This is a genomic window from Armatimonas rosea (genome assembly GCF_014202505.1).
In the GTDB taxonomy this organism is placed as follows: domain Bacteria; phylum Armatimonadota; class Armatimonadia; order Armatimonadales; family Armatimonadaceae; genus Armatimonas; species Armatimonas rosea.
Genome location: NZ_JACHGW010000003.1, coordinates 280512 through 394795 on the forward strand (window position 1 = coordinate 280512; position 114284 = coordinate 394795).

The window sequence follows — 114284 nt, forward strand, 5'->3', positions numbered from 1 at the left end:
GCCGTGGCGCGGCGATCACGGTCGACTTTACGATGAACCCGGCCAAGCGCCAGGACGCCGCCCCGCTCGCGCGTCAGCCTAAGACGGGGACGGCAGGCTGGTCGGTCTTGCTCACGCAGCAGGGACAGGTGGTCTTTCGGATCGGAAGCGGCGCGACCCACCAGGACGTGGTCGCCGATGTGGGCTATGCGGTGGGGAAAGAGACACGTGTCGTCTGCGTGTTTGACCGGGGCACGGCGACGATCTCGCTCGATGGGAAGCAGGTTGCCCAAGCGACAGGGATCACCTTCACCACCGACGATGCCACGGCGGCGGGGCGGCTCGGTGCGGTGAACGATATCTACGATGCGGTGGGGGATGTGATCGCCCCCGGCACGCCGTCGGCGGCACCCCGCAAGTACAAGAACTATGTCGGCACCCTCCGCGCAGTTACGGTCGATAACGCCGTCCCCGGCCAAGCGCGTAGAGCGAACTAAGCGCGAGGAGGCCCCCTACGACCCATGGCAGGTGTGAGGGCGGCGGCACTTGCGCCGGGAGGGTGAAGGTAAAGCCGAGCTGCTGCTGGCGCGCATCACGGGTCTGGGGGCCAATCGTGATCCCCCCCGTGCCCGCCAGAGCCGCGGCGAGGTAGGCGCTCTTAAGCGGGGCGTAGCGGTTCTCGTAGCGGAGCTGGTGCGGGCCGGGCGCGAGCGTGGGAAGGGCAGCGGAGAGCCGCAATGGCAGAGTCGTGCTCTGGAGCCGGAGCGGGACGAGCGTGCCATCCACCCAGAGCCGGAGCGCCGCCGCCGCCTCACTGGCAAACGTAGGGTCCTGGCTTCGCTTTTGAAAGGCCTCGGTGAGCTGCTCTCCGGGGGTGAAAACCAGCTCGACCGTGACCTCCCGCGGCGTGACCCCGAGGTAGCTTGTCTGCGCCAGCTCATCGCGCGGATGGGCATGGGCAGAGAGCGGCATCAGAGCCACAAGCACCAGCAGGCTACTTGGTAAGCGCAGCGCCGTAGTCATTTCCAGGCTCGCGGTAGATGCAGTGGGTGTGGCCCGTGCCATCGCCGCCCATGCGCTGGGGAGAGTACTCCAGCACGATCGTGGGACCGGTGACACGGTAGTAGGCCGCGCTTCCCGTCGTGGTCGGGCCGCCCCAGGCAAAGTAGGTCTTGTCCAGGTTCGCCTTCGCTGCCGCCAGCTTCGGGGCCGCGTCGTTGTCGTTCACATTCCCAATCCACTCGGCCATCAGGTCCAAAAGCAGCTTCTTCTGGGGCTCGGTGAGCGCCGAGCCGGGGATTCCCTCCGGGGCGAGCGTCTTGCCGTCTTGGCCCGGCCCCAGCACGAGGTCAATAAAGTAAGGGGCGCGGATCGCGGTCTTTTGCTGCTCGGGGGTGAGTGCCTGGATCAGCGCAAAGCCCTTGCTCAGCTCGCGCCCCAGTGGCTGGATGGTCTTGCCTCCCAGGGTGTACTTGGCGGGCTGGGCGGCGGGCAGGCTCGGAGCTAGGGTGATGTCCTTGCCGACGACGGTCGCGTTGACCGCGAGGTGGTGCCCCCCAAACTGGAACATCCAGGGGCTGGTTGCCGATGGCTTGCCCAGGAACGAGAGATAGTACTCCGCCTTGCCAAAGATCAGCCGCCCCCCGCCGTCGGTCTGGCGCAGGACCTCATCGCCATTGACAATATCCACGACTTTTTGGTAGCCCTGCTTGCTCAGGATCGCCTGGAGGAGCGCGTGGACGGCCTTTTGCTGGGTCTCATTGAGGTCGCCCATGCGGAGGCCGGCGCGCTGGACAATCCCGGTGGGCAGGTTCGACCAGCGGACGCGCTGCTGGGAGTCGGTGAAGGCAAAGCTCACAGCCTTGCGCTGCTCGGGGGTGAGAGTCGCTAGGAGCGCATCGGCTGCGGCGACCACGCTCTTGGTCGTGGGATCGGCGATGAGCGTGGGGGTTTTAGGAGCCTGGAGCGAGCGGGCATAGACCCCAAGCCCACAGAGCCCCATGCCCAGGACAAGGGCGAGAGGGAGCGTGAGTGCTGTCTTTTTCATGGTGGAGAGAGGATATCGCCGGATCGTAAGGAAATTATGAAGACATGGATACCCCAGAAATGTACTACGGCGATACCTCGCGCCTGGGACGCCCCTTTGCCAAAGACCCCTCGGTGATTTCATTTAAGGGGAAGTACTGGCTCTACTACTCGATGCCGCCCTTTGACCCCAAGCTCGCCCCGCCCGATGCTCCCAAGGGCTGGGGAATTGGGATCGCCACGAGCACGGACCTGACGCACTGGACGAAGGTGGGAGAGGTGCTAGGCCAGCCCGGGACGGTCGAGGAGAGCGGTATCTGTGCACCCGGGGCTCGTGTCCTCGATGGTAAAGTTCATCTCTTCTACCAGACCTACGGCATGGGGCCCAAGGATGCGATCTGCCATGCGGTCTCCAGCGACGGCCTGCACTTCGACCATGACCCGACCAACCCGGTCTTTCGGCCAAACGGCGCTTGGAACTGTGGACGCGCGATCGATGCCGAGGTCTTTCCCTTCAAGGGCAAGCTCTATCTCTACTACGCCACCCGCGACCCGGCGTTCAAGATCCAGCAGCTCGGTGTCGCGGTCGCGGACCTGAAGTCGGACTTTGGGCGGGCGGCGTGGACCAATCTCTCCACCGACGGCCCCATGCTCGCCCCGGAGCTGCCGTGGGAGCGGGACTGCCTGGAAGCCGCGACTCTCTGCCAGCGCGGCAAGACCCTCTTTCTGTTCTACGCGGGGGCCTACAACAACGCGCCGCAGCAGATCGGGGTGGCGAGTAGTACGGATGGCGTCCACTGGAAGCGCCTCAGCGACCAGCCGCTGCTCGCCAACGGCAAGCCCGGCGAGTGGAACGCGTCGGAGTCGGGGCACCCGGGCATCTACGACGAGGAGGGCAAGACGGTGCTTTTCTTCCAGGGCAACAATGATAAGGGCAAGACCTGGTTTCTCTCGCAGCGGCGCCTTCGTTGGACGCGAAAAAATCTCCCCGAGCTCGTGGAGTAAGATTGAACTAATGCCCGCTTCTTATTTGTAAGACAGAACATGAAAGCCCGAATTAGTCGTCTTGGAGTGATGCTGACTGTCGTCGCTCTCCTCCCTCTCTCGCTGATGGCTGCCGCTTTTGCCGGCCCTGCGAACCCGCCGAAAGTCGGGGAGAAGGCACCCGATGTCACCTGGCAGACACCCAGCGCGACCTCGGTGACCCTCTCCAAGCTGCTGGCGACAGGCCCTGTGGCGCTGGTGGTTCTCCGCGGCTTCCCTGGCTACCAGTGCCCGATCTGCACGGTGCAAGTGGGGGAGCTCCTGAGTAAGAGTGAGGCGTTCGCCGCGACAAAGACACAGCTGGTGCTGGTCTATCCGGGGCCAGCCGAAGGCCTGAAGCAGCGTGCCGAGGAGTTTGTTCGTGGGAAGACGCTCCCCACCAATATCACGCTGGTCCTTGATCCTGACTACGCCTTCACCAACCAGTACGGCCTGCGCTGGAACGCCCCCCACGAGACCGCATTTCCTTCGACCTTTGTGATCGACAAGAGCGGCAAGGTGGTCTTTGCAAAGATCAGCCGCTCTCACGGTGGCCGCGCCAAGGCTGCAGAGATCCTTGACGTACTTTCGCGCTGAAAACCTCCCTCTGCCGTCACGACGACTACCGTCGTGACGGCAGAGAGGCCTCTAACCTACAGACGCCACCAAGGGTTGGAGCCGTCGTTGCTGGCTTTTTGAGGTCGCCCCCCGATGCCTGCGACGTTGTCGCTTGCAAAGTCGGTGTTGGTGGTTTTGAACTGGCTGGGCTTAAACCACTTGGCATGGCTGTCCGCAAAGACATTGTTCATACCGCCGCCATGCCGCTCCTGCGACTTCACACAGATGGGGTTGGTGCCGCACCACTCGCTGGGAGGCCCAGGCCAGGTGTGCTGCCCATTGTTGGTCGGCCCCTCACAGAAGGTTACGGTCGTTGCCGGGTAGTTAATCTCCGGCAGGGAGACCGAGCTCATTCCGAAGGATGCTCCCGACCAGCGGGTGATATAGGCATTCTGCCAGTAGCTCGACGATGTCCAGGAGGCCCGAGCATCTGCCGTATCCCAGTAGAGGTTGAGACCGTCGTTGGAGTCACTGGGGCACTTGAAGATCTGCATGTTCTTGGCATAGGGCTGGAGGATCTGCACCCAGGTCTGCTTCCAGCCATTGACACGCTGCATGGGGTTCCAGTAGCCCCAGAGCGGATAGACCTCGTCGTAGTCTTGCACATACATCATCTGTGCGGTTCCGATCTGCTTGCAGTTAGAGAGACAGCTTGTCTGCCTGGCTTTTTCACGAGCCTGGGCAAAGACCGGAAAGAGGATGGCAGCAAGAATTGCGATAATTGCAATGACCACAAGAAGCTCAATCAGTGTAAAACCGAGTCGGGAAGATTTCTTCATGAAAATCACCTTTGGAGTGGCACGCGTTGCCAGTGAGTCTGGCAACGGTCTGCCAGCTAAGCTGAGTATAACATAATTCTAATACGAATTGCTCCGAGTCAGCGGGCCTTAGAAGCCGTTGAGGTGGGTAAAATACGCGCATGAAATCGCCTGACCCACGTGGTCCCATTACCCGCAAGGCTGTCCAGCCCCGAGTCACCTCTGAGGGGGTTGAAGCCAAGGGCTACAAGTCCGAGAACACCGCACCCCGTGGTAGGCCACAGGCGGGCAAGTGGATCTGGCTGGCGGGGGAGAGCCACGCCGCGCTCTTTCGCAAAGAGGTGATCGTAGCGTGTGTGCCCAAGCAGGCCCTAGCCTACCTGAGCGCGGACAATGCCTACCGGCTCTGGATCAACGGGGTCCTGGTGGCACGTGGCCCGGCGGATATCGGCATGGACTACCACCGGGTGCCTACCGGCAAGTGGTTCTACGACACGGTCGACCTTGCGCCGTATCTAAAGCCCAGTGTCAATACCATCGCCGCTGAGGTCTTCTTTACCAAGCTGATCGGCTGGGAGGGCTCGCGTGGGCAGGGGGGCTTCTTCCTCGATGCGCCGGGAATCACCACCACCGACGCTACCTGGCACGCGGCGCCGTGCAAGCACTGGGTCAAGAAGGGCAGCTGGCACTACGAGGCCGCCGCGGAGCCCGACAGCTGGCGGGAGAGCGGTTTTGACGTGTCGGGCTGGAGCGCCGCGACACCTGTCTCTGACCTCTGGCAGCCGCTTGTTCCCAGCCAGATTCCCGCCCGCATGGAGGTGGTCTACCCGCACCTGCCCACCACGCTCCCCCGTTGGACGGGGGCGGGGGGGGCGGAAGTGCGCATCCGCTGGGACCGTGTGCTTCCGGCGTATCTCAGCCTCGTGGTCAAGGGCGGCAAGGGCGCGACCCTGACGATCGAGCCCAACGAGCCCAATGCACCGGGCCACCACCGCATGGCGACCGCGACCCTGGCAGGCGGGCTGCAGACCTTCGAGCTGCCCTTCATGGATAGCTTCTCGGTCGTGAACCTCAGCGCCAAGAATGTCACCGAGCCGCTGGAGATTCTCGATATCCGCGCCAGCTTTGTCTCCCAGCCCGTGGCCTATCGGGGGAGCTTTGCCTGTAGCGACCCCGCCCTCACCCGCCTCTGGTCGGTGTGCCGCTGGGCGACCCAGATCTGCCTCCAGACTCATCACCTCGACTCGCCCCACCACCAGGAGCCCATCAGCGACCCCGGCGATTACTTGATCGCCTCCCTGGTCAACTACGCCGCATTCTTCCAGCCCGCCCTCACGGTCCAAGACTCCCGCAAGTACGCCTGGATTTTGGAGCAGTGCAAGAACCAGAACTTCCACACTAGCTACGCGCTGCTCTGGCTCCAGATGGTGCTAGACTACGGGGACCACACTGGCGACGACTCCCTAGCTCGTGAGCTTGCGCCGCAGATTCACTCTCTCTTGGATACCTTCACGGGCTATATCGGCAAGAATGGCCTGGTCTCGGAGGCACCCAACTACATGTTCATGGACTGGGTGGATATCGCGGGCTTCCCCGGCCACCACCCGCCCGCCGTGATCGGGCAGGGCTACATGACCGCCTTTGTCTACCGCGCCCTCGCCGATGGCATCCGGGTGGCGGAGCTGCTGAAAGACACGGCTCGTGCCCAAGCCTACACCCGCACGCGCGCCGCGCTGTTCGCCGCCTTTGAGCGCGAGCTCTGGGTGCCAGAGAAGGGGCTCTACCGTGATGGGAAGCCGTTCCAGACCCATGTCAAGCCCGGCCAGTGGCTCCCCGCGGATAAAGAGATCGAGACCTTTACGGCACACCTGCAGTTTTTGGCCGCGCTCTACGACCTCGCCCCGAAAGAGCGGCAGGCGGCGATTGTCGAGAAGGCGATCACGGCGGCGAACTTTACCTGCCAGCCGTACTTTATGCACTTTGTCTTCGCGGCGCTGGCTCACACAGGGCTCTTTGAGAAGCATGCGCCCGAGCAGCTACGGCGGTGGAAGGTGAACGAGGACACGCAGTCGCTGCTGGAGATGTGGGACCGTGGGGACCTGAGCCACTCGTGGGGCGGGACACCGCTCTACCAGCTCACGACCCAGGTCCTGGGGGTGCGCCCGACCACGCCAGGCTTTGCGACATTCACGGTCGCGCCCCTGCCCTGCGGCCTTGCTTGGGCGAAGGGAGTCGTCCCCACACCCCACGGAGACATCGCGGTGAGCTGGCGCAAGCAGGGCGAGCGAATCGTGCTGGAGCTGACAGTACCCAAGAGCTGCCAGGCCGAGGTCGTGCTCCCCGGCAGCGACTCCCCCAAGCGGGTCGGGGCGGGACGGCACGTGCTGTGAGCCTCTAAAGTGAGAGCGAATCCGATAACAAGTCGTCTGTGGCGGATAAACCACGGGCGGGACGTAGCTTCTAAAATGGTGCTTGTGTGAGGTCAGGAAGCCACACACAGGCACTCTCTCATTTTAGGAGCTATTTATGCGAAGTCGCAATCGAGCCTTTACGCTCATTGAACTCTTAGTCGTTATCGCCATTATCGCGATCTTAGCCGCCATCCTCTTCCCCGTCTTTGCCCAAGCGCGCGAGAAAGCACGCGCGACAGCTTGTCTCTCCAACCTCAAGCAAGTGGGGCTCGCCCTGATGATGTACACGCAGGACTACGACGAGACCAACCCGCCCTACAACGACGGTGTGGTCAACTTCAACGACCCTGCGGTGGTTGCCAGGACCCCGAACTTTCTGGGTGTGCTGACTCCCTACTCGAAGAACAAGGACATCTACGCCTGTCCATCGGTGCCCAATGTCACCGGAGCACAGGCCTGCGACCCAGTTACCTACCCCAATAGCTGCACCAGCTACCTGGGCAACGCCGCCGTGATCGGTGCCACGCTTGCGGTGATCCCCAACCCCGCCGATGTGGTCTACACCCAGGAGCTCTTCAACAAGCGCAACTACGCCTTTATGCGGCCGCGTTTGTTGAGCGCTGCGGCAGGAACCTACCAGTGGTGGCACTTCCCCCGTGGAATAGGAACCCTGGAGAACTACACCACCGTCCACATGGAGGGGGGAAATGTCCTCTTCTGCGATGGCCATGCCAAGCACCGCAAGGCCAAGTCCATGCGCTCTAGCGACTACGGTCTGGCCCCGGACGATCCGATCACGGTCGATTACAACAAGGCCTACACCCGCGCGTTCTAAGTTTTGTCTGCCCTGCCCGAAGTCACTCTCTTTCACAGAAAGGGCTTCGGGCGTCTTTTTGTGAACGTACTACGACCATGGACTTTAGGCTGACTCCCGCTGAGCTCACGCACTTTCACGAGCAAGGCTACCTTGGCCCCTACACGCTCTGCTCCCCAGAGAAGATGGCAGCGATTCGCACGCGCATTGAAACCGAGGTTCTGACCACCGACGGTCCCAATCCCAAGACACGCCTCCAGTGCCGCCACCTAGACCAGCGCTTTCTCTACGACCTCTGCGCCCACCCGGCGATCTTGGACCGCGCCGAGAGCCTCTTTGGGCCGGATCTCATTCTCTGGGCCACTTATTTTTTCAATAAAGAACCTGGAGGGAGCGAGATTCCCTGGCACCAGGACTTCAACTACTGGCCGCTGGAGCCCGTGGTGAACCTCTCGGTCTGGCTGGCGATCGACCCGGTGACGGTCGAGAACGCGTGTGTCAACCTGATCCCGGGCTCCCACAAGAAGATCATCAAGCACCTGCCCAGCCGCGACGGCATGGCGTTTGGCGAGGAGGCCGACCCCGCGCAGGTGGATGCGAGCAAGGCGATCTCGATGGAGCTCCAGCCCGGGGAGTTCTTTCTCTTCAATGAGCGCACGCTCCACCAGTCCCATAAAAACGCCTCGCAGAAGCGGCGGCTGGGGATGACCATGCGGATCACCGTGCCGTTTGTGAAGATCACCCACGACATCAGCCCGCTCTTTCCGGGGCACGCCAATATCCAGCTCCGTGGCACCGATCCCCTCGGCTTCAACCGCCTGACCCTCCCACCCGAGGCCAACCCATGACCCGCATCATGCCTATCGGGGACTCGATCACGGAGGGAGGGAGCACCTTTGTGACCTACCGCGTCCCCCTCGCGGAGAAGCTCGCCAAGGCAGGCTATCAAGCCGAGTTTGTTGGCTCGCGCCAGAGCTTTGGTCTGCGCCACGAGGGCTACGGAGGCAAGAACGCCGAGTTCCTCGCCGCGACTGTCCCCGCCAACTTTCAGAAGTTCCCCGCGGAGGTCGTGCTGATCCACGCGGGCCACAACCACTTTGTCGAGGAGAAGCCTGTCGCCGGGATCTTGGCCGCGACCGAGAGCCTCATCACCGCGCTACGCACGATCGATCCAAAGGTGGTGGTCTTGCTGGCACAAGTGATTCCAGCGGGGAAGCTTCCCAAGTACGCCTACATCCCGGAGCTCAATGTCGGACTTGCGGCTCTGGCAAAGCGCCTCAAGGTTATTGGGGTAGATCAGGCGACGGGCTTTGACTGGCACACCGATACCATTGCGGACCATGTCCACCCCAATGCCCAAGGTGCGGAGAAGCTGGCACTGCGCTGGTTTGACGCACTCCAGCGAGTTGTGGAGAGACGCTAAGATGGAGACCTGGGAGCTGCGCGATGCGCTCTGTCGGCTAGCGTGGAAAAAGACGGACGCTGGCTGGGCACTGACGACTGTAGACGTAGAGGGCCGCGCGCTGGGGAAACCCGCAGGGCAGTACACGATCCTCTTCTCCGAGACCAAGCCCGATCCTAAAGAGGTCGCCGCCAACACCGCAGGCGAGGCCTTTCGCTTCTTGCTGTCGGTGCGCGATAAAAATACCTTCTCCGGCGAGTGCCCCGCCGCGACCGTCCAGGCGGAGTGGCGCCTGAGCCCAGAGACACCCGGTGAGGTGCGGGTGGCGCTCACCCTCACGGCCAAGCGGCGCGGCTACTTCTCGCTGGCGTCACCAGCACTGACAACCCTGACCACCCGCGAGCTGACCTGGGGGATGATCCCCGGGCACTGGCAAGGCACCGCGCTCCAGCCCGATCTTGACCTGGCCTACACCTACGGCCAGGGGATTCCGAGTAAGCCCGTGCTCGCCCGGGAGCGCACCACGACCACGCTGCTCGCGCTCCTCAGCACTCGGGCCGCCACGCTGGCAGCGGTCGCAGAGCCGGGGACGGGGCGCGATCCCTGGGAGCGGGATGCCCTGACACACAACACCTGGAAGCTGGGCCTCTCCCTGATGGAGCGTGCCGGAGCGCTCACCCCGACCCTCTACGCTCCGGTCCTCGGCGAGGCGGGCTCGCTACTGGAGCCGGGGCAGACCGCGACCCTCAACCTGCGCTTTGTGCTGCGTCCGGGGGGCTGGGAGCCGGTCTACACCCATGTCGTGGAGAAGATCTATGCGTTCTCGGCGGCGCTGGCGCTGAAAAAACAGACCCTCTCGCTCACGGATCGCCTAGCAAAGATGCACACCTACGTGAGCGACCCGGTCGCCTCCCGCTGGCAAGAAGACACCGCACGTGGCCTGCGGGTAGGGGCGCAGTCGTACCTGGGAGGGGTGAAGGGCGCGACCAAGGGCGAGGCGATGAAAAACTCCGATCTCGGGGCGCTCTGGATGCTCGCCAAGGTGACGGGAGACCCCGTGCTGGAGCGTGAGCGTCTGCCGCTGGTGCGCAACTTCAAGCTCGCCCAGCAAGAGACCACGGGGGGCTTTTTCCAGGGCGCGGTGCTGGGGCAGTACTGGCTCCAGACCCAGAAGAAGTTTGTCGAGGAGTGGGGGCCGTATGTCGAGCCCATGGCCCTGACCTACTACACTCTGATCGACATGGGCAATATCCTGCTCTTTTCCCCCCAAGACACGGAGCTTCGTGGGCGCCTCAAGCTCGGGGCGGAGACTCTGCTGCGCTGGCAGAAGCCCGATGGCTCCTTTGATGTTGCCTACGACCGCGAGAGCCACCAGCTCTCTTACCCCAAGCTCACCGATCTGCGCCCGACCTGGTACGGCCTCTATGTTGCCTGGCGGATTCTAGGCGAGAGGCGCTACCTAGAGGCGGCGCGGCGCGGCGCGGACTGGTTTGTCAAGAGTGCGGTGGAGCGCGGCCACTACCTTGGGGTCTGTGGCGATGCGGACTTTGTGATGGACTTTGCCACGGGCCAGAGTGCCCAGTGCCTTCTCGATCTCTACGCCGCGACGGGAGAGCGACGCTACAAAGACGCGGCACTCAAGGCGGGGCGGCTCTATTGGACCTGGACCTACACGCACCCGGTCCCGACACGGAAGAAGAAAACCGTCAAGAATCTCCCGCGTGAGGACTGGGAGCTCACGCAAGCGGGGCTCAGCATGGAGCATGGGGGGACACACGGCTCCGCCAACTCCATGGGACCGATCCAGCTCTGTAGCCACGCCGGGCTCTTTGTTCGTCTTTATGAGGCAACCCACGAGCGGCTTTTCCTGGACATGGCGCGCCACGCCGCGCTGGGCCGGGATGCGTTTGTGGACCCAAAATCCGGCGTGGCATCGTACTACTGGAAGGCGATGAACGCCGGGCCGGGGCCGTATCCCCACCACGCCTGGTGGCAGGTCGGCTGGATCATGGACTATCTCCTCGCTGAGGCGCAGCTGCGCTCGGAGGGTAAGGTTGTCTTTCCGCGTGGCTTTGTGACTCCGAAAGTGGGGCCGCAGCAGAGTGTGGGGTTTGCGCCCGGCACGGTCTACGGGAAGTCCGCGCACCTCTGGATGCCCGCCGGCCAGCTTGCCTCAAGCAACCCCATGACCGAGGTGCTCGCGGCCCGGTCCGACGATCACAAGACGCTCTTTGTGCTCGTGCTCAGTGACAGTGCGGCGGTGCAGTCGGCGACGGTCACGGCGCACGGGACGACTCTGGCACTAACGCTGCCGCCCTATGGTCTTGTGGTGAAGGAGGTCTCTCTATGAGCCTACGCTGGGTCTTGGTAGGAATGCTCTTTCTGGCATCGGTACTGAACTACGTGGATCGGCAGACCCTGGCCATTCTCGCCCCGACCATCCAGAAAGACCTGGGCATGACCGACCCGCAGTACGCGGCGGTCAATAACTTCTTTCTGGTTGCCTACACGATCTCGTATCTGGTCTCCGGGCGCCTCACCGATAAGCTAGGGCCACGAAAGGCGCTCTCGCTCTATATCTCGTTCTGGTCCGTGGCCAACATGCTCACCGGACTGGCACGCTCGATGGCCTCGCTGAGTGCGTTTCGCTTCCTGCTGGGCCTGGGGGAGGCGGGGAACTGGACAACCGCGCCCAAGTTGGTCTCGGAGTGGTTTACGGCCAAGGAGCGGGGCTTGGCTGTGGGCATCTACACCCTGGGGGCGACTATCGGGGCGACCATCGCGCCGCCGCTGATCCTCTGGCTCGCCTCGACCGGCCACTGGCAGAACGCGTTCTTTGCCACGGGAGCTGCGGGCCTTGTCTGGCTGGTGCCCTGGCTGCTGGTGTACAAGTCTAACCTCTCCCCTAGCCCCTCTCCCGGGCGTTCGTACCTCACTGGGAAAGGGGAACCTGAAGGGGATTGCCTCCCTCCTTTCCCAGCGAAGAATGAGCGCCCGGGAGAGGAGGGTTGGGGAGGAGAGGTCGCGCTTTGGAAGCAACCTGTACTTTGGAGTTTGCTCCTCGCACGCCTGCTCACCGACCCACTGTGGTACTTTATCCAGTCCTGGCTCGCCAAGTATCTTGTCGCGGAGCGCGGGCTGACCCAGCAGCAGGTCAGCATCACCTGGGTGGTCTTTCTCGCCGCGGACTTTGGGGCACTCGGCGGGGGCTGGCTCTCGGGAGTACTCATCAAGCGTGGGATGCCGACCGTGGCAGGGCGCCTGCGGGTGATGCTCCTCTGTGCCTGCCTGACACCCCTCACGGCGCTGATCGTCCTTGCGCCAACGGTCAATGCGGCACTGGCCTTTGCGATGGTCGTGACCCTGGCGCACATGGCCTGGATGATCAATGGGAGCACCCTGGTCACCGATCTCGTGCCAAAAGACAAGCTGGCGACGGTCTTTGGCTTGGTGGCGGCCGGGAGCACACTCGGAGGACTCCTGATGAACTCTCTGGTCGGAAATACCGTCGGTGCTTTCGGCTACCGCCCGACCTTCTTTGCGCTCTCCGGGCTCCACCTCTGCGCTTTCGCTCTCTTGAGCGTGGCCCTGAAGAAAAAATAACATGATGTTTCTTTTCCCCCTCCTTTGTTTGTCGCAGACCACGCCGAGCCTGGTGGACCCCCAGACTCCCGCGCAGGCACGGCCCGTGTCGGTGGCGGCTAGCGATAAAGACCGCTGGAAGCTGGTCTTCTCCGACGAGTTCAACGACACGGTGATCGACCCGCGCAAGTGGACCGTGGAGACAACCACCCGCAAGCGCCCCGATATCCTGGTGAAGTCCGATGCCGAGCAGGTCGAGGAAAAAGACGGCTATGCCTATCTCTACTACCGAAAATCCAAGACCGAGGACAATACCTACTTTGCAGGGCGCTTCAACTCCCAGGGGCACTTTGCGACGACCTATGGCTATCTGGAGGCGCGCCTGCACCTGGTCAAGCCCGATGGCTACCAGACCGCGTTCTGGATGATGCCCGATCAGGCAGGGCTGACCGCTCCCAAAGGTGTGACCGATGGCACGGCCAACGATGGTGCCGAGATCGATATTATCGAGGGCAATAAAGCAGGGGATACCTACTCGACGGGCCTGCACTGGGACGGCTACGCCAAGCCCGCGCATAAGTCCAACGGGGCCATGGTTAAGGCACCCGGCCTACACACTCAAGAGCTTCACACCATTGGCTTTGAGTGGTCCCCGACGGCGCTAAAGTTCTACTACGATGGCAACCTCGTCCGCACGATCGACAAGCCCACGCTCATCCCGCAGGTGCCGCACTACCTCATCTTCTCCGGGAGCTGCTTTGGCGTAAACGACTGGGTGACGGGCACGATCTTCCAAAACAAGCTCATCCAAGACGGTGGCACGGCACGAGCCTATATCGATTATGTGCGAGTTTTTAAGCGAAATGACACCACAAACTAACCTTGCGACGACGGCGATTCTCAAAGCCTCGTCGGTGCTCAATCCTAGCTACGCACCGAGCAATCTCACCGATGGCAAGCTGACCAACGAGAGCCGCTGGGTGAGTGGGAGCACGGGGCCGCACACGCTCACTCTCACGTGGGCCACGCCACAGACAATCGCCTGCCTGCAGCTCGGCACGGGCTGGCTCAATGAGGGCGCGTGGGGGAGCGAGTTCCACGACCTGAGCGTGCGGGATGGACGGGGGCGCGAGCTAGCCAAGGTGACGGGCAACGATAAGACCGTGGTCGAGCTACGCTTGCCCGCGCCCGTCACCACCGACACACTCCAGCTGGTCTTTGCCGAGCCGAGCACTGTGCGCCTGGTCGAGGTACGTGTCTTTGGACCGTCTGCGAGCTACCCCGCCCTGACACTCCCCGGTGCGACGCCTCGCCCGCGGCCCGTCCCCCTCTTTCTCAACCAGACCGGCTACGACCCGGACTCTCCCAAGCGCTTCACCGCTCCCACCCTCCCCGACGGCACGCCGTTTGTCGTCAAGCAAGGCGAAAAAGTACTCTTTAAGGGCGTGATTCGAGGCGGCATCGGCGACTTCACCGCGCTCAAACTCCCCTTTCCCAGCGAGGGACGAGCGCCCGGGAGAGGGGCAGGGGGAGAGGTTACTCAGGCAGAGGTTCACATCGAAGCGGCTGGGTTGGTCTCTGATCCGTTTGAGATCGCGCCCCTTGTCACGCTTCGGGCCTCGCTCGACCCTGCGCTGCGTTTCTTTGTTGACTGCCGCTCCCTGATCGGCACGCACCCCTCGGCCTACGGCGGGTCGGCCTGGCGCGATGGGACGTACTACAGCTACGAGGTGCCCTCGCTGGTGATGCTCTATCTCGCCAACCCGTCGTTCTTTGACCAAGCAAAGCGCGAGGTGGAGTGGAGGCCGCTGGCGGCAAGCTTCAAGCAAGTAAAAGCCAATGGCGATGCCGGGGCGCTCGAAGCCGCTCAAGCGTACTTTCGAGAGATCGAGCCGCCCAAATCCGATGCGCCTGATATTGCCAAGCTGATTCACTGGGGTGTCGGCTGGCTCCTGGTCAAGCCCGAGAGCGCGGATCCGTCGGGGGACCCCAAGGGACGACGTCTGCATCCACAGACTGTCGAGCAGCTCGCCTTTTTTGTCTATGCCTGGCCGCAGCTCTCCCGCTGGCTTCCGGTGAGTGTTTACGAGCGTGCCAAGGCCTTCGTGCTGAAGAACTGGAACTTTGAGATCCAGACCGAAGTCGGGGACTACAAGGGCCGAGAGTGCCCGGGACACTCGATCTTGCCCAATGTCCTGCTCCACGAAGCGACCAAAGACAAGCGCTTCTTAGACACGGCGATCGCGCAGGCACGCTGGGTCTGCACGACACTCGATCCGACCGACCCCAAAGTCACCAAGGGCCAGCGCATGAGCGAGCACATGCTTGTCACCGGTCTGACGGCGCTCCTGCCACACGCCGAGCCACTGATTCGGCCCTGGCTGGCGAAGTGGGCCGAGGTGATGATCGCGCGCTCCGAAAATGCCTACGACTTTCGCAAGTACGACGAGACCAACTGGACCCTGCCGCGCTTCACGGCGGGCTCGCACGGCGGGGCGGGCTGGAACGAGCCGGGCAATGTCGCGGGCTTTCCTGCCTGCGCGCTCTCCGTGGCACGGCTCACGGGTGATAAAAAGCGTGCGGAGCGGCTGCGAGTGATCGCCACGGCCCACTTCGATGCGCTCTTTGGTCGCAATCCCCTCGGGGCACACGCGGCGTTTCGTGGCCCCCAGGACTTCTATGGAGTGGAGCGCGGCTGGCCCAAGAAGTTCAGCGACGATACCTGCGCCCGGCTGGAGCTCGTCCGCGGCACGCTCTCGTCCACGGCGGCGACGGAGCACTACCCCAACAACCCCGACGGCGCGTTTCGACACCCGGAGGGCTGGACGGCTTTCAATGCGGCGTTTAATGTCGGGCTTGCCTATGCCTGCCGCGAGGCGACGCGCCTCACCCGCAAGGGCAAGACCATCACGCTCCAAGCACCGATCTTTGCGCCGACGGCGACTGTCCTGGTAGGCCAGACAGCAGTGCGCCTCAAGGCAATCAACCCAGAGCAGACGCTCTTTCAAGCAACCACAACGGCCACGGGAACCCTGCGCTACGGCCACGGGTTCCTGGCAACGGAACTGTAACTATGTACGAAGTAAACCATGAGTTTGATGTCTGTGTGATCGGGGGCGGGATGTCGGGGATCTGCGCCGCGATCGCCGCCGCACGCAACGGGGCACGCACTGCCCTCGTCCACGACCGGCCCGTCTTTGGCGGCAACGCGTCCAGTGAGATTCGGATGTGGATCTGCGGAGCGCACGGCAAGCACAACAAAGAGACCGGAATTCTTGAGGAGATTCAGCTGGAGAATCTCTACCTCAACCCGGCGCGCAACTACTCGGTCTGGGATGCGGTGCTCTGGAGCAAGATCCGCTTCCAGCCGAACCTCACGCCGTTCCTGAACTGTTCCTGCGCCGATGCCACGATGGACGGCGAGAGGATCGTCTCGGTGCGCGCCTGGCAGCTCACCAGCCAGACCTGGCACACGATCACGGCCAAGCAGTTTATCGACTGCTCGGGCGATAGCATCCTCGCGGAGCTGACCCCCGCCGAGTACCGGGTTGGGCGGGAGGCACGGGCGGAGTTCGACGAGGACATCGAGCCGCTGGAGGCCGACCATAAGACCATGGGCAACTCGCTCCTGATCCAGCTGCGCCGCACCGACGAGCCCCAGCCCTTCACCGCGCCGCGCTGGGCCTATAAGTTCAATGGGGAAGCAGACTTCAGCTACCGAATGAGCGGGGTGAGCGGCCACAACTTCTGGTGGATCGAGCTGGGCGGGATCAACGACACGATCCGCGACTCCGAGGCGATCCGCGATGAGCTCGTCCGGGTGGGCTACGGGGTCTGGGACTACCTCAAGAACAAGGCCGATGAGCGTGAAAAGGCCACCAACTGGGCGCTGGAGTGGCTGGGCTCGCTGCCCGGAAAGCGCGAGAGCCGCCGCTATGTGGGGGACTATATCCTCACCCAGAACGATATTCGCGCGGAAGGAAAATTCGACGATATTGTCGCCTACGGGGGCTGGAGCATGGACGATCACCACCCGGCGGGGCTGCTCTACCCGGGCCGCCCGACGATTTTTCATCCCGCGCCCTCGCCCTACGGCATTCCCTACCGCTCGCTCTACTCGAAAAACGTCCCGAATCTCCTCTTCGCCGGGCGCAATATCTCGGTGACACACGCCGCGCTCTCGTCGACGCGCGTCATGGCGACCTGCGCCGTGATCGGGCAGGCGGCGGGCACGGCGGCGGCGCTGTGTATCTCGGAAAACTGCAACCCACGCCTGCTCGATATCGCGCTCCTCCAAGAAACCCTCATGGACGACGACTGCTGGCTCCCGGGCAAGCTCAAGCTTCCCGGGGCACTCGCCTGCGCCGCGACTCTCTGCGGCGACCCGGCCAAGCGACTCCTCGATGGCATGGAGCGGGACCGCGAGGACGAGGCCCATGCCTGGGAAGCACCGGTGGGGGAGAGTGTCTCCTACCACTGGGCGACTCCGCAGACCATTGCCGGGGCACGCCTTGTCTTCGATAGTGACCTGAGCAACACCAAGCGCATGGCCCATGTCTACCCCCAGAGCGCCGATCGCTGCGCTGTCCCGGACTCGCTCGTGAGAGCGTTTCGCCTAGAGGCTGAGGACGAGAGCGGCACCTGGCGCGAGGTCTACACCGAGGAAAACAACTACCAGCGCCTCGTGCTCGTCCCCCTCGACATCCAAGCGACCGCCCTGCGCCTGACCTGCACCGAGACCTGGGGCGATGCGCTGGCACGGGTCTTTGCCTTCGAGCCTCTGGCGACCTTTGTGGACAAGATCCCGGCCCTCCCGGAAGGCCCCGCCTTCGCTGAGGTGCGTGCGCTTGTCTCCCCAGACGACCTCGCCGCGCCCGACAGTGGGCTGGAGGAGAGTGCCAAGCACGGTGCCCACGGGGCATAGGGGAGCGATAATCACAAATTTTGAGCCCGGAGGCGGTCGGCGCTCGGCCGCCTTGGGCTACAATAGAGCCATGCCTTCCCTCACCGATGAACAGCGTCGCGAGCTGATTGCACAGCTGGAAGACGACGGTTACTTTATTCTGCCAGAGCTCCTCCCCGAGGCACTCTGCAAGGCGGCACTGGCGGCGATCGACCGGGTAACCACGGCGCAGCGCGGGGACCATACCCGGCGCAGCGTGAAGGTGGCCAACTGCGTGGTCCACGACCCGGCGCTGCTGGACCTCGCCCTCTACGAGCCCGCCCTTCAGCTCGCCTACGATGTCTTTGGGCCGATGTTTCACCTGTGCCAGTCCAACTTTGTGAGCCGCCCCAACGATGGCACCGGCAAGAGCGACTTTGTCAGCGCCTCACCGTGGCACGCCGATGGGCCGCGGCCGGGTCTCTTTCCCAAGATCGACGGGGCTATGGGGCTGCACTACCTGAAGTTTGGCTACTTTCTCACCGATCTTACCCATGGCAACGGCGGGAGCCTGCAGGTCGTGCGGGGCTCGCACAAGCGGCCGGAGCTGGATGGCAAGCGCGGCACGGGATTTCAGATCGAGGACTACGCCCGCGACCTCGTGAAGCTCGACTGCCCGGCAGGAACCGTGGTTGCCTTTCACCAGGCACAGTGGCACGCCGCCCCGCCCAACGAGAGCCCGATCGAGCGCAAGAATGCCTACATCTCCTACTGCCCGACCTGGATGCGGCCCCTGGACCGGGAGTTCCCCCGCGAGGGCGAGCTGGAGGGGCTCTCGGCAGAGGCGCGCTGGCTCTTGGGAGAGTGGCGACCGGCGCAGCGCTGGTGGCTCCCGCAGCCTGAGGATGTGCAGCGCATGGCACGCTTCCGCCGCACCGCCGATACGCCGGTCGGGGCCGTGCGGAACTACGACTAGCCGTGTTTGACGAGGCACTGCTCTCCGGGGCAGAGGTCGCTGTGGTCTGGGCCAGCCTGCGGGACTGGAAGCCGGGGGCGGTCGTGCGCGGCTGGAGCGGGGTGGGCCTGGGAGTGGGGCTCTATGTGGTCCAGGCGGGCGTGTTGGAGGTCGAGCTGGGGGGCAAGACCTGGCGCGTCCAGCCCGGCGAGGCTTTCCTGGTGCCAACCGATCTCCCCCGTGACCGGATCGAGACACCCCAGGGCGCTCAGTGGCTCTCCGTGGGGCTCCGGGTGCAGTTTCACGGCCGCCTCAACCTGGCCCCGCTCCTTGGGGGGCCACAGCTCTGGACACCGTCGGTTCCCCTCGCACCCTTGGCCGCCGCGATTGTCGCGGAGTGGGAGGACGTCGGAGGGCCGGCTCTGGTGCCAAGCCGACGGCCCAAAAACGCGACCTCGCGCCTGATCGCCAACGGGCTGGCGACCGGAGTCTTTGGTATCTGCTGGCGGGACCTGCGTGCCAGCTCGGAGTCTGCGACCCTCACCCGTCTCGATGCACCGCTCTGGCTCTGGCAGGCGCTCCAGCGTATCCGCCGCGAGCCCAGCCACGACATTACCCAGCTCTGCCAGCAGCTGAGTGTCAGCCCCGCTCACCTGCGGCGCACCTTCCATCGGTTCTTGGGCCAGTCTCCCCAGAGCTACCTCACCGAGGAGCGCCTCCGCGCCGCCCGCCAGCTGCTAGTCACCACCGACCAGACAGTCGCTGTGATCGCCACCGAGGTCGGCTTTGAGAGCCTGAGCCACTTTACGCGAATCTTCACCCAGCGCTACCTCCACCCACCCGCCCGCTACCGCCAGCTCCTGCGTAGCCCCGGCGCGTAAGACGAGCGAAAACCACAAAGAGTACGTCTAGGAGCGGCTGAAATCCCTGTAGGGGAAATCTATAATGCACCATCTTTTCCGCAGGAGGAACTTTCTGATGCAACGCAGAGCATTTACCCTTATTGAGCTTCTTGTTGTGATCGCGATCATTGCGATTCTTGCCGCTATCCTCTTTCCTGTCTTTGCCCAGGCCCGTGAGAAGGCCCGCGCAACCACCTGTCTCTCCAATCTGAAGCAGCAGGGGCTTGGAGCGATGATGTATGCCCAGGACTACGACGAGACAATCATGCCGTTCTGGTATGTGGATGTCCCCTACACCGGTCAGCCCTTCTCACAGCGCACTACCTACTATCTCTTGATCCAGCCCTACATTAAAAACTGGCAGATCTTTAAGTGCCCCAGCGCACCCGTACAAAATATCGTCATCCGAGACACGAGTACCACGGCGGGGACGCGCACGCTCGATGTTTCCTACGCCTACAGCTCGATCCGTGACCAGAACCAGAACTTCCGTGTTGCGGGCTCGTATCTGGGCGCATCGGAGTGGGTGGGCACCGGTGCCGCGGGGCAAGGGGAGGGCAAGTTTGGTGTCTCGCTAGCCTCCATCGCCCTGCCAGCGGACACGATTCTGATCACCGATGCGAAGAACCTCGATCTCTGGGCGGAGAATATCGCCGATTACTGGCCGCTGACCTGTCCGGTTACCACGAACAACCCGGCCGGCGAGTGCTGGAACAACAACACCAACATGGTCATGACACGCCGCCACAACGAGGGCTTCAATATCTGCTTCACGGATGGCCACGCGAAGTTTCAGAAAAAATCACTGCGCCGTCAGTGGACACGCGCTGAGGATTAAGGCAAGAGACGCACGATGCAAAAGCCGCACTCTGTCTCGGGGATCTATCCCCACTTGGCGATGTTCAACGATGAAGGCGAGTGCGGCACGGGCGCGGTCGTGGTCTGGGCTGGGCGGCTGTGGGCGGTGACCTATGCCCCCCACAAGCCAACCGGCTCGTCGGACAAGCTCTACGAGCTCACGCCCGATCTGAAACAGACCATCCGCCCCGAGAGTATCGGGGGGACACCCGCCAACCGCTTTATTCACCGCGAGTCCCAGCAGCTCTTTATCGGGCCGTATGTGATCGACGCCACGGGGAAAGTTCGCACGATCCCCTACAGCAAGATGTTCGGGCGGCACACGGGCAATGCACGCCACCTCACCGATCCCAAGAACAAGGTCTACTGTGCGACCATGGAGGAGGGGCTCTACGAGCTCGATGTCCACTCGCTCGCGGTCACGGAGCTCTGGGCCGACGAGCAGCAGAAGACTGGGCGCAAGGCCAATCTCCCCGGCTACCACGGCAAGGGGCTCTACTCGGGGCAGGGGCGCGTGGTCTATGCCAACAACGGCGAGCACGGCGACCTCGCGCTCGTGAAGCCCGATATTCCCTCCGGCTGCCTGGCCGAGTGGAGCGGGCAGGAGTGGCGGGTCGTGCGGCGCAACCAGTTCACGGAGGTGACCGGCCCCGGCGGGATCGAGGGCAATAAAAACGACTCGGACCCGCTTTGGAGTATCGGCTGGGACCACCGCTCGCTGATCTTGCAGGTGCTGGATGGTGGCAAGTGGCACAGCTATAGGTTGCCCAAGGCGAGCCACTGCTACGACGGTGCCCATGGCTGGAACACGGAGTGGCCGCGCATCCGGGAGATCGGGGAGCGGGACCTGCTGATGACGATGCACGGCACCCTCTGGCGCTTCCCCCGCGGCTTCCGCCCGAGCCAGTCTGCCGGGATCGCGCCCCGCTCGACCTATCTGAAAGTCATCGGGGACTTCTGCCGCTGGGGCGAGCGCGTGGTCTTTGGCTGCGACGACACGGCCAAGAACGAGTTTCTCAACAAGCGCGCCGCCAAGGGCAAGCTCGCCGGGCCGGGGCAGTCGCAGTCCAACCTATGGTTTGTTGAGCCCAAGCGCCTCGATCACCTCGGTCCCGCTTTCGGGCGCGGTGCACTCTGGCTGAAGGACATGGTCGCGGCCAACACGCCGTCGGATGCCTTCCTCCTTGCGGGCTATGCCAAGCGCGGGCTGCATATTACCCACACGGGAAATACCCCCGTGACGGTCACGCTAGAGCTCGACGAGCGCGGCGACAACCGCTGGCGCACAGCACGGAAGATGACTCTTCCCCCGCAAGGCACGCTCTGGACCGAGCTGAAAGAGCGTGGCGCGTGGCTCCGCCTTCGCACCGACAAGCCCTGCCAGAGCATCACCGCCGTGGTACAGTATCGGAACCTCTCCCCGAGTTACCTCTCCCCCCAGCCCCCTCCCCCGGGCGCTCATTCTTCGCTGGGGAAGGGGGAATCCGAAATAGCCCCTTTCCCAAGGAGGAACGACTGCCCGCACCCAGGGGGTACCCGGGGGTTGGGGAGAGGTTTGCTCTACGCCCGTGGCGCGAATCTCAAGACCCTGCGCGCGGTTACTACAGACGGCGGTGTCTACGATCTGGATGAGTCGCTAACCCTGCGCCGGATCGCCGATCCCACGGGGGCGGCTTGGGCACAGGCGAACTACGCGATCCCGCAGAATGTCTTGCAGGAAGACGCGGCCTCTGTGATCTACACCGACGAGCAAAAGCAGCGCTGGCGGCTTCCCAAGTTCCAGGCAAGCGAGGGCCGGGTCTGCCGCGAGGTCTGCACCGAGCGCGATCTCTTCCATGCCCACGGGACCTTCTACGAGCTCCCCGCCGAGAACGCCGGGGGCTTTGCCAAGATTCGCCCGATCACCACCCACGACCGAGCGCTCTACGACTACGCGTCCTGGCGTGGCTTGTTGGTGGTCAGTGGCATCGTCAGCGAGGACTTTGGGCACATTGTCCGCTCCGACGACGGCAAATTGACGTTCTGGCTGGGGGTCGTGGACGATCTCTGGGCGCTGGGCAAGCCGCAGGGGGAGGGGGGGCCGTGGAAAGGCACGCTCGTGCGTGCCCAAGTCCCCTCCGATCCCTACCTCATGACCGGCTACGACAAGAAGACCCTGCAGCTGGAGCACCAAGAGCGCACGCCACGGGCCTTTCGGATCGAGGTGGACATCACGGGCTCGGGTCTCTGGGTTCCCTACGAGCGCTTCACGGTCGCACCCGGCAAGCCGCTCGTCCATACGTTTCCCGCCGCCTTTGGGGCCTACTGGGTGCGCTGCATTGCGGAGCAAGACGCCACCGCGACGGCGCGATTTATCTACGCGTAGCTAGCGAGAGCGAATTTGATAAACAATCAAGCGCTACGGATAAACCTATTCTCGCTGGCCTTGGTATAGAATGCACCTGCAATGTTCACACCGCGCGCTCTGATCCTAGGCCTTATCGGGGCGGTGGTGGTCTGTGTCTGGACCCCCTACAACAACTACAAGGTTGCCGCGACCCTGCTGGGAGGCAACCAGTTTCCGACGGTCGCGTTTGCCGTACTGGCCCTGCTTGCCGCGCTCCGCCAGCTCGTGCCTCGGCTGAAGATTAGCCCGGCGGAGCTCGCGACAGTCTGGACCATCTTGCTTGTCACCAGCGGGATTCCCTCGTCGGGCTTGATGCGCACGCTGATTCCCAATATCCCCGCTCCCGTGGCGCTGAGTACAGCGAGCAACGAGTGGGAGCGCAAGGTCTGGGGGGCGCAGCCGAGCTGGCTCAAGATGCACGACGAAACCGCGGCGCGGGCGTTTTTCGGAGGCTACCCCCGTGGTCAGGAGCACGTCCCCTGGGGAGCCTGGCTCGGGCCGCTCCTGGCTTGGGGCGTCCCTGCTGTGCTCTTCTTGCTGGCATCGTTCTGTGTGGCAGCGGTCTTTCGGAAGCAGTGGATCGAGAGCGAGCGCTTCGCCTTTCCCCTTGTGACCCTCCCGCTCCAGCTCGCCACGGAGCCCCAGAGCCTGACACGCCGCCCGGTCTTCTGGCTCGGGCTGGTGCTCACGATGAGCCTCCACGGGCTCAAGGGCTTCCACCTGCTCTATCCCACCCTCCCCGATATCACCACCAACTGGAGCCTGATGGACTACCTCACCGAGCCACCCCTCAACCAGATCGGGCCCTTTGCGATCTTTTTCTACCCCCTGGTTGTCGGGCTGGGCTATCTCCTCCCCGGCGAGGTGGGGCTCTCGGTGTGGCTCTTTCACCTGCTCTTTAAGCTGGAGTCTCTGATCGCGGCGGTCAATAACTGGGACCAGCCGGGGGCGCTGGGGTTCTTCTCGCAGCGCCAGTTCCATAGCCTACAGGCCTTTGGCGGCGCGATCGCGCTGACCGCATGGTGCCTCTGGACCGCGCGGCACCACCTGAAGCATGTCTTCTCGGAGCCGGAGTACGGGCGGGTGCGCCTCGGGCTGGCCGTGAGCTTTGGGGGCCTCGGGCTCTGGGAGCTCCTGGCAGGGGTCCCGGCTCCGCTGGTGCTGCTCTCCTTGCTCTTTGTCGTGCTGGCGCTGGTCACGGTCGGCTGGGCGACCTGCCAGGCGGGGATTCTCTTTATGGCGATGCCCTACACCAGCCTGGATGTCCTCGCCCCGACACTGGGCACGGCACCGTTCTCTCCCACGGCGCTCTATACGCTCTACCGGGTGGAGTACGCGACTGTCTACAACACCCGCGAGCTGCTCTTGCCCGGCCTGCTCAATGCCGCCAAGCTGGGGGAGGGAACCGGGCTGGGGGCCAAGACCCACACGCGCTGGCTGGGGATCGCGGTCGCGCTTGCTGTTGTTGTCGGTGCCTGGGCCTGTATCCGCCTGCCCTATCTCTCGGGCGGGGCGAGCATGCTCACGGAGCGCTGGACCTACGAGACCGGGCCGCAGATTCCCCTGAAGGTGCTGGGCAATGCCGCCTCGGTGCCCTACAAGCCCGCCCCGAGCAACGGGCTGCATGTTTTGGGCGGCTTTCTCCTCGTGGGCGGCCTGCTCCTGGCGCGACTCCGGCTCGGGGCGGGGCTCCACCCGATTGGGTTTCTGGCGGCCTCGGTGCACGGGGTCCACACCACCTGGTTCTCTATCTTGCTGGGCTGGCTCGCCAAGTCGCTCATGATGCGCTACGGGGGGATGGGCCTCTACAAAGCGGCCCTCCCCTTCTTTCTGGGGCTGATTGTCGGGGATGTGCTGAGTGCGGCCTTTTGGATTGGGATGGGCTATGTTACCGGGGTGGGCTACAACAACCTCCCTAGCTAATTTTCTCTAAGACAGGAGAAAACGCATCTATTTTTAATCCAAAGCGTGTACAGTAACTCTTGAGATGAAACTACGCTCACTGCTTCCTTACACGATTCTTGCGGCTGGCCTCGCCGGTGGCATTGTCTGGCGACTCCAGGACAAGCGCACGGTTGCGGCCGACCTGGTCAAGGCCCAGACCGCCCGCAAGGGGGCGGCCCCCAGTGTGGTGCTGGCGACCGCCGGGCCAAAGCGCCTTGTCCAGACCCTGGAGCTGATCGGCTCGCTGGAGTCGCCGAGCACGGTAAAGCTTGCCGCACGGACCTCGGGGCGGGTGACCTTTCTGGCGGTGCGCGAGGGAAGCGTGGTCAAGGCGGGGGAGACCCTGGTGCGGATCGACCCCGTGGACCTCAAGGACGCTGTTCTCCAGCAGGAGGCGAACCTCGCCGAGGCACGCGCCCGCCTCGCGCAGGCACAGGCGACGGTCGATACGGGCCGGGTGACGGTCCTCACGGGGATCGACCAGCGCCGCGCCGCTGTGGAGAGCGCTCAGTCTACCCTGAATCGTGCCCAGCAGACCCGCGATGCCCAGCTCGCCGCCGCCAAGGCCGCGGTCGCCGATGCCGATGCGCGGGTCAAGAGCGCCCAAGTCGTGGTGGAGAACGCCAAGAACGACCTGGCGAGTGCGGTCGCCAACCAGAGCAACCTCAAGGCTAAGCTGGCCCGCGCCGAGTCGCTCCTGAGCAAGGGCTTTGTGGCGGTGCAGGCGGTCGATGATGCCCGGACCGCACTGGAGGTCCAGGGCAACGTGGTCGAGACCGCAAAGGGACGAGTCGCCACTGCCGAGGCCGCTGTGGACTCCCAGAAGGCGCTCCTGACCGCGGCCCAGCAGCAGGTGAGTATCGCCGAGAAGGGAGCGACCACCGATATTGAGACGGCGCGCTCGGCCAAGAAATCCGCGGAGTCGGCGCTGGTCCTGGCCAACTCCAGCCGCTCCCAGACCATCGCGTCGCGGCAGAATATCGCAGCCCTGAAGCAGGGTGTCGCGGCCGCGGAGGCGCAACTTGCACAGGCCCGCGCCCGCCTCGGCGAGACCGAGCTTCGGAGCACGCTCTCGGGGACGGTCACCGCCCAGCCCGTGGATGCCGGCTCGACGGTCACCGCTGGGCAGACCCTTCTTACCGTGCAGCAGCTCGACTGGCTCTATGTCACGGCGACCGTTCCCGTGGAGCAGAGTGGGGTGGTCGGGGTGGGGACACGCGCCGAGATCATCCTCGATGGCCAGCCCGACAAGCCCCTGATCGCCACGGTTGCTGAGGTCAATCCCGCCGCCGACCCCCAGAGCCGGCAGTACACGATCCGCTTCAAGCTCGACAATGCGGGTGGCAAGCTCCGCCCCGGCATGTTCGCCCACCTGACTCTGGAGCTGCGGACGATCAACGCCGCCGTAGTGGTCTCCACGGATGCGGTCAAGACCACCCCGAAAGGCTCGACCGTCACGGTGGTCGATTCCGAGAGTGTGGCCGCGGTTCGTCCGGTCACCTTGGGAACCAAGGTCGGCGGTGATGTCGAGATTCTCTCCGGGGTCTCCGCCGGCGAGCGTGTCGTCACTCTTTCTTACTCGCCGGTCAAAGACGGCCAAAAGGTCAAGGAGGGCGGCGGAAAAGAGAAAAAAGGCGACAAACCCGCCGAAGGCGCGGCCGCAGGCCCCACAGCCGGACGTTCACCGTCCGTAGAACCCGGACGTTCACCGTCCACGGGGGAGAAGCGATGAATATTGCGCGCTTCTCGGTACAGCGGCCCGTGGCGGTGGTCATGCGGATCGCGGCGCTGGTCTTGCTGGGGATTGTCTGTCTGACCAAGCTCCCGGTCGATCTGCTGCCCAAGATCACGATCCCGACGGTTGTCGTCAATACTACCTGGCCCAATGTCGCCCCGGAGGAGATGGAGACCCAGGTCACGCGGCCCATCGAGCAAGCGGTCTCGTCGGCGCCGGGTATCCAGAGTATCAGCTCCAACTCCACAACCGGGAACTCGTCGGTGCGCGTGCAGTTCAACTGGGGCACGGATATCGGGCAGGCGGCTATCGATGTCTTGCAGCTGGTCCAGCGTGCCCGCCAGCAGCTCCCCGACGACCCAACCCTTCAGGCGCCCGTTGTCTTTAAGTTCGACCCCTCGACCCTCCCCATTCGCATCTACGGTGTCTCCGGCGTCCCCGATATCGTCAAGCTGCGCAGCCTCCTGGCAAACGAGGTCTCCCCGCTGATCGCCTCCGCCGACGGCGTCGCCACGGCGACCATCACCGGAGGGCAGACCCGCTCGATTATTGTCGAGGTCGATCCGGTGAAGCTCCAGGCCTATGGGCTCTCGCTCGATCTGGTGCAGCGACGGCTCGTTCAGGAGAACATCAATGTCCCCGCCGGGATCGCGCGGCAGGGCGAGCGAGAGTTCACGATCCGCTCGGTGGGGTACTTCACCAGCCTCAGCGATGCTGCCAAGATCCCGCTTGCTCAGGTCAATGGTCGGCCCGTGCTCCTGAGCGATGTCGCCAAGGTCGAGGATAGCCACCTGGAGACCCGCGTGCTCACCCGGCTCAATGGCGAGCTCGCGGCCAGCCTAGCGATCACCAAGCAGAGCGAGGCCAACACGGTGGCGACCGCGGAGGCGATCGAGAAGAAGCTGGAGCAGGTCCAGAAGCTCTATCCCCAGCTCAAGTTCCGGCTCGCCTACGACCAGTCGGGCTTTATCCAGAACTCGGTCACCGATCTTCAGCACACCGCGATTATCGGCGGCGTCCTAGCGATCCTGATTCTCCTGTTCTTCTTGCGCAATGTCCGAAGTACGCTTGTGGTCGCGCTCTCGATTCCCGTCTCGATCTTCTCGACCTTTGCCCTGATCTACTTCTGTGGCTTCACGCTCAACACCATCTCGCTCTCCGGGCTGGCGCTGGCGACCGGGCTGATTGTCGATGACGCGGTCGTGGTGCTGGAGAATATCTTCCGGCACATCGAGCGCGACAAGCTCTCCTCCACGGAGGGCGCGGTGGCCGGCGCGACCGAGATTACCTCGGCGGTGGTGGCCTCGACTATCACGGTGATGGTGGTGTTTCTGCCGATCTTGCTGATCAAGGGCCAGACCGGGCAGATGTTCACGCAGTTTGCGCTGGTGGTGGTCTTCTCCATGGCGGTCTCACTTTTGGATGCGACCACGCTGGTGCCGATGCTGGCCTCGCGCTTGATCCACCGTGAGGAGCTGGAGCTGGAGCGCGAGCACCCGTCGAAGGGCTTCTTTGGCTGGGCCGGGCGCTACCTCGATGCGCTCGATTCCAACTACCGACGGCGGCTCACGTGGGCGCTGAAGCACCGCTGGTGGGTGCTGGCGGGCGCGGCACTGGTCTCGGGAGCGAGCTATCTCTTTGTCCCGCTGATCGGCTCCGAGACCCTGCCCCAGACCGATAGCGGGGACTTTACGGTCAATATCAAGCTCCCCATCGGGACCGCCTTTGCCAAGACCAATGAGATAATGCTGGAGGTGGAGAAGCGCCTGCTGGCCCACCCCGATGTAGAGACCGTCTTTGCGGCGTCGGGGGCGACCCTGAGCCTGCGTGGCTCGGTGCGCGACCAAGCGAGCCACGTGGGCGGTGGGACCGTGCACCTGAAGGCCAACCGAAAGCACTCCACCCAGGACGTCATCAAGGAGGTCCAGAAGAGCCTTGGTGGGATTCCCGGCATCCGTGCGACGGTCTCCCCCTACGATCTGGTGACTCAGCTGCTCACGGGCGGTGCGACCAACATGGAGGTCGATGTCTTCGGGCAGGACAATAAGGCGGTTGCGGAGCAGGCCAAGCGGGTGCTGGATGCGCTTAAGGGCGTCCCCGGCCTCGAAGGGCTGGACCTCGGGGTCCAGGACGCGACCCCGGAGCTGCAGTGGAAGATCGACCGTGATAAGGCATCGGTGCTCGGGGTCTCGTTTGCGGATATCGCCACCGCGATCAACACCAGCACGGGTGGCGCACAGTCCGGCTACTACTTGGAGAAGGGCTACCAGTACCCGATCTACGTCATCCTCCCCGAGAAGGACCGCAAGTCTGTGGAGTCCCTGGTGAACCTGCCGATCACGCCGCGCAGTGGGACGGGAACCAAGCCCGTGCTCCTGGGCCAAGTGGCGACTCCCTTTGAGACGGTTGGCCCCAACGAGGTGACACGCCTCGACCGTCAGCGCTTTATCGCGGTGAACGGGCGCCTGGTGGACCGCTCCCAGGGCGATGTGGAGAGCGATGTGAAGAAGGCGCTTGAGAAAGTGGATTTCTTGCCGGGGACGTACTGGGACTTTGGGCAGAACCAGAAGCGGCGCGGGACGGAGTTTGCCGGCCTCGGGGTTGCGGTGGCGCTGGCCGTGGCGCTGATCTACATGCTGCTGGCGTCGCAGTTTGAGTCGTTTGTCTACCCGCTGATCGTCCTGACCTCGGTGCCGCTCTGCGCGGTGGGGGTGGTGCTGGCCCTCTTCTTGACCAACCGCGCCTTTGGGATCACGGCCTTTATCGGGCTCTTGATGCTCGTGGGAATCGTGGTGAAGAACGGCATTCTGCTCGTGGACTACACCAACCAGCTCCGTGAGCGGGGCACGCCGCGCGATGAGGCCATCCTCACCGCCAGCCCAACCCGCCTGCGCCCCATTCTCATGACCACATCGGCGGCGGTTCTGGGAATGCTCCCCCTCGCGCTCGCACTGGGCCAGGGCTCGGAGACACAGGCCCCGCTGGCAACCGCAGTGATCGGTGGCTTGATCACGTCGACCGTGCTCACGCTCTTTGTGGTCCCCTGTGTCTACACCCTCTTCGACGATCTCGGGCAGCGTCTCCGGCGGCGGTAGGGAGTCCCCCCGATCAGAACGGGGGGGCTGGAGAGCCTTTGGCTGGAAAGGGCGTGCCGCCCATAGGAATGGGGGATGGCCGCACCCAGAGGGTACCCGGCCTTCGTAGCGCGGAGCGCTCTCAAGTCCGGCCGTTCTGATCGGCCGGAGCTTACGCCTTCTTGAAGCGCTTTCGAGCCCCAACCAGCGCGACGGGCAGCAGAGCGGGGAGGAGCTGCATCGTACCGGGAAGCTCCGGGGTGACAGCGGAAGCGGTATACAGCAAGGTCGCTGTGGAGTTCCGATTAAACGTGCCCGTCTCTAGGCTATTCAGCGTGACACCTACCGTCCCTTGTGAGAAGTGGAAGACCTGGGTGCCTCCACTGGTGATATCAAATGTAGGGGTAACAATGTCATTGACGGTGACACTCTGGCTGAAGCTGTGGGTAACCCCATTGATCGCGACATCATGACTGAGTGTCTTGGACGCCGTGGTGTTGCTAAAGTCAAGCCCTAGGCTCTGGGTGCCACTGACAATGCTGACAGTCTGGGTGACACCCGTGGTGAGCGTGAGATTGCCAGAGAGCCCAAGGAAGTTATAGATATCCTCCGACCAGGGGCTGTTGCCAGGGTTGAACTGAAGGTTTGCGTTGGACGCGTAGCTGATCGTCAAGGTTTGCGCCTGTGCTACGTGGGGCAACACGGCGCTCCCAAGTAGCGTGAGAGCGAGGAGGGGAGTACGAAACGATTGTGGATCTTGCATTCTATTTCTCTCACGCCTTCCCTTGGAGAGGGCGTCTTGGTCACTAGTATATATTATTTTAGCTGCTTTTGTAAGGTCCTTAAATGAGAGAGCCCAGCTCTATACGAAGTCTGTACTAAGTCTGTACAAGGGGCGGGATGCTCTATAGGTCGGTGGTATACTGCCTCAGGAGTTTGTTTCTGGGTGTATCAGATTGAGCTTAAGGATGGCGTCCGTGTCCGCTACGAAGCGGTGACGGTTGAAAAGTTTCGCACACAGAAGGCAGTACGCCTACTGGCGTATCTCGCATTTCATCCGGGAATGCACAGCCGGGATAGGCTCCTGGAGCTGTTCTGGCCGGAGCTCGAGCTAGACTCAGCGCGCAATGGGCTCTCGGCGGCACTGGGACACCTGCGCGTCCCGCTGGAGGATGACCTTGGCCAGCGACGAGGGAGCCTGATCCGGGCGACACGGGACTACGTGGGGCTACTGCCGGGAAGCTTTACCACGGACTTCGACACGATCCAAGACCCCGAGCGCTTCCTGCCGGGCTACTACGATGACTGGGTGCTGGAGGTCCGCGAGAAGCTCCAAGCGCAGCTCCGTCGGGTAACTCGTCCTGAGCCACGGGCGGCGGTTCCCACCCCGGAGGATCTCCCCGCCGATATCACGCCGTATCTGGGCCGGGAGGCGCTGCGTGAGGAGGTTCGTACGGTCTTGGCCCAGACCCGCCTGCTGACTCTGGTGGGGCCTGGGGGGATCGGGAAGACCCGGCTGGCCTTAGAGACCCTCCGGTCGCAGGTGGCGACGGGGGCACGTGTGGCCTGGGTAGAGCTCTCGTCGCTTACCGACCCGAGCGGGATTCCGGCACGGATCGCCGGGGCACTGGGGCTCAAGAGTGTCGAGGCGCTCATGCCCGCGCTACGCCAGGGGCCTGTACTCCTGGGACTCGACAACTGCGAGCATCTCATCTTAGGCGTGGCTCGCGAGACGGAGTCGCTGCTCAAGGCCTGCCCACAGCTCACGGTGCTTGCGACCAGCCGCGAGCCGCTTACCTTGGTGGGGGAGAGTGTCCTGCGCCTCCCAAGCCTCACCGAAGACGAGGCTATCGCGCTGTTTTGTGACCGTGCCCAGCGTGCTCAGCGGGGCTGGCAGCTCACGCCTGAGCAGCGCCCACTCCTCACCCAGCTCTGGCGGGCGCTGGATGGTCTGCCCCTCGCGCTGGAGCTGGCGGCGGCCAAGCTACGCACCCTCCCGCTCCCGGAGCTGGTCGCACGGCTGGAGGCGCGTCTGGCGGTCCTGACCAGTGGGAGCCGGAGCGCCGAGCCACGCCAGCAGACCCTCCGCGCCGCGATCGCCTGGAGCTACGAGCTCCTCACACCCGAGGAGCGCCTGCTCGCCGTGCGCCTGGCGGTCTTTCAAGGAGGCTGGAGCCTGGCGCTGGCCGAGGCGGTCTGTGGCGGCGAGGGGATCTTGGAGGAGAGCCTTGCCGCGCTACTGGATAGCCTGGTGGACAAGAGCCTGGTCCACCTTGATTCTGTACACGAGACGACACGCTACCGGTTTTTGGAGACTGTCCACGAGTTTCTGCGCGGGCAGCTCGCCGCCCTTCCTACCCCGGAGCAGAACCGCCTGCACCACGCCCACTTTGAGACGCTCTTTGCCCTCGCTGCCGCCTACCCGGGACGCGATGTCGAGCCGCAGCGGCTCTGGGCACGCCACCTGGACCAAGAGGGCGACAACACGCGCCAGGCGCTGGCTTTCTGCTACGACCACGCGCAGGAGCAGGCGCTGGTGTTTTGTAACAACCTCCGCATGTACTGGCACCTGCGCGGCTTCTTCCAGGAGGCACGCCAGCAGTACGAGCTCGCCCTCGCGCTTCCGGGAGCGCAGGCACCCACCGAAGATCGTGTCACCGCACTGCGCGAGCTCTCTAACTCCTACCAGGGCCTGGGTGACTGGGCCGCGGCGGAGGCGGTTCTCGATAGGCTGGCGGAGCTGAACCTGGCACTCGGGCAGCCGCTGGATAGCCAGACCTGCCGCGCGATGCTCGCCTTTAACCAGGGGGACCTCGACCGCTCCCGGCGGCTCTTTGAGGAGGTGCTGGCCTACGCTCGTACCAAGGGAACCCCTGCGGAGCGGGAGCACGCGACCACGAACATGATGCAGCTCCTGATGGCGCTGGGGGAGTACCCGGCGGTGCACGCGCTCCTCGACGACTACCGAGCGCACTTCAACGATCCCTTGGTCGTGACCCACAACCAGGCGCTCCTCGATTTGCTGGAGGGGAAGATACTGGCCGCAAGGACGGGGTTCCATGCGGTGTTTCCGATCCACAAGGACCTGGAGAGCCACCGGGATATCGCCTACTTGATTGTCCAGTTTGGGATGCTTGCTTACCGGGAGGGGGAGCCCGAGCTAGCGGCACAGTTCTTTGGCGCGAGCGAGGCGTGGTGCGAGCACTACGGCTTCATCATCGAGCAGCCGGAGTTTGGGTTTCGCGAAAACGACCTCGCCGAGCTGCGGCGTCTACTAGGCGACGACGCCTTTGCGGCCCCCTTTGCACAAGGGCGTGCGCTAAAGCCCGAACACACCCTTGCGCTGATGGAGAGCAGGCTCTCTCACCGCGGGACGAAGCCATAGGGGGTAGAGCCACAAGGGGAACAAAAAAAGCTCCCCGAAGACACTCGCTGTCTCCGGGGAGCCTTCAAGGTTTAGTCCACGCTGTGGACGGCCCTTAGGCCTTCTTGAAGCGCTTTCGAGCCCCGATCAGCGCGACGGGCAACAGGGCGGGAAGAAGCTGCATCGCACCAGGAAGCTCAGGGGTCACCGACGAGGGCGTTAGGGAGATATTCGTGGTGATCTTGATGTTCGAGCCCGATGTGTGGCGCTCGGCGGAGAAGAAGTCCAGCTTGTAGTTATTGCCTGCAATCAGACCCAGAGTATCCAAGTTTACGGAGGCACTTTCTGGTCCGTGCACACCACCCAGATCGATCACACGATTGTTATTGATATAGACCCAGACATCGTCATCTCCGGTAAAGTCGAAGACTTGGCCCGTTTGGTAGGTAAAGGTTGTGTGGAGCTCAAACGTGAAGGCAAAGTTGTGTCCTCCCGACTGGTTGCCAAAACCTAATCCATCGATGGGGAAGAAGCTGGAGTTGTTGTACTCAAAGAGCCCACCACCAATGGGGTTAAAGAGGAGACTCGTGGAAAGGCTGACATTGACACCCGGCGTGTCGTTGTACCATTGGTTGAATGCCGCTGCGCCCGTGGTGGTAGCAGTGCCAGCAGGGCGGGTCGCATAGACAGGCTTGCCATCAACACCGAGGGTGCTGGTAACGATGCCATGGTCGTCGCCGAGGAAGCTCTCAAAGTCGGGGTGCCCGACGCCCGCGTTGCCGTTGTAAGTACCTGCGGCGGTGCCGGCGTAGAGAAAGTCTCGGACAGTTCCCGTGAGAGTAAACTGTGCGTGTGCCGTTGCACTGAGCAGGAGGGACAGTGCCCCTAGAGAGCAAACGCGTGAAAATAGCGCAGTCCTGGATAGGTTCATAGAGATTACTTTCAGATAGATACTTTGGGTTTGGGCACTCTGCCCGGTCATGAGTTTGACGTTATATTCACACCGTGGTGTTTTTTACGGAGCGTACCGCCTCACCGCCCTCTCGGCGTTGATGCTTCCGCCCAGCATAGACTATACCAATAATTCTTGGTCGAAACAATAAATATCATTATTAGTTTTGGTTTAGGGTTGGATAGGCTTGTTATTTCTCTGACCGCAGTGCCCTACGCCTTCTTGAAGTGCTTTCGAGCTCCGTTCTTGAAGCGCTTTCGAGCCCCGATCAGCGCGACGGGCAGCAGAGCGGGAAGAAGCTGCATCGCACCCGGAAGCTCAGGAGTAACGGAGGAGGGGGTGGAGACACCCTGCTGAAAGGCGACCTCACCAAAGCCGGTGAAGAGGCTGTGACCATTGTTCGAGGTGATACTCATGCGGAAGTAGCGATCTGTAGTGCTGGCAAAGCTAAACACTTGGGCGGGATTTGCAAAGGCAGCTCCGTTGGGGTCCACTGTGAAAGAGCCAAGGCTAGTGGCGCTTGTAAACGAGGAGTTGTCATCGGAGAACAGATTGAAGCCTGTTAGGCTGACAGGGTCAGAACCTCCCCAGTTCCAGACTGCAATCTTATCTAGGGTAACTAGGGAACCCATGTCGAAGGTCACGACACCGGTTTTATTCCCAAGGCCAGATGCCCATGAGGCACTACCTGCTGTATTGATAGCGGGTGAGTTGAAGTTGTGGGTTGCCGTACTCGTGAAGGTGGCAAAGTTGGTGACTCCCGATGTGTAGGTCGCACTCAGCCCCGACTGATTGATCAAAGAGTTTGGGGAGCCGAAGAAGGAGCCCATGTTTGTGGTGGCACTGGTCGCCCCTAAGATTGCTTGGGCACGGGCGGCTTGGGGGAGCAGAGCAAGGCTGAGTAGGGCTACCACGGGGGTGACAGGGAAACATTTCAGTCGAGAGATTGGCATACGAAGTTCTTTCTTTTTTTGCCTCGCCTTTTCTGCGAGGCTTTAACCTAGTACGTATTTTAGCGAGGTGCTCTGTACAAAGTCTGAACAAATCTGTATAAGTCTGGATGTTGCCTCCCCAGCTCGCACCGTTCTCCAGTCCCCCCGGTTCTGATCGGGGGGACAACGCCAATCCCGTCGAGGCAGGCAGGATTTTGGGGGGCGATCTCGAAATGCTACGCCATGAGAAATCTTTCCCGATTCTGCCTCGCCGCGCTGACCTGCGGCACGCTTGCCCTGACCGCTCAGGCACAGACTCCGAGTACCAATGCGCCCTTTGCGCTGAAGAACGGTGACCGCGTGGTGTTCTACGGCGATAGCATCACCGACCAGCGCATGTACACGCTCCTCACTGAGCAGTACATCGTAACACGCTTTCCCAACCTCAATGTCCGCTTTGTCCACTCCGGCTGGGGCGGCGACCGCGTCACCGGCGGGGGCGGTGGGCCTATCGACCTGCGCCTGGACCGCGATGTGACCGCCTACAAGCCCAGTGTCGTGACCGTCATGCTGGGGATGAACGATGCCAGCTACCGTGCCTTCGATGCGGGCATCTTCCAGACCTACGCCGATGGCTACAAGCACCTGGTCGAGAAGGTCAAGAAAGACAACCCGGGTGTCCGCCTGACCCTGATCCAGCCGTCACCGTTCGACGACGTGACACGGCCGGAGAGCTTCCCTGGCGGCTACAACGCCGTGCTCCTGCGCTACGCAAACTTTGTCGGGCAGCTTGCCGGGGAGCAGGGGGCCGGGGTCGCAGATCTGAACAATCCCGTGGTGGCGATGCTCAAGAAAGCCAACGCGACCGATCCCACCAACGCCGCCAAGCTCATCCCTGATCGTGTCCACCCCGGCTGGGGCGGACACCTCATCATGGCCGAGTGCCTGCTCAAGTCCTGGAACGCCCCCGCCCTCGTGTCGTCGGTGCGTGTGGATGCGGCCAGCGGCAAGAGCTCCGCGCAGAACGCCAAGGTCAGCAAGGTACAGGCCAAGGACGGCACCGTGAGCTGGAGCGCGCTGGAGAGTGCCCTGCCCTTCCCGCTCGCCTCCCCCGATCCCAACAACGCCGCGCCGTATAACCTCGCCGTGGCCTCGTCGGACTTTGTGCAGGCGCTGGACCAGGAGACCCTCACGGTCACCAACCTCGCCGCCCCGCGCTACACGCTCAAGGTCGATGGCAAGGGGGTGGGGGAGTTTACGAAAGAGCAGCTCGCCGCGGGGGTGAACCTCGCCACCCTGAACACGCCCATGCTCCAGCAGGCGCTCCTGGTCGGGCGGCTGACCCAGCTACGCTCCAATGTCCACAACAGCCGCTGGCGTGAGTACCAGGTCCCCCAGGCCAGCGATCCCCAGGCTGCTCAGTTCCTCCCGACCCTGCTGAAGAACCTGGATGCCGCCGACGAGCCCCTCACCAAGGCCCAGCGCGATGCGGCCAAGCCCCGGGCGCACCAGTTTGTGCTGGAGCCTAAGTAGTCCGCCCAATTCCATTGGGTGTCAAAAACGCCGCACCAGTGTGAATTGTAATATAAAAGTAGTAACACGTCACTATTCACACTGGGAAGCCTGTCCTTCCACACGTAGAATCAGCCCGCACGGCCTGAGGCACGTGTGGAAGGATTTTTGTTTATGAAATGGATCTCGCAGGGGGCCGTACTCGGTGCACTCACGCTTCTGGCTCTCGTCCCTGCACAGGCGCAGAACCTCAACCCGGTACGCTCCGGCCTCTTTAATAGCTCCGGCACATCGGTTAACAACACACAGCCCGCCAACCAGTCGTACTTTGTCGGGCTGGAAGAGGGCAGTGAGCGGCGCAACTACTTTGTCTTTAATCTGACGGGGATCGCGAGCCCCATTACCTCCGCGACCCTGCGGCTCTACAACCCGATCTTTAATCCTGATTCTGCCAATGGCTACTTTGGCGATGCCACCGAGACCTACGAGCTCACCTCCACGACGGCCGATCCCACCGCCATCCAGGGGGCGTTTGGCCCAGGGGCAGCCGGCCAAGCGATCTACAACAGCCTCGGAACGGGCACGAGCTTTGGGAGCATCACGGCCTCGACCGCGAGCAATGGCCAGACCCTGACCCTGACCTTCAACGCCGCGGGGCTGGGAGCCCTCAATGCGGGAATCGGGGGGCTTGTTACCTTTGGAGGGCGGATCACCACTATCGTTGGGGGGGGCAACCAGTATCTCTTTAATGCCGTCGATCCCACGGGAGGGCTGCCCATCAACGACACGCCGCCGGTTGTGCTGAGTCTGACGACCGGAGGCGGGGCCGCGCCCGAGCCGGGGACGATCGTCTTGCTCTTGGTAGGGGGGACTCTCACGCTGGTGAACCGCCGCAAGCGCTAGGGAGGGGACATGGTAGAATCCTGTGTCAATGACACGGACTCTACCCCCTCATCTCGTCGAGCTTCTGCGTACCTGCCGTGAGTTTAATACCACCGAGACCAAACCGCTCGCCCAGCAGCTCGGCCTCTCTCCCGCGACGGTCAATGCCTACTTCCAGCGCGCTGCGGAGCTGCTGGGCACCACGGATCGTTTCAGCACCGTTCAGAACGCCTTTCGTCTGGGGCTCCTCATCAGCCACGCAGAGAACCTGCTCATCAATGGGAATTTTGTGGAGGGCAGCCAGGGGCATGGGCCAGGAAACTCCTTACCCTGGACCAGCGTGGTCGGCTGGCTTCCCTTGCGGGGCGGCTCGCCCCAGTGGGTCATGCCCGAGCTGGAAGGGGGGCCGGGCGCGATCCTAATGTGGGGGGCGAAGGACACGGGCGAGGCGATCTACCAGGCGCTTCCCCCGATCCACCGCATCCTGCCCGGCCGAACCTACCGCTTCTCTGCCGAGTATCGGTTTGGCCCGGTCAAGCGCGACTGGCCGATGGTGCCGCGCCAGCCGATGTTTGTTGACTTTGTCGTGCGCCTCTCCAAGAGCGCACTGGAGAACTACACGTCGCCCGATGTCCCCGGTCAGGTCACGACAATGGGGCGCCTGCACTACGCCGCGCGCCCCGCAGAGTCTGTCCTCACCGTCCCCGTTGCCCCTCCTACCCCGGAGAAGCTGGAGAGCCTGCGCCTCCGGGGCGGGGAGCACGCGGTCGAGCAGTACTATGCCACGATGCGTGCGGGGGGAATTAGCCACTGGGCCTGGGAAGCGGGAGTACTCCCGGACTGGACCGCCGACTCCGAGTACTATGTCGTGACCATCCACCCCACCAACGATCTGGTTGTCGGCACCGACGGCTCCAATAAAGATGCCCCGCTGGAGCTGGCTTGGGGCCAGATCCGGCGGGTCAGCTTGGTCGATGTCACAGATTTGCCACCGGGATGATCTGGAACGGGTTTTGAGGGCGTGTTCCCGCAGGCGGCACCGAGATACGGGTGCTGAGCTGGTTGCCCTTGAGGTGGTTCTTATAGACCCGGATCGGATGGAGGTAGGCGTACTTGCCATCGGGGCTCTTGACGAGGACACTGCAGGAGATACTGGACGCATCGCTCTTCTCCCAGGCCTTGTCAAAGTCGCTCCAGTCCCACGACGTCCGCCGCGCCCACTGGTCGTAGAAGCGCACCCCGAGCACGGTCTCGCCGGGGTTGTTGTTCTTCCAGATGCTCTTTAAGTAGGTCGAGAGCTCCGCAACATCAGCGCCAGTGTAGGTGCTGGGCTTGACCCGGTTCTTGGCGATCACTTTCTCCGCGGCCTTATTGACCTCCGCCCGAATCTCCTTGGCTCGTGCCTCTGCCTTGTCCGCGAGGGCGGTGTCTGCGCCGGGCACACCGGGAGCGAGTAGGCGGTAGTTCTCACAGCTGGTCTTGAGCCAGTGCTCATCGAGGCTATCGTTGAGGGCCAGGAAGTTCCCCGACTGAACGGCCGCTTTTCCCGCCTCCTCCAGCCGCTTTAAGAGCTCGTTGATCTCGTTGGGGAGGTACTTGGTAACCGCCTTCTCGTGCTGCTCACGAACGGTCGCCAGGGTGCCCTTGAGAGAGGCCGTGGCGCGCTTCATGTTGATCGCGTCCTCGCTCTTGGCATTCTTAAGGGGCTCGTAGACCTCGACAAGGCGCTGGGAGTCACGCTCAAAAGGCACGACCGTGGCGGTCTTGGCCGGGCTGTCGCGTGGGGAGAGGTTGCGGAGCCCATCGGCGAGCTCGGTGAGGGCCTCCATGGTCTTCTTATCCTTCGCGATCCCCGCCTCCAGCGCGTCGTTCTGGTCGCCGGACTTCTTCGCGTCGTCGAGCAGGCGCTGGCGGTAGTCGCCGAGCTGCTTGGCATCGGCCTTGTAGCGCTCGTGGAGCGAGGCAAACTCCCCGATCGCCGGCACCCCATGGAGCTCCTCGTCGGCGTCCTTGAGGTACTTCTCGATCTTGGTGAGCGTTGTCTCAATGCGTGTCAGCTCCGCGGGCGTGTTGAGCCCCCCCTTGCCATCGGCGCGCTCAAAGAGCTCCGCGACATCTTTGAGGTGGCGCTCCACGCGGTCTAGGTGGGTCTTGGCCTTGGAGATGCGAGTCTTGACCTCGTTGGTGACGGTGTTGTTGCCCAGCTTGGGAGGCTTGGGAAACTGCGCCCGGGCGGGAGCGAGGGGCGCTAGAGGCAGGGCAAGGGCAAGTAGAAGAAGAGAGCGGGTACGCATTAGTTTTTCCCTCCACGCTTTCTTGCGATAAGTGCAACTCCACCGAGTAGGCCTAGAGCTAGCGCGCCCGGCTCCGGCGCGGCAGAGCCCCCCGACCCCACGGTGTACTGGAGATTGTCCACATTGAGACCACCCGGGCCGCTGTAGTTGTTGACCGTGAAGCGCAGGACATTGGTGCCCACCACAAAGCCTGAGGTCGTGCTGAAGCTGGTAAAGACCGTGAAGTTATCGACGGAAATACCAAGGTCGTTGTTGTTCAGAAAGACCGAGCCGATGTTATCGGAGGCAAAGGCACCACTGAGGGTGATCCCCGCGGCCACCTGAGGGGCAGTGAGGGTAAAGGTGGTGGTGAAATCCCGAACGCCGTCAAGGCTCCCGTCCGCGTTTAGCCATACCCAGCGGGAGGTGGCGCTCTGGACATAGGGGCCCGGTGTCTGGTTGTTGAGCACACGCGCCTTGGTTCCCTCAAGGTCGGTGTCGTAGTGTGGGTCGAGAGCCCCTCCGGCAAGAGGCACGCCCGCGGCATCGACGCCGGTACTAAAGAGGCTGATTGTCTGGGCGCTGACAGGGCCAGCTACCAGGCTAAGTACGAGAAGCAGGCTTCCAAGAGCAGGCTTTTTCATAGTTGATTTTCTCCTGAATGTCACGGTGTGTGAACTGCCAGAGAGTGTAGGGGGAAGCAGACAGGGTGGCCAGTATGAAAATTCAAGGGAGCGCTAGAGGGGCGTGGGCGACGTATGAATTCTGATACTGCGGGGTTTCGTGATAGAATTTCGGGCAATGACACGGACTCTGCCGCACCACCTTGCGGAGCTTCTTCGTGCTTGTCGCGAGCTGAACACGACCGAGACAAAGGCGCTCACCCAGCGGCTTGGGCTCTCTTCCGCAACCGTCAATGTCTACTTTCAGCGGATCGCGGAGGCACTGGGGACCACAGATCGGTTTAGCTCGGTGCAGCAGGCGTTTCGGCTGGGGATGCTCTCCCGCCCGGACAACAACCTGCTGATCAATAGCGACTTTACCGAGGGCCACTCAGGGCAGGGGCCGGGGCGCTCGATGCCGTGGACGACCGTGGTTGGCTGGGCTCCTCTGCGTGAGGCGACTCCCCAGTGGGTGATGCCTGAGAGCGAGGGAGCACCCGGGGCGATCATGATGTGGGGGGCGGGCGACACGGGCGAGGCGGTCTACCAGCGCATGCCCCCCGCCCACCGGGTCTATGCGGGCCGGACCTACCGCTTCTCTGCCGAGTACCGCTTTGGCCCGGTCAAGCGCGACTGGCCCGCCGTGCCCCGCCAGCCGATGTTTGTGGACTTTGTCGTGCGCCTCTCCCGTGGGCCACTGCCTACCTACACCGCTCCCGATGTGCCCGGTGAGATCGTGACTCTAGGGCGCCTGCACTACGCAACCCGGCCCGCCGAGAGGCTATTTACCCCCGCGAGCCCCCCAACACCGGAGTACCTGGAGCACCTCCGCAAGACCGGCGGCGAGCACGCCGTGCAGCAGGAGCTCTATACCCACCGCGCGGGTGGGGTGCATCTCTGGGAGTGGGAGTGGGGCACCTTGGAGGACTGGACCTCCGACAATGAGTACGACACGCTGACCATCCACCCTACCAACGATCTGATCGTCGGCACCGATGGCTCCAACAAAGACGCGCCCCTGGAGCTGGCTTGGGGGCAGATTCGCTCGGTGCGCCTGGTCGAGGTGGTCTAGCCGATGCTCCTCGCGGGATTTCACGCAAGCCCCTGGTTTGCCGAGCAAGTCCGCGAGACCTGGCTCGCCCCCGACGTGCGCGTCGTGCTCAACGCACCGCTGGCCTACGACCCCGCCAAGCCGACCCGCCTCGTAGTCTACGCGACACCCAATGGCAACACGACCGAGCAGACCCTCGGCTGCCAGCGCTCCGAGCTTCTCAAGACCGACTGGCACTTCGATATCCAGCATGTCGCCGCCCAAGTCCGACTCCTACGAGAGAGAGGGGCCAAGCGTGTGGACGGTTCCGCATTCCTCGACGGTAAACGTCGGGCTATAGGGCCTTCGGCCGCCTCCTCGTGCCTCGTCGGTACAAGCTTATTCCGAGCGGAGCGAGGCGGCGGAGGAACGACGCCCTATAGCCGGACGTTCACCGTCCAGGCGGTGCCCAGGGGGGAACGCGATACCAATCTGGTGCTGGCTTGCCTGGAAGCGAGTGGGCTGAGCTGGCCGGCGTGGCGACAGAAGCACCCTGACAATGCCGTACTCATCCGGCGCATGATCGACACGCTTCGGGCACCCTTCCCCGATGCGAGAGTGGCGCTCACGGGCCACAGCGGCGGGGGGAGCTTTCTCTGGGGCTTCGTCAACGGAGGCGAGACAATCCCCGAGTGGGTGGAGACAATCGGGTTTTTGGATGCCAACTACAGCTACTCGGACACGGACCGGCATGGGGATAAGCTGCTTGCGTGGCTACGTGGCGGCCGGGAGCGCCGGCTCACCGTGATCGCCTACGACGACCGAGAGATCACGCTTAATGGAAAAAAGGTGGTCGGCCCCGAGGGCGGGACCTTCCGTGCGACCGAGCGCATGCGCACCCGCTTCGCCCGTGAGCTGACGCTGGTCGAGAGCAAGGCAGGGCCGGTGACAACCAATACAGCTCTTGCCGGGCAGCTCGTGCTCCGTGTCCACCAGAACCCCAAGAACGCGATCCTGCACACCGCACTTGTGGGGGAGTGGAACGGGCTCCTGGCGGTGCTGGATCCGTCGCTGCCGTTCTCGGAGCCGCGTCGCTACACGACGTACATCCAGCCCGCGCAGGGGATTCCGCCCCGCCCCAAGGAAGCGCCCGGCGGCACGGAGCTCTTTGCACGCCTGGAGAAGCTCCCCCTCGCCGAGCGTGAGGTGCTGCTGCTGGCCGAGCTGCTCCGTGGCAACCTCCCCGAGTTTCTACGCAAGCCCGCCTCGGTCACACTTGGCCCCCTCACGGTCTCTGTCCTGCCCGACTACCTCGCGGTGGGGAGCGACACCGACTTTATCCGCACCCCGCTCACTCCCCTGACCGCTCAGAAGCTCGCCGATGCCTTTGGCTGTCTTCTCCCGACCAAGCTCTTGGTGGATGCGATCTACCAGCAAGCCGCGCTCACGCTAGAGCCACAGCCCCTCACCGAGGCGCGCGAGGCCATGAGCACGTTTGCCCAGCACAGCCGCGGGATCGACGAGCAGCGGGCAGGAAAGCCGCTGGGCCTGCTGATCGCGGGGATCAAGAAAGATATCGTCTTGACCAACCGGCTGAAAGAGAAGCCTAACCGGGTCGCGATCTACGGCTGGCACAAGCGCGACGGCCAGCCGATCCAGCCGCTGACGATTGTCCACAAAGACACCTATGTCGACTACAGCCATGGCATTCGCCTGATCCAGCGCACCGGACTCCTGAACGGAAAGCCCTGCGACCTCCCGACCCTCCTCCACGATCCCGTGCTCTGCAAGCTCCTCAGCGACGAAGGCACGGTCGAGGGAAGTCTCTAGTGAATGAGGGAACGGCAGAGCATCCACAGGCTACCTAGCGCGGTGAGCGCGAGCGCAAACTGCTCGAAGCGCTGCTGCGAGATACGACTTGCCAGCGGCTTTCCGGCGAGCCCGCCCAGGATCGCAAAGGGAAAGAGAAGCACCGCAAAGCGCACACTGTCAAGGTCGATATTGTGGCTCAGGAAGATAGCAAAGGGGACCTTGATCCAGTTGATGAGGAAAAAGTACACCGCGGCGGTTCCCAGAAACGCTTCCTTGGGAAGGCGCATCGCCAAGAGATAGAGGGTTGTCACCGGGCCGGCGGCATTGGCGATCATGGTCGTGAAGCCCGCCGCCAGACCCGTGAGCGGCGCGGCCCAGGCAGGAACCCGAGGGGCGTCTTTTTGCTGGCTGCGCCTGATTCCCAGCAGGCAGATCGCAAACAAGACACCCCCCAAGATCGGCTTGAGTAGCCTATCGTCGATCTTGTTGAGGAAGAGCGCCCCTAGGGCGATCCCGACCACGCTCCAGGGAAGCAGGCGCGCCACTTGCTTGAGGTCGCCGCTCTTGCGGTGCACGGCCACGGCGAGGAGGTCGGCGCAGATCAGCACCAGAAGCGCCGCTCCCACCGAGAACTTGGTGGGAAGCAGGAGCGTAAAGATCACCACGCTCACGATGCCCAGCCCCGGGACCCCTGTCTTGGAGACACCGACCGAGAATGCACCTAAGGCGAGTAGCGCCCACTGCCAGAGAACCGGGTGGGGCATGCGCTAGATTTTATGCATCCCGTGCATCGCTAAGACAAGCACACCAAGCAGCACGCGCCAGATCACAAAGACCAGGGTGGAGTGCTTGCCCAGGTACTTAAGCATCCAGGCAATCGATGCGTAGCCCACCACGAACGCCACGACGGTCGCCACCAGGGTCTCGGTCGTGCTGAAGTGGAGCGTCCCCGGCACAGGGGTGATGTCTTTGGGCTTGATCACATCTTTTAGCTCAAAGAGGCCCGAGAGGAGCACCGCGGGCAGGGAGAGCAAGAACGAGAACTCCAGCGCTGCCTCACGGTTGAGCTTGCAGAGAAACGCTCCGATCAGGGTCGAGCCCGAGCGCGACGAGCCAGGGACCGCGGCAAGTGCCTGCATCGCCCCGACTAAGAGACCATCTTTCCAGGTGATATCGGTCAGCGGGCGCTCGCGGAGCTTCTCGGTGCCTTTCTCGACCAGCAAGAGCGCCAGGCCCATCAGGATCAGCATCAGCGCCACGGGCGTGGGCTCGCGCAGGCTGGACTCGATGTACTTCTTCAGCGCCAGCGCGACCAGCGCCAGGGGAATGGTCCCCACGATCACCGCGAGTAAGAGCTGGATCTCCCAGGGGGACTGCCGGTCTTCCCCAGGAGGAGGAGGGCCGTGCTTGAGCGCCCGAAAGATCCCGCTGATGGTCTGTGCGATCCGCTTGCGGAAGTAGACAAAGACGGCCAGGAGGGTGCCGAGCTGGATCACTGCGGTAAAGGCGACACCCGCATCGCCCCAGCCCAGCATGCGCGGGATCAGGTCGAGGTGCGCCGACGACGACACGGGCAGAAACTCGGTGAGGCCCTGGATGATTCCTAGGACGATGGCTTGAAACAGTTCCAAGAGGGCTTATTCTTTCTGTTTGCCCAGTGCACGGGCAAGGCGCGAGGTGTTGCGGAAGTGCGTGCGCTTGGGATTGACATAGAGGTGGAGGAGAATGGTGCGCAGGAGCGCGGTAACCGGTGCGGCAAGGAACATGCCCAGCAGGCCGAAGAACTCGCCGCCAATGAGGAGCGCGACAATCACCACGATGGGGTGGAGGTTGAGCCCCTTACCCAGGATGAAGGGCGTGAGCGCCTTGCTCTCCAGCAGGTGCATCACGGTAAAGAGGGTCATGACCACGACAAGCAGCGTGTAGTTTCCCTGGCGGCTACACTCCACAAAGACAATCAGCCCCACAGGAATCCCCCCGAGGAGTGGGCCAATAACGGGGACTGCCCGCGTGATCGCTGCCACCAAGGCGAGCACAACGGCATAGGGAATGTGGGCGAAGCCAAGCATGGTCCCAACAAAGACCCCCGCGATCGTGGCCAGGATCACTTGGGCAAAGAGATAGGCCTGCATGATCCCCGCACTCTCCCGAAGCAGCGCCAGCGTGGTGCGGCGCTTGTCCGTGGGAACAAAGCGTACCAGCTCGTTGCGGAGCGCGTGGCCCTCGACCAGGAAGTAGAAGGCGAGCACGGGCAGTAGGATCAGCTCCACTACCCCGTTGAGGAGCCCACCAAGCTTGCCCAAGAAGCCGAGTAGGAGCTCGTTCGTGTTGTTGCCTCCCGTGGGGGCCGCTGCTTCGACATGAGTGACCGCAGGGGCGGGAGAGGGGGAGGGGGTGGGGGTGGCTGCCTGCGGCGTTGGAGAGGGAATGCCGAGAAATGCCTCGGGGTCGAGCCCGTCGTCGTCGTCCGCAGGCGGTGTCAGCAGGTTGGTCAGCCAGCCGGGAGCTTGCTTGGTCACCAGATCGTGGAGCCAGTCGGGCTGGGCGGCGTACCAGTGCTTGGTCTCGTCCATCTTCTTGGCGAGCTCGGGCTGGTACTTGGTAGGCCAGTCCCGGCGCAGGTTCTTGAGCTCATTCTGGATCGGGTGGAGAAAGAGCGCCCCCGCTCCAAATACCAGCCCCACAATGGTCACCAGAACCAAGGCCGAGGCCAGTGCCCGACGCCCGTGTGGTTTGAGGAACTTAAAGAGGCGCAGGCGGCAGAGAAAGTCCACGGGGCCGCTCGCTGCGCAGGCGAGGATGCCCGCCATGATCAGGGTCACGACAATACTATGGCTACGGTAGGCAATATAGCCCACGAGCGCGAGGACACCTAGTCGCAGGATGCGCTTTCCTAAGGCGGAGAAACCCGCGTCAAACCACGCCTGTGCCTTGTCGCGCTCACTCACACGGTCATCGTTGTTCACAATTGGTAGGCCTCAAAGATCCACTCCCGGATACGCCGGGCCGCATCGCCATCGCCGTAGGGGCTCGCCGCCCGCGCCATCGCCGCATAGGCCGCTTCATCGCCCAGAAGGGTATTCGCCGCCTCAAAGACCACGGTCTCGTCGGTGCCCACCAGCTTGGCATTGCCTGAGTGCACTCCCTCGGGGCGCTCGGTGGTGAGGCGCAGGATCAGCACGGGCTTGCCCAGCCCGGGTGCCTCTTCTTGCGCCCCCCCCGAGTCGGTGAGGAGGAAGTGGCTGGCCTTCATCACATGGACAAAGGGGAAGTAGTCCAGCGGCTCGGTGAGCAAGATACGGTCGTGGTCTTTGAGTAACGGTAGGACGACCTCTCGCACCAGCGGGTTGCGGTGCATGGGAAAGACCACACGGACATCGGGGTAGGTCTCGACAATCCGGCGGATCGCGCGGCACGCACTTGCCATGCGCTCGCCCCAGTTCTCCCGCCGGTGCGCCGTGACCAGGATCAGCCGCCCCGGACGCGCCACAAACTCGGCCAGTGTTGGATCGTCGAACTGGTAGTTGAGCTGGCTGACGGTCCGGAGCGCATCCACGACCGTGTTGCCCGTGACACGGATGGTCTCCTCCGCGATTCCCTCCCGCAAGAGGTTCTCTTTGGAGAGCTCGGTGGGGGCGTAGTGGAAGTTGGTCAGGCGGGTGGTCAGGCGGCGGTTCATCTCCTCAGGGAAGGGATCGAACTTATTGTCGGTGCGCAGACCCGCCTCCACATGGCCAAAGTCCGCCTGGGCGTAGAAGGCGGCGAGGCTGGCGGCAAAGGTTGTTGTCGTATCTCCCTGCGCGATAACCAGCTTTGGCTTCTCTTTCTCAAGAACCGGCTCCAGCGCCATCAGGGCACGGCTGGTCAGCTCGGAGAGCGACTGCCCCGGCTTCATGAGCCCAAGATCGTAGTCGGGCTGGAGGGCGAAGACCGAGAGCACCTGATCAAGCATCTCACGGTGCTGCCCTGTGGAGATGGCGACCGTCCGAATCTGCTCCGGGTAGCGCAGCAGCTCTTTGACCAAGGGGGCCATCTTGACGGCATCGGGCCGGGTCCCGAAGATACACGCAACTGTTAGCTTACTCAATGAACCAATTTCTCCCAATCTTCACGGGTGAGCTCGTAGCGAACGTAGAGCCGTGTGAGCTCCTTGACGGTCCGCCACTCCGTTCCCACCTCCTGCATCCCGATTTTTTCCAGGACCCGCCGCGAGCCGATATTCTCCTGATCGGCAAAGGCGACCAGCTTAACACGCTTGAGCTCCTGAAAGACATAGTCGCGGCTGAGGGCCGCCGCCTCGGTCATGATACCCTTCCCCCAGCACTCCTGTGCGAGGATATAGCCGAGCTCCACGTGCTTGTCCCGTGCCAGCAGCTGCATGATATCGGTGGAGCCAATGACCTTCCCGGTCTCTTTCCAGATCACGGCAAAGGCCAGCGACTCCCCACTACGGCGGCGCCCGCGCTGCTGCTCCAGAAAGGCCTGGACGCCACGAACCTCGCGTGCGGGCTGCCAGGGCAGAAAGTGCACGACCTTAGGGTCGGCGACAAAGGCAAACATGTCCTCGGCATCGCGCAGCTCCACCGGGCGAAGCAAGACCCGCTCGCCCTGCAGCTCGATAGTGGGCAGCGGGGTGTCGGTCTTGGGTCGCCAGAAAGAGAGTCGTGAGAGCAGCGCCTGCATGGCTCATTTTACGGCTTCCTACCCAGCCAGACCAGTAGCAGGGCGATGAGGCAGGTGACAAAGGTCAGCCCATAGATAATCCAGACCGCTTGCTTGACGGAGAGCCCGCGCTCGGTGAGCCGGTGGTGGAGGTGGGACTGGTCGGCCTCGGTGAGCTTCTTTCCCTGCACCGCCCGCTTTCGGATGACATAGAGCCCATCGAAGACCGGCACGCCCAGCACGATCCCCGGCAGGAAGATCGCCGCGGCCACGGGGACCTTTAACGCCCCAACGACCGCCAGCATGGAGAGCATGAAGCCGAGAAAGTACGAACCGACCGTCCCCATGAAGATCGAGGCGGGGTTGTAGTTGTAGCGCAAAAATCCCAGTGCCGCGCCAAAGGTCGCCGCCGCGAGCAGGGCAACCGCAGGGTCGGGGTTGTGGGAGAAGGCTGCCATCACCCCCATGGTCATGGCCGCAATCGCGCTCACTCCCGCAGCAAGCCCATCCATTCCATCGAGAAAGTCAAAGAACTTGGTCGCCCCCAAGACCCAGACCATGGTCAGGGGGATCGAGAGCCAGCCCAGGGAGAGATACGGCCCGACATGGATGAGGTTGGGGAAGGGGTTCGTGACACCCTCAATGCGTGCTCCGAAGAGTGCTGCGACAAGCCCCGCAAAGAGAAGCCCCAGTATCTGGAGCGTGGGAGAGAGCCCCTTGCTCTTTCCCTCCGCATCCTTAGGACCGATACTGGGCATGTCGTCGAGCGCTCCAATCACCGAGACAATCAGTGCGCCGAGCAGGATGCCAACAATCGGGTGGCGAAGGAGGTCTGCGCTCCCGCCCACGCTTTTGTCTGGGGTGGATTTGTCAAACGGGACATTGGTAAAGAGGCGCAGGGCGACATAGGCGGCGAAGAACCCGACCACAATGGCGGTCCCTCCCCACAAGGGGGTTGCCTTGTGGTGGGCATCGCGGACCCTGGGCACCCGTACGACACCAAAGCGCTCCGCCAGACGCTTGGCGAGAGGAGTGAGGAGGATGGTTACCACGCAGGCGAGGGCTGTCGCGGATGCCATCAGGGTGAGCAGATTCATCTACTGCAATAATACCGCGTCCCAGCCCTCGGCGTTACGGCGCGGGGGCTCGGGGAGGCAAACAATTTCGACACCCGCGGCCTCCAGTACTTCGTGCGCCCAGCCCTCCGGCGACTCCCCAAAGAAGACAACGCGGACGATCCCCGCCCCGACAATCATCCGGGCGCAGACATGGCAGGGCCGGCAGGTGGTGTACATGGTCGCGCCCTTGGTATGGACTCCGTGGAGCGCCGCCTGCGCGATCGCGTTCTGCTCGGCGTGGAGGGTGCGGATGCAGCGCCCCTCCTCCAGCAAGCACCCCACCTCGGTGCAGTGCCTCTGCCCCGGCGGCGAGCCGTTGTAGCCCGTCGTGAGAATCCGCTTGTCGCGCACGATCACCGCCCCTACATGGCGCCGCTCACAGGTCGAGCGGGTCGCTACCTCACGGGCAATGCTCAGAAAGTACTCATCCCACGACGGACGCATGAGCTAGCCCCACGCGGGGAAGCGGTTGCAGAGCGCCTTGACTTCCTCGCGGATCCCGGCGATCAGGGTGTCGTCGTGGCGCTGCTCCAATGCGCGGTTGATGAGCTCGGCGATAAGCGGCATCTCGGTCTCGGTCATGCCGCGCGTCGTGACCGCGGGAGTGCCCAGGCGCAGGCCGCTGGTCTTGAAGGGCGGGTTGGGGTCGTTGGGGATGGCGTTTTTATTGGCCGTGATCCCCGCCAGATCGAGTACCTCTTGGGCGCGCTTGCCATTGAGCTTCTTGGCGCGCAGATCGACCAGCATCAGGTGGTTGTCGGTGCCGCCGGAGACCAGCCTAAAGCCATGGCTCACCACGGCCTCCGCGAGCGCCTTGGCGTTCTTGCGAATCTGTGCCTGGTAGGTGGCAAAGCTCGGGTCCATCGCCTCTTTGAAGCAGACTGCCTTGCCCGCAATGACATGCATCAAGGGGCCGCCCTGCATGCCGGGGAAGACCGCCATGTTGAGCAGGTCGGAGAGGAGGCGGGTCTCGCCCTTGGCGTTGGTGATTCCCAGCGGGTTCTCGGTGTCCTTGCCAGCGAGAATCAGCCCCCCGCGCGGGCCACGCAGGGTCTTGTGCGTCGTCGTTGTCACCACGTGGGCGTGGGGCAAGGGCGAGGGATGCTCACCACCGGCGACCAGCCCGGCGATATGGGCCATGTCCACCCAGAACGCCGCCCCAACCTCGTCGGCGATCTCCCGGAAGATCTTCCAGTCGATAATGCGTGGGTAGACAGTCGCGCCGCCGAGGATCACCTTGGGCTTGTGCTTCTTTGCCAGGTCACGAATCTGGTCGTAGTCGAGCTGCTCATCGGCACCAAGGCCATACGGGATGGGCTCGTAGATAAAGCCAGAGAAGTTGACCGGCGAGCCGTGGGTAAGATGGCCGCCCTGCGCGAGGTCCATGGCGAGGAACTTATCGCCGGGCTTCATCAGGGCAAAAAACACCGCCATGTTGGCATTGGCCCCGGAGTGTGGCTGGACATTGGCGTACTCGGCCCCAAAGAGCTTGCAGGCGCGCTCGATGGCGAGGTTCTCGACCACATCGACATGCTCACAGCCGCCGTAGTAGCGCCGCCCGGGGTAGCCCTCGGCGTACTTGTTGGTCAGGCTGGAGCCCTGCGCCTCACGGACGGCACGGGAGACAATGTTCTCGCTGGCGATGAGCTCTAGCTTGTCTTCCTGGCGGTGGTCTTCGGCGGTAATGGCGGCGAAAATCTCGGGATCGGAGTCGGAGAGGGGGGCGCTAAATGTATTCACGGGGAGTATTGTACCGCGTCTCGTGAGGCGTTTGTCCGGCGAATGCGAACGGCCGGACGGGAGCTCCCCCCGATCAGAACGGGGGGACTGGAGAGCCTGCGGCTGCGATGGCCGTTCCGGCCATACTCCCGATTAAACTCGGTATGCCCGGGACGGGCTTTGCAGCGCCGCGCTCTCCAGTCCGGCCCCTCCAACGGGCCGGAACTACAGCCCTCCCGCTCCAACCGGGGGAGAGTTTTGTTCCCAGCTTAGCTGCTTGGCGTGGCCATCGGCGAAGATAACATTTCCGCGGTTGTGGAATTTCTGCCAGAAGAGAGAGCCGGTGCTGTGGCCATGTCGCCCGGAGAGGCTTGCCAGCGGGATGCTGTCGAAGGCGTTCCAGGTAATGTTCTCGGAGTCGTAGAGGAGGGGCGTCGTGCTGGTTGCCTTGGAGGACTTGGTGACGGCGGCATTGCGGGCGTAGCCATAGCCTTTTGTCATGGGGCGACGGTCTTGCCCACAGCGGAAGAGATAGTCCTGGTGCTGACCAGCCTGTGCCTTGGTGATGTCCATCCAGCGCTCTGCGGGAGGGAAGGTGCCGTCGTTGTCCCACGCGTACATCAGGTTTGCCGTCCCAAGCTGCTTGAGGTTGGAGAGGCAGCTCGGGCCGCCACGCTCCCTTGCGGAAGCGAAGATAGGGAAGAGGATGCCCACCAGAACGCTGACGATAATCAAAATAAGAAGCGCCTCGGGAACCGTCACCGACCGCTTCGTTGCCCTGTGTGTTGAGGTTTCCATAGGATAGTTTACCGGCTTTCTTTACAAAAATCTTCCCACTTCCGCGCCTTAGCATGGCCATCTGCGAAGACAACATTGCCTCGCTCGCTGTGGCGTGGCGCAAAAGTCTGCCCCGGATCGGTGGCGTCCCAGTCCGTGCGGGTGGAGTCGTAGAGGAGGACGCGGCTTGTCGGTTCCTTGAGCTTTTCAAGAGGCAGCGCAGAAAGACGCGTGTCCATGGCGTAGCTAGAAACGGCTTTGGGAGCTTCGTCCAGAGCGGTAGGGCAGCGAAAGAGGGTGTTATTTACTTGGGGGTGGGTGTAGGGCATGGTGAGCGTCATCCACTTTTCCGCGGGCGGAAAGTGCTCGTCGTAGTCCTGAGCGTACATCAATGCGCTGCGCCCAAGGTCCTTCATGTTCGAAAGGCAGGCGATGCTTTTGGGTTTGTGGGTGTGCAGGTAGTGGTCGTAGGGAAAGAGAATCGCCGCGAGGATTCCAATGATGACGATCACCACTAGCAGCTCCGCTATTGTAAATGCTCGTTTCATACACCAAGAAACGCATGGAGACCCGGGTTGGTTACGCCTTGGTTGTGAAGCCTTGGTGCTGGATTTCGAGTGCGTGCTGCTCAGGCGTCGCCCAGCGCAAGCGGTCCGCCGTTCCGACATCTAAGATCGTCGCACGACCGTGAGGGCCGGGGTCAAAGTCGCGGTAGAGGACCGTGAGCTGCGCGGGATTGTCGCAGAACCACCACGCGAGGGCGGCGCACATGCGGCAAGGCTTGAGGGTGGAGATCAGGGTCGCACCCGCCGGGAGCCGTTGCCCGGTCTTGGCCCAGGCATCCCGAATCGCCTCCATTTCTGCATGGCGCGTGCGGTTCCGTGAGCCCGAGTTGATCCCTTGGCCGAGAAGCTTGCCCTCGCGATCCAACACAAGCGCCGCGACGGGCCGGTCGGCCTTGTAGCGCTCGGAGTCGTGGCGTGGAATCTCGGCCTCCAGCTGGTTGCAGAGTGCAAATGCCTCGGCGAGCGAGAGAGTGGGGACGGAGAAATCCGCAAGACGCGCCGGCAAGAGCGACGGAAGCTCCCGCGAATCAGTTGGGCACGCAGGTGCCCGTCGCCCTGTTAAGCCCAGACACTCGTTGTCCGGGATTTCCGTACACCGCTTGGCCGCGACCCGGATCATGCCGTCGCAAAACGGCGTTTTTCCCCCGGACAGATAGATGCGGTTGCGCACCAGCGCCCGTGCCTGCTCTGGGTAGTGCTCATAGATCCCCTGCACCAGCCGCGAGACCGCCGTCTCCGGTGCAAGCCCCTCCGGCCCCGATGCCCAATAGGTTTGGCCGTCGTGCTCCAGCCATGCCTGGTTCATCTAGCAAGCCAACCGGAATCCCACTTCCCCCATGCGGGCACTTGGATGGCGTGCGTCACGCTTGAATGTAAGAAAGCTGATGGGATAGTAGTCGCTCCAGGTGCCGCCCCGGCAGACGCGTAGCGTGCCTGTTTTGGGGGCAGGGTACGTGCCGGGCTTGGGGCCGGGGGGATTCTGCTCAGGTGAGGTGGTGTAGTAGTGCTTGTCGTAGCGATCCGCACACCAATCCCGGACGTTGCCCGCCAGATCAAGCACGCCGTAGGGAGAGCAGTCGGTGGGAAAGCTCCCAACAGGCGCGGTGCCGTGAGTTGCGCCCAAAGGTCGGTCACTGCCGTGCACCAGGCTCCGATTAAAGGTGCTGCTCCAGGGAAACAGGTTACCCTCCAAGCCGCGTGCTGCCTTCTCCCACTCTGCCTCGGTGGGGAGACGTAGTTTGGCCCAGAGACTGAACTGGCGTGCCTCGCTCCAGGTGATATTGACAATTGGGTGCTCTTTATACTGCCAGTCGGGATTGAACTCAGGTGCTGGGGGGAGTGCGAACCCCTTGGCCTGTGCAAACTCCTCCCACATACCGACAGTAACCGCAGTTCTGCCAATGGTATAGGCATCGAGAAATATCTCTCGGGCTGGGGTATGTGGCTCGGTCATTTGGCGCAACATATCTGCGGGAGGACGAATATCGCTGTCGGGATACTGTTCTCGAAGGCCGGCACAGACAAGCTCCTCAAAGATGGCAGGGGTGCTGTTGCCGCGCACAAAAGGGCCCGCGGGGATGGAGACAAGCTGGGCACGGTACTCCTCTATTGTGCGCGGCGCGGTCATGGTTACTGTCTTTTCGTGGCTTGTTGCATCAGCGCGTGGTCAGCCAGGACGAGAAGCACCATGGCCTCGACCGCGGCGACGGCGCGAGGGAGTACACACGGATCGTGGCGGCCCTTGGCCTGGAAGATCGTGGGCTCGCCGTCGATAGTGACCGTTTCTTGCGCGGCGTGGATCGTGGCGGTGGGCTTGAAGGCGACCCGGAGGACGATATCCTCGCCGTTGGAGATGCCGCCCTGAATGCCTCCCGAGTGGTTGGTGCGCGTGCGGGTCTTGCCGTCGCGCGTTTCAAAGGCATCGTTGTGGGTCGTGCCGCGCAGGGTCGCCGCACCAAAGCCCTCGCCGATCTCAAAGCCGCGCGTGGCCGGCAGGGACATCAGAGCGTGCGCGAGGCTCGCGGTGAGCTTATCAAAGACCGGCTCCCCGAGGCCCGCGGGGACATTGCGCACCACGCACTCGACAATCCCCCCAAGCGAGTCGCCGTCGCGGCGGGCTTGCTCAATGGCGGCGATCATCTTCTCCGAGGCGCTGGGGTCGGGGCAGCGGGTGATGTGCTCCTCCACCTGCTCCTGCGTGACGGTTGCTTGGTCGATCTGGCCGCGAATATCGGCCACTTGCAGGACGTAGCCGACAGTCTCCACGCCGTACCAAGAGGCCAGAAGCTGCCGCGCCACCGCGCCCGCCGCCACCCGCCCGATGGCCTCGCGGTAGGAGGCGCGCCCGCCGCCGCGCCAGTCACGGACACCGCCGTACTTGGCGTGGTAGGTAAAGTCCGCGTGGCTGGGGCGGAAGAGATCCTTGAGCTCGCTGTAGTCTTTGGAGCGCTGGTCGGTGTTGCGCACCTGCAAGGCGATAGGGGTTCCCGTCGTGACCCCCTCAAAGACCCCAGAGAGCACCTCGACCGCATCGCCCTCTTTGCGCTGGGTCGTGAGCTTGCTCTGGCCGGGCCGTCGCCGGTCCAAGTCCTGCTGAACCTGCGCGAGGTCAAAGGGAATCCCTGCGGGGCAGCCATCGACGATACAGCCGACCGCCGGGCCGTGGGACTCACCAAAGGTCGTGACGCGAAAAAGGGTGCCGAAGCTACTACCTGCCATCGGGGATTATGGTATCACGCGCGGGTCGATAGCCCTTTTAAGCCTAAAGACTTGTTCTTAGGGCTACCACAGGTAACGCCTGGTGCCCGCAAGAGGAAAAACCGCTCAGAGCGCGAAATAGTCTGGTAGAGCGGTGCGCCAACAGGGTAGTCCGGCGCGAGAGGAGCAACACGGATGTTTGAGGAAAACTCAGAAGAGTCAAAGGCGCTGGAGCGGGCGGTGGTGATCAAGCTGATGACCCGCCTGATCCCGTTTCTGGCGATCCTGTATGTCTTTTGTCTGCTGGATCGTGGCAACGTCAGTATCGCCGCGCTGACCATGCAGAGAGACCTCGCCTTCAGCGACAAGGTCTATGGGCTGGGGGCGGGGATCTTCTTTATCGGCTACTTTCTCTTTGAGGTGCCCTCGAACCTGATCATGGAGCGGGTGGGGGCGCGCAAGTGGATCGCCCGGATCATGGTGACATGGGGGGTGATCTCCGCCGCGATGATGTTTGTCAGCACGCCCCTCAGCTTCTACTGCATGCGCTTTCTACTGGGACTGGCGGAGGCGGGCTTCTATCCGGGGGTACTGCTGTACTTTACGTTCTGGGTGCCGGCCAAGCTCCGGGCGCGGGTGATCTCGCGCTTTCTCGCCCTGACGGCCCTCCTGGGGCTCTTTGGCGGACCGCTCGGGGGGCTCTTGCTCAAGCTCAATGGCTGGCACGGGCTCCATGGCTGGCAGTGGCTCTTCTTGATCGAGGGGATTCCCTCGGTGCTGCTGAGCGTGGCGGTCCTCAAGTTCCTCCCAGACTCCCCGCGCCACGCGACCTGGCTGACCGAGCCGGAGAAGCAGTGGCTCGCCAACCAGCTGGAGCACGACTCCAGAACGCAGAAGCGGGTCGGGCACCTCAGCTGGCGCCAGGCGCTCACGGAGCCGCGTATTCTCCACCTCTGCCTGATCTTTATCATGACCGCCACTGCGGGAAATGCGATTGGCTTCTTTGGCCCACAGCTCCTCAAGGCGCGGAGCGGTGGCCTCTGGAGCGACTCGTTTGTTGCGAGTGTGGGCATCATTCCGGCGATTGTCGGGGCGATCTCCATGGCGCTAGCATCGGCCCACTCCGACCGCACGGGCAAGCGCCAGCACCATGTTGTGCTGGGCTATAGCATCGCGGCGTGTGGGTTCCTGCTGTGTGCCTTTATGCCGACTTCCTGGGGCGTGATTGTCGCGCTCTCGATCACGGCACTGGGCGAGCGGATCGCGGCGGGCTCGTACTGGGCGGTGACCACCAACCTCCTCGGGGCGCGCGCGGCGGCAGGGGGGCTGGCCTTCATCAACTCCGTGGGCAACCTGGGCGGCTTTATCGGGCCGTTTCTGATGGGAGAGCTCAAGACCCGCAGCGGGGGCGCGTTTGGCGCGGGGCTCTCCACCGCGGCGGGGCTCATGCTCTGTGCCGCCCTGATGGCGCTCCTCACGCTCAAGCCGCCCGCTCCATCGCAACCTACCGTGGCCTGAGAGAGAGCAGGCGACGGAATTTAACCGAAACGAAGGCGGTCGTTGTCGCTCTAACCCGCCTAAGGAGACGATAACAATGTTTAATGATGCCGAGAGCTTCCTTCAAGAGAGCATGGACCGCCATAAAGCTCTCAAGACCTTCCGGGCGAGAGTGGCTTGGAACCTGACTTTTAACTACGAGGGCACCTGGCAAGGGAGTGATCCGACACCCCGGACCATTGTCTATGCCGCCCCGAATCGGTTTCGTATCCAGCACGGGGATGCACGCCTGAACCATCTCTATCTCTGCGATGGAAAGTCGTACCAGCTCATCATGACAGGGTTCCAGATCCCAGGCGAGCAGAAAGACGTGCCCACAAGCCTTGCGACCTCGGACCTCGTCGACAGTCACCCGCACTTTGGGGGAAGCTTCCTCTACGCGCTCTTTGGGGGGCGTGAGAACCTGCCGCTACTCTTGGGGAAGAAGAACCCCGGGACCGTTCGCTTTGAGGCAGACTCCGTGGTGGAGGGCGAGCCCTGCAAGACCGTGGTGTTTGGCGGAGGAACCTACTACAAAGAGCGGCGCGTCTGGATCAGTGTCAAAGATGGCCTTGTGCGGCAGGTCGAGGGCTCCGATGACCCCAAGCCCTTGGGGCCTGAGGCACTGGAAGAGAACCGGAAGCAGCTCCGCGAGATCAAGGCGAATCCCGCTTGGAAACATATGACTCCGGCGCAGCAGGCGACTCTCACCAAGCGGTTTACGAAGACCATGACTCCCGCCGCTCGGACGGTGGAGACGCTCTCGGAGCTGGTGGTGAACCAGCCGATTGCAGACAACGAGTTCACGGTCGAGGTCTCCCCTGAGGCGGCGGCCCGCAACAAGGCCGAGGCGGAGCGCCTGAGCCGCGGGATTGTCCAGAAACTCGGGGATCCGGCTCCCGCGTTTCGTGCCACCGTGCTGGCCGATGGCAGGCCGCTCAACCTCGCCGAACTCAAGGGGAAAGTGGTGCTGATCGATCTCTGGGCGACCTGGTGTGGGCCCTGTGTCCGTGGCCTCCCCGAGACCCTGGCGCTCCAGAAGGCCTACGAGCGCAAAGGGGTGGTGGTGCTGGCAGTCAGCGACGAGGACAAGGCGACCGTGACAGGGTTTCTGAAGGCCAATAAGAAGCTGGCGGGCCTCAATGCCGTGCTCTCACCGGATGCGAGCAAGAGCTTTGGGGTGCGGGCGATTCCCACGGTGGTGGTGGTGGGCCGAGACAGCAAGATCGCGGCGGCGTTTGTCGGGCTCCAGTCGCCCCAGACCCTGCGGGCGGCGCTCGATAAGGCGCTTGCTGCCCGCTAGGCCGCGACCTGGTTCTTGCCGGAGCGCTTGGCCTGGTAGAGCCGCTGGTCGGCGCGGTCGAGGAGGTCCTCACTGTCGTTGTGGAGGAGGTCTACCACTCCAATGCTGGCCGTGAGGGCGAGTCCCGGAGCCAGGGTCTCCCAGGGATGCTCCGCGACCACGCGGCGCAGGCGCTCGGCGAGGGTCTGCGCATCGGGGAGTGTCGTCTCGGGGGCGATCAGGATAAACTCGTCCCCGGAAGGCCGCACCAGCACATCGCTCTGGCGGCTGGAGAGCCGCAGGAGCGTGGCGAAGGCGAGGAGTACCTGATCGCCAATCCGGTGGGAGTGCTGGTCGTTGACCTGCTTGAAGTTGTCGATATCGATGAGGATCACGCTCAGGGGAAGTGCGTTGCGGCGTGAGCGGGCGATCTCACGCTCGAGAAACTGATTCAAAAAGCGCCGGTTGTAGAGCTGGGTGAGGGGGTCTTCCAGGACCTGCTGGCGGAGCTGCTCGGTCTCTTGACGTGCACGCTCTGCCTCTTTGCGGGCGAGCTGGCTCTGCATCCGGTGCTGGGCCGACTCCTGGTGGAGCTGGGCGTAGAGGGCATGGAACTGCTGGTAGTGTGTCAGCGCAAGGGCGAGCTCTCCCTGCTGCTCGTAGGCGGCACTGAGGGCCTGGTGGACCTCGCTCTGGAGAAAGAGACGCTCGCTTGCCTCGGCTTGGACGAGTGCCTGCTGGAGCCAGGGAATGCCCAGGGCGGCCTTGTTCTGGGTGACATAAAACATCCCCAGAGCCTTGGTCGCGCTCAGGAGTGGCTCAGGGAGACCAAGCTTCTGGGCGAGTCGATGGGCGGCCTGGAGCGTTTTCTCCGCGTGGGCGGCATGGACAAGTGCCTCCCCTAGAGCCACCAAGGCGGCTGCCTCTAGCGCCTGGTTGTGCTGCTGGTAGGCAAGCTTGAGCGCATCCTCGGCCGCGCGCACCGCCCGCTCTTGCTGCCCTGCGGCGCGGAGTGCCTGGGAGTAGCTAATCAGCGTGTGGCAGTGGTAGCTGGCGTGCGGCGTGAGCGCATCGGTACTGACTGCTTCTTCAAAGTAGCGTAGCGCCTCGTCGAGCTGGCCGCTCTCAAAGTACACCATCGCGATATTGCCCAGCAGCTGCCCTTGTTCGTCGATAAAGGCCTCTTGGGTAAGCTCGCGTGCCTCGGTCAGGCAGTTGAGTGCCTCTCCGTAGTTGCTGAGGCTCCCGTGGCACGCGGCCAGAGAGATCAGGCTCAGGCGGAGCCCACGCTCGTTCCCAACCGAGCGCGCGAGCAAGATGGCCTCGTCCAGGGTGGTGATGGCGGTGGTGTAGGCACCTTGGTGCTTTAGGGCGACCGCTTTCCCATGGAGGCACTGGCTCACCAGTCTGGTATCGTCGGCGCGTCGTGCAAGCGCGAGAGCGGCCTCAAAATCATCGAGAGCGGCAGTGATGTTACCGGTGGAGCCCTGGGCCATGGCGCGGATACGCAGAGCTTGGGCCAAGGGACGAGGTTCGTCTTGGCGTCGTGCTTTCTTGACCGCGCTCTCGGCGAGGGTGAGGGCACCCGGTCCATCGTGGCGCATCAGCTCAAGCGTGCGTTCCACGAGAGAGGTGAGAGAGGGGAGTTCATCGGGGAAGGGCGATGGCATAGTGTCTTGTTCTAAAACATTGTCGGCAAGGCGACCGGGCTACAATACCACAACCCGGTTGCGCGGTACAATAGAGGCGCTATGCCAACCCCTGTCAATGCCCCTGAGTATCCCGAAGTTACCGAGACCGTTGCCCGCGAGATGGGCGTCAATGCCTCCGAGTACGCCCAGATTCAAGACGTCCTAGGTCGTGTCCCCACCTACACCGAGCTGGGAATGTACGCCGTGATGTGGAGCGAGCACTGCGGCTACAAGTACAGCCGACCCGTGCTGAAGCTCTTCTCGGAGTACAAAAAAGCCCAGGAGTCGGGTGCACTGGAGAACGCGGGGAGCGTCCCGCTAGGCGATACGGGCTGGGGCGTGGTCTTTAAGATGGAGTCCCACAACCACCCGAGCGCGGTCGAGCCGTTTCAAGGCGCGGCCACCGGAGTCGGTGGGATCCTGCGCGATATCTTCACTATGGGCGCACGGCCCGTGGCGAGCCTCAACTCCCTGCGCTTCGGCCCCATCGAGGGCGACGATCCCACGGCGATCCGCAACCGCTATCTGTTTGAGCACGTGGTTTCTGGCGTGGGAAGCTACGGCAACTGTGTCGGTGTCGCGACCGTGGGCGGCGAGATCTACTTCGATCCCTGCTATAACGGCAACCCGCTGGTCAATGCGATGAGTATCGGGATTGTCAAGCTCGATTCCATTGCATCGGCGAAGGCCAAGGGGATCGGCAACCAGGTGCTCTATGTCGGCTCCTCGACCGGGCGCGACGGCATCCACGGCGCGACCTTTGCGAGTGTCGAGCTGAGCGAGGAGTCCGAGGCCAAGCGTCCCAACGTGCAGTGCGGCGACCCGTTTATGGAGAAGCTCCTCATCGAGGCGACCCTGGAGGCACTGGCGACCGGCGGGATTGTTGGGATTCAGGACATGGGCGCGGCGGGGCTTACCTGTGGGACGAGCGAGATGAGCGCCAAGGGCTCGCTGGGGATGACCATCGATATCCAGAAAGTGCCACGCCGCGAGACCGGAATGAACGCCTACGAGGTGCTCCTCTCCGAGAGCCAGGAGCGCATGCTGGCCGTGGTGGAGAAGGGGCGCGAGGAAGAAGTGGCGGCGGTCTTTCATAAGTGGGGGCTCAACGCGGCCTATATCGGGGTGACCACGGAGACCGGCAACGTGCAGGTCTGGGACGGCGACCGACTCGAGGCCGATATCCCCGCCAAGTCACTGGCCGACGAGTGCCCGACCTACTACCTGGACGCCGCCGAGCCGGAGTATATCGCCCAGGTGCAGAGCGCGGATTTTTCGGCGCTGCCCGAGCCGGAGAGCTACGGCGACGTGCTCCTTAAGCTACTGGCGACCCCCAGTATCGCCAGCAAGCGCTGGGTCTGGGAGCAGTACGACACGATGGTGCAGACCCAGACCGAGATCCTTCCGGGGCGCGGCGATGCGGCAGTGCTGGGAATCCGCGAGGCCAACGGGCGCAAGATCGCGGCGACCACGGACTGCAACCCACGCTTCTGCTACCTCGATCCGTTTGTGGGGGCGCAGCTTGCCGTGGCCGAGGCGGCGCGCAATCTCAGCTGTGTCGGGGCCGTGCCCGCCGCCCTCACCGACTGTCTAAACTTTCCGTCGCCGGAGAAGCCTGCGGGGTTCTGGCAGTTTCGGCGCGCGGTTGAGGGAATGGCGCAGGCCGCGGACTTCTTCAAGACCCCCGTTGTCTCCGGCAATGTCAGCTTCTACAACGAGACTCCCGAGGGCGCGATCTACCCGACTCCCACGGTCGGAATGGTCGGCGTGATCCCGGAGGGAGTCGAGCCGATGGGGCTGGCGTTCCAAAACGACGGTGACCTGATCTACCTGCTCCGCCCGGTCGGCACCGAGGGCGCGACCGGAATCGCGGGGAGTGAGTACCTCTACCGCATCCACGGCCGCGCCGAGGGCAAGCCGGAGCTGGACTTAGTTGCCGAAGCGAGTGTGCAGAAAGTGGTCCGCGAGGCCGTGGCAGGTGCCCTGATCCAGAGCGCCCACGACTGCGCCGAGGGCGGCTTCATGACCGCGGTCGCCGAGAGCTGTCTGGCGGGCAACAAGGGCGCCGAGATCCGCTTCGCCATCACGGACTTTGTCGCCAACGACGGCAGCGATCTCCCGTGGAGCACCGTGATGTTTGGCGAGTCGCCCAGCCGCATCGTCGTGACCGTCAAAGAGGGCACCGCTGAGCAGAGCACGCTCCTTGATCTATGTGAGCAAAATAGTGTCGAGGCGGTCTTTATCGGGCAAGTGAAGAACAACAACAAGCTCGATGCCGCCGGCCTGCTGGAGCTTTCTCTGGACCAGCTACGCTCGGCCTTTGAGGGGGCCATTCCCAAGATCATGGGGAAATGAAGCGCGGAAAGCTCCCGGAATCGCAGGGTCAGCGGCGAAAGCAGCTGGCCCAACAGAATCAAGCTCGGGAGAAGGCTGCCAATTGGGTCGAAGAAAATCGGGAGCTGTTTGAGCAGTACTGGCGGGCATACAAGCACCGCTTGGAAAGCGACGAAGCGTACGACGAGTTCGAAGCGCTCCGCGCACGGGTTCATGCAGTCTCCCCCGCCCCCCCGATGAATGACGACCCTTACCACAGCTGGACAGAGCCGTTGGCATTCTCTGTTGCGCTTCAGAGGGCATCCGATTACCGAGTAACCGACTGGGATATTCTCATTGACTACTTGGAGCGCGATCCCTACACCCAGAGCTCAGGCTATACGAAGCAGAAGATTCTGCGGCGACTGAAGCGCGCCCCCTTGACCGAGAGCCAGCGGGAGCGTCTGCGGGAAATGCTCTTATTGCAGGTCACACGGTCACGGCGACGGGAGTGGCAGGAGTACTCTCGACTGGCGCTGGTGCTCGATACCCCGACCTTCCGGGAGCGGCTCCGGGAGCTTGTCGAACGTGAGGGGACATGGGCACAGGCGATGCTGGGGGCTCTCCAAACCGTCAATGGGAAGGAACTTTGCTAGACAGCCGGACGCTCTTGTGTTTATAATCCAAGCAGAGGTGATTTCAAGGTGAAAAATCCGGATGTCGTCGTGATCGGTGGAGGGCCAGCAGGCTCGACTGTCTCGACCCTGATCGCACAAAAAGGGTACAAGGTTCGGCTCTTTGAGCGTGAGCACTTCCCGCGCTTCCATATCGGCGAGTCGCTGATCCCGGAGACCTACTGGGTCTTGGAACGCCTGGGGATGCTGGAGAAGATGAAGAAGAGCCACTTTGTGCACAAGCACAGCGTGCAGTTTGTCAACTCCGCCGGCAAGACCAGTGCGCCGTTCTACTTCTGGGACAACAAGCCCCACGAGTGCTCGCAGACCTGGCAGGTGGTGCGCAGCGAGTTCGACCTGATGATGCTCAACAACGCCCGTGAGCACGGGGTCGATGCCCAGGAAGGCGTCCGTGTCCGCGAGGTCCTCTTCGACGGCGACAAGGCCTATGGGGTGAAGATCCAGCTCGAAGATGGAACCCTGGAGGAGGTGCACGCTCAGGTCGTGATCGATGCGAGTGGGCAGAGCAACCTGCTGGCCAACAAGCTCGGGCTGCGGACCTGGGACCCGGTGCTCAACAAGGGCGCGATCTGGACCTATTGGAAGGGGGCGTACCGCGACGAAGGCAAGAACGCGGGGGCGACCATGGTGCTCCAGACCGGCAACAAGAAGGGCTGGTTCTGGTACATCCCGCTCCACGACGACCGGATCAGTGTCGGGGTGGTGGGGCCGTTTGACTATCTCTTCAAGGGCCGCGAGAGCCATGAGCAGACCTACGAGGAAGAGGTCGAGGCCTGCCCTGGCGTGAAGGAGCGGCTTGCCAACGCGACCCGCGACACGGGCTACTTTGCCACCAAGGACTACTCCTACCGCTGCAAGCAAGCGGCGGGCAACGGCTGGGTGCTGGTGGGGGATGCCTTCGGCTTCCTCGACCCGCTGTACTCATCGGGGGTGCTCCTGGCGCTCAAGTCCGGTCAGCTCGCCGCGGATGCCGTGGTCGAGGGCCTCCAAAAAGGCGATGTCTCCGAGGCACAGCTAGGTAGCTGGGGCCCCGACTTCAACAAGGGCGTGGACCGCATGCGCCGCCTGGTCTGTGAGTACTACGAGGGTTTTAGCTTCGGCCAGTTCATCAAGACCTACCCGCACCTGCGCAACACCATGACCGACCTGCTGATCGGCGATCTCTTCACGGAGCGTGTCGATGAGGTCTGGGAGCCGATGGAGACACTCTACCCGGAGGGCAAGGTTCCGCCCGCGCCCTGGTTCAGTGTCAATCCTGAGCTCGACCCGGAGATGAAGGCCAACGAGCTGATGCTCCCTGCGGGATACAAGCCCTAGGATGCCCCTGGCCGATCCCCTGTCACAGGTACTCCTGGCGCTTGCCGCAGTGATTGTGACAGGGCTTCTCCTGGGGAGAGTCCTTCGGTTTTTCGGCCAGCCCCCCGTCATCGGGGAGATTGTCGCAGGGATTGTCTTGGGGCCGTCCCTGTTGGGCGCGCGCTTCTCCGGGATGCTCCTGCCCTCGTCGGTGGCCCCGCTTCTGGGGATTATCGCGCAGCTGGGCATCCTGCTCTACATGTTCACGGTCGGGCTGGAGCTCAGCGGCGAGGCGCTCCGAAAGCGCACCACTACCCTTATCACCACCTCGTTGGCGAGTCTTCTGGTGCCCTTTGTCCTGGGAGCTGGGCTGGGCGTGCTGCTCTACCCGCGCTACTCGGGGGGAGCAGGCGGCTCGCTAGGCTTTGTCCTCTTTGTCGGAATCTCTCTCTGCGTCACTGCCTTCCCCGTGCTGGCCCGTATCCTGAGCGAGCGTCAGCTCCTTAAGACCGAGCTCGGCTCCTTGGCCCTGACCAGCGCGGCGGTCGGGGATGGCGCGGCGTGGTGCCTGCTGGCGCTCGTTGTCGGGGTTGTCCAGGTAAAGGTGGGGGTGGGGCTTCGAGTGGGGCTGCTGGCGGCGGTCTACCTCGGTGTGATGCTCTTTGTGGTTCGGCCTCTGGTTCGCCGCTTGGTCGCCTCTTGGGAGCGCACGCCGCTCACTCCCACTCGGGGAGCGCTGGTGCTGGTGGGCGTGCTGCTCTCCGCCCTCACCACCGAGCAGATCGGGATTCATGCGATCTTTGGGGCATTTTTGTTTGGCGCGATCCTCCCAAGCGAGAGCAAGCTCGCCCACACGCTCACCCAGCAGCTCCAGCCGGTTGTCACCACCCTGCTCTTGCCGGCATTCTTTGCGCTCACGGGGATGAAGACGCGTATTGATCTGCTCTCGGGGGCAGGAACTTGGCTGGTCTGTGGTGGAATTATCCTGGTCGCGACCCTAGGGAAGGTCGGGGGGACTTTTTTTGCGGCACGGGGAACTGGAGTGGGGGCGCGCGACGCTCTAGTACTCGGGGCCTTGATGAATACGCGAGGGCTGATGGAGCTGATCGTCCTGAATATCGGGCTGGATCTGCATGTCCTCTCTCCGGTCCTCTTTGCGATGCTGGTGGTCATGGCGCTTACCACCACGATGATGACAGCACCGGCGCTAAACGGGCTCTTGCCCACAGGAAGAAAGACCTAACAATGGCAACTACCCGCTTGAAGCTGGAGATGATCGGGGAGCAGGAGACCAAGGCGGGCAACTACTTTGTCTCGAACTACCCGCCCTACTCGTTCTGGAAGCCCGACAATGTCGCCGAGGCGCTCGCTGTCCAGGAGCAGCCGCCCGCACCCGGCAACCCGCTGGGGCTCTACCTGCACATCCCGTTCTGCCGCAAGCGCTGCCACTTCTGCTACTTCCGGGTCTACACCGACAAGAACGCTGCGGAGATCCTGCGCTATATCGATGCCGCGATCGCGGAGCTCACCACCTACGCGAGCAAGCCGTTTATCGGGGGACGAAAGCCTAAGTTTGTCTACTTTGGCGGCGGGACACCGTCGTATCTCTCCACCAGCCAGCTGACCCACCTCACGGACTCGATGAAGGCGCTCCTGCCCTGGGACGAGGCCGAGGAGGTGACCTTTGAGTGCGAGCCGGGGACCCTCAACGAGCACAAGCTCACGACCATCCGCGATATCGGCGTGACCCGCCTGAGCCTGGGCGTGGAGCACTTCGACGAGCGCATCCTCAAGCTCAATGGCCGCGCCCACGGTGCCAAGGAGATCGACCGCGCCTACAACTTCGCCCGCTCGGTGGGCTTCCCGCAGATCAATATCGACCTGATCGCTGGGATGATGGGCGACACCGACGAGCTCTGGGAGGGCGCGATCGCGAAAGCTGTGGAGCTGCTCCCGGATAGCGTGACGATCTACCAGATGGAGATCCCCTACAACACCACGATCTTCGCGGAGATGAAGGAGGGCGGCAACGAGATCGCTCCGGTGGCGACCTGGGCCAAGAAGCGCGAGTGGGTGCAGTATGCCTTTGGCGAGCTCGAAAAAGCAGGCTACACGGTCACCAGCGGCTACACCGCGGTGCGCGATCCCAAGACCACGCGCTTCTGCTACCGCGACCAGCTCTGGGCCGGTGCCGATCTGCTGGGCCTCGGGGTTGCGTCGTTCTCGCACGTCGGTGGGGTGCACTTCCAGAACCAGCACAATATCGACCCCTATATCGAGAAGCTCACCGGCGGCGAGCTCCCGATCTACCGCGCACTGAAGCCCACTGCCGAGGAGAGCCTGATCCGCGAGCTGATCCTCCAGTTCAAGCTGGGGCACGTGAGTGTCAGCTACTTCCAGGCCAAGTTCGGGGTGGATCTGCGCGAGAGATTCGCCGCGGATCTCGGGGAGCTGACGGCCAATGGCTACCTGGAAGTCCAGGGCGACGAGCTCCGGCTCAACCGGGAGGGGCTGCTGCGTGTGGATCGTCTCGTCCATGAGTTCTTCCTCCCCCAGCACCGCGATGCGCGCTATGCATGAGCACCTCTCCTCCCCCCCCGCCCCCTCCTCACCTAAAGGCAAGGCGGGGGAGCCTGAGGGGGTTGGGGGAGAGGTATTCAACCTCTTCTACCCGCTGGATCGCCTGCACGAGCACGAGGGGCTCGCGCTGCCGCGGATCGAGCGGGTGGAGTCAGAGGAGCTTCCCCAGCCCTACCGCCAGCTCCTCGACCACCTCAACGACATGACCCCGACCGTCGCGGCGTTCCATGGTCAAGAGATCGGGCTGCGCGTGCTGGGCCGCCGCATCCAGGGCGATGTGCTCTTCCGTGAGGTGGTCCTGCTAGCGGGGGAGCGCCCCGTGGTCTTTGGGGCGATTGCGATCCACCTCGACCAGTACCCCCCCGATGCACGCCGGGATATCGAGGCGGGGCACCTGCCACTGGGGACGATCCTGGCCAAGCACCACGTTGTCCATGTGAGCTGCCCGCAGGCCTTTCTCAAGATCGAGGCCAATGCCTTCATCAACGAGGTCTTCGGGCTGGCTGAGGAGTCGCGCACGCTCTACGGGCGGCGCAATATCCACGCCATCCAGAGCGGCGCGGTGATCGCCGATATCCTGGAGATTCTGCCGCATGCGTAAGAAACCTCTCCCTCCCCCAGCCCCTCCCCGGGTACCCTCTGGGTGCGGGCGCTCATTCTTCGCTGGGGAAGAGAGGGGAGGCAACCGTTTCAAGCTCCCCTTTCCCAGTGAGGGACGAACGCCCACACCCAGAGGGTACCCGGGGGGTAGGGGGAGAGGTTACTCACGGAGAGGTTACCTTCATGCCGCATGAGTTCACCCTGCGCCACCGGGTCGAGTTCGCCGACACGGACATGGCGGGGATCATCCACTTCTCCAGCTACTTTCGCTACATGGAGGTCACCGAGCACGCGTTTATTCGCTCTCTGGGCTTCTCCGTGGCGGACCGCGATAGCGGGATCGGCTGGCCGCGGGTCGATGTGGGCTGTTCGTTTCGCTCGCCGCTGCGCTTTGAAGACGAGCTCGATGTGCGCCTGGTGGTGACGGCAAAAAAATCCAAGTCGCTGAGCTATGCCTTTCACATCACAAAAGTCGGCACCGAGCCGCTGCTGGAGGTGGCGACCGGCCGCATGACCGTGGTCTGTGTGGCGATGGACCACGAGACCGGCACGATGAAGGCCGCCCGAATCCCCGAGGCGCTCGCGGCGCAGCTCGAGGTTGCGCCCGAGCTAGGCGAGGCACCGTGAGCTTCCCAGACCGCGCGGCGCTGGAGACAGAGCAGCTCGCGCAGCTGAATCGCCTCCTCACAGCGCTGGTGCCCAGCAATGTGTTCTACGCTCCCAAGCTGAGCGCGGTGGGCTTGTCCGAGGGAGCCGGCTCGCTGGCGGAGTTTTATGAGAAGCTCCCCTTGACCACCAAGCAGCAGATTGTCGACGACCAGCGCGCAAACGGGCCGTACGGAACGAACCTGACCTACCCTATCGAGCGCTATACCCGCTTCTGCCAGACCAGCGGCACCAGTGGCTTCACTCTACGCTGGCTGGATACCACGGAGTCGTGGGAGTGGATGGTGGGAAGCTGGAGGGAGGTCTTCCGCGCCGCAGAGGTTGAGGCCCATGACCGCATCTTCTACGCCTTCTCCTTTGGCCCGTTTCTGGGGTTCTGGACCGCCTTCGCTGCCGGGGAGCGCCTTGGGTGTTTGTGCCTGCCCGGCGGCGGAATGAGCAGTGCCGCGCGCCTCAAGACGATCTTGGAGAACCGGGTGACAACTCTCTGCTGCACCCCAACCTACGCGATTCGCCTCGGGGAAGTGGCGCTAGAGCAGGGAATCGACCTTGCCAGCAGTGCCGTTCGTCGTATCATTGTCGCAGGCGAGCCGGGCGCGGGGATTCCGGCGACTCGGGCGCGGATCGAGCAGCTCTGGCCGGGGGCGCGGCTCTGGGACCACCATGGGATGACCGAGGTCGGCCCGGTGAGTGTCGAGTGCCCGGTGCGCCCGGGTGTGCTCCATATCCTGGAGTCCCGCTACCTCGCCGAGGTGCTCGATCCCGAGACCCTCCAGCCGGTCGCTCCGGGGCAGCGCGGGGAGCTCGTCCTCACGAACCTTGGCCGCACCGGCTCGCCGCTGCTGCGCTACCGAACGGGTGATCTTGTCCAGCCCAGCCCTGAGGCTGTCTGCGCCTGCGGCCGCTGTGAGCTGGCGCTGGAAGGGGGAATCCTAGGCCGCACCGATGACATGGTGGTGGTCCGTGGCGTGAACCTCTACCCGTCGGCGATCGAGGCAGTCCTGCGGCGCTTCGACGATGTAGGGGAGTACCGCGTGACCCTCACCACCATCAACGCCCTGCTGGAGGCCATCGTGGACTTGGAGCCCCTGCCCACCTGCACCGAGCCCGAAGCGCTACGCCTCACGGTCGAGGCCGCCCTCCGCTCCACGTTCCATCTGCGCCTCCCCACTCAGCTCGTCCCCTGCGGCACACTCCCCCGCTCCGAGATGAAAGCCCAGCGCTGGGTGCGTACCTAGACACTCAAGTGGGGTTGGTGCAACCCTTTTGCCGGCTTTGGGGACAAAAGAGACATGTTGAAACTCAGCTCTCGTAGCTCTCCGATAGTGCAGCTGCTCGTTCTCGTTGCTGGGGGAGGGGTGGGGATTGCCTATCTTCAGACATCTCGAAATCGTGAGCAGCGCGGGGAAGACCCTGCGGTCTGGAAGCGGAACCTACCACGTCTCCTTGCGAAACTTGCGGCGGCAAAGACTGTTTTTCTTTACGAAGGACTGCCTCATCAGGCCTGGGAGAGTGCAGAACTCAGCCAAGAGAAGCAACAAAAGAAGACGCGCCAGATTCATGGCTTTGATTTTTATGCGGATCCCATCGCGGTAAGTGCCGCAGATGCCAAGCTCCTCTTTCAATTTTGCTCTGCTCCCAGTAGCTACGATCGTTATCGTGGAGAGAAGCTGTGTGGTGGCTATCATCCCGACTGGTGTTTGGTATTTGGTTCTGTGGAGGTTCTGCTCTGTTTCGGCTGCCATGACGCGCGGCTCTACAGTCCTGATGAAGAGATCTACGCCGACCTCCAGGTACCACAGGCACGGGGAGCCTGGAAACAACTGGAAAAGATACTCAGAGGCTACCGAAAGAATCGGCCTCTGACGCAACACTACAAAACACACTAAAAGAGCGCCACAGGAAGCTTCCCGTGGCGCTCTGTTTATCGGTGAGGCTTAGTAACGGCGATCGCGGCAGCGCTCGTCGCGGTCGTGCTCCCGCTCCCAGCTGTGGCCACGGTGCTCGCGCTCCCAGCGGATGCGTGCCTCCCGCTCCTCACGCTCTCGCTCACGGCGCTCCCGCTCAATTCGCTCACAGCGCTCTCGCTCTAGCCGCTCGCGGAGGAGGCGCTCCCGAAGCTCCCGCTCTGCTCGCTCGCGGCGCTCTCGCTCGTAGCGCTCCCGCTCCCAGCGCGACGAAAAGCGGTCGTTGTCGTAGCGGTCACGGTCGTAGGCGCTGGTGTTGTAGCGGTCGTCCCGGCCGTAGCGATCGTCGCGGCCGTAGCGGTTTTCGTCGCGCTGGGCCACGCGGGCGTCCTCGTACTTCTTGCCCGCCAGCGCTGCGCCTGCTCCGAGGACAATCGCATCGCCGATCCGGCCGTTCTTTGCCGAGCTCAGCGCGGCGGCTCCGAGGCCCGTCCCTAGGTTGCGCATCAGGTTCTTGTCGTCTTGGCGATCTTGTTTGGTAGCGGGGCGGCCACTCTGCGCCCACGCGGCTCCGGTGCATCCCAGTAGCCCGATCACCGCCAGTCCGGTTAGTGCAATCTGTTTGGTATTCATCTCCGTAAACTCCTTCTCCTCGTTTGCTTAGGGGAGGCTTCTCAGCGCCCTATGTCCTAAGAAACGCCCGCCCCGGAGCGACTGTGACAGGAATCGTCGCGCTGCGCAAAAGCTCACAGCGAGCGGCCTCAGATGCGATTTTGGAGGGAGGGCAGGGATTTTCTGTCGCGCTCACGAATGGTAGCGCCATGAAACGTGAACTTCTCGTGGCGGCGACTCTGGCGGTGGGGGCCAGCACGGCGCAGGCAAATGTGACTCTTCCCAAGCTCCTCTCCGATGGCTGTGTGCTCCAGCGCAACACGCCCGTGCGGCTCTACGGTACTGCCGATCCCGGCGAGGCCGTGACCCTCACGCTCAAGGGCAAGACCGTCAAGGCAACCGCGGGCACCGATGGCAAGTGGCTGGTGAGCTTCCCGGCGCAGGGAGCGGGCGGGCCGTTTGTGCTGACCGTCAAGGGCAAGAACACGGTCACGGTCAAGGATGTCTACTTTGGCGAGGTCTGGGTCTGCTCCGGGCAGAGCAACATGGAGTGGCCGCTCTCGGCGTCGTTTGAGGCCAAGGCCGAGATCGAGACCGCCCCCGACCCGCTGCTGCGCATGTTCACGGTGCAGAAGTCCGTGGAGCTGACCCCCCAGGATGAAGTGGCGGGCGGTGGCTGGCAGAGCGCGGCTCCGGCGACCCGTGGTGGCTTCTCCGCCGTGGGCTACTACTTTGCCAAGCAGCTCCGCAAGGCGCTCGGGGTGCCGATCGGAATGCTGCACACATCGTGGGGCGGCACCCGAATCGAGGCATGGATGTCCAAGGACGTCAACCTAGGGCTGGGGATGAGCCCCTCGGAGTTTGCCACCCCCGTGGTCGCTGCGGAGGCAAAGGCACGCTACGAGCGCCTGGTGGCTCGCTGGAAGGCCGCGGGCTCACCCCAGGCAACCCAGCTCGACAGTGGCCGGGCCGACAAGACCACGGGCTGGGAGCGCGGCACGGGCGGCGATGCCTGGAAGAGTGTCACGGCACCTGGTGAGTGGGACACGCTGAACAATGAGGAGCTGCTCGGGATCGACGGTGCGGTCTGGTTCAAGAAAGAGATTGAGATCCCCGAGGCCATGGCGGGCCAGCCCCTCAAGCTCTCCCTCGGGGCAATCGACGACCACGATGTGACGTTCTTCAACGGCCAGAAAGTCGGCGCGACCGGCCCCGAGACCCCCAACTCCTGGATGGCACCGCGCAACTACACCGTGCCCGGCGAGCTGGTGAAAAAAGGCCGCAATGTGATTGTCGTGCGCATCTTCGACGGTGCGGGCGGCGGCGGCTTTGTCGGCAACCCGGCGGAGATGAAGCTGGGCAAGCCACTGGCATTTGATGGCAACGGCGGGGCATCGTCCGGACCGGGGAGTGTTATCTCTCTCGCGGGGGAGTGGAGCTACCGTATCGAGAAAGCCGTGCCCTCCAGCCCTGGGATGATGCCCGGCGCGAACCCCAACGCGGCGAGTGTGCTCTACAACGCCATGCTCCACCCGCTCAAGAACTACACGGTTAAGGGCGGAATCTGGTACCAGGGCGAGTCCAATGTCGGGCGCCACGAGCTCTACCAGAAGCAGATGCCCGCGATGATCGCCAACTGGCAGAAAGACTTCGCCGCCGCGAGCTTCCCGTTCTTTATCACCCAGCTCGCCCCGTTTGGCAATGGCGGCTCGGACCGAATCGAGTACGCCCAGCAGCGCGAGGCACAGTCCGCGGCGATGAAGACGGTCAAGGGTGGCGGGATCGCGGTGATCACGGATGTGGGGATGGAGAACGATATCCACCCGAAAAAGAAAGGCCCGGTCGGGGAGCGCCTGGCGTTTCTGGCCCAGAAGATCGCCTACGGCCAGAGTGTCTACGCGGTCGGCCCCACCTACAAAGAGGCACTGGCAGGCTTCGATAAGATGATTGTCCGCTTTGATAATGTCGGAGCAGGGCTGGAGGCGCGCGACGGTGTCTGCTCCGAGGTGCCGCTGCCGTCGGGGAAGCTGGTCGGCTTTGAGATCGCGGGCGGCGATAAGGTCTTCTACCCCGCCGATGCCAAGATTCGCAGCGCCAACGAGGTCGAGGTGTCGTCGAGCAAGGTCTCTGCACCGCGCTATGTCCGCTACGGCTACAAGAACTTCACGCTCACCAACCTCTGGAGCAAGAGCGGCCTGCCCGCTGATCCGTTCCGCACGGATAAGTAGCCTCGCCTTACCTCCCCCCGCGCTTTAGCGCGCGACCCCCTCCGGCTCCGCGAAGGGGGTATGGCCGGAACGGCCTTCGTAGCGCGAAGCGCTCTCCAGCCCCCCCGTTCTGATCGGGGGGGGCTTCTAACTGGGGGGATCAGGTAAAATAGACCATGCCCACCACCTTTAACATTGGTATCGAGGAAGAGTATCAGACTATCGACCCGGAGACGCGGGACCTGCGCTCGCATATCGGCACGGAGCTTCTGCCGGAGGGCAAGCGCCAGCTCCAAGAGTCCGTGAAGGCCGAGATGCACCAGAGCGTGGTCGAGGTGGGGACGGGGGTCTGTGACACCGTGCGCCAGGCGCGCGACGAGCTCTACGAGCTGCGACAGACCATTATCCGCCTCGCGGAGAACCAGGGACTCAAGGTTGCTGCCGCAGGGACACACCCCTTTGCCAACTGGCGCGAGCAGGAGATCTACCCCGATGCGCGCTACGATACGATTGTCGATGACCTCCAGCAGGTGGCGCGGGAGAACCTGATCTTTGGGCTCCATGTCCATGTGGGCATCCCCGACAAAGAGGCGCGGATTCGGATCCTCAACTCCGTGCGCTACTTCCTGCCCCATATCCTCGCTCTCTCGACTAACTCCCCGTTCTGGCTGGGCTACGACACGGGTCTCAAGAGCTACCGCTGTAAGGTCTTTGATAAGTTCCCACGCACCAATATCCCCGATGCGTTTTCATCGTGGGCCGAGTTTGAGAGCTATGTCGACCTGCTGATCAAGACCGGCTGTATCGACAATGCCAAGAAGATCTGGTGGGATGTGCGCCCGCACCCGTTCTTTCCGACCATTGAGTTTCGTATCTGCGATGTCCCGCTACGGATCGATGAGACCATCGCGCTGACTGCCTTGATGCAGGCGACAGTCGCCAAGCTCCACAAGCTCCACACCCGCAACCAGGACTGGCGGGTCTACAGCCGGGCGCTGCTGATGGAGAACAAGTGGCGGGCGCTGCGCTACGGGGTCGAGGGCAAGCTGATCGACTTTGGCAAGCAGGAAGAGGTTCCCTTCCGCGACCTGATGCTGGAGTACCTGGCCTTCGTGGACGACGTGGTCGACGAGCTCGGCTGCCGCCGGGAGCTGGGCTATGTCCAGCGTATCCTGGAGCGCGGCACGGGAGCCGATCGCCAGCTACGGGTCTTCAAGGAGAGCGGCGGCGATCTCAAGGCGGTCGTGGACTACATGGTCGCCGAGACCCAGCTCCCCCCCGAGCTCTGAGCGCCCCCGTTTCGACCGCCCCCATTAACGCACCCAAGGGGTACCCGGTCTCGCTGTCGTCGCAGGCTTCGACACAAAGGCCTGCGGCCATCCCCCCTCTGGCTTCGCGAAGGGGGTGGCGCGACACAGCGAGCCGGGGGAGGTAAAAGTGAGCTGGGGGAGGTAGCACGACAGATTTGTCCAGACTTTGTACAGAGTGCCTTGCTAGAATATATGCTGGGTTATTGGCCTCGCAGAATAGATGAGGCAAGAAAGAAAGAACTTTGTATGCAAATCTCTTGGACAAAACTTCTCGTCTCTGTAAGTGCGATTGCCTTGCTTGGCCTTGTCGCACTGCCCAAGATGGCACTGGCACAGGACCTCTACGTTACAACCTTTAACAACGGGACCATCAGCAAGGTCACGCCTGGGGGAACCGTCAGCACCTTTGTCTCTGGGTTGACTCAACCGAACGGCCTTGCTTTCGATACGAGCGGAAACCTCTACCTAACGACCTATGGTGTTAATAGCATCTTCAAGTTCACGCCCGCAGGAGTCCAAAGCACTTTTGCCACGGGTGGGGGGCTGAATAACCCGTATGGCCTTGCCTTTGACACGAGTGGAAATCTCTACGCGGCGAACTTTGGTATTGCCAATGGTACTACCATCAGTAAGATCACTTCCGGGGGAACCGTCAGCACTTTTGCAACGGGATTGAGTGGCCCTGGTCGCATCGCCTTCGATAGTGCGGGAAACCTCTACGCTGCGAACTGGAACACCAATAGTATCCTCAAGATCACTTCCGGGGGAACCGTCAGTACCTTTGCTTCAGGGGGTGGGATACTGAGCCCCTATGGCCTTGCCATTGATAGTGCTGGAAACGTTTTTACCTCGAACTTTACTAGCGGCACCATTAGCAAGATCACTTCTGGGGGAGTGGTCAGTACCTTTGCAACGGGATTAAGTACTCCTGCGGGCCTTACTTTCGATAGTTTAGGAAATCTCTATGAAGCGGACTATGGCAGCAATACTATCTTCAAGTTCACTTCTGCAGGAGTCAAGAGCACTTTTGCAACGGGGTTGAACGGCCCTACTGGCCTTGCCTTCCAGAGTGCCATAGGCCCTTCGTCTGTGACCCCTGAGCTTCCCGGTGCGATGCAGCTCCTTCCTGCCCTGCTACCTGTTGCGCTGATTGGGGCGCGGAAGCGCTTCAAGAAGGCATAAGCGTCGCCTCCCGGTTGGAGCGGGGGGAGTCCGGCCGCTCCAACCGGCCGGATTCCCCCCTTCCTGCTTGCACTTGGCCGCATTGGCGGGTATTTTGGGTCTGCCGCCATGCACAACGCGTTTCTTCTCGATACCCCTTTCTCTCCCGAGCTGACTCCGGGAGCCCGCAATGCTGTCACGACCTGCCTGCGGATACAGCCCGACGAAAAAGTGACCCTGATCTGCGACGAGGCCTGCCTGACAATTGGGGCGAGCCTGGCGCGGGAGCTGGAGAGCCGGGGGCTTGCCTGGAGCGGGTTTATTCTAGAGAGAGTCGCGACGCGCCCCGTAACCGACATGCCCGCGCCGGTTCTCGACGATATGGAGAGCAGCGGGGTCTCGATCTTTGCCGTGCAGGTCCAGACCGGGGAGCTGCAGAGCCGCCGGCAGATGACCGATGTGGTCAACCGCCGCGGGATGCGCCACGCCCACATGGTCAATATCACCGAGGAGATCATGTGCGAGGGAATGCGCGCCGACTTCAACGCGGTCGATACCCTCAGCCAGAAAGTGATCGAGATTGTCCGCGCCGCCAAGGTCATCCGCGGCACCACCCCCGCCGGCACCGAGATCGAGGTTCAGCTCTCCCCCGACTACCACTGGCTCAAGACCAGCGGGATTATCTCGCCCAAGAAATGGGGCAATCTCCCCGGCGGCGAGATCTTCACCACCCCCGGCGAGCTCAACGGCACCTTCGTGGTTGATGGTGTGGTCGGGGACTACCTCTGCGCTCGGTATGGGCTCCTGCAAGCCACCCCGCTCACCCTCACGATTGAGAAGAACCGGCTCACGGGGGCGCGCTGCGCCAACAAGGCCCTGGAGACCGAGTTCTGGGAGTACTGCCACACCGACCAAAACTCCGACCGGGTGGGGGAGTTTGCCATTGGGACCAATATCGGGCTCACGCGGGTGATCGGCAATATCCTCCAGGACGAAAAATTCCCCGGGATTCATATCGCCTTTGGCGACCCCTACGGCTTCCACACCGGGGCAGACTGGCAGTCTCGGACACATATCGATGTGGTGGGGCTGGGCTTTGATATCTGGGCCGATGGGCACCAGCTCATGAAACGCGGAACCTTTTTGGTGGAATAGAACTCTGAAAACTCGTAGGGTCTGTGATCCAAGTCACGGAAAAACTGTGATTTCTATCACATCCTTTTTGAATTTCTCGTTGTCCAATAGGGTCAGTGGGACAACGGGGTGAGCCTACCCTAAGGATATAACCCCTGTGACCGAATAATCGAAGCAGGTAGTTTTGTCGGGGGATGGGTATAATCTGGCAAAACCTGGTAATTTTGCGGAGGTGCTCCCTCCGCGACTGAGGAGTTCTTCATGAGTCGTTTGGTAACTGTTGGGGCGGTGAGCGCCCTGGTGCTGGTATTAGGCGCAAATGCAACTGCGTGGGCCCAGGAAGATATTGGAACCGCTCGTGCCTATATCACCCAGGGAAAGTTCGCCGAGGCGATCAAGATCCTGGATAAGCTCATCAAGGAGCGCCCAGAGGCGGTTCAGCTCTACTTTGACCTGGGACGTGCCTACTTTGGGATGAAGAACCTCCCGCAGGCCGAGACCGCCTTTGGGAAGGTGATCGCTGGGAAGCCCCTGGTCGCGGACTCGTACTTCAACCGGGGGGTCGTGCGGATTCAGTCTAACAACTGGGCAGGCGCGATCGAGGACTTCTCCAAGGTGATCGAGCTCAACCCCAAGCCTAAGCAGGGAGCGCCCGATCTGGTGCTGGAGTCCCGTGACAACCGCGTGGGGGCCTACCTCCAGGTGAATAAGTTCGCCGAGGCAATCCAAGATGCCACCACGGTCCTTACTGCCGATCCCAAGCGTGGCTTTACGCTCCTCAACCGGGGCTATGCCTACGAGAAGATCAACCAGTTCGACAAGGCGGTCGCCGACTACGGTGCCGCGATTCCGCTCCTGAGCGGCGCCGATCAGGCTTCGACCTACTTCTCCAAGGCCGATCTAGAGTTCCTAAAGCTCACCCAGCTCCAGCCCGCCGTCGATGACTACACCAAGGGGCTGGCGCTCGATAAGAACAATGTCGGAGCGCTCCTCAACCGCGCCGCGTGCTACTTCCAGCTCAAGAGCTTCCAGCCCGCCCTCGCCGACTACAGCGCCGCGCTGGCGCTCAAGCCCGGCGATGGGGAGATCCTCAAGAACCGCGCCGCGGTCTACCTGCAGCTCAAGGACTATAAGTCGGCGATCGTGGACTACTCGGGCTACCTGCAGAAGGCCGGGGCCACCGCCGATGTCAGTGTCTACCGCCTGCGTGCGGCCTGCTACCTCAATGTCGATCCCAAGAACTACGCCGGTGCGGTGGGGGACCTGAAGAACTACCTGGCCAAGAACGCAACCGACGCGGTGGGCTGGAAGGACCTGGCGCTGGCACAGTACAACAGCATTGTCCCGCCGGGCACGACGATCACCAAGGCCCAGGCCGGCGGGCTCACCGATGCGATTACGTCCGCGACCAAGGCCACGACACTGGACGCCAAGCAGGCCGATGCCTTCATTATCCTGGGCGACTCCTACAGCTTCCAGGAGAAGTACAAAGAGGCCGTCCCGCCCTACACCAGCTATATCGCGCTGGCCCCCGACAAGCCCTTCGGCTACGAAGGCCTAGGCCGTGTGCAGTACAACCTCCAGGACTACAAGGGCGCGATTGCCAACTTTGAGAAGTACCTCAAGCTCAAACCCAACGATGCTGAGATCAAGAAGCTGCTCAACCTCGCCAAGGCCAGCGGCGGCGGCGGGAGCGCCACCGAGAAGATCGCGGCGCTGACCGAGGCGATCAACGCCGACCCCAAGGACCCGGTCGCCTACACCAACCGCGGTGTCGCCTACTTTGAGATGCAGGACTTCGACAAGGCAATCGCGGACTTCCAGAAGGCCCTCGACCTCAAGCCCGGCGAGCTCCAGTACATCAGCAACCTGGCGAGCGCGAGCTACAGCAAGGCCAGCAAGACCAAGGCCGAGGCTGACTACAAGGCCGCCAGCGCGATCTACACCCAGTGGCTCGCCAAGGCCCCCAGCAACGCCGATGTCCTCCTGACCATGGGCGATATCTCGCTGAACCTGAAGCAGTGGGATGCGGCGATCTCCAGCTACACCAAGTACCTGGCGACCAACCCGACCGATGCCAAGAACCAGCAGGCCGTGCTCACCAACCGTGCCTACTGCGCCCTGCAGAAGACCCCACCGGACCTGACCAGCGCGATCGCGGACTACACCAAGCTGATCGGGATGAACCCCAGCGAGCCCAAGTTCTACGATCTGCGTGGCCGTGCCTACCAGGACCAGCAGAACCTGGCCGCCGCTGCCGCCGACTTTGAGAAGTTCGCCCAGCTCTCAGGGAGCAAGGACCCCGACGCTCTCAAGAACACGGCGATCCTCTACTTCAACACGGGAGAGAAGAAGCGCAAGGCCAACGATCCCAGCAAGGGCCTCCCCGAGTTTGAGAAGGCGATCTCCAACTACACCGCCTACCTGGCGCTGAAGGCAACCGATGCCCAGGCACTCTACGGCCGCGGGCTGGCGATCTACCGCAAGGCGAAGGCCTCGACCGATGTCAAGGTGAAGCTGGCGGAGCTGAAGAAGGCAATCGCGGACTTTGAGGCCGCCACCAAGGCCGATGCGAAGCTGGCCGACGCCTGGTACTACCTGGGCCTCTCCTGCGACGACTACGGTGTGGCCGATGAGCTCTCGGCGGAGACCATGTTCCCCAAGGCAATCGCTGCCTACGAGAAGTATGTCTCCCTGCCCGGTGTCTCTGCCGCCGATGCCGATGCGATCAAGAAGCGTATCGCGCAGCTCAAAGAAGCCCTGTAAAACAACAACGAAGAGAAAAGGAAAACACAGCCCCCACCAGAGCACTCTGGTGGGGGCTTTTTCGTGAAGTGATAAAATACGGGCACTATGAGCCTACTTACCCTGGAAGTCTCCGACGAGATTCTGACGCTAACGGCTACCCCGGAAGGCATGGCCCGCGCCCAAGCCGCGGTGCTGGCAGCCTTTGGAATCACGCCTGTAAACACAGAGTCCCATCTTGTCTCCGATACTTTGTACGACTCATTCCTTGACATTATCGATGGGGTGGAAGCCGGTACGATCAAGACGAAGCCACACGATTCTAAGGCCGCAATGGCGCGAGCCGAAGTGCTTCTGTGCCAGATAAGCGGTCAGTGATCTAGGAGGTAGGTAATGCACGAAGAAAGTACCACACAGGAAGAGGCGATCAGCGCGACAGAGTTTGATGCCCGTCTCATGCGGGCCAATCAGGATGCTCTTGCCAAACTTGAAAAGGACGAAGAGCGTCTTAAGCACCTTGAGGAACTTGTGGCAGAGAAAGAAGCGCTCGCTCAGCGGCTCGAAATGATTTGGCAAGAAGCACAACGGGAGCGTAAACGCCTCAATACCGAGATTCGTCGTTTGATGGCTGCCTAGAATCGTTATGGTTTCTGCACAAGTTCGTCAACAAGTACGTACATTTTTCCAGTTTCGCTGTGGGTACTGTGGCGTCTCGGAAGCTGAGTACGGTGCGAGTCTGACGATAGATCACTATCAACCCGTCTCGCGAGGTGGGAGTGATGACAGTGAAAACTTGGTGTACTGTTGCCATGCCTGTAACGAATTCAAGAGCGACTACTGGAACCCAGACAGCTCTCAGCGTATCCTCAACCCCCGGCATGATGACATGAGCTTTCATCTGCGAGAAAATGACAATGCGGAGCTGGAAGGACTGACTGAGACGGGGATTTTCCATCTCACACGCCTACAGCTCAACCGATCTGCTCTTCTGTTGCAACGTCAAATCCGCCGTAGGCAACAGCAATGGGAAGCACGAATGCTTGCTGTCGAAGCCCGTCTTGCCACTGCCGAAGCGCAACTCGCAAGGCAACGCCGCCGCCAACGTCGCTCTCGCCGGAACTAGCACGATACAATACCGGCGTGAACCCCGATGCCTTTCTGGATCGCCTCCGCCAGCACCCCGACTATAAAAAACAGATTGTCCATATCGAGCATATCCCGGCGCGGCCTGCGGTCTATGGCGAGCTGGACGCGCCACTTCCGGAGCGGCTGAGCAAGGCGCTGAGGGAAAAACTCGGGGTGGCGCGGCTCTTTCGCCACCAAGCCGAGGCCATCGATCTGGTGCGCTTGGGGTTTCAGGTGATTGTCACGACCCCCACGGCGTCGGGGAAGTCGCTGTGCTACAACGCGCCGGTCTTGGAGACGCTTCTTCTAGAGCCCAAGGCGCGGGCGCTGTACTTGTTTCCCACCAAGGCGCTGGCGCAAGACCAGCAGAGCAAGCTGAGGAGCTTGGACTTGTGGCCGGACATCATCTCGGCGACCTACGACGGTGACACGCCCAAGGACGAGCGCCTGCCGATCCGGCGCACGGCGCGGCTCTTGGTCACCAACCCGGACATGCTCCACATGGGAATCCTGCCGCAGCACAACGGCTGGGCGACTTTCTTTCGCAACCTACGCTATGTCGTGATTGATGAGGCCCATGTCTACCGCGGGGTCTTTGGGGCGCATGTGGGCAATATCCTGCGGCGCTTGCTTCGCGTGGCGGAGCTCTACGGGGCGCGCCCACAGATCATCGCCTGCTCCGCGACTATCGCCAACCCGGAGGAGCTCTTTACCAAGCTGACGGGGCTCCAGGCCGAGGTGGTCTCGGCGGAGAGTGGGGGAGCCCCGACCGGTAAGCGGCGCTTTGTCTTCTGGAACCCGCCGGTCCTCGACCCCGCCACGGGCTCGCGGCGCTCGACCAACGCGGAGGTGACCCATGTCTTCACCGAGCTGCTCGAAGACGATGTACGGACCCTGGCCTTCACCCGCTCCCGCAAGACTGCAGAGCTGCTGCTGACCTACGCTCGCCGCGCTCTGGAGGGAAAGCCCCAGCACGATAAGGTCATGAGCTACCGCGCGGGCTACACCCCGGAGCAGCGGCGGGAGATCGAGCGGAAGTTATTCACGGGCGAGCTAACCGGTGTCACCGCGACCAATGCGCTGGAGCTGGGGGTGGATATCGGGGGAATGGACGCTGTTGTAATGACGGGCTACCCCGGGACGGTGGCGAGTACCTGGCAGCAAGCTGGGCGCGCAGGGCGTCGGCAAGGGGAGTCTCTCGCCGTGCTCGTGGCCGCCGACAACCCGCTGGACCAGTTTCTCATGCGCCAGCCCGACTACTTCTTCGAGCGCCCCGCCGAGCATGCCGCCCTTGATCCGACCAACAAGCACATCCTCGGGGGGCACCTGCTCTGCGCCGCCTACGAAGCGCCGCTCACCGACGACGACGCAGAGCTGTTTGGGGGGGAGCGTGCCCGCTGGGTCGCCCATCGCCTGGTGGAAGAGGGGGCGCTGGCGGCACGCGGCGATAGGCTACACTACGCCGGTTCGGAATACCCCGCGACCCTGATCAATATCCGCTCGGCATCGGCGAACCAGTACCAGATCGAGGAAAATGGCAAGACCCTGGGCACGGTCGAAGAGGCCAAGGCCTTTGAGACCATCCACCCTGGTGCGATCTACCTGCACATGGGCGAGAGCTACGTGGTCGAGGAGCTGGACACGGTCAGTCGCCGCGCCACCGTCCGCCGCGCCGCCGCCAGCTACTTCACCGAGCCCAAGACCGACTCACATATCGAGATTATCGCCACGGGCGGCTCCAAAGAGTTCGGGGATACCGTCGCCTACTTCGGCGAGGTGCGTGTCACGAGCTGGGTGACGGGCTTTCGCCAGAAACAGCTCTTCTCCGATGAGGTCCTGGGCCTCTACGACCTCGACCTCCCCGAACAAACTTTCGAGACCGAGGCGGTCTGGTACCCGCTACCGCAGTACCTGGTCGAAGAGCTCGCTGAGGCAGGGCTGGACCTTGCGGGCGGTGTTCATGCGGTCGAGCACGCCAGTATAGGCCTGCTCCCGCTCTTTGCCCTCTGCGACCGCAACGACATCGGCGGCGTCTCCACCGCGCACCATCCCCAGGTCGGGGCCCCGACGATCTTCGTCCACGATGCCCACCCCGGCGGGGTCGGGATCGCCGAGACCGGCTTTCGTATCATCGAGCAGTGGCTCACCGCCACCCTCACCCTAATCGAAGAGTGCCCCTGCGACGACGGCTGTCCCAGCTGCATCCAGAGCCCCAAGTGTGGCAACAACAACGAGCCCCTCGACAAAAAAGCCGCCGCCCTAATCCTCCGGCGCCTGCTGCACGGCGAGCCGACTTCCTAGATTGCCCTCGACGGTAAACCTCGGGGCTGTAGGGCGCTTCGCGCCGCCTCCTCGTTCCTCGTCGGTAGTCGGTGAAACGAGATCGCGAAGCGCGGCGACTTGCTCGCCCCATAGCCCCGAGGTTTACCGTCGAGGGCAATGAAGCGATAAAATCAGTCATCGGACGAATGTAAACAGACAATGAGGAGATAATATCAATGGATGAGGCAAGAAAAACAAACCGCGAGCCGGGGGCGCTGAACTATGCTCAAGTGCAATCACTCGATGTTGCGGCGCAGATAGCCGCGACGGCTCGAAAATCGGAGTACCGTGCGACCTTGCTTGCCCGAGGGATCACCGACGAGACCCTCGATGCGCTCGACACCGCCGTGAGCGAGGGGAGAAAAGAGCAGGCGATTGCGGTGGAGAACGACACGGGCCAGCGGGTCTCGACTCAGGAAGAGAAGCAGGCGCGCAAGGAGCTACTCGCCGGACTGCGCGAGGTGCAGACCGCCGCGCGGCAGAAGTGGGCACGTACCGAGCCTGCGGCGCTCAAGGACTACTACATCGGGGAGAACCTACCCAACATGAGCCGCGCGACCCTCTTGCAGGTGACCGAGGGGATTCTCCAGCGCCTTGCCACCCAGAGCTTGCCTGGCATCACGCCCGAGACTGTCGCGGCTCTCACGGAGAAGCGCGATGCCTATGTCGAGGCCAACAAGAACCAGCTTGGGTTTATCGCGGGGGCGAAAGCACGCCGTGCCGCTACTCTAGAGCATCTCAAGACCGCCACCGACCTGCGGATCGAGGTGCAGTTCGCCGCCGATGCCGCCTACTCGTTCGACGACCCCAAAAACGCTCCTGCCCGCACCGAGTTCGCCCTGCCCTCCAACCGGCGCTTCGTCACACGGTAACCGCACGCCGACGGCACCACCGCCGCGTGGACGGTGAACGTCCCGCTATAGGGCGAGCAAGTCGCCGCCTCGCTTCGCTCGGAAATCTTAACCGACGAGGCACGAGGAGGCGGCGCGAAGCGCCCCATAGCCGGATGATCTCCATCCTGGCTGGGGTGGGTTCCTACGTCCCACAAAACGTCTTGTACCCACACGCGCTGGCCGGAGCGGGCTCGTGGTACTTCGACGGGGCAGAGCTGTAGTCGTAGGGCTGAGCCAAGACTTCCAGCAAAGCGTGCAAGGGCTCTAGGTTGTTGTCGTTCTCGGCGGCGGAGAGTGCCTCTTCGACCAGGTGGTTCCGGGGGATGACCGCAGGGTTGGTGGCGCGCATCAGAGCGAGAGCGTCGGCGTCGGAGGTGCCTTCGTGCTGGAGTCGGGCTTGCCAGCGGGCGTGCCAAGCGGCGAAGGTGGCGTCTTTGCTCGTGGGATCATCGAGCGTGCGGAAGGTATTGGTAAAGTCCGCCTCGCTCGCCTCCATCCAGGAGACCAGGTCCGCGATCAGCTCGGAGTCGCTCTCCTCTGCGCTGTGGAGCCCAAGCTTGTGGCGCATGCGGGTGAGCCAGGCGTCTTCGTAGAGGTCGGGGAAGGTGTTGAGCGCCTCGACGGCGATACCGACCGCGTCCTCTTCGGTTGGCGCGAGTAGGGGGAGAAGCGTCTCCGCGAAGCGGGTGAGGTTCCAGTGGGCCATCCCCGGCTGGTTGCCAAAGGCGTAGCGCCCCTCGGTGTCGATGGAGCTAAAGACCGTGCCGGGGTGGTAGGTGTCCAGAAACGCGCACGGGCCGTAGTCGATCGTCTCCCCCGAGAGCGCCATGTTATCCGTGTTCATCACCCCGTGGATAAAGCCCACGCACTGCCACTGGGCGATCAGCGCCGCTTGGCGGGCGAGCACGGCGCGGAGAAACGCAGCGTACTTGTCCTCTGCCTCCGTTAGTTCGGGGTAGTGGCGCGCGATCGTGTAGTCGGCGAGCAGGCGCAGGTTGGTGTCGTCGCGGCGTGCGGCGGCGTACTGGAACGTCCCGACCCGGAGATGGCTGGCGGCGACACGCGTGAGGATCGCGCCGGGCCGGAGCGTCTCGCGGTAGATCCTCTCCCCGGTCGTCACCACCGCGAGGCTGCGGGTGGTGGGGATGCCGAGGGCGTGCATCGCCTCGGAGATAATGTACTCGCGGAGCATCGGGCCGAGCGCTGCGAGGCCATCGCCGCGTCGGGAGTAGGGCGTGCGCCCCGAGCCCTTGAGCTGGATATCAAAGCGCGTGCCGCTCGGCGTGAGATGCTCCCCAAGCAGGATTGCTCGCCCGTCGCCGAGCATGTTGAAGCCGCCGAACTGGTGCCCCGCGTAGGCCTGCGCGATCGGCTCCGCGCCCTCGGGGAGTGCTTGGCCGGCAAAGAGCGCCGCAAGGTCACCGTCGAGGTCGGCAAGCCCCAGCGCCTCGGCGAGGCGCTGGTTGAAGAGCACGAGCTGGGGGGCACTTGCCGGGGCGGGCGTGGCTCTCTCAAAGAAGACCGCCGGGAGGCGGGTGTAGGTGTTATCAAACTGCCAGGGGTTCATCAGTCGAGTGTACCCGGTTCTTGCGGCAGGCCTCCCAGGAGCATGAGGGCGTGCTCGCGGATATCGACGGGCCAGGCGGCGGTATGGGTGAGGAAAGTCTCGGTGTTGTCGGCAAAGAGCGCACGCGTTGCCTCCTCGAAGCCGGGCAGGTCCCCCGCAATCGCCGAGAGAAAGCGGTAGGCCACCTCGTGCTGCTGGCGTCGCGCATCTTCCCAGGCACTGGCCTTGCGTGCCTCCTCGACGAGCTTGCGGAGCGCGACCGAGGCCCCTCCGGGTTGGGTGGCGAGCCACTCCCAGTGCCGGGGCAGGAGCGTCACCTCCCGTGCAACCACGCCGAGCTTAGGCCGTCCCGGCGTGGCAGGCGGCACAGAGGGCAAAGCCAGTCGTGCAAGGACCTCCTCCATGCTTCCGCGCAGGTCCAGCTCCACCTGCTGGCTGGTCGTGTTGTCGAAGACCAGGATCGTGGCGGTCGGGTCGGTGTCGAGCGTCGTTTTTACCGCCCGTGCAACAGTCGCGAGCGCACCGGTGGCGAGCCGGGTCATGCCGGAAAAGGCGGTGCAGGAGGTTGTGGTTGTCATAGTGGAGATTTTATCCGGGTAAAAATAACTTGGCAACTCGGGCAATGAATGACCCGGCTGGGAGGAGGGAGCGCCCCGTGGGCGCGTGAAACACAGCGTTCTCCGCGCCCACGGGGCGCTCCTTGCCTTCTGCCGAGGCTTTCAATCCCCGGCTCTGGTACAATTAGGACAGTATGAACAACACTCTCCAGGACTTTCTCAAAGGTCAGCTCGACACGCTGCATGCGGAGCACCTCTACAAGCCTCTCACCACGGTCACGAGCGCGGTGGGGGCGCGCGTTAAGATCGCGGGCAACGACCGAGAGCTGATCAATCTCTCGTCGAACAACTACCTCGGGCTGGCGGGCGACCCGCGGCTGCGCCAAGCGGCATCGGAGGCCGCGCTGGCCATTGGCGCGGGCGGCGGTGCGGTGCGGCCCATCATCGGGAACCTCCAGCTTCACGACGACCTGGAAAAACTGATTGCGAGCTTTAAGCATGTCGAGGATGTCCTGGTGTTTCAGAGTGGCTTCACCGCCAACGCCGGAACCATCCCGACAATCACCGATGCCGACGATGCGATTATCACCGATAGCCTGAATCATGCGAGCATTATCGACGGCTGCCGGCTCTCCAAGGCCAAGCGCGCGATCTACCAGCACTGCGACATGGACTCGCTCGAAGAGGCACTCAAGGCGGCGATGGGGGCCAAGAAGCGCCTGGTGATCACCGATGGGGTGTTCTCCATGGACGGCGATGTCGCGCCGCTGGACCAGATCTGTGCCCTGGCGGAGCGCTACGATGCGGCGGTGATGGTCGACGATGCACACGGCTCGGGGGTGATGGGGGCCAATGGGCGTGGGACTGCCTATCACTTTGGTGTCCACCAGAAGATCGACATCCAGCTCGGAACCCTCTCCAAGGCCGTGGGCGTGGTTGGCGGCTATATCGCGGGCTCATCGGCGCTGATTGATTTTCTCAAGCAGCGTGCCCGTCCGTTTCTCTTCTCCACCGGCTGCCCGCCCGCCGTGGCCGCAGCCTGTATCAAGGGAATTGAGCTGATGCGCGACGAGCCCGAGCTCTCGGCGCGGCTCTGGGCCAACACGAAGTACTGGCAAGAGGGGCTCCAGAAGCTCGGCTTCGATACCGGAGTCACCCAGACCCCGATCACGCCGGTGATGATCGGCGACGAGGCCAAGACCCAGGAGGCACAGCGCCTGCTCCGCGATGAAGGCATCCTGGCGCTGGCGATTGTCTTCCCGACAGTCGGGCGGGGCAAGGCACGCCTGCGCACCATGCCCACCGCTGCCCACACCCAAGCCGACTTCGACGAAGCCCTGGCCGCCTTTGAGCGTGTCGGAAAGAAGCTCGGACTGATCTAGAAGCAAAAAGTCCCCCGTGGGCAGGTGCCCACGGGGGACTTTTTCGTTTTTCCGTCGCTAGTTCTTGCCGTCGCCACCCACGAGCTTGATCGCGATGGGGTACTCGACACTGGCGATTGTCACGTAGAGATTGCCCGCCAGACCGGGGACATCGTCGGTGCCACCCGAGGCATTGGGAAGCTTCCAGATCACCTTGCTGAGGATACCGCGAATCGGGTACCACGCGTTGTCGTTGCCCAGGAGCTGACCCACGGCACGGCCGTCGTTGGTCACGCGACCGTCGAAGCGGTGCGAGCCAAGGCTTCCCAGGATCGAGCCCTGCTTGTCGATCGCAATCTCCGGGTTGTTGGTCGTGGTGAACTTCCCGCCGGGAACCAGGTTGGCATTGAAGCCGGGCGCAAGCGCAGAGTTCCAGGTATAGGCCGCACGGTAGCTGCTGTTCACCTCAGAGCCACCGATGCTCGCTTCAAAGTTGCCGGGGACGGTGTTGCCATTGATGATCATGGTGTAGTCGCCCGAGACACCGCTGCCGCCCACACGCGCTCCCAGCTTGCCCTGGATATTGCGTGTTGTGTAGAGCGCACGCTCTGCTGCGGGGAGCGCAGCAACCTCGGTGGCGTTGTAGGTAATCGAACCGGAGAAACCACCATCGTTCTCGACCGAGCCGACAAAGGTTCCCACGGGCTTGTTGAGTGCCTGATTGAAGAAGCCGATGATCGAGCCCGACGGATCAATCGTATAGCTGATCGTCCCGTTCTCGCCGTCTTGCGGGTTGCCGTAGGTGCCGCGGTAGGAGCCCTTGTAGGGGCTATCGCCACCGGCCACTACGGAGGTACTCTTGCTGAACTGCGCGGGGTAGAGCTTGCTCCCTGAGGTAAACGTGAAGTTGCCTTGGGCCGAGCCATCGCTAGTCTTGATGAGGGTGCCTGCCAGAGGAAGGGTTACGGTGGCGAAGCGCACGGAGGCTTGGAACGCCCCGGTATTGCCCACGGTTCCGGTGAGAAGGCCGGTCTCGGCACCACGGGTTAGGGAGCCGATGATGTTGCCCTTGCTATCGACACTGTAGCTGGCGAGGCCGTTGAGGGTCTTGCCATCGACCAGCAGGGACGTATCCGCGCCGTAGACACCGCTGTAGATCCCCATGAAGTCGCTATTGACCGTGGTGAGGGTGCCGCCGATCGTGAAGTAGCCGCGCTGCTCCGTACCACTCCGGGTAACACTAAAGTCGCCGCCCGAGCCTGTACTGCCCGCGCCGCTTGCACCGCCGCCCTTCACCACAAGAAGACCTGTCAGCGGGGAGGTTGTCGCGCCGTTCTTCATCGTCCCCGTGAACTTTCCGGTGTTCTCCACGGTGCCATCGAAGGCATAGACAAGGTTGGAGCTGGCATCCGTGAAGGAGCCGACCATCCGGCCCTTCTGCTCGACCGTGAAGGAGAAGGTCCCATTCTCCCCGATGCCCGGAAGGGTGTAGGTGGAGCTGTACGTGCCCACGAAAACACTATCGGGTGGGGCGCCACCAGCGCAGCCGCTCAGCGCTGCGAGAGAGAGAGCCCCAAGGCTCACGAGAAACTTTGCACGGGTCTGCTTGCCCATAGAATCCATCCTTTCGCCCTAGCGGACTGAGCCGCCGTGTACGTCTGAATTTGTTATCGGTATTTTCGCGGGAGGTTTTCAGGGGAAAAAAAGAGAAACTAGAGGCCATGTCAAAGCTAAGATTTGCAATTGTTGGCTGCGGCGTCATCCATACCTCCCATGTTGAGGCCATTCGTGCTTTGGGGGACGACGCGGAGCTGGTGGCGGTTTGCGACGAAGTAGGGGATCGCGCCAAGGAAGTCGGGGAGAAGCTAGGGGTACGCTCTTTTAATGACCTCACGGCCATGCTGGACTGGGGCCAGTTCGAGGTTCTGAATGTCTGTACCCCCTCGGGCCTCCACGGTTCCTGTGGCGTTCTGGGGGCAAAGGCGGGCAAGCATATCGTCTCGGAGAAGCCTATCGATGTGACCCTGGCCGCCGCCGATGCCCTGATCGCGGCCTGTAAAGAGAACAATGTCAAGCTGGAGGTGATCTCCCAGCACCGGTTCTCGTCGGGGATGCGCCTGCTCAAGGGCTGGCTCGATGAGGGCAAGCTGGGCAAGCTGGTCTACGGTGAGTCCGTCACCAAGTGGTACCGCACCCAGGCCTACTACGACTCGGGCGGCTGGCGTGGCACCTGGGAGCTCGATGGCGGCGGTGCGCTGATGAACCAGGGTGTCCACTATGTCGATCAGCTCCGCTGGATCATGGGGCCGGTGAAGTCCGTGGCCGCGACCATGGGGACGATCGCCCACGAGCGGATTGAGGTGGAGGATATCGTCTCGGCGACCATTGAGTTCCAGAACGGCGCAGTCGGCACCCTGCTGGCGTCCACCGCGATGTTCCCTGGCTACAAGCAGTCGCTGGAGATCTACGGCACCCACGGCACGGTTCAGATCGACAACTCCCGTGTGCGCCACGCCCAGTTTGCCAGCGGCGACGAAGAGCAGAGCATGTTTGGGGTTAAGGCCGCCGAGCCGATTGTCAAGGATGGTGTCTTCACCGCGACGGGCGAGAAGGCCGATGTCGCGCAGTCCCAGGGGGCTGGCGATCCCCGCGCCATCTCCAACAGCGGTCATGTCGCCCATCTCCAAGACCTGATCCACTGCATCCGTACCGATAGCGAGACCTTCATGAACGGCCAAGAGGCACGCAACGCCTTGGAGCTGATCGTGGGAATCTACCAGTCCGCCAAGACCGGTAAGCGAGTCGAGTTCCCGCTGTAGTCGGGGATGAGCGGGGGATGGAAAGCCCCGGCAGAAGCCAAGGAGCGTCCCGAGGACGCGGGAAGCGCTGGGTTTCCCGCGCCCACGGGGCGCTCTTTTCGGGAGGCGGGTAATTCATCGCCCGTCCTGCCGGGGATTGAAAGCCCCGGCAGTAGAGAGGGAGCGTCCCGGGGACGCGGAGAACGATGTGGGGTCCGCGCCCACAGGGCGCACAGTGCATTGAGTTTCGGAAAGAAGCGCCGATAATTCGTTCATGAAGCAATGGTCGATGGAGGCACGAATTGTCACCCTCTTTTTCCTCAATGTCCTCGTCTATGCCATCTTTGTAGCGAGGCTCTGGACAACAGAATTCTGGGTTTGGAGTGGCGAAGTAAATTCCTATGCCATCGCCAAAGGCATCAATGTCCTCATAAGTCTCGCGTTTCTTGGGAAGCCACAAGCCATCTATCGGTTTGTGATTGCCTATGTCGGAATTGCCGTACTTGCAGCAAGTGTCGGTCCACTGGCGTACTACCACATGGGAGTGCTTGGTTTGTGGAGGTACCTCGCGCTTGAACTTCTCTTTCTTGGGAGTGTTTGCTACTTAGGACGCTCTGTGTTTCCCGCGCCCACGGGGCGCTCCTTGCATTGAGACGGGGATTTCAATCCCCGGCCCGTCAATCCGGCCGGAAGAAGTCGCCCAGGAGCCAGCCGACCACGAAGCTGACAAAGATCACGTTGCCGCCCAGGAGCATCGTGTGCTGTGGGCCATAGGGAGCGGTCCAGACCATGGCAAAGAGGCCCGTGAGCACGGCGACCGTGCCGTAGAGCTTGAGGAGCGAGGGAGTCAGCGCCTCTTGGACAACGGCCACTGCGATGTGGACGAGAGCTGCGGCCCAGAAGAACAGAGCACCGATCGCGATCACCAGGAGGCCAAAGGGGGCGGAGCGCGGTCCGGTCGAGCCCGTGAGGATCAGATCGTCCTCGATGCGCCGGATCATCCCCGTGATGGTCATGGTCGCGCCCATCAGCGCTCCCGCGGCGGACATGCACGCGATAAACGGCCAGCTCCAGGAGAAGACAATCGGAAGCTGCTGGGTGGAGGCCGACGACTTATCCAGAAAGAGCGCGGAGAGCAGCAGCAGGAGGAACGTCCCGAAGAACCCAAAGAATCCCGCTAAGACAACGGCCAGCGAGCGCTTCTCCTCGGGGAGCTGCGACGTCACCGTGGGGCCGGAGCGTGCACTGGGGCGGGGGCTTGCGTGGCGGATGGGCGTGCTAGGAGTGTAGCCGCCGGCGGTGCTGCGCCCGCTCGCCGACGGTGTCCGGGCGATCCGCTCAATCTTTTGCTGGACTGTCGCGCTCCGGGGATCGAGCTGGCTCGCCATCGTGTAGTGCCGCAGGGCATCGTCGTAGCGCTCCTGGTTGCGGCAGACATCGCCCAGAATCTCCCAGCCCGCCGCGTTCTTACGGTTGTAGCGCAGCGACTGCTCCGCGAGGCTCCGCGCCTCGGCCATCCGGTTGCGGGTAAAGGCGATCTGCGCCTGCTGGACAAGGCGCTCAGACTCCTGGGAGGCGGTGGTCGGAGGCGGCTTCGGTGGGGTGCTTGCCGCAGGGCGCGGCCCCGCCGGATGGTTGACCGGCCCGGCGGATTTGTAGTTGGCCTGGCGCTGCTGCAGAGCACGCTCGGCATCGTAGGTGCGCCGGGACTCGGTGTCGCTCAGGACACGGTAGGCCTCCGCGATACGGGTGAACTGCTGCGCTGCCTGCGGCCCCGGGTTGACATCGGGGTGGAACTTACGAGCAAGAGACCGGTACTGCTTCTTGATCTCTTCCAGGGAAGCTGTCTCAGGGATTCCAAGAACGTGGTAGTGCGTTTGCTCCGGCATAGATCGCTCAGGGGGTATTATACCCTGAGACGCTCGTAATCTTTAGGGGGGAGGGCGTGGTGCAGGACACTCTGCACTGCGACACGCGGGCCGTACTCCTTATGGCTGCTGCTTCCGCCCTGACCAGGTTCGAAGCCGACCCGCTGCCGTGCAGTAATTCTATCGCCCTTATTGAACTTTTTCCAGCACCCGTTTGTTGCAGAGGACAGGAGCGATCTAAGCAAGGAAATGCCCCGCCCTGTAGAGAAACCTAGAAAAACACCATGCCACGTATCGTCAAGAAACACCCCCTCGCTCTGCGCTGGTTCCACTGGATCAACTTTCCGGTTCTGGCCGTGATGATCTGGTCGGGGACTCTGATCCTCTGGGCCAACGATACCTACGCGACCCAGCTCTGGCAGAGCGGCTACCGGGTGCTGCACGCGGGCAAGGACGATGAAAACCCGCCCAAGTGGCTCCGCGTGCCGGATAGTATTGTCGTGAAGCCCGATTTTCGGGTGGTCTACAACGGCGACACGCTCCCCGAAGACTACCCCGAGCCGGAGAAACGCACCGAGCTCGCTATCTACAAGCGCCTCGCGGAGGGAATGGCCTGGCACTTTTTGCTCGCCTGGTTCTTTGCGCTCAATGGCCTCGCCTACGTGATCTTTCTGCTGGCGAGCGGTCAGTGGCGGCACCTTGTCCCTAAGAAGAACTCCTTCGTTGAGGCGATAAAAGTCGCGCTCAAGGACCTCGCGTTCTGGAAGAAGCTGGAGCCCGCTCCCGAGGGCGAGAAGTACAACCATGCCCAGAGAATCGCCTACTCCAGTGTCTCGGTGCTGGGGGCGCTGATGCTGGTGACGGGCCTGGCGATCTCCAAGCCCGCACAGCTGGCCTGGCTCTCGGCACCCTTTGGCGGCTACCAGGGGGCGCGCTTGGTCCACTTTCTCGTGACCTGTCTCTTTGTGGCGTTTTTCTTTGTCCATGTGAGCCAGGTGGTGCGTGCGGGCTGGAACAACTTCCGCGCCATGGTCACTGGCTGGGAGCAGCTGCCCGATACGGAGGAAACCATTGTCCCCGAAACAGCGTTAATAGAAGAGGAAGAAGAAATTGTCGATGAACCCGAACCAACCACCACCGAGCAGCCCACCGACACAAGAGCTGACACCAGCGGAGCTTAAGCGCCTCTCACGCCGCTCGTTTCTCTGGGCGGGTGCGGGGGTAGCAGGGAGCCTGAGCCTGCTGTCGCTCTTCAACCACAAGGCCAAGGACGATGGCACGGGGATCAAGCAGGTCTTCCGGTCGGCGCACCTGACCAATGAAGCGCTGGCGCAGAGCCTGCTCTCGGGACGCCTCGCCCCGGAGTTTCCCGCCTCGCTTGCGGTCGAGCCGCGCAACAACTACCACGGTGCGACCCCCGAGATCGACCAGGCGGCCTGGCGGCTCCAGCACGGGGAGCTCTCGCTCTCGCTGGACGACCTCAAGACCCTCCCCGAGGTCTCGCTGACCACGGAGCTCAAGTGTGTGGAGGGCTGGAGCGCGATTGTCACCTGGACCGGCTGCCGCTTTGCGGACTTTGCCAAGAAGTACCCGCCGCTGCCGGGGAGCAAGTATGTCGCCCTGCGCTCCGAGCCCGCGGGCTTTGAAGACGAGTGGTACTACGTGGGTCTAGATATCGAGAGTGCGCTCCACCCCCAGACCCTCTTGGCGTGGTCGATGAACGGCCAGCCCCTCACGGCGGAGCACGGCGCACCGCTACGCCTCGCCATTCCGATCAAGTACGGCATCAAGAACATCAAGCTCATCACCCACCTGAGCTACGAGACCGAGCGGCCCCGTGACTACTGGGCCGATAGTGGGTACGATTTTTACGCAGGACTCTAAGACCATGAAAACAACACAGCTGATTGTGATCGCAACCCTCGCCTTGGGCGGCGCTGTCTGGGCACAGCAGAAGCCCACGGCCCCGGCTGCCCCCGCCCCGGCGCAGAAAGAGATCGACTGGAAGAAGCTCAGCGATGCCGAGTGGCGCAAGCGGCTCACCACAACCCAGTTCAATATCCTCCGTCGTGCCGCCACCGAGTACGCCTTCCGTAACGCCTACCACGACAACCACAAGCCCGGGACCTACCAGTGCGCAGGCTGTGCCCAGGAGCTCTTCTCCAGCGAGACCAAGTTCGACTCCGGCACCGGCTGGCCCAGCTTCTACCAGCCCGTCAAGAAGACCGCCGTGGTCGAGAAGCGCGACCCCGATGGCGAGCGCTCTGAGGTGGTCTGTAGCCGCTGCCTGGGGCACCTAGGCCATGTCTTCAACGATGCCGACGGCAACTACGGCATCCCCAAGACCCCCACCGGCCTGCGCTACTGCATGAACTCCGGCGCAATGAAGTTCATCCCCAAGGCTACCGGATCCGGGCATTAAAACAGCAGCTCATGTCCGTTCTTGAGCTAACAAAAGAGCTAAAATACCAGTTGCTCCAGGCACATCCCGGCCTGGAGCAACGTCTTCGACCGGGCCTGCCTCCACGCGACGCAGTCGCCCTGGCCGCCCGCTACGGTGTCACCCTCACCGACGAAGCCCTCGATTTTTTTTCTGTCCTCAATGGTTTTTATGACCCTTATGCGGAACCTCAACAAGAGACGCATCTCTACCAGGGACGGTTTTTAGAGAGCTTAGAGGATGCCCTGGAGCACTATCACGAGCTGTGGCGCCGCGGGGAAGATAAAGAAGAGCAGGCTCTGATCTTCAATGCCTACCAAGGTGAGTTCTTCCTGTTTGACTCGCAGGCTCTCCCACCACTACGTTTTTTGGGAGAGGACTCTCTGTTTTTCTACGCCTTCGATCTTCGAGGCGAAGGCAAACCGGTTTGGGACATGGATGACCTGAGCGGGTTGTCCGTTGTATTTGAAAATCTTGAGGCAATGCTTCGCACGTTGACTACCTTACTTGCCGAAGGCGTTCTTCTCTTTGACCAGGGAGAGTGGGGAATCGAGGATAGCCGCGCCGAGCGGGAGATCATGGAGCGCTGTAACTCCAAGTCCGGGGATTAAAAATCCCCGGTATGAACTTTTGGGGAGCGTCCCGGGGACGCAGGAAACGAGCTTTCCTGTGCGTCCTCGGGACGCTCTTTTTCGGGAGGCCGGTATTTCAATGCCGGGACGGGTAGAATCCCAGCAATGGCAAGACGAAAGATTGTGGTGCTGGGCTCGACCGGCTCGATTGGGACACAGACCCTCGATATCTGCGAGCGGCTGGGGAGTGAGCGAGCGCAGGTCGTGGGGCTCGTGGCGCGGCGGGACTCGGCGCTGCTGGGGGAGCAGGCGGCGCGCTGGGGGCTCTCGGGCGAGCGCGTCGTGGCCGTGGAGCGCGATGGTAGCGAGGCGATGACGCGGCTAGCGGTGCTTGATGAGGCCGATACGATTGTCGTGGCGGTCGCGGGTGCCGCGGGGCTGGCGGCGACCCTGGCGGCGTGCGCGGCGGGCAAGCGGGTCTGTATCGCCACCAAGGAGGTGCTGGTCGCCGCGGGAGCGCTGGTCACGCAGACTGCAAAAGACGGCGGTGCGACCCTCCTGCCTATCGACTCCGAGCACTCCGCCCTCTTCCAGTGCCTTGCGGGCTACGACCTCGCGCTGATCGACAAGCTCCATATCACGGCATCGGGCGGGCCGTTTCGGACCTGGGAGAAGGAGCGCATCCAGAACGCGACTGTCGAGGAGGCCCTCAACCACCCGACCTGGCGCATGGGCGGCAAGATCACGATCGACTCCGCGACCCTCATGAACAAAGGCCTGGAGATTATCGAGGCGTGCTGGCTCTACGGCGTGGGCGAGGAAAAAGTCGAGGTCGTGGTCCATCCGCAGTCGATCATCCACTCGTTTGTGGAGCTCCGCGATGGGGCACTCTTGGCACAGCTGGGGCTGCCGGACATGCGCCTGCCGATTCAGATCGCCCTGCTCCACCCCGAGAAAGTGGACACGGGAATCCCGCGCCTCAAGCCCACCGAGCTCCGTGACCTGACATTTGAAGCCCCCGACCACGAGCGCTTCCCCGCCATCACCCTCGCACGGCAGGCGTTTCGCACGGGAGGCACCGCGCCGGTCGTCCTGAACGCCTCCAACGAGGCTGCAGTGGGGGCGTTTCTGGAGGGAAAGCTGCGCTTTGGGCAGGTCCTGGAGCGGGTAGAGGCGGCCCTGAGTAGCATTCCGCATAGCGAAGCGGATACACTGGAAAAAATTGTGCGTGCAGATGCCACGGCGCGGCACTTTATCGCGGAGCATCTGTAGGAGAGAGCATTGCTGCATAAACTAGAGTCCTTGCTGACGTGGGCCATTCTCTTTGGAATCCTGATCTTTATCCACGAGCTGGGGCACTTCCTGGCCGCAAAAGCCTTCAAGTTCAAGGTCTACGAGTTTGCCTTTGGCCTGCCGTTTGGGAAAAAATGGCGGTACTGGTACGACGGTGAGACGGAGTACACGATCCGGGCGGTCTTGCTGGGAGGTTTTGTGGGCTTTGCCGAGGCGGAGGCCGACGACGAGACCCGGGACCGCCAGATGGCGGACTTCCACGCCAAGCCTATCTACCAGCGGCTGATCGTGATCCTCGCGGGGCCTATCGCCTCGTTCCTCTTGGGCTGGCTGGCCTTTGTGGCACTGGTCGGGCTGCGCGGAGTCGAGGTGCCAGGGCCACAGCTGGCGACCGTGGTCTCCGGGAGCCCCGCCGAGCAGGCAGGGATGAAGACCGGCGACAAGATCCTCAAGGTGGGCGGAGCACCGGTCGAGTCACTGAGCGCGATGATCGAGAAGGTCAATGCGTCCAAGGGCGAGCCCCTGCCGGTCGAGGTGGAGCGGGACCAGAAAACCGTCACCCTGAGCATCACTCCCAAGTCCGTGGACGAAGGCAAGGTCAAGGTCTACCGGATCGGGGTAGGGCTCCAGGCACCGCTGCGGGCGGCGCGCCCCGACGAAGTCCTGACCGAGGCGAACCGGCTGACGTCGCGCTTCTTTGAGGAGCTGCGCAAGCTGGTCTCCAAGCCACGGGACCTCAAGAAGAATATCGGGGGACCTATCGCCATCGCCGGCGCGGTCTCCGAGGTGACCAAGCTGGACTGGTCGGAGCGGGTGGGGGCGCTGCTGGGGATGATGGGGCAGCTCTCGCTCTCGCTCTACGCCGCGAACCTCTTTATCCCGATTCCGGTCTTCGACGGTGGCCAGGTGGTCTTGCTCCTGGTCGAGGCGGTTCGGCGGCGGCAGCTGAGCAAGGACCAGCAGATGTGGGTGGCGCTAGTGGGCTGGGCGATGGTGCTCCTGCTCTTTATCAGCACGACCTTCAACGATATTTTGCACCTGCTCGGCAAGGGCTAGCCCCGACACTGTCTGGGGAGGTGCGGTGCCGCACCTCCCCGCTCACCACTACTCGCCTTCTGTCTCGGGGGTAGCAAAGTTCCCCAGGTTCGCCTCACAGCGGGCATCCAGGTAGTCCAGAAGTCCGCGCGGGGCGACCGTCTGGCCGATATTGATGTAGGCGGAGATCTTCTGCTGAACCAGCTCAAGTGGGACATCCTCCGCGAAGATCGTCTGCCCGATATTGACATAGAGGTTGTCGTCTTTCACGTGCCGTAGGTAGCCTGCGGTGATGGTTTTTTGTCCGATCTCCTTGATGACATTCTTTACACCGACGGGGAGAGTGACTATGGGGCCGATGTGCTCGATCCGTGCGAGGAGGGCACCGCGCACCGCCTGAGGGGCGAGCAGTATTCCGGTCAGTCGGAGCCGGGAGAGCTTCTTCTGCACCTGCTCCACGGTGACGGTATCCGTGAACCAGAGGATCCCTACGACAATCAGTTTCTGGCCCTCTTCCATAGCCTCTAAGGCGAGGCCATCGAGCTCCAGCATTGGCCCCACGAGCAGGCGCTCGTCGGGATCGGCCTCGATAAAGGAGCCGACATTCTCGCTACTCACCCCCGAGAGACCGCCACGGATGGCGCTACTCACTAAGACGGTGCCGATATTGCGCAGGGACTTCAGCTGGCTTAGCTCTTCCAGGGTGCAGGTACGGAGGTCTAAAACCCCGACATTCTCGACATGGGGGCCAGGAACCCCGATCAGGTGCCCGGCGTTGCTGGCACCGGGTTGCATTGTCTCGTCTTCCATTATCTACTTTCCTTTCATGCGAGGCGCTACCGTGGATCGGCCAGTGCCTGGGAGTGCGTACGAATAGCAGCCACTTGTGAGTTGAAGCTCTGGAGAGCCTGGTGGATGGCGCGCCAGACAATCGTGTCCCGCTCCGCCTCTACGATTCGCTGGGCTATGTCTTTTGTGAGACGCTCTTGGTCGGTCGGGCTCAGGGTGAGCGCATCGGCAAGGAGCGCACGTAGCGCATCGTCGTTCATCTTGTACTCCAGCTCTCCAGCGCGGCTTCAAGGCGGACACGAGCCTCGTGGAGCCGTCGCCGCACCGTTCCCGGTGGCAGGCTCAGGATCGCCCCGATCTCTGTGGCGTCGCACTGCTCGAAGTAGCGCAGGACGATGAGCTCCCGGTCAGTATCGCTGAGGCGGGTTAAGGCACGGGCGATATCTACCCGGAGCGTGGGATCGTCGGGTGCCGCCGCGACGGTCTCCACGAGAGGCTCTAGAGGCTTTCTCTGGCGCCAGCTCTCGATGGCTCGGTGTCGTAGCGCCGTCAAGAGCCAGGCTCGCTGTCCGGAGTCGTCGCGGGTTTGAAGCGCTGCAAAGTGTCTCCAGGCAGAGAGCATGGTCTCTTGGGTCAGGTCGTCTGCGAGAGCGCCATCGCCAGTTCGTGCCAGGGCCATGGCTCGGACAAGCCCGAGGTGGCGCTGGTAAAACCGGTTGAAGCTCTCTTGCATCGTACTCTCAGCTTATAACACGAGTATGGGAGGCGGAAGTGTTCAGACTATTTTTAGGCTCGGGTAAGATAAGGCCATGCGCGTTTCTTGGCAGGCAGTGGGCGGGCTTGTGCCGCTGGTCGTGGTCGCGGGGCTGGCGCTGGCACGGCCGGAAGAGAGCAAGGTCGTCGTGCGGGACCCTGCGCCACAAGCACTGGCACTCGTGCCCGGTGGGCGAGCGCTAGTCGCCGAGCGTGGCACGGCAAGTGTCGCCCTGCTTGAGCTCGCTGAGGGGCGTGTCTTAAACCGCGTCTCCGTGGGCGCGGAGCCGTTTGGGCTGGCGGTGCGGGGGAGCGTGGCGGTCGTCACCAGCTACGGCGCGGACTCGCTGAGCGTGCTCTCCCTGGCTCCGAAGGGTGTTGGAGTGACAGCGACCTTTCCGGTGGGGGCAGAGCCGCGCGGGGTCGCGCTGAGCGCCGACGGTAAGCGGGCCTATGTCGCGCTGGGGGCCGAGAGCTGCATCGCGGTCGTGGACCTGGCGAGCCGTAAGGTGATCCGTCGTCTTCCCACGGGCCTAGAGCCCTGGCATGTTGCGCTTACGCCCGATGGCAAGCGCCTCGCGGTGGGTTGTACACGGGCACGTACCCTCTCGGTCTTTGCCGTGCCGTCGGGGCAGGAGCTCTACACCGTCCCCCTCAACGGTCGCAACGTGCGCCAGCTCGCGGTCTCCCCCGACAGCAAGCAGGCTTTTGTTCCCTTTATCAACGAGCGGCGCTTCCCGGCGACCAAGGACAATATCGGGCGGGGCTGGGTCGTGGGAAATCGTCTTGCGCGGGTGCCGCTCAGCGACGAAGGCCCGCGGGAGGCGATTGCGCTGGACACCAACGGCGATGCGCTGGGCGATGTCGAGGGCTGCGCACTCTCGCCCGATGGCCAGACTCTTGCCCTGACTGCGGGGGGAACTCATGAGCTGGTGCTCTTCTCTCGGATTGCCGGCCTGCCCTTTGTCGCTTTTGGTGGCCCCGAGGACTTTCTGGAGCCCGCATCGGTGCAGCGCATCCGGCGCATCAAACTGGGCGGCCGGCCGATGGGGGTCCAGTTCTCCCCCGAGGGCAAGCAGCTCGTGGTCGCCAATGACTTTCTCAATGCGGTGCAAGTGATCGAGGTGGTGACGGGCACGGTGACCAAGACAATCGCGCTTGGCGGGCCGGCGACGCCATCGCTCGTGCGCCAAGGGGAGATTCTCTTCCACGATGCCAAGCGCTCGTTTCACTCCTGGTACTCCTGCGCCTCGTGCCACACCGAGGGCCACACCAACGGCGGGAACTTCGACACCAAAAACGACGGTGGCTACGGCAAGCCGAAGAAGACCCTGAGCCTGCGGGGAGTGGCCCAGACCGCGCCCTACACCTGGCACGGCTGGCAGACCGACCTGCGCCAGGCGATCCGTGAGTCGTTTGTCAGTAGCATGCAGGGCGACGAGCCATCGGGGGCGGATCTCGATGCCGTGGAGGCCTACCTGAAGTCGCTCGACTGGAAGCGATCGCCCTTTCCCCCTAGCGCGGCGGGCAAGCAGGTCTTTGAGGCGAAGGGGTGCACAAGCTGCCACGGCGGACCGAACTACACATCGACAGCGATCACCAAGGTGGGGCTGGAGGAGCCTAGTGATGTCTACCAGGGCTACAACCCACCCAGCCTGCGCAATGTCTACAGCCGCGCTCCGTACCTGCACGATGGCCGCGCCGCCACTCTGGAGGATGTCCTCACCAAGTACCACCGCCCGAGTACACTTACCAGCCAGCCGGACTGCACACCCCAGGAGCTCAGAGACCTGGTAGCGTTCTTAAAGAGCCTCTAGTCCTCGGGGACACGGTGGCACTGGCGGCAGCGGGCCTCGTAGTGCTCGGTCGCGCCGATCAAGACGGTCGGGGCGCTGGCAGGGGCGGGCTGGCCGTCCAAGAGCCGCTGCGACCGGGCGGCATCCCCGCCACAGACCGCGCAGATCGCCCTGAGCTTCACCACATTGTCTGCGACTGCGATCAGGCTTGGCATCGCGCCAAAGGGAGCGCCGCGAAAGTCCATGTCCAGCCCCGAGACAATCACCTCTTTGCCTTCGTCGGCGAGGGCCTGGCAGACCGAGAAGATGTCTTCGTCGAAGAACTGCGCCTCTTCTATGGCGATGACCTGGGTCTCTGGGGCGATGGAGAGATAGAGCGACGCCGAGCTCTCGACCGCAAGGGCTTCGTGGAGCGCGCCGTTGTGGGAGCGAATCACCGTGGCGGGATCGCGGGTATCGAGGGCGGGCTTGAAGACCTGGACCGTGCGCCGCGCGTAGAGCGCACGGCGCACCAGACGGATCAGCTCCTCGGTCTTTCCCGAGAACATCGAGCCACAGATGACAGTGAGGGAACCAGCAGGCATACGGACTATTTTATCGTTTCCAAAGTGCCCGAGGAACGAATAACCCGAGGAACGAGTCCTCGGGCTTAAGAAGGCGACGGCTGCCTTCGCAGCCAACCGAATCTCTTGGGCACGAAGGTGCCCGTCGCCCTTTAAAGCCCGGACACTCGTTGTCTGGGATTCTCGTTGTCCGGGCACCTTGTCTGAGATTACTCAGCTGGCGCCGAGCCGCCGCGGCGCTCGGCGTAGGCGTGCTCAGCAGGGACGGTCACCAGCTCGCGCTCGGGGAAGCGGAGCGCGGCCAAGAAGCCCCCAAAGACACAGCCACCGTCGAGGTTGACCGTATTATTCACAAAGCGGATCTCGTCTTGTGGCGTGTGACCGTAGCAGATCAAGGGGCCAGAGTCCCCGTTTTCGCGCTCGGCGGCCCAGTCGTGGCGGAGCGGCATGCCATCGGGCGCGAAGCCGCGGACATCCCCAAAGCGCGTGAAGCGGGTGATAAAGTCTGAGCTCTGCCCCAGCATGTCGTCGCGAATCCCCGCGTGCGCCACCGCGAGCCTGCCCTCCGCGAGCACAAGGTGCACCGGCTGGGGCGCGAGGTAGGCCAGGATATCCAGCGTGAGCCGCTCGCGCTCCTTCTCGGGCATCCCCAGGAGCTGCTCCTCGGTTAAATCTAGGCCGTGGGTGCGCTGGACCTTTCCGCCCTGGAGCATACGAAAGAGCTTGTCATCGTGGTTGCCGGGGACAAAGAGGGCCTTGTCCGCCGCGACCAGGTCACAGACAAACCGGAGGACGCCCGGCGAGTCGGGGCCACGGTCGGCGAGGTCCCCCACAAAGACCGGGACGCGGCCCGTGGGGTGGGTGCTCTCGTGGTCGTAGCCGAGCTTTGTGAGCAGGCTCTTGAGCTCGGGGAGGCAGCCGTGCACATCGCCGATCACATCGAAGGCGGGCGCGGCGACAGCACCGGGCGTGGTCTGGACGGTCACCGTGTCTTGTTGCTCCGGGGTGAGGACATGGAGCGCGGCAAGGCGCGTGTCCTTGGCCAGCTCGCGCAGGGCCTGCTCCAGAGTCGCCCGGTGGCGCGTCACCACTTTCTCCCCGACAGAGCGCTCTGTACGCAGGGAGTCGCGCCGGATCGCCTCGTCGAGCGGGACATCGAAGGCAACCACGACCACGGGAACCCGCGCCTCTTGGGCAAGCGCGATCAGCCGATCCCGCGCCCCCGGCTTGAGAGCGGTTGAGTCCGCGACTGTGAGGCGGCGGTTCTTGAGCCGGAGCGCAATCCACTGGTGAAAGAGCGCAAAGGCATCGTCGTTGGCGCTCTGCGATGCGGCACTGTCCACGACCATCTCACGGCACTGGTCGCTGGAGACAAGCTGGGAGGGGAGAAAGTGCCGCCGCGCCCAGGTCGATTTGCCCGAGCCCGACGCGCCACACAGAACGATCAAGCAGACTGGGGGGAAGTTGAGTGTCATCACAGGAATTGTATCGTCTGAGAGAGGCGGCGTGGTAAAAGTCCCGCCGATCAGAACGGCCGGACGGGAGAGCCTCTGGCTACGAAGGCCGTTCCGGCCATGAAATTTTTTTTGGTTGCGTTTTGTCAGATTTGGGGAGTCTCACCCGTTATAGGGGTGTGGAAAAGCGACGACGAAATCATACAGAGCTGGCGGTGCATCTGGTCTGGACGACCTGGAAGCGCATGCCCCTGATCCGAAGTAGTGAGCTGGAGCGTAGCCTCTGGCGCGTGATACAGAACGAAGCAGAGATCCTAGGATGCTCGGTTCTCGCGATTGGAGGAATGCCAGATCACGTGCACCTGGTTCTGGTGCAACCACCAAGCCTCTCTTTATCGAAACTGTTAAACCAGCTCAAAGGTGTTTCTTCGTCGGTGGCACGTACACAACTCGGCAGCGAGGCATTTTTTCAGTGGGCGGAAGGCTACTCTGCCTTCTCCCTGAGCAGCACGCACTGCCAGAATGCGATTGCCTATGTCCAGTCCCAGAAAGAGCACCACTCGCTTGAGACGCTCTGGGAGCGCTGGGAAGAAACCCCCGACCTAGAGCTATGGGCGGAACGCCCTTCGTAGCCAGAGGCTCTCCCGTCCCCCCGTTCCAATCGGGGGGGCTTATACCCACTCCAGGGTGGCATCGGGGAGGGCGTTGTTGAGCTCGTCGCAGACATCCTGCTCTTTGACATCGGGGCGCATGCGGATCGTCACCAGCAAGACCCGGCGGCCATCGGGGTGGTCTTCGGTCTCGAAGCTGGAGACGGTCGCGCCGGCCTCGGTGAGGGCGGTAAGGGCTGCGCTGACCGCACCCTTGTGTCGGTTGACCGTGATGGTCAGCGTGGTCTGGCGCTCGTTTTTATGGATCAGGTTCTCCGACCAGCGCCCGACACTCAGCGTGAAGAGCACCAAGAGAGTCGTGAACGTGGCGGTGGCCGGGTAGATTCCCCCCGCACCACAGGCGATCCCGATCGCGGCGACGATCCAGACGGTCGCGGCGGTCGTCAGGCCCCGTACCGAGAGCCCGCGGCGCAGGATCACGCCCGCCCCCAGAAAGCCAATACCGGTCACCACCTGGGCTGCGATCCGCCCCGGGTCGCCGCTGGGGAAGTGGATTCGGGTGAGCAAGCACGCCCCCAGGCAGACCAGAACGTGCGTGCGGAGCCCTGCCGAGTGGTTGGTCGCCTCCCGCTGCGCCCCGATAAAGCCCCCAAGGAGCGAGGCCAGGATGAGATAGCCCGCCTCGGTGTAGAAGGACAGGGCCTGCGGTTGAAGGAAAAAGTCCCACGGCGGACGCAAACTCATTCGACAATTGTACCGTACCATGGGGAGAAGCTATACTGAGACCATGCTTGAACTGGCGAAGCTCTACGCCACGGTGACCTACTTCCATCCCCGTGCGGGTGCGCGCTGGGCGGAGGCAACGGAGGCCTATTTCCCCGAGGTGCTCCGTGCCCCCAACCCGGAGACCCTGGGGCGCTGGCTGAGCGTGCTCGACGACCCATGGACCGGTGTGGTTACTTCCAAGCCCGAGCCACAACCCGAGAGCGCGACTCCCGGCTACACCGCGACCACCGCCGAGGGCTGGCCGCTCCTGACCCTCTCCGATGTGGGCTGGCTCCTCACCCCGGAGGGCGAGCGCTGCCTGGCAGGGTTTATCGCCCAGGCGAGCCGGGCTCCTGCGGCGATCCTCGACCTGCGCACGGCTCAGCTTCCACGTCGCAGTGCCGCCGCTCGCCTTGCGACCCTCACCGATGGGATCGCCCAGCCCGCTCTCTGGCAGCGCGCCCACTACGGCAAGGTCCCCGAGGCACAGAGCGCGACCGGCAACTTTCGCACCGGCTGGGTGGGGCGTGCGGCTGTCATCTCCCTGGCGCGCTGGCCGCTGACCGCGGTCGTGCTGAGCCCCCAGAGCCCCGTGCCGCCGTTTGTCCTCGCGCTGGCACAGCTCGGTCAGGCGGTCTTGTTGTGTGAGGGGGAGGTCCCACTTAGAGAGCCCTGGGCTCCGACCACGACTGTCACCCTTCCTGGTGGCCCGACCCTCCGTGTCCGAACGGGGCTCACCGAGCTACCCAGGCTACAGCCCACCCGCGACCCCCTCCCTGAGGCGCGTGCCTGGCTAGCCGCGAACCTTGCCCTACCCTCTGAGGAGCGTAAGGGGACGAGCGCACTCCTGCCGTCGGGGCAGCCACGCCTCGTTCCTCCCACAACCCGCCTGCACGCGGCCCTGCGGCTCTGGAGTGCGCTCTGGCTGCTCCATCCCCACCGCGTGGCCCTGCAGCCCGAGCTGGAGCGGGCGTGGCCAGGGTTCTTGGCCCAGGTACAGGCCGCCGGGGACGCGCCCACGTTCCACAAGGCCGTGCGCCAGCTCCTGCGACTGACTCGCGATGGCCACGCCGTCACCGTGACCCCGCTGGACAGCCTGCTCTTTGGGAGCGTGGGAGCGGCGGTGCGCCTACAGACCATTGAGGGCAAGGCGACTGTCGTGGCGCTTCGTGGGGCCAGTGAGCTGAAGGTGGGGGATGCGGTGGTGGCGGTGGAGGGCGTGCCGCTGACCGTGCGACGGGCCCAGCTCGATCCCTACCTGGCTGCCGGGACCCCCCAGGCCCGGGAGAACTACCTCAACAACCGCGTGCTGCTCGGGCAACGCGGGAGCCTGGCAAACCTCACGCTGGAAGGGGGACGTCAGGTGGCTGTCCCACGCCTGCCCTCCGATGGCAAGGAGCGTCAGGGCGAGGTGGTGCGTGTTCTGAAGGGGGGCGTGGTCTACGCCGATCTCGACCGCCTGACCCGCCCCGAAATTGCGCCTTTTTTTGTGCACTTTGGCCAGGCACCCGGCCTGATCTTCGACTTACGCGGCTATGTGGAAGAGACAGCCTGGGAGCTGGCACCCTACCTCGCACCCACGGAGCCGCTGATTGCGGCGCGCTTCCACCGGCCGGTGGCGCTGCCCCCGGAGGATGGCGAGCTCGCGGGGCGGCACCTGGACGAGGTCTTTGACCAGACTCTCCCCCGCCGCACGACCCAGCGGCGCTACCGTGGGAGGGTGGCGGTGCTCATCGACGAGCGCACGCAGAGCCAGGCCGAGCACACAGTGCTGTTTCTCAAGGCCTGCGGGGCGCTGCTGGTGGGCTCCCCAACGGCCGGGGCGGTGGGGGATGTGACGAACCTGCTCCTAAGCGATGGGATCGTCGTGCGCTTCTCCGGCCAAGATGTCCGCCTCCCGGAGGGCACCAAGGTGGCAGGGGTCGGCGTGATGCCTGCGCTACGCAAACGGCCCACCCGGAGAGGTCTCCAGGCGGGCCGTGATGAGGTGCTTGAGGCAGCGCTGGGCGCTATTCTTTCACACGGGTGAGCGGCTGGCTCTTGCCCGCATTGGTGAGCGTCAGCGTGTCGCCCTCGATCTTGAATGTCCCTGTGGACTGGCGCTTGTCGGCGGGGATCATGTTGAGGATCATCGCCGGGTTGGCACTGGTGAGGCTCGTGGTGAGCTTGTCCCCATCGGCGCTCCAGGTCCCCGAGAGATTGGCGGTCTGGCCCATCACCGAGGCGGAGACGGACATCTGACCGCCTTCTTTGAACTCAAAGGTCGCCGGGATACTGTTAAAGTTCCCCGACCACTTCCCCACGGGCGTGGGTTTTTTACAGCCCACGGAGAGAACAAGAGCCGGGACCAGACAGGCCGCGGCAAGCATCTTTATTTTCATATCGACTTACTCCTAGCCGCCGGTGGCGACTTTCACTAAGGTGGGACGGAGGACCTTGGTTCCCAGCAGGTAGCCCCGCTGAAGCTCCTCGACAATGGTATTCTCCGGCAGGTCACTGTTCTCATCGCGGAGGACAGCGTTGTGCAGGTTGGGATCGAACGGGGTGCCGGTGGTTCCCGGAATCACCATCACGCCCTCACCGGCGAGTGCCTCACCGAACTGCTTGTAGATCGCATTGACCCCCACGACAAGCTTGTCGTAGTCGCTGGTCTGGGAGGCGGCGATGAGCGCGCGCTCAAAGTTATCGAGAATGGGGAGGAGCTTCTGCAGGATATCCTCGATCAGGTAGCCCTTGAGCCCCTCGCGCTCCTCTTCCGTGCGACGCTTGAGGTTGGAAAAATCGGCGCGGGCGCGAAGAAAATCGGTGCGTGCGGCGTCGAGCTCCGCGGTCAGGCTCTCCACTTGGGCTTGAAGCTGAGCCACATCGGAGGTTCCTGCCTCCGTGTCGGTCATAGGTGGTGCGCTATCGGCATCAAACTCCGCCCCAGACCCGGTCTGGGCAGTGCTGTCGTCGGTCATGGCGTCTCCGTTGGAATTTTTATCGCGTTTAAAACGTGAAAACACGCCCCTAGTTTACCGCAATTTTCGACGGATCAGATAGTGTAGAAACGACACGAGCCCCGCGAACCTATAGCTCGGGTCGATATACTTCTCGATCACGTAGAACGCAAAGTAGTACAGCCGGCAAAACGCCCAGATGCCGATCGCCAGGAGCGCCGCCACACGCCCGCTAGGAAGCTCGACCAGGATGCCCGCGACCGCGCCGCACCCGGCCACGAGAAAGAGCACGGCCTTGAGGTACATCAGCCGCGGATCGGTTAAGTCGCCCATGCTGATGCAACGGCTTTTAGGCGCTTGCGGTTACGCCAAAGGAGCACTCAAAGCTGGCGATATTTTTATCGGGGCCGCTGCGTGGGTTCATGATCGCAAAGACTATCCTCTGAAAACGCCCTTTGAGCTCCGGCTCGGCGAGGGCTTCGGCGAAGAGGCGGGCGATGAGCTCCGGGTCGCAGCGGAAGACCCCGCAGCCCCAAGCTCCCAAGACCAGCGCCTCGGTCTCCTGCGCCGCCGCCACCGCGAGCACCATGCGTACCCGGCGCGCCATCGTGGCCTCGACAAAGCGCAGGCTCTGGGGCTCGTTCTTCTCCAGCGCTCCCACATTGACCGCTGCACTGGTGAGCATCGAGACCGTGTAGGGCTGCGCCAGCGCGTGGTGGTGGTCATCGCAGAAGACCGGCACATCGGGGGAGAAGATCACCCGGTCGGAGTAGAGGCAGGAGCGCAGCGCACGGTGGTAGTCGTAGAACTCCGGCTGGGTGCGCAGGCAGCTATAGAGCCCCGATGCCCGCGCGAGGCTCTCTTCCTGTGCCCGTGCGCCGCCCATAAAGCCCCCGCCGGGGTTGCGCGCCGACGCGAAGTTCAGCAGAGCCACCCGCTCGTAGCGCTTTCGGAGCTCCCGTGCCGCCTCTAGAGTCGAGGCATTCTCTACCGTGACCTCAGTCTCGCAGAGCACGCTCTGCTCACCCAGCGCCTCCCACAGCGTGTCGAAGTCCTCGGGGAGATAGAGCTGAGTGCCATCACAGGCCTTCTTGAGAGCTCTCTCGATAGAGACAGTCGTGCCATTGGGGAGCTTGTACCAGCCGCGCTCCTGGATTGCCAGCGCTTCTCTGGCTGCGATTGCAAGTTTAACGTTCATAACACACCAATATAGTTTCCCGAGGGCAGCTTGCTAAAAACCGCCGGATCGCCATGCCTGGGTTGGTGCGTCGAGAAGCGGCCAGCCGGTGATATGGGCCAGGAAGCGCCCTAGAGCGGCGGCCTCATCGGTGCTGGGCGCGAGAAGGGGCTGCGAGCCACCGCCCAAGAAACCGTCGAGGGCTCCCATGTCGGTGGGAACCTGGTAGCTATCCAGTGTCGCCCCGCCACTGCGGCCCGCGACCCGTAGCGTTCGATAGACCTGATGACCGTAGCGGCTGGAGACCTCGCGGTAGCTGAGGCGGAAGGTCGCGGCCGCGGGGCCCTCCCAGCGCCGGACCCGCTGAAGCTTGCCCAGGGTTCGGCGCCGCTCCAGAAGCTCACGCCCGACCCGGAGCTGCTCTGAGGCACCCAGCATCCAAATCAGGACGGCCACGGCGAGTACTCCAAAGACAATGGCAACAACAAGCATGTAGGGGCGGGGCTCGCCGTGCTTCGGGTAGGCAAAAGCAAGGCTAAAGAGCGCTCCCATCCCAAAGACCACGAGAGCGACGCCCTCTTCCCAGTCTGTTGCCCCTGCGCGTGTGATTCTGGCCCAGATGCCCCGCTTGAGCCGGGTCGTGCCATCGGGGAGCGGGTCGATCTCCCAGTCACCGATACTGCCAATCGCGCTGGCTTGCTGGAGCGCATCGGTGACCCGGGAGAAGTCTTGGAGGGCCATGCCCTGAACGGCTCCGTAGCTGGGAACCGCTGCCTGCACCGCAAGCCCACAGTGCGGGCAGACCGGAGCTGCGAAGGGGACAGGCTTCTCACAGGCACGGCAGGGGTAGGTCTTGGCGGGCGGTGGCGCGGCTTGGTCTAGGGTTCGCCCACAGGCATAGCAGACTGTTAGATGGTGCGGATTGGGCGCCCCACAGCCCGCACAGTGTTTCATTTCCGGCTTCATCGTTTGAGGTCAGACACAAAACTCCCGGCACGGTTGCGGATTTTGTTGCTGTGGGTGTTGCCCTCTCCCTCGGTGAACGTGGGGCAATGGGGCGTCGTTCCTCCGCCGCGCCTTCGGCGGATAAATCTTGTACCGACGAGGAACGAGGAGGCGGCGCGAAGCGCCCCCTAGCCCCACGTTTACCGTGAGGGAGAGGTTAGTTTTTTCACTACGTTGGTGGTGGAGCGGCCTGGAACGAGGGGGAGGATCACGACCTCGCCGCCGTACTCACGGACGATAGCCGTCTCTGGGAGCACATCGGGCGAGGCATAGTCGCCGCCTTTGCAGTGAATACTGGGCTGGACAGCGCGGATGAGCTCCACCGGCGTGTCTTCCTCAAAGACACAGACCGCGTCTACGCACTTCAGGCCCAGCAAGAGCTCCGCACGCTCGCCCTCCGGGTTGATCGGGCGCTCCGGGCCCTTGCCCAGCCGACGGACACTCGCATCGGCGTTCACGCCCACAAACAGCGCATCCCCGAGGGCGCGGGCCTGCTGGAGATAGCGCAGGTGCCCGACGTGCAAGATATCAAAGACCCCATTGGTAAAGACGACGCACTTACCGTCGGCCTTCAGTCGCGCCGCCTCCGCGGCAAACTCGTCACGTGTCATCTAGCGAATCCGTCTTTCTATCGCGTCCCAGACCCCGTCCACGGGGAGCTGGGTCATACAGGCAATATCGCCGCGCTTGCAGGAGCGAGCCTGGCAGGGGACACAGCTCAGCTCGCGGTTGATCACGACCAGATCGCCGGGGCGCGTGGGGCCGGTGCGATCCGGGTCTGCGGCACCCGAGAGACAGACAATCGGGGCCTTCACGGCGGAGGCGATGTGCAGGGGGCCGGTATCCCCGGTCACGACACAGGTCGCCCGCTCCAGCAAGGCTCCTAGCTCCTTGACCGTGAGCTTGCCCGCCAGGTTCTCCACGGGCGCTTGGGTCTTCCCCGCGATCTCCGACGCCAGCGCCAGGTCGCCCGGCCCGCCTAGGAGAAGTACGCGCCGTCCCGCTCCCACCAGCCGCTCGATGAGCTCGGCGAAGCGCTCTGGGGGCCAGCGGTTGATGTCTCGGGTTCCTGCGGGGTTGATAGCGATATAGGGGACACTCAGGTCCAGCTTCGCCGCCAGCGACTCCCGCGCCGCTTCGGGCACAAAGAAGTCCAGCTGTCGGTCGGTGACCGTGATCCCCAGCGGCACAAGCTCCTTGGCAAAGTCGTCGATGGCGTGGCGCACCCGTCCGGTAGCGGCCTGCTTGCGGCGGTCTTTCTTGAAGACAATGGTCTGCTGGGGCTGGGAGAGCGCCATGAGCGTCAGGGTCTTGAGGCTAGGCTGGAAGTTCAGAAAGAGGTCGTAGCGGCCGTCGGCACGGAGCGTCTTGACAAAGCCAGGGAGGCCTTTTCCCCAGTGCTTCTTGCGGTCGAAGGCCAGGATGCGCCCTGCGTAGGGGAGCCCGGTGACCGCTGCCTCCATCCCTGGGCCTACCACAAAGTCGATCGTGCTGCCGGGGAAGTGGGCGGCGAGCGCCCGCAGTGTCGGGGTGGCGAGCAGGATATCTCCCATCCCCCCGAGGCGAACCACACAGACCCTCATGTCAAGAGCCTCTCGACAGCGTCTAAGACCGCCTCCGCAGGGATGCGAGCAAGGGCATCGGGGATCGTGCCATGGCGCGGGCGGCGGCTCTCCGGAGGGGCTTCTTTCTCGACAAAGTCCAAGACAACTGCGGGGGCGGGGCCCCAGCCAGGGCCGGTGCGTGCCGGATCGGTGACCCCGTAGAGCCCCACCACCGGGGTTCCCACCGCGACCGCAAGGTGCAGCGGTCCCGTGTCCGCCCCGATCACCACACCGCACTGCGCCACCGTCTTTGCCAGCTCGGGGAGCTTTGTCTTGCCCGCCAGGTTCAGGCAGCCCGCACTCGCCACCTGCGCGGCCGCCTCCGCCTCCGCGCCGGGGCCGCCCAGCAGGACGGGCGTCAGGCCGCGCCCCTCCAGCGCCGCAATCAGAGACTTCCAGCGCTCCAGGGGCCAGGTCTTATCGGGCGTGCTCGCCCCGATAATGCAGCCCACCCAGGTCTTCTCGCGTGGGGCGTCTCCCGCGAGGTAGGTCTGGACACGCGGCGCGAGCCGGGGATAGCCCAGCACATCGCAGAAGGCGGCGAGCTTCTCCACCTGGTGCGCCCGGTGGGTGCTGGCGATACGGGCATCGGTGAGGAAGAGCTTGTTGCCCTCCCGGTTCTTATCCAGCCCGATCCGGCGCGGTGCCCCCGAGAGCAGCGCCAGCAAGCCCGAGACAAAGAGCCCTTGGGGATCGAGCGCGGTGTCGAAGCGCTCCTCCTTGAGCGTCTTGCCAAAGGCTAGGGTAGCGCGGAGGCTCTTCTCTTCGAGGACATGAACCGCGCTGACGTGCGGGTTGCCCAGCACCAGCGGCGCAAAGGCCTTGCGCACCGCCCACGCGAGGTGCAGCTCCGGTCCTCCGCCGTGACGAAGCGCCTCGATCAAGGGCAGTGTATGGACCACATCGCCCAGCGACGAGAGCTTGACCACGAGAAGACGAGACGGAGCAGGCGAAGGCATCGGCGTATTTTACCCGCAAGCGTCGGCGATCTGGCCGGGTGTCCGGGGAGATTTGGGTACAATGAGCCCATGAACACCCCCCCGCCTCGTCTCTCCTATGCCACACTGGATGCCTGGAGGGGGATTGCGAGCCTGATGGTGGTGTGCTTCCACACGGCGGGAGTTCACGCCCTGCACCACCCCGAGCTCAAGGACCGCGGCATCTTCTGGCTGGCGCAGTTTGGCTGGCTGGGGGTGCAGCTCTTTTTTGTGATCAGCGGCTTCTGTATCGCCAATGCCGCCGCGATCTCCCAAGCACGCGACCCGGGTGTCGGCAGCTTTTTTGTCGCGCGCCTGCGCCGCATCTTCCCGCCGTACTGGTGCGCCTTACTCCTGACTACCTTACCGTTGGTGGTGATGCAGCTTCGTGGCGCAGGGACGGCAGAGACTGCGGGGATGCTGACGGGCGGGAATATCTTCTGGAACCTGACCCTCACGCAGCTAATCACCAAGACCCCGAGCATCGTGGCCGTAAGCTGGACGCTGTGCTTTGAGCTGGCTTTCTATCTGTTAGTGGGGGGGGCGCTGGCGGCATTTGGGAAGCGGCTGGGGGTCCGGGCGATGCTCCGGGCGCTCCACGGTCTGACACTTCTGTGCCTGATTGCGCAGCTGATCTTTGGGGATGCCGTGCCCTACCCATTTTGTATGTGGGCGCAGTTTGGCTTTGGCGTCCTGGTCTACGATGCGCTCACCGACCCCAAGAGCCGGGAGCCGCGGGTCTGGGCGGCGGTGCTCGCTCTAGCGACCCTCGTTCTTATCACGACCCGAGATTTCTATGTCGCCAACCAGCCCTATCGCCTGAGTATGGTGGTTACTCTGCTCTTTGCCGCTCTGTTGGTGGGCCTGCACCGCTTCGATACCCTCACGGGGGCACACCGCGCCCTCCGGGGGCTCTCGGTGATCGGCGGCTTTTCCTACAGCCTCTATCTCACGCACCACTACCTCCTGCGGATCGGGCTCCAGATCTTCGAGCGGCTCCGCCTGCCCGATCCGGGCGGGCTTGTGGGGCTGCTCTTTGCCATTGCCTTTAGCGTGGCGACTGCCGCTGTGTTCTACCGGTTCTGCGAGAAGCCGTTCCTTAAGAAGCGCCCGACAAAGTCCCTGTGATGGTAGAGAGAGTGAGGGGCTGGGGGCGGTACTGACTATCGAGCAGGTGCATCTTTACCCCCTCAACACGGTAAGGGGTGGTGTTTTTATCACGTCGCACAAAGCCGACTCCCGCGAGCTGCTGTGCCGTGGTGCCTGGTGGGAGCGGGATTGCGGTTCGGTTCCAGCCACTGCGGAAGAGAGTGAGACGCGGGTCGTTGTAGTCGGAGCTGAGGGTCTGCCGGTTGCGCAGGGTCGCCTGCGCCGCAAGGAGTGTTCCGGGTGGCAGGGTTGCCTTGAAGTCGACATAGAGGAAGTTGCGCGGGTCGAGGGTGTTGGGGACATAGCTGGCCTCACGACGTTGCTCCTTCTCTGTGAGTGCCAGTGCCCAGGGAAAGGCATCCAGAGCGCATTCCCGCGCCCCACGGGTCTCATCGTAGGCCCACACGGGTGGTAGCGCGAACAGAAACGGGCTCGTTCCCTTGAGGCTCACCATGTTGTTGCGGGTCGAGGTCGCCAGGACGGGGTGTCCTGCGATCGTGCGGCTGAGCAGGGGATCGGTGGTCTGGCCCGCACCCTGCACCACGGCCTTGGGAACACGGCCCGTGCGCGGGTCCACATAGAGCTCGTAGACCCAGTCGATATCCACCGGGGTGCCATCTTGGGCGAGCCGCTGGAGCATCGTGCGGTCGGTGTCCTGGTCGCTCCAGACAACGGCATAGGCCAGTCGAAGAAGTGCTCCCTCGGGGCGGACACGGGCGAGTAACAGGAGGGGGGTGTCTGAGGTCGCACTATCCGGGCGCCCATAGAGCCGGGGGGCGTAGCGCCAGAGCAGGTAGTCAGGGTGGGGGGAGGGGACGGTGGTGACTGTCGCATCGTGGACCTGCACCTCGCGAGCGCCTGCGGGGGAGAGCTCGGGGCGAAAGGTCACGCTAATCTGAACGGTGCCGCGCTCCAGGTTGCCCAGCGCAATAAAGTACTCTGCGAGCTCCTCACCCCGGTAGAGAACGAGCTCCGCAGTCGGAACCCCATCCACTGCAATGCTCGCCACCGCAGACTCTGCTCCACGACGGCTCCAGTCACAGCCCGGAGCACGAGCCAGCAGTCGCAGACCTCCCTCACCTGCAGTGGCGATGGTCTGAGTCATAGTGAACGGCTTTGTTTGGAGGACTTTCATGCCGCATTTTATCACTTCACGACTCCTGCTGCGATCTGCTTTGTGTGTGCCTTTATCTAATCAAACAGGCTAGATAGCTGTTTTGGCAGAATAGCTGACAGGCCATATGTCGCATAGAGAATCAAAGCGATCATGGTCCCATCACGAAATCGCGGATCCCCCCAAAACACAATTGCTGTAATCAACGTAGAGGTCATTGCCAAATGGATGACGAGCCACTCTGTTGAGAATAACCTATAGGTCTTTAATGATTTTACGATTCCTATAATGCATAATATTAATACGGGTGTGCTGAATATGACGTTCGAAAGAAGCATTAGTTTATTTCCTGAGTTGAAATCAGGAAGAAAGAAACGGATTATCTTGGAAATGAATAATACTGGGATAGAGAGAGGGTGATCTCGAATCCAATCAATACCTAGTTTCCATTCCATCTTATCGTGAGCATATTCGTTAGGTGTCGCATCAACCATCGAACGATAAGGTAGCTCCGTTGTGGACACCCAAGCACCAAGTAGCTTGGGCTGGGTTGCGACAGTCGTGTTATTGCCACCATAGAACGTAGATCCACCATTTGTTGCTACCAGCACAAATTTTCCATGCACTAAATAATTACGTATAGTCCAAGGTGCGACTATACTGGTAAACGAGAGCGCGTATAGTATTGCAGGGAAAATTGCTCTAGCTACGTTTTTCTTATGTGTGATTACGATAACGAGGAGGAACGCTGGTAGTAGTAAAATTGCAAACGGGCGAGTTAATGTGCTGAATCCAAGGATGAGCCCGGATAGTATTAGGCCGTATCTGGATTCTGTTTTTAGGTTTTTTGTGAATAGCAGTATGCCGAGTGATAGTAGGAATATAAACAAGTTCTCGCTTGCGAAAACGGTTGAGAAATATATATGAGGGAAATAAAATGCAGATAAAAGTGCTGACAGTATAGCGAGCTTCTTGCTTAGTAATATCTCGGCTGTTAAAAAAATAAATAAACAGGAAAACATTCCCAAAAGGCTGAAGGTGAGATAGGAAAATACGTAGTTTTCACCAACAAGCGAATACAGTCCCGCAAGCAAAAAGGGCAGCCCTGGAGCTCTAAAGGAAGTCAGCTGGCCGGACTCCCAAGCGTATCCATGTCCGCGTATGAGCTGTAGGCCGAGTAGGTTAAATTCTATTCCATCAGCTCCAAACGTTTTGTCGGGAGGGAGATGTATATTACGCAATGCAACTGCCGCGCTGATCCTGAGGAGAAATGCGACGATCATAAAGGCAATAATGAATATTGTCCGGTGCTTTAGTATAGTTGCAAGTAACTGTCTCATTGGAGATTTCTTAACGATCGTGTTTCTGTTTTTTAGTCCGTGAATCTATACCGAAGAATAGCCCAGACCGCTGAAAATGCATCTTTGAGGCCAATTTTTTTACCCTCTGTATAGTCTCTGCCGTAGTAGCTGATCGGCACCTCGTAGATACGACACCGTTTACCTGTAGTCGGATCCATCCATCTTGCTACTTTTGCTGTTACTTCAGGCTCGAAATCAAAACGATTCGCGCGAAGCTTTATGGATTGAATTACGTCTCTGCGAAATATCTTATAGCACACTTCCATATCGGTAAGATTGAGATTTGTTGTGATATTCGATAATGTGGTTAAGAGGGCGTTCGCAACACGATGCCAAAAGAAGCAAACACGATGTG

General features: G+C 62.9%; 103 protein-coding genes and 1 other RNA gene (2 of these 104 cut by a window edge). 59 read left to right on the plus strand and 45 right to left on the minus strand.

The window, feature by feature from the left end; genetic code table 11:
- Positions 1-476 carry the 3' end of a LamG-like jellyroll fold domain-containing protein gene (locus HNQ39_RS16340; protein WP_343075972.1) on the plus strand. 1285 nt of this gene lie to the left of the window's left edge, so 476 of the gene's 1761 nt are visible here — the last part of the coding sequence; its start codon lies beyond the left edge, outside the window; its stop codon occupies positions 474-476.
- Here HNQ39_RS16340 and HNQ39_RS16345 read toward each other — a convergent pair.
- Positions 430-1002 carry a hypothetical protein gene (locus tag HNQ39_RS16345; protein ID WP_184198562.1) on the minus strand — a complete coding sequence of 191 codons (573 nt, stop codon included), beginning with the start codon at positions 1000-1002 and terminating at the stop codon, positions 430-432. The genes HNQ39_RS16340 and HNQ39_RS16345 overlap by 47 nt on opposite strands.
- Positions 974-2026 carry a DUF3500 domain-containing protein gene (locus HNQ39_RS16350; protein ID WP_184198565.1) on the minus strand — a complete coding sequence of 351 codons (1053 nt, stop codon included), beginning with the start codon at positions 2024-2026 and terminating at the stop codon, positions 974-976. Before HNQ39_RS16350 ends, HNQ39_RS16345 begins: the two co-directional genes overlap by 29 nt.
- A 44-nt stretch (positions 2027-2070) precedes the next feature.
- Here HNQ39_RS16350 and HNQ39_RS16355 point away from each other — a divergent pair, with 44 nt between their 5' ends.
- Positions 2071-3009, plus strand: a complete 939-nt coding sequence (locus HNQ39_RS16355) for a family 43 glycosylhydrolase (protein ID WP_221290057.1) — start codon at positions 2071-2073, stop codon at positions 3007-3009.
- A 39-nt stretch (positions 3010-3048) separates the two neighbouring features.
- The gene (locus HNQ39_RS16360; RefSeq protein ID WP_184198568.1) at positions 3049-3624 is read left to right on the plus strand and encodes a redoxin domain-containing protein; all 576 of its coding nucleotides are present in this window, start codon (positions 3049-3051) and stop codon (positions 3622-3624) included.
- A gap of 56 nt (positions 3625-3680) precedes the next feature.
- On the opposite strand, the gene HNQ39_RS29965 is transcribed toward HNQ39_RS16360, so the two are convergent.
- Positions 3681-4424 (minus strand): DUF1559 family PulG-like putative transporter, encoded by a 744-nt coding sequence (locus HNQ39_RS29965; RefSeq protein ID WP_281380281.1) that lies wholly within the window; start codon positions 4422-4424, stop codon positions 3681-3683.
- A 140-nt stretch (positions 4425-4564) separates the two neighbouring features.
- Between HNQ39_RS29965 and HNQ39_RS16370 the strand changes: the two genes are divergently transcribed.
- The 16 genes from HNQ39_RS16370 (at position 4565) to HNQ39_RS16445 (ending at position 29369) form a co-directional block, all read left to right on the plus strand.
- The gene (locus HNQ39_RS16370) at positions 4565-6793 is read left to right on the plus strand and encodes an alpha-L-rhamnosidase C-terminal domain-containing protein (RefSeq protein WP_184198571.1); all 2229 of its coding nucleotides are present in this window, start codon (positions 4565-4567) and stop codon (positions 6791-6793) included.
- Positions 6794-6929: 136 nt separating this feature from the next.
- Positions 6930-7649 carry a prepilin-type N-terminal cleavage/methylation domain-containing protein gene (locus HNQ39_RS16375; RefSeq protein ID WP_184198573.1) on the plus strand — a complete coding sequence of 240 codons (720 nt, stop codon included), beginning with the start codon at positions 6930-6932 and terminating at the stop codon, positions 7647-7649.
- Between the two features lie 77 nt (positions 7650-7726).
- The gene (locus tag HNQ39_RS16380) at positions 7727-8476 is read left to right on the plus strand and encodes a phytanoyl-CoA dioxygenase family protein (protein WP_184198576.1); all 750 of its coding nucleotides are present in this window, start codon (positions 7727-7729) and stop codon (positions 8474-8476) included.
- A complete protein-coding gene (locus tag HNQ39_RS16385) occupies positions 8473-9051 on the plus strand; it encodes a GDSL-type esterase/lipase family protein (protein WP_184198579.1) in 579 nt (192 codons plus the stop codon). The genes HNQ39_RS16380 and HNQ39_RS16385 overlap by 4 nt, the downstream gene beginning before the upstream one ends.
- Before the next feature lies 1 nt (position 9052).
- Positions 9053-11380, plus strand: coding sequence for a glycoside hydrolase family protein (locus HNQ39_RS16390; RefSeq protein ID WP_184198582.1), 2328 nt, complete (start codon positions 9053-9055; stop codon positions 11378-11380).
- Entirely contained in the window at positions 11377-12633 is a 1257-nt protein-coding gene (locus tag HNQ39_RS16395) for an MFS transporter (protein ID WP_184198585.1), read from the plus strand. The genes HNQ39_RS16390 and HNQ39_RS16395 overlap by 4 nt, the downstream gene beginning before the upstream one ends.
- Before the next feature lies 1 nt (position 12634).
- Positions 12635-13492, plus strand: coding sequence for a glycoside hydrolase family 16 protein (locus HNQ39_RS16400; RefSeq protein WP_184198588.1), 858 nt, complete (start codon positions 12635-12637; stop codon positions 13490-13492).
- On the plus strand, positions 13476-15683 hold the full coding sequence (locus tag HNQ39_RS16405) for an early set domain-containing protein (RefSeq protein WP_184198591.1): 2208 nt from the start codon (positions 13476-13478) through the stop codon (positions 15681-15683). Before HNQ39_RS16400 ends, HNQ39_RS16405 begins: the two co-directional genes overlap by 17 nt.
- Positions 15684-15685: 2 nt before the next feature.
- Positions 15686-17536: an FAD-dependent oxidoreductase gene (locus HNQ39_RS16410; protein WP_184198594.1), complete on the plus strand. Its 1851-nt coding sequence runs from the start codon at positions 15686-15688 to the stop codon at positions 17534-17536.
- A gap of 70 nt (positions 17537-17606) precedes the next feature.
- On the plus strand, positions 17607-18470 hold the full coding sequence (locus HNQ39_RS16415) for a phytanoyl-CoA dioxygenase family protein (protein WP_184198597.1): 864 nt from the start codon (positions 17607-17609) through the stop codon (positions 18468-18470).
- Positions 18471-18472: 2 nt separating this feature from the next.
- A complete protein-coding gene (locus HNQ39_RS30595; RefSeq protein ID WP_184198600.1) occupies positions 18473-19330 on the plus strand; it encodes a helix-turn-helix domain-containing protein in 858 nt (285 codons plus the stop codon).
- Positions 19331-19427: 97 nt separating this feature from the next.
- Positions 19428-20189, plus strand: a complete 762-nt coding sequence (locus HNQ39_RS16425) for a DUF1559 family PulG-like putative transporter (RefSeq protein WP_184198603.1) — start codon at positions 19428-19430, stop codon at positions 20187-20189.
- Between the two features lie 15 nt (positions 20190-20204).
- On the plus strand, positions 20205-22574 hold the full coding sequence (locus HNQ39_RS16430; protein WP_221290058.1) for a hypothetical protein: 2370 nt from the start codon (positions 20205-20207) through the stop codon (positions 22572-22574).
- Between the two features lie 81 nt (positions 22575-22655).
- Positions 22656-24518, plus strand: a complete 1863-nt coding sequence (locus tag HNQ39_RS16435; protein ID WP_184198606.1) for a DUF6785 family protein — start codon at positions 22656-22658, stop codon at positions 24516-24518.
- Positions 24519-24582: 64 nt separating this feature from the next.
- Positions 24583-26271, plus strand: a complete 1689-nt coding sequence (locus HNQ39_RS16440; protein ID WP_184198609.1) for an efflux RND transporter periplasmic adaptor subunit — start codon at positions 24583-24585, stop codon at positions 26269-26271.
- Complete coding sequence (locus HNQ39_RS16445; protein WP_184198612.1) at positions 26268-29369, plus strand: efflux RND transporter permease subunit; 3102 nt, start codon at positions 26268-26270, stop codon at positions 29367-29369. The genes HNQ39_RS16440 and HNQ39_RS16445 overlap by 4 nt, the downstream gene beginning before the upstream one ends.
- 151 nt (positions 29370-29520) lie before the next feature.
- Here HNQ39_RS16445 and HNQ39_RS16450 read toward each other — a convergent pair whose 3' ends face one another.
- Positions 29521-30111: a hypothetical protein gene (locus HNQ39_RS16450; RefSeq protein ID WP_184198615.1), complete on the minus strand. Its 591-nt coding sequence runs from the start codon at positions 30109-30111 to the stop codon at positions 29521-29523.
- Positions 30112-30294: 183 nt separating this feature from the next.
- Here HNQ39_RS16450 and HNQ39_RS16455 point away from each other — a divergent pair, with 183 nt between their 5' ends.
- Entirely contained in the window at positions 30295-32733 is a 2439-nt protein-coding gene (locus HNQ39_RS16455; protein WP_184198619.1) for an NB-ARC domain-containing protein, read from the plus strand.
- A gap of 94 nt (positions 32734-32827) precedes the next feature.
- Here the strand turns inward: HNQ39_RS16455 and HNQ39_RS16460 are convergent, their stop codons facing one another.
- Entirely contained in the window at positions 32828-33643 is an 816-nt protein-coding gene (locus HNQ39_RS16460) for a fibro-slime domain-containing protein (RefSeq protein WP_184198623.1), read from the minus strand.
- Positions 33644-33876: 233 nt separating this feature from the next.
- Complete coding sequence (locus HNQ39_RS16465; protein ID WP_184198626.1) at positions 33877-34617, minus strand: discoidin/SUN/FTP domain-containing protein; 741 nt, start codon at positions 34615-34617, stop codon at positions 33877-33879.
- Between the two features lie 222 nt (positions 34618-34839).
- On the opposite strand from HNQ39_RS16465, the gene HNQ39_RS16470 reads away from it, so the two are divergent.
- From HNQ39_RS16470 to HNQ39_RS16480, 3 genes are all read left to right on the plus strand, one after another.
- Positions 34840-36129: an SGNH/GDSL hydrolase family protein gene (locus HNQ39_RS16470; RefSeq protein WP_184198629.1), complete on the plus strand. Its 1290-nt coding sequence runs from the start codon at positions 34840-34842 to the stop codon at positions 36127-36129.
- 153 nt (positions 36130-36282) lie between these two features.
- Positions 36283-37011, plus strand: coding sequence for a PEP-CTERM sorting domain-containing protein (locus HNQ39_RS16475; RefSeq protein ID WP_184198632.1), 729 nt, complete (start codon positions 36283-36285; stop codon positions 37009-37011).
- A gap of 28 nt (positions 37012-37039) precedes the next feature.
- Positions 37040-37990, plus strand: a complete 951-nt coding sequence (locus HNQ39_RS16480; protein ID WP_184198635.1) for a helix-turn-helix transcriptional regulator — start codon at positions 37040-37042, stop codon at positions 37988-37990.
- On the opposite strand, the gene HNQ39_RS16485 is transcribed toward HNQ39_RS16480, so the two are convergent.
- A complete protein-coding gene (locus tag HNQ39_RS16485; RefSeq protein WP_184198638.1) occupies positions 37968-39284 on the minus strand; it encodes a coiled-coil domain-containing protein in 1317 nt (438 codons plus the stop codon). The genes HNQ39_RS16480 and HNQ39_RS16485 overlap by 23 nt on opposite strands.
- Complete coding sequence (locus HNQ39_RS16490; protein ID WP_184198641.1) at positions 39284-39907, minus strand: hypothetical protein; 624 nt, start codon at positions 39905-39907, stop codon at positions 39284-39286. The genes HNQ39_RS16485 and HNQ39_RS16490 overlap by 1 nt, the downstream gene beginning before the upstream one ends.
- 157 nt (positions 39908-40064) lie before the next feature.
- Between HNQ39_RS16490 and HNQ39_RS16495 the strand changes: the two genes are divergently transcribed.
- Together HNQ39_RS16495 and HNQ39_RS16500 are read left to right on the plus strand one after the other, a co-directional pair.
- Positions 40065-40997 carry a hypothetical protein gene (locus HNQ39_RS16495; RefSeq protein WP_184198644.1) on the plus strand — a complete coding sequence of 311 codons (933 nt, stop codon included), beginning with the start codon at positions 40065-40067 and terminating at the stop codon, positions 40995-40997.
- Positions 40998-41000: 3 nt separating this feature from the next.
- Positions 41001-42785, plus strand: a complete 1785-nt coding sequence (locus tag HNQ39_RS16500) for a hypothetical protein (protein WP_184198647.1) — start codon at positions 41001-41003, stop codon at positions 42783-42785.
- Here the strand turns inward: HNQ39_RS16500 and HNQ39_RS16505 are convergent.
- From HNQ39_RS16505 to aroC, 13 genes are all read right to left on the minus strand, one after another.
- Positions 42782-43531 (minus strand): sulfite exporter TauE/SafE family protein, encoded by a 750-nt coding sequence (locus HNQ39_RS16505; RefSeq protein WP_184198650.1) that lies wholly within the window; start codon positions 43529-43531, stop codon positions 42782-42784. The two genes, HNQ39_RS16500 and HNQ39_RS16505, sit on opposite strands and share 4 nt — an antisense overlap.
- A 3-nt stretch (positions 43532-43534) precedes the next feature.
- Positions 43535-44398 carry an undecaprenyl-diphosphatase UppP gene (gene uppP, locus HNQ39_RS16510; RefSeq protein WP_184198655.1) on the minus strand — a complete coding sequence of 288 codons (864 nt, stop codon included), beginning with the start codon at positions 44396-44398 and terminating at the stop codon, positions 43535-43537.
- A 6-nt stretch (positions 44399-44404) separates the two neighbouring features.
- A complete protein-coding gene (locus HNQ39_RS16515; RefSeq protein WP_184198657.1) occupies positions 44405-45733 on the minus strand; it encodes an AI-2E family transporter in 1329 nt (442 codons plus the stop codon).
- Positions 45730-46854, minus strand: a complete 1125-nt coding sequence (wecB, locus tag HNQ39_RS16520) for a non-hydrolyzing UDP-N-acetylglucosamine 2-epimerase (RefSeq protein WP_184198659.1) — start codon at positions 46852-46854, stop codon at positions 45730-45732. The genes HNQ39_RS16515 and wecB overlap by 4 nt, the downstream gene beginning before the upstream one ends.
- On the minus strand, positions 46851-47450 hold the full coding sequence (locus HNQ39_RS16525) for a GNAT family N-acetyltransferase (protein ID WP_184198662.1): 600 nt from the start codon (positions 47448-47450) through the stop codon (positions 46851-46853). Before HNQ39_RS16525 ends, wecB begins: the two co-directional genes overlap by 4 nt.
- Before the next feature lie 8 nt (positions 47451-47458).
- Positions 47459-48526 carry a glycosyltransferase family 4 protein gene (locus HNQ39_RS16530; protein WP_184198665.1) on the minus strand — a complete coding sequence of 356 codons (1068 nt, stop codon included), beginning with the start codon at positions 48524-48526 and terminating at the stop codon, positions 47459-47461.
- Complete coding sequence (locus HNQ39_RS16535) at positions 48527-48991, minus strand: deoxycytidylate deaminase (protein ID WP_184198668.1); 465 nt, start codon at positions 48989-48991, stop codon at positions 48527-48529. It abuts the gene before it with no gap.
- 3 nt (positions 48992-48994) lie between these two features.
- The gene (gene glyA / locus HNQ39_RS16540; protein ID WP_184198671.1) at positions 48995-50287 is read right to left on the minus strand and encodes a serine hydroxymethyltransferase; all 1293 of its coding nucleotides are present in this window, start codon (positions 50285-50287) and stop codon (positions 48995-48997) included.
- A 204-nt stretch (positions 50288-50491) separates the two neighbouring features.
- Positions 50492-51064, minus strand: a complete 573-nt coding sequence (locus HNQ39_RS16545) for a hypothetical protein (protein WP_184198674.1) — start codon at positions 51062-51064, stop codon at positions 50492-50494.
- Between the two features lie 8 nt (positions 51065-51072).
- Positions 51073-51591 (minus strand): prepilin-type N-terminal cleavage/methylation domain-containing protein, encoded by a 519-nt coding sequence (locus HNQ39_RS16550; RefSeq protein ID WP_184198677.1) that lies wholly within the window; start codon positions 51589-51591, stop codon positions 51073-51075.
- Between the two features lie 31 nt (positions 51592-51622).
- The gene (locus HNQ39_RS16555; RefSeq protein WP_184198680.1) at positions 51623-52414 is read right to left on the minus strand and encodes a Bd3614 family nucleic acid deaminase; all 792 of its coding nucleotides are present in this window, start codon (positions 52412-52414) and stop codon (positions 51623-51625) included.
- A complete protein-coding gene (locus tag HNQ39_RS16560) occupies positions 52415-53236 on the minus strand; it encodes a formylglycine-generating enzyme family protein (RefSeq protein ID WP_184198683.1) in 822 nt (273 codons plus the stop codon).
- Positions 53237-53238: 2 nt separating this feature from the next.
- Complete coding sequence (aroC, locus tag HNQ39_RS16565) at positions 53239-54327, minus strand: chorismate synthase (protein ID WP_184198686.1); 1089 nt, start codon at positions 54325-54327, stop codon at positions 53239-53241.
- Between the two features lie 174 nt (positions 54328-54501).
- Between aroC and HNQ39_RS16570 the strand changes: the two genes are divergently transcribed.
- Together HNQ39_RS16570 and HNQ39_RS16575 are read left to right on the plus strand one after the other, a co-directional pair.
- A complete protein-coding gene (locus HNQ39_RS16570; RefSeq protein ID WP_184198689.1) occupies positions 54502-55824 on the plus strand; it encodes an MFS transporter in 1323 nt (440 codons plus the stop codon).
- 76 nt (positions 55825-55900) lie between these two features.
- Positions 55901-57145 carry a TlpA family protein disulfide reductase gene (locus tag HNQ39_RS16575; RefSeq protein ID WP_184198692.1) on the plus strand — a complete coding sequence of 415 codons (1245 nt, stop codon included), beginning with the start codon at positions 55901-55903 and terminating at the stop codon, positions 57143-57145.
- On the opposite strand, the gene HNQ39_RS16580 is transcribed toward HNQ39_RS16575, so the two are convergent.
- The gene (locus HNQ39_RS16580) at positions 57142-58749 is read right to left on the minus strand and encodes a diguanylate cyclase (RefSeq protein ID WP_184198695.1); all 1608 of its coding nucleotides are present in this window, start codon (positions 58747-58749) and stop codon (positions 57142-57144) included. The two genes, HNQ39_RS16575 and HNQ39_RS16580, sit on opposite strands and share 4 nt — an antisense overlap.
- Positions 58750-58875: 126 nt before the next feature.
- Here HNQ39_RS16580 and purL point away from each other — a divergent pair, with 126 nt between their 5' ends.
- The 9 genes from purL to HNQ39_RS16625 all read left to right on the plus strand — a co-directional run bounded on the left by purL (position 58876) and on the right by HNQ39_RS16625 (position 68854).
- Complete coding sequence (purL, locus tag HNQ39_RS16585; protein WP_184198698.1) at positions 58876-61170, plus strand: phosphoribosylformylglycinamidine synthase subunit PurL; 2295 nt, start codon at positions 58876-58878, stop codon at positions 61168-61170.
- Between the two features lie 251 nt (positions 61171-61421).
- Positions 61422-61784, plus strand: coding sequence for a hypothetical protein (locus HNQ39_RS16590; protein ID WP_184198701.1), 363 nt, complete (start codon positions 61422-61424; stop codon positions 61782-61784).
- 48 nt (positions 61785-61832) lie between these two features.
- The gene (locus HNQ39_RS16595) at positions 61833-63140 is read left to right on the plus strand and encodes a tryptophan 7-halogenase (protein WP_184198704.1); all 1308 of its coding nucleotides are present in this window, start codon (positions 61833-61835) and stop codon (positions 63138-63140) included.
- A 1-nt stretch (position 63141) separates the two neighbouring features.
- Positions 63142-64362: a cation:proton antiporter domain-containing protein gene (locus tag HNQ39_RS16600; RefSeq protein WP_184198707.1), complete on the plus strand. Its 1221-nt coding sequence runs from the start codon at positions 63142-63144 to the stop codon at positions 64360-64362.
- Between the two features lie 2 nt (positions 64363-64364).
- A complete protein-coding gene (locus tag HNQ39_RS16605) occupies positions 64365-65699 on the plus strand; it encodes a coproporphyrinogen-III oxidase family protein (protein ID WP_184198710.1) in 1335 nt (444 codons plus the stop codon).
- Positions 65656-66300, plus strand: a complete 645-nt coding sequence (locus tag HNQ39_RS16610; protein ID WP_184198713.1) for a hypothetical protein — start codon at positions 65656-65658, stop codon at positions 66298-66300. The genes HNQ39_RS16605 and HNQ39_RS16610 overlap by 44 nt, the downstream gene beginning before the upstream one ends.
- Before the next feature lie 182 nt (positions 66301-66482).
- Positions 66483-66926 carry an acyl-CoA thioesterase gene (locus tag HNQ39_RS16615; RefSeq protein WP_184198716.1) on the plus strand — a complete coding sequence of 148 codons (444 nt, stop codon included), beginning with the start codon at positions 66483-66485 and terminating at the stop codon, positions 66924-66926.
- Positions 66923-68203, plus strand: a complete 1281-nt coding sequence (locus HNQ39_RS16620) for an AMP-binding protein (protein ID WP_221290060.1) — start codon at positions 66923-66925, stop codon at positions 68201-68203. Before HNQ39_RS16615 ends, HNQ39_RS16620 begins: the two co-directional genes overlap by 4 nt.
- A gap of 54 nt (positions 68204-68257) precedes the next feature.
- Entirely contained in the window at positions 68258-68854 is a 597-nt protein-coding gene (locus HNQ39_RS16625) for a hypothetical protein (protein WP_184198719.1), read from the plus strand.
- A 48-nt stretch (positions 68855-68902) separates the two neighbouring features.
- On the opposite strand, the gene HNQ39_RS16630 is transcribed toward HNQ39_RS16625, so the two are convergent.
- The gene (locus HNQ39_RS16630; protein WP_184198722.1) at positions 68903-69505 is read right to left on the minus strand and encodes a hypothetical protein; all 603 of its coding nucleotides are present in this window, start codon (positions 69503-69505) and stop codon (positions 68903-68905) included.
- Positions 69506-69693: 188 nt separating this feature from the next.
- Here HNQ39_RS16630 and HNQ39_RS16635 point away from each other — a divergent pair, with 188 nt between their 5' ends.
- From HNQ39_RS16635 to HNQ39_RS16680, 10 genes are all read left to right on the plus strand, one after another.
- Positions 69694-71712: a sialate O-acetylesterase gene (locus tag HNQ39_RS16635; RefSeq protein ID WP_184198725.1), complete on the plus strand. Its 2019-nt coding sequence runs from the start codon at positions 69694-69696 to the stop codon at positions 71710-71712.
- 155 nt (positions 71713-71867) lie between these two features.
- Entirely contained in the window at positions 71868-72980 is a 1113-nt protein-coding gene (locus tag HNQ39_RS16640) for a carboxylate-amine ligase (RefSeq protein WP_184198728.1), read from the plus strand.
- Positions 72981-73247: 267 nt separating this feature from the next.
- On the plus strand, positions 73248-74183 hold the full coding sequence (locus HNQ39_RS16645) for a virginiamycin B lyase family protein (protein WP_184198731.1): 936 nt from the start codon (positions 73248-73250) through the stop codon (positions 74181-74183).
- A gap of 108 nt (positions 74184-74291) precedes the next feature.
- Positions 74292-75317: an aminopeptidase gene (locus HNQ39_RS16650; protein WP_184198734.1), complete on the plus strand. Its 1026-nt coding sequence runs from the start codon at positions 74292-74294 to the stop codon at positions 75315-75317.
- A 240-nt stretch (positions 75318-75557) separates the two neighbouring features.
- The gene (locus HNQ39_RS16655; RefSeq protein WP_184198737.1) at positions 75558-78062 is read left to right on the plus strand and encodes a tetratricopeptide repeat protein; all 2505 of its coding nucleotides are present in this window, start codon (positions 75558-75560) and stop codon (positions 78060-78062) included.
- An 87-nt stretch (positions 78063-78149) separates the two neighbouring features.
- Positions 78150-78419 (plus strand): hypothetical protein, encoded by a 270-nt coding sequence (locus tag HNQ39_RS16660; RefSeq protein ID WP_184198739.1) that lies wholly within the window; start codon positions 78150-78152, stop codon positions 78417-78419.
- A 15-nt stretch (positions 78420-78434) separates the two neighbouring features.
- Positions 78435-78677: a hypothetical protein gene (locus tag HNQ39_RS16665; RefSeq protein ID WP_184198742.1), complete on the plus strand. Its 243-nt coding sequence runs from the start codon at positions 78435-78437 to the stop codon at positions 78675-78677.
- A 7-nt stretch (positions 78678-78684) separates the two neighbouring features.
- Positions 78685-79164, plus strand: a complete 480-nt coding sequence (locus HNQ39_RS30820) for an HNH endonuclease (RefSeq protein ID WP_184198745.1) — start codon at positions 78685-78687, stop codon at positions 79162-79164.
- A gap of 17 nt (positions 79165-79181) precedes the next feature.
- Complete coding sequence (locus HNQ39_RS16675; RefSeq protein ID WP_221290063.1) at positions 79182-81467, plus strand: DEAD/DEAH box helicase; 2286 nt, start codon at positions 79182-79184, stop codon at positions 81465-81467.
- A 197-nt stretch (positions 81468-81664) separates the two neighbouring features.
- A complete protein-coding gene (locus tag HNQ39_RS16680) occupies positions 81665-82360 on the plus strand; it encodes a hypothetical protein (RefSeq protein WP_184198752.1) in 696 nt (231 codons plus the stop codon).
- A gap of 163 nt (positions 82361-82523) precedes the next feature.
- On the opposite strand, the gene HNQ39_RS16685 is transcribed toward HNQ39_RS16680, so the two are convergent.
- Positions 82524-83948: a protein adenylyltransferase SelO gene (locus HNQ39_RS16685; protein ID WP_184198755.1), complete on the minus strand. Its 1425-nt coding sequence runs from the start codon at positions 83946-83948 to the stop codon at positions 82524-82526.
- Positions 83948-84526: a DUF2239 family protein gene (locus tag HNQ39_RS16690; protein ID WP_184198758.1), complete on the minus strand. Its 579-nt coding sequence runs from the start codon at positions 84524-84526 to the stop codon at positions 83948-83950. Before HNQ39_RS16690 ends, HNQ39_RS16685 begins: the two co-directional genes overlap by 1 nt.
- Before the next feature lie 173 nt (positions 84527-84699).
- Between HNQ39_RS16690 and HNQ39_RS16695 the strand changes: the two genes are divergently transcribed.
- The gene (locus HNQ39_RS16695) at positions 84700-85887 is read left to right on the plus strand and encodes a glycine C-acetyltransferase (RefSeq protein ID WP_184198761.1); all 1188 of its coding nucleotides are present in this window, start codon (positions 84700-84702) and stop codon (positions 85885-85887) included.
- A 57-nt stretch (positions 85888-85944) separates the two neighbouring features.
- Here the strand turns inward: HNQ39_RS16695 and HNQ39_RS16700 are convergent, their stop codons facing one another.
- Positions 85945-87480, minus strand: a complete 1536-nt coding sequence (locus HNQ39_RS16700; RefSeq protein WP_184198764.1) for a hypothetical protein — start codon at positions 87478-87480, stop codon at positions 85945-85947.
- A 107-nt stretch (positions 87481-87587) separates the two neighbouring features.
- On the opposite strand from HNQ39_RS16700, the gene HNQ39_RS16705 reads away from it, so the two are divergent.
- Both HNQ39_RS16705 and HNQ39_RS16710 read left to right on the plus strand, forming a co-directional pair.
- On the plus strand, positions 87588-88685 hold the full coding sequence (locus tag HNQ39_RS16705) for a Gfo/Idh/MocA family protein (protein WP_184198767.1): 1098 nt from the start codon (positions 87588-87590) through the stop codon (positions 88683-88685).
- A 253-nt stretch (positions 88686-88938) separates the two neighbouring features.
- Entirely contained in the window at positions 88939-89316 is a 378-nt protein-coding gene (locus HNQ39_RS16710; protein ID WP_184198770.1) for a hypothetical protein, read from the plus strand.
- A 25-nt stretch (positions 89317-89341) separates the two neighbouring features.
- Here the strand turns inward: HNQ39_RS16710 and HNQ39_RS16715 are convergent, their stop codons facing one another.
- Positions 89342-90553: a J domain-containing protein gene (locus tag HNQ39_RS16715; RefSeq protein WP_184198773.1), complete on the minus strand. Its 1212-nt coding sequence runs from the start codon at positions 90551-90553 to the stop codon at positions 89342-89344.
- 65 nt (positions 90554-90618) lie between these two features.
- An RNA gene (gene ffs / locus HNQ39_RS16720) (signal recognition particle sRNA small type) lies at positions 90619-90710 on the minus strand.
- Positions 90711-90816: 106 nt separating this feature from the next.
- Between ffs and HNQ39_RS16725 the strand changes: the two genes are divergently transcribed.
- The 6 genes from HNQ39_RS16725 to HNQ39_RS16750 all read left to right on the plus strand — a co-directional run bounded on the left by HNQ39_RS16725 (position 90817) and on the right by HNQ39_RS16750 (position 95893).
- Complete coding sequence (locus HNQ39_RS16725) at positions 90817-91713, plus strand: cytochrome b/b6 domain-containing protein (protein WP_184198776.1); 897 nt, start codon at positions 90817-90819, stop codon at positions 91711-91713.
- A complete protein-coding gene (locus tag HNQ39_RS16730; RefSeq protein ID WP_184198779.1) occupies positions 91649-92416 on the plus strand; it encodes a molybdopterin-dependent oxidoreductase in 768 nt (255 codons plus the stop codon). The genes HNQ39_RS16725 and HNQ39_RS16730 overlap by 65 nt, the downstream gene beginning before the upstream one ends.
- A 4-nt stretch (positions 92417-92420) precedes the next feature.
- Positions 92421-92954 (plus strand): peptide-methionine (R)-S-oxide reductase MsrB, encoded by a 534-nt coding sequence (msrB, locus tag HNQ39_RS16735; RefSeq protein WP_184198782.1) that lies wholly within the window; start codon positions 92421-92423, stop codon positions 92952-92954.
- Positions 92955-92965: 11 nt separating this feature from the next.
- A complete protein-coding gene (locus HNQ39_RS16740) occupies positions 92966-93583 on the plus strand; it encodes a hypothetical protein (protein WP_184198785.1) in 618 nt (205 codons plus the stop codon).
- Between the two features lie 126 nt (positions 93584-93709).
- Complete coding sequence (dxr, locus tag HNQ39_RS16745) at positions 93710-94816, plus strand: 1-deoxy-D-xylulose-5-phosphate reductoisomerase (RefSeq protein WP_184198788.1); 1107 nt, start codon at positions 93710-93712, stop codon at positions 94814-94816.
- A gap of 30 nt (positions 94817-94846) precedes the next feature.
- Positions 94847-95893, plus strand: a complete 1047-nt coding sequence (locus HNQ39_RS16750) for a M50 family metallopeptidase (protein WP_184198791.1) — start codon at positions 94847-94849, stop codon at positions 95891-95893.
- A 48-nt stretch (positions 95894-95941) separates the two neighbouring features.
- Here the strand turns inward: HNQ39_RS16750 and HNQ39_RS16755 are convergent, their stop codons facing one another.
- From HNQ39_RS16755 to HNQ39_RS16765, 3 genes are read right to left on the minus strand one after another with little or no spacing between them, the layout of a single operon-like run.
- Entirely contained in the window at positions 95942-96682 is a 741-nt protein-coding gene (locus tag HNQ39_RS16755) for a hypothetical protein (RefSeq protein WP_184198794.1), read from the minus strand.
- Between the two features lie 26 nt (positions 96683-96708).
- Positions 96709-96921, minus strand: coding sequence for a hypothetical protein (locus HNQ39_RS16760; RefSeq protein WP_184198797.1), 213 nt, complete (start codon positions 96919-96921; stop codon positions 96709-96711).
- Entirely contained in the window at positions 96918-97394 is a 477-nt protein-coding gene (locus tag HNQ39_RS16765; RefSeq protein ID WP_184198800.1) for an RNA polymerase sigma factor, read from the minus strand. The genes HNQ39_RS16760 and HNQ39_RS16765 overlap by 4 nt, the downstream gene beginning before the upstream one ends.
- Before the next feature lie 76 nt (positions 97395-97470).
- Between HNQ39_RS16765 and HNQ39_RS16770 the strand changes: the two genes are divergently transcribed.
- On the plus strand, positions 97471-99231 hold the full coding sequence (locus HNQ39_RS16770; RefSeq protein ID WP_184198803.1) for a c-type cytochrome: 1761 nt from the start codon (positions 97471-97473) through the stop codon (positions 99229-99231).
- Here the strand turns inward: HNQ39_RS16770 and HNQ39_RS16775 are convergent.
- Together HNQ39_RS16775 and HNQ39_RS16780 are read right to left on the minus strand one after the other, a co-directional pair.
- On the minus strand, positions 99228-99794 hold the full coding sequence (locus tag HNQ39_RS16775) for a thymidine kinase (RefSeq protein WP_184198806.1): 567 nt from the start codon (positions 99792-99794) through the stop codon (positions 99228-99230). The genes HNQ39_RS16770 and HNQ39_RS16775 overlap by 4 nt on opposite strands.
- Positions 99795-99982: 188 nt before the next feature.
- Positions 99983-101248: an AAA family ATPase gene (locus HNQ39_RS16780; protein WP_184198810.1), complete on the minus strand. Its 1266-nt coding sequence runs from the start codon at positions 101246-101248 to the stop codon at positions 99983-99985.
- Positions 101249-101406: 158 nt separating this feature from the next.
- On the opposite strand from HNQ39_RS16780, the gene tnpA reads away from it, so the two are divergent.
- A complete protein-coding gene (tnpA, locus tag HNQ39_RS16785; RefSeq protein ID WP_184198813.1) occupies positions 101407-101859 on the plus strand; it encodes an IS200/IS605 family transposase in 453 nt (150 codons plus the stop codon).
- Positions 101860-101898: 39 nt separating this feature from the next.
- On the opposite strand, the gene HNQ39_RS16790 is transcribed toward tnpA, so the two are convergent.
- Positions 101899-102582: an MgtC/SapB family protein gene (locus HNQ39_RS16790; RefSeq protein ID WP_184198816.1), complete on the minus strand. Its 684-nt coding sequence runs from the start codon at positions 102580-102582 to the stop codon at positions 101899-101901.
- Positions 102583-102625: 43 nt separating this feature from the next.
- On the opposite strand from HNQ39_RS16790, the gene HNQ39_RS16795 reads away from it, so the two are divergent.
- On the plus strand, positions 102626-104632 hold the full coding sequence (locus tag HNQ39_RS16795) for a S41 family peptidase (RefSeq protein ID WP_184198819.1): 2007 nt from the start codon (positions 102626-102628) through the stop codon (positions 104630-104632).
- Here HNQ39_RS16795 and HNQ39_RS16800 read toward each other — a convergent pair.
- The 8 genes from HNQ39_RS16800 to HNQ39_RS16835 form a co-directional block, all read right to left on the minus strand.
- On the minus strand, positions 104613-104984 hold the full coding sequence (locus HNQ39_RS16800) for an META domain-containing protein (RefSeq protein WP_184198822.1): 372 nt from the start codon (positions 104982-104984) through the stop codon (positions 104613-104615). The two genes, HNQ39_RS16795 and HNQ39_RS16800, sit on opposite strands and share 20 nt — an antisense overlap.
- A gap of 12 nt (positions 104985-104996) precedes the next feature.
- Complete coding sequence (gene grpE, locus HNQ39_RS16805) at positions 104997-105608, minus strand: nucleotide exchange factor GrpE (protein ID WP_184198825.1); 612 nt, start codon at positions 105606-105608, stop codon at positions 104997-104999.
- Positions 105609-105617: 9 nt separating this feature from the next.
- Positions 105618-105875: a hypothetical protein gene (locus HNQ39_RS16810; protein WP_184198828.1), complete on the minus strand. Its 258-nt coding sequence runs from the start codon at positions 105873-105875 to the stop codon at positions 105618-105620.
- A gap of 16 nt (positions 105876-105891) precedes the next feature.
- Complete coding sequence (locus tag HNQ39_RS16815) at positions 105892-106740, minus strand: TIGR02452 family protein (protein WP_184198831.1); 849 nt, start codon at positions 106738-106740, stop codon at positions 105892-105894.
- Between the two features lie 33 nt (positions 106741-106773).
- Positions 106774-107673, minus strand: coding sequence for a zinc ribbon domain-containing protein (locus HNQ39_RS16820; protein WP_184198834.1), 900 nt, complete (start codon positions 107671-107673; stop codon positions 106774-106776).
- A gap of 191 nt (positions 107674-107864) precedes the next feature.
- Positions 107865-108335, minus strand: a complete 471-nt coding sequence (gene rfaE2 / locus HNQ39_RS16825) for a D-glycero-beta-D-manno-heptose 1-phosphate adenylyltransferase (RefSeq protein WP_184198837.1) — start codon at positions 108333-108335, stop codon at positions 107865-107867.
- Positions 108336-109307 carry a glycosyltransferase family 9 protein gene (locus HNQ39_RS16830; protein WP_184198840.1) on the minus strand — a complete coding sequence of 324 codons (972 nt, stop codon included), beginning with the start codon at positions 109305-109307 and terminating at the stop codon, positions 108336-108338.
- Complete coding sequence (locus HNQ39_RS16835) at positions 109304-110287, minus strand: glycosyltransferase family 9 protein (RefSeq protein ID WP_184198843.1); 984 nt, start codon at positions 110285-110287, stop codon at positions 109304-109306. The genes HNQ39_RS16830 and HNQ39_RS16835 overlap by 4 nt, the downstream gene beginning before the upstream one ends.
- Positions 110288-110356: 69 nt before the next feature.
- On the opposite strand from HNQ39_RS16835, the gene HNQ39_RS16840 reads away from it, so the two are divergent.
- Positions 110357-111433, plus strand: a complete 1077-nt coding sequence (locus HNQ39_RS16840; RefSeq protein ID WP_184198845.1) for an acyltransferase family protein — start codon at positions 110357-110359, stop codon at positions 111431-111433.
- On the opposite strand, the gene HNQ39_RS16845 is transcribed toward HNQ39_RS16840, so the two are convergent.
- The 3 genes in view from HNQ39_RS16845 to HNQ39_RS16855 are tightly spaced (at most 56 nt apart) and all read right to left on the minus strand, a layout consistent with a single transcriptional unit that may run on beyond the window.
- Positions 111405-112589, minus strand: coding sequence for a hypothetical protein (locus HNQ39_RS16845; RefSeq protein WP_184198848.1), 1185 nt, complete (start codon positions 112587-112589; stop codon positions 111405-111407). The genes HNQ39_RS16840 and HNQ39_RS16845 overlap by 29 nt on opposite strands.
- A gap of 56 nt (positions 112590-112645) precedes the next feature.
- Positions 112646-113908: an ArnT family glycosyltransferase gene (locus tag HNQ39_RS16850; RefSeq protein WP_184198851.1), complete on the minus strand. Its 1263-nt coding sequence runs from the start codon at positions 113906-113908 to the stop codon at positions 112646-112648.
- A gap of 32 nt (positions 113909-113940) precedes the next feature.
- On the minus strand, positions 113941-114284 hold the 3' portion of the coding sequence (locus tag HNQ39_RS16855; protein WP_184198854.1) for a glycosyltransferase family 2 protein. Its footprint extends 427 nt past the window's final position; the window shows 344 of its 771 coding nt (coding positions 428-771); the start codon falls outside the window, past its right edge; the stop codon is at positions 113941-113943.

Excerpts from the sequence above, each read along its gene's own strand:
- HNQ39_RS16680 (WP_184198752.1), top strand. The coding sequence starts at position 81,665 with ATGGATGAGGCAAGAAAAACAAACCGCGAGCCGGGGGCGCTGAACTAT.
- HNQ39_RS16610 (WP_184198713.1), top strand. The coding sequence starts at position 65,656 with ATGAGTTCTTCCTCCCCCAGCACCGCGATGCGCGCTATGCATGAGCAC.
- HNQ39_RS16405 (WP_184198591.1), top strand. The coding sequence starts at position 13,476 with ATGACACCACAAACTAACCTTGCGACGACGGCGATTCTCAAAGCCTCG.
- HNQ39_RS16685 (WP_184198755.1), bottom strand. The coding sequence starts at position 83,948 with ATGAACCCCTGGCAGTTTGATAACACCTACACCCGCCTCCCGGCGGTC.
- HNQ39_RS16600 (WP_184198707.1), top strand. The coding sequence starts at position 63,142 with ATGCCCCTGGCCGATCCCCTGTCACAGGTACTCCTGGCGCTTGCCGCA.
- HNQ39_RS16665 (WP_184198742.1), top strand. The coding sequence starts at position 78,435 with ATGCACGAAGAAAGTACCACACAGGAAGAGGCGATCAGCGCGACAGAG.
- HNQ39_RS16660 (WP_184198739.1), top strand. The coding sequence starts at position 78,150 with ATGAGCCTACTTACCCTGGAAGTCTCCGACGAGATTCTGACGCTAACG.
- HNQ39_RS16700 (WP_184198764.1), bottom strand. The coding sequence starts at position 87,480 with ATGGGCAAGCAGACCCGTGCAAAGTTTCTCGTGAGCCTTGGGGCTCTC.
- HNQ39_RS16575 (WP_184198692.1), top strand. The coding sequence starts at position 55,901 with ATGTTTAATGATGCCGAGAGCTTCCTTCAAGAGAGCATGGACCGCCAT.
- HNQ39_RS16425 (WP_184198603.1), top strand. The coding sequence starts at position 19,428 with ATGCAACGCAGAGCATTTACCCTTATTGAGCTTCTTGTTGTGATCGCG.
- HNQ39_RS16545 (WP_184198674.1), bottom strand. The coding sequence starts at position 51,064 with ATGGAAACCTCAACACACAGGGCAACGAAGCGGTCGGTGACGGTTCCC.
- dxr (WP_184198788.1), top strand. The coding sequence starts at position 93,710 with ATGGCAAGACGAAAGATTGTGGTGCTGGGCTCGACCGGCTCGATTGGG.
- HNQ39_RS16625 (WP_184198719.1), top strand. The coding sequence starts at position 68,258 with ATGTTGAAACTCAGCTCTCGTAGCTCTCCGATAGTGCAGCTGCTCGTT.
- HNQ39_RS16485 (WP_184198638.1), bottom strand. The coding sequence starts at position 39,284 with ATGCGTACCCGCTCTCTTCTTCTACTTGCCCTTGCCCTGCCTCTAGCG.
- HNQ39_RS16740 (WP_184198785.1), top strand. The coding sequence starts at position 92,966 with ATGTCCGTTCTTGAGCTAACAAAAGAGCTAAAATACCAGTTGCTCCAG.
- HNQ39_RS16810 (WP_184198828.1), bottom strand. The coding sequence starts at position 105,875 with ATGGGCGACTTAACCGATCCGCGGCTGATGTACCTCAAGGCCGTGCTC.
- HNQ39_RS16395 (WP_184198585.1), top strand. The coding sequence starts at position 11,377 with ATGAGCCTACGCTGGGTCTTGGTAGGAATGCTCTTTCTGGCATCGGTA.
- HNQ39_RS16780 (WP_184198810.1), bottom strand. The coding sequence starts at position 101,248 with ATGACACTCAACTTCCCCCCAGTCTGCTTGATCGTTCTGTGTGGCGCG.
- HNQ39_RS16530 (WP_184198665.1), bottom strand. The coding sequence starts at position 48,526 with ATGAATCTGCTCACCCTGATGGCATCCGCGACAGCCCTCGCCTGCGTG.
- HNQ39_RS16800 (WP_184198822.1), bottom strand. The coding sequence starts at position 104,984 with ATGAAAATAAAGATGCTTGCCGCGGCCTGTCTGGTCCCGGCTCTTGTT.
- HNQ39_RS16710 (WP_184198770.1), top strand. The coding sequence starts at position 88,939 with ATGAAGCAATGGTCGATGGAGGCACGAATTGTCACCCTCTTTTTCCTC.
- HNQ39_RS16460 (WP_184198623.1), bottom strand. The coding sequence starts at position 33,643 with ATGAACCTATCCAGGACTGCGCTATTTTCACGCGTTTGCTCTCTAGGG.
- HNQ39_RS16505 (WP_184198650.1), bottom strand. The coding sequence starts at position 43,531 with ATGCCCCACCCGGTTCTCTGGCAGTGGGCGCTACTCGCCTTAGGTGCA.
- HNQ39_RS16500 (WP_184198647.1), top strand. The coding sequence starts at position 41,001 with ATGCTCCTCGCGGGATTTCACGCAAGCCCCTGGTTTGCCGAGCAAGTC.
- HNQ39_RS16445 (WP_184198612.1), top strand. The coding sequence starts at position 26,268 with ATGAATATTGCGCGCTTCTCGGTACAGCGGCCCGTGGCGGTGGTCATG.
- rfaE2 (WP_184198837.1), bottom strand. The coding sequence starts at position 108,335 with ATGACACGTGACGAGTTTGCCGCGGAGGCGGCGCGACTGAAGGCCGAC.
- HNQ39_RS16555 (WP_184198680.1), bottom strand. The coding sequence starts at position 52,414 with ATGAACCAGGCATGGCTGGAGCACGACGGCCAAACCTATTGGGCATCG.
- HNQ39_RS16360 (WP_184198568.1), top strand. The coding sequence starts at position 3,049 with ATGAAAGCCCGAATTAGTCGTCTTGGAGTGATGCTGACTGTCGTCGCT.
- HNQ39_RS16370 (WP_184198571.1), top strand. The coding sequence starts at position 4,565 with ATGAAATCGCCTGACCCACGTGGTCCCATTACCCGCAAGGCTGTCCAG.
- HNQ39_RS16345 (WP_184198562.1), bottom strand. The coding sequence starts at position 1,002 with ATGACTACGGCGCTGCGCTTACCAAGTAGCCTGCTGGTGCTTGTGGCT.
- HNQ39_RS29965 (WP_281380281.1), bottom strand. The coding sequence starts at position 4,424 with ATGAAGAAATCTTCCCGACTCGGTTTTACACTGATTGAGCTTCTTGTG.
- HNQ39_RS16525 (WP_184198662.1), bottom strand. The coding sequence starts at position 47,450 with ATGCAGGCGCTGCTCTCACGACTCTCTTTCTGGCGACCCAAGACCGAC.
- HNQ39_RS16830 (WP_184198840.1), bottom strand. The coding sequence starts at position 109,307 with ATGAGGGTCTGTGTGGTTCGCCTCGGGGGGATGGGAGATATCCTGCTC.
- HNQ39_RS16535 (WP_184198668.1), bottom strand. The coding sequence starts at position 48,991 with ATGCGTCCGTCGTGGGATGAGTACTTTCTGAGCATTGCCCGTGAGGTA.
- HNQ39_RS16775 (WP_184198806.1), bottom strand. The coding sequence starts at position 99,794 with ATGCCTGCTGGTTCCCTCACTGTCATCTGTGGCTCGATGTTCTCGGGA.
- HNQ39_RS16850 (WP_184198851.1), bottom strand. The coding sequence starts at position 113,908 with ATGAGACAGTTACTTGCAACTATACTAAAGCACCGGACAATATTCATT.
- HNQ39_RS16835 (WP_184198843.1), bottom strand. The coding sequence starts at position 110,287 with ATGCCTTCGCCTGCTCCGTCTCGTCTTCTCGTGGTCAAGCTCTCGTCG.
- HNQ39_RS16655 (WP_184198737.1), top strand. The coding sequence starts at position 75,558 with ATGAGTCGTTTGGTAACTGTTGGGGCGGTGAGCGCCCTGGTGCTGGTA.
- HNQ39_RS16470 (WP_184198629.1), top strand. The coding sequence starts at position 34,840 with ATGAGAAATCTTTCCCGATTCTGCCTCGCCGCGCTGACCTGCGGCACG.
- HNQ39_RS16770 (WP_184198803.1), top strand. The coding sequence starts at position 97,471 with ATGCGCGTTTCTTGGCAGGCAGTGGGCGGGCTTGTGCCGCTGGTCGTG.
- HNQ39_RS16705 (WP_184198767.1), top strand. The coding sequence starts at position 87,588 with ATGTCAAAGCTAAGATTTGCAATTGTTGGCTGCGGCGTCATCCATACC.
- HNQ39_RS16760 (WP_184198797.1), bottom strand. The coding sequence starts at position 96,921 with ATGAACGACGATGCGCTACGTGCGCTCCTTGCCGATGCGCTCACCCTG.
- HNQ39_RS16390 (WP_184198582.1), top strand. The coding sequence starts at position 9,053 with ATGGAGACCTGGGAGCTGCGCGATGCGCTCTGTCGGCTAGCGTGGAAA.
- HNQ39_RS16790 (WP_184198816.1), bottom strand. The coding sequence starts at position 102,582 with ATGAGTTTGCGTCCGCCGTGGGACTTTTTCCTTCAACCGCAGGCCCTG.
- HNQ39_RS16755 (WP_184198794.1), bottom strand. The coding sequence starts at position 96,682 with ATGGAAGACGAGACAATGCAACCCGGTGCCAGCAACGCCGGGCACCTG.
- HNQ39_RS16495 (WP_184198644.1), top strand. The coding sequence starts at position 40,065 with ATGACACGGACTCTGCCGCACCACCTTGCGGAGCTTCTTCGTGCTTGT.
- HNQ39_RS16715 (WP_184198773.1), bottom strand. The coding sequence starts at position 90,553 with ATGCCGGAGCAAACGCACTACCACGTTCTTGGAATCCCTGAGACAGCT.
- HNQ39_RS16815 (WP_184198831.1), bottom strand. The coding sequence starts at position 106,740 with ATGAACGTTAAACTTGCAATCGCAGCCAGAGAAGCGCTGGCAATCCAG.
- HNQ39_RS16350 (WP_184198565.1), bottom strand. The coding sequence starts at position 2,026 with ATGAAAAAGACAGCACTCACGCTCCCTCTCGCCCTTGTCCTGGGCATG.
- HNQ39_RS16415 (WP_184198597.1), top strand. The coding sequence starts at position 17,607 with ATGCCTTCCCTCACCGATGAACAGCGTCGCGAGCTGATTGCACAGCTG.
- HNQ39_RS16450 (WP_184198615.1), bottom strand. The coding sequence starts at position 30,111 with ATGCAAGATCCACAATCGTTTCGTACTCCCCTCCTCGCTCTCACGCTA.
- HNQ39_RS16465 (WP_184198626.1), bottom strand. The coding sequence starts at position 34,617 with ATGCCAATCTCTCGACTGAAATGTTTCCCTGTCACCCCCGTGGTAGCC.
- HNQ39_RS16615 (WP_184198716.1), top strand. The coding sequence starts at position 66,483 with ATGCCGCATGAGTTCACCCTGCGCCACCGGGTCGAGTTCGCCGACACG.
- HNQ39_RS16375 (WP_184198573.1), top strand. The coding sequence starts at position 6,930 with ATGCGAAGTCGCAATCGAGCCTTTACGCTCATTGAACTCTTAGTCGTT.
- HNQ39_RS16490 (WP_184198641.1), bottom strand. The coding sequence starts at position 39,907 with ATGAAAAAGCCTGCTCTTGGAAGCCTGCTTCTCGTACTTAGCCTGGTA.
- HNQ39_RS16550 (WP_184198677.1), bottom strand. The coding sequence starts at position 51,591 with ATGAAACGAGCATTTACAATAGCGGAGCTGCTAGTGGTGATCGTCATC.
- HNQ39_RS16820 (WP_184198834.1), bottom strand. The coding sequence starts at position 107,673 with ATGAAACACTGTGCGGGCTGTGGGGCGCCCAATCCGCACCATCTAACA.
- HNQ39_RS16630 (WP_184198722.1), bottom strand. The coding sequence starts at position 69,505 with ATGAATACCAAACAGATTGCACTAACCGGACTGGCGGTGATCGGGCTA.
- HNQ39_RS16690 (WP_184198758.1), bottom strand. The coding sequence starts at position 84,526 with ATGACAACCACAACCTCCTGCACCGCCTTTTCCGGCATGACCCGGCTC.
- HNQ39_RS16730 (WP_184198779.1), top strand. The coding sequence starts at position 91,649 with ATGAACCCGAACCAACCACCACCGAGCAGCCCACCGACACAAGAGCTG.
- HNQ39_RS16650 (WP_184198734.1), top strand. The coding sequence starts at position 74,292 with ATGCACAACGCGTTTCTTCTCGATACCCCTTTCTCTCCCGAGCTGACT.
- HNQ39_RS16560 (WP_184198683.1), bottom strand. The coding sequence starts at position 53,236 with ATGACCGCGCCGCGCACAATAGAGGAGTACCGTGCCCAGCTTGTCTCC.
- HNQ39_RS16645 (WP_184198731.1), top strand. The coding sequence starts at position 73,248 with ATGCAAATCTCTTGGACAAAACTTCTCGTCTCTGTAAGTGCGATTGCC.
- HNQ39_RS16725 (WP_184198776.1), top strand. The coding sequence starts at position 90,817 with ATGCCACGTATCGTCAAGAAACACCCCCTCGCTCTGCGCTGGTTCCAC.
- HNQ39_RS16435 (WP_184198606.1), top strand. The coding sequence starts at position 22,656 with ATGTTCACACCGCGCGCTCTGATCCTAGGCCTTATCGGGGCGGTGGTG.
- HNQ39_RS16380 (WP_184198576.1), top strand. The coding sequence starts at position 7,727 with ATGGACTTTAGGCTGACTCCCGCTGAGCTCACGCACTTTCACGAGCAA.
- HNQ39_RS16840 (WP_184198845.1), top strand. The coding sequence starts at position 110,357 with ATGAACACCCCCCCGCCTCGTCTCTCCTATGCCACACTGGATGCCTGG.
- aroC (WP_184198686.1), bottom strand. The coding sequence starts at position 54,327 with ATGGCAGGTAGTAGCTTCGGCACCCTTTTTCGCGTCACGACCTTTGGT.
- HNQ39_RS16400 (WP_184198588.1), top strand. The coding sequence starts at position 12,635 with ATGATGTTTCTTTTCCCCCTCCTTTGTTTGTCGCAGACCACGCCGAGC.
- msrB (WP_184198782.1), top strand. The coding sequence starts at position 92,421 with ATGAAAACAACACAGCTGATTGTGATCGCAACCCTCGCCTTGGGCGGC.
- purL (WP_184198698.1), top strand. The coding sequence starts at position 58,876 with ATGCCAACCCCTGTCAATGCCCCTGAGTATCCCGAAGTTACCGAGACC.
- HNQ39_RS16845 (WP_184198848.1), bottom strand. The coding sequence starts at position 112,589 with ATGAAAGTCCTCCAAACAAAGCCGTTCACTATGACTCAGACCATCGCC.
- HNQ39_RS16605 (WP_184198710.1), top strand. The coding sequence starts at position 64,365 with ATGGCAACTACCCGCTTGAAGCTGGAGATGATCGGGGAGCAGGAGACC.
- HNQ39_RS16695 (WP_184198761.1), top strand. The coding sequence starts at position 84,700 with ATGAACAACACTCTCCAGGACTTTCTCAAAGGTCAGCTCGACACGCTG.
- HNQ39_RS16635 (WP_184198725.1), top strand. The coding sequence starts at position 69,694 with ATGAAACGTGAACTTCTCGTGGCGGCGACTCTGGCGGTGGGGGCCAGC.
- HNQ39_RS16355 (WP_221290057.1), top strand. The coding sequence starts at position 2,071 with ATGGATACCCCAGAAATGTACTACGGCGATACCTCGCGCCTGGGACGC.
- HNQ39_RS16475 (WP_184198632.1), top strand. The coding sequence starts at position 36,283 with ATGAAATGGATCTCGCAGGGGGCCGTACTCGGTGCACTCACGCTTCTG.
- HNQ39_RS16570 (WP_184198689.1), top strand. The coding sequence starts at position 54,502 with ATGTTTGAGGAAAACTCAGAAGAGTCAAAGGCGCTGGAGCGGGCGGTG.
- HNQ39_RS16430 (WP_221290058.1), top strand. The coding sequence starts at position 20,205 with ATGCAAAAGCCGCACTCTGTCTCGGGGATCTATCCCCACTTGGCGATG.
- HNQ39_RS30820 (WP_184198745.1), top strand. The coding sequence starts at position 78,685 with ATGGTTTCTGCACAAGTTCGTCAACAAGTACGTACATTTTTCCAGTTT.
- HNQ39_RS16765 (WP_184198800.1), bottom strand. The coding sequence starts at position 97,394 with ATGCAAGAGAGCTTCAACCGGTTTTACCAGCGCCACCTCGGGCTTGTC.
- HNQ39_RS16795 (WP_184198819.1), top strand. The coding sequence starts at position 102,626 with ATGCTTGAACTGGCGAAGCTCTACGCCACGGTGACCTACTTCCATCCC.
- HNQ39_RS16440 (WP_184198609.1), top strand. The coding sequence starts at position 24,583 with ATGAAACTACGCTCACTGCTTCCTTACACGATTCTTGCGGCTGGCCTC.
- HNQ39_RS16640 (WP_184198728.1), top strand. The coding sequence starts at position 71,868 with ATGCCCACCACCTTTAACATTGGTATCGAGGAAGAGTATCAGACTATC.
- HNQ39_RS16480 (WP_184198635.1), top strand. The coding sequence starts at position 37,040 with ATGACACGGACTCTACCCCCTCATCTCGTCGAGCTTCTGCGTACCTGC.
- HNQ39_RS16410 (WP_184198594.1), top strand. The coding sequence starts at position 15,686 with ATGTACGAAGTAAACCATGAGTTTGATGTCTGTGTGATCGGGGGCGGG.
- HNQ39_RS16385 (WP_184198579.1), top strand. The coding sequence starts at position 8,473 with ATGACCCGCATCATGCCTATCGGGGACTCGATCACGGAGGGAGGGAGC.